Annotated in this window: 92 protein-coding genes and 1 pseudogene (1 of these 93 running past the window's edge); 55 read left to right on the forward strand and 38 right to left on the reverse strand. The window is 67.5% G+C overall.

The window, feature by feature from the left end; all coding sequences use genetic code 11:
• Window positions 1–627: pseudogene (locus CCS01_RS34830) on the reverse strand (hypothetical protein); the annotation flags it as partial.
• Between the two features lie 279 nt (window positions 628–906).
• Between CCS01_RS34830 and CCS01_RS27695 the strand changes: the two are divergent.
• Window positions 907–1398, forward strand: coding sequence for a sigma-70 family RNA polymerase sigma factor (locus CCS01_RS27695; protein WP_158258643.1), 492 nt, complete (start codon window positions 907–909; stop codon window positions 1396–1398).
• Window positions 1399–1454: 56 nt separating this feature from the next.
• On the opposite strand, the gene egtD is transcribed toward CCS01_RS27695, so the two are convergent.
• Both egtD and egtB read right to left on the reverse strand, forming a co-directional pair.
• Window positions 1455–2420 carry an L-histidine N(alpha)-methyltransferase gene (gene egtD, locus CCS01_RS27700; protein ID WP_104522005.1) on the reverse strand — a complete coding sequence of 322 codons (966 nt, stop codon included), beginning with the start codon at window positions 2418–2420 and terminating at the stop codon, window positions 1455–1457.
• A 12-nt stretch (window positions 2421–2432) separates the two neighbouring features.
• The gene (gene egtB / locus CCS01_RS27705; protein ID WP_338050007.1) at window positions 2433–3668 is read right to left on the reverse strand and encodes an ergothioneine biosynthesis protein EgtB; all 1236 of its coding nucleotides are present in this window, start codon (window positions 3666–3668) and stop codon (window positions 2433–2435) included.
• Window positions 3669–3918: 250 nt separating this feature from the next.
• On the opposite strand from egtB, the gene CCS01_RS33270 reads away from it, so the two are divergent.
• Entirely contained in the window at window positions 3919–4164 is a 246-nt protein-coding gene (locus tag CCS01_RS33270) for a hypothetical protein (RefSeq protein WP_146102000.1), read from the forward strand.
• Between the two features lie 100 nt (window positions 4165–4264).
• A complete protein-coding gene (locus CCS01_RS27710) occupies window positions 4265–4822 on the forward strand; it encodes a type 1 glutamine amidotransferase domain-containing protein (protein ID WP_104522007.1) in 558 nt (185 codons plus the stop codon).
• A 1219-nt stretch (window positions 4823–6041) separates the two neighbouring features.
• Here the strand turns inward: CCS01_RS27710 and CCS01_RS27720 are convergent.
• The 15 genes from CCS01_RS27720 to rpsB all read right to left on the reverse strand — a co-directional run bounded on the left by CCS01_RS27720 (window position 6042) and on the right by rpsB (window position 22385).
• Window positions 6042–6890 (reverse strand): FAS1-like dehydratase domain-containing protein, encoded by an 849-nt coding sequence (locus CCS01_RS27720; protein WP_104522009.1) that lies wholly within the window; start codon window positions 6888–6890, stop codon window positions 6042–6044.
• On the reverse strand, window positions 6887–8245 hold the full coding sequence (locus tag CCS01_RS27725; RefSeq protein ID WP_104522010.1) for a class-II fumarase/aspartase family protein: 1359 nt from the start codon (window positions 8243–8245) through the stop codon (window positions 6887–6889). Before CCS01_RS27725 ends, CCS01_RS27720 begins: the two co-directional genes overlap by 4 nt.
• Window positions 8246–8530: 285 nt before the next feature.
• Window positions 8531–9355 carry an acyl-ACP--UDP-N-acetylglucosamine O-acyltransferase gene (gene lpxA, locus CCS01_RS27730; RefSeq protein ID WP_239992425.1) on the reverse strand — a complete coding sequence of 275 codons (825 nt, stop codon included), beginning with the start codon at window positions 9353–9355 and terminating at the stop codon, window positions 8531–8533.
• Window positions 9356–9779: 424 nt separating this feature from the next.
• The gene (fabZ, locus tag CCS01_RS27735; protein ID WP_104522011.1) at window positions 9780–10289 is read right to left on the reverse strand and encodes a 3-hydroxyacyl-ACP dehydratase FabZ; all 510 of its coding nucleotides are present in this window, start codon (window positions 10287–10289) and stop codon (window positions 9780–9782) included.
• A 5-nt stretch (window positions 10290–10294) separates the two neighbouring features.
• Entirely contained in the window at window positions 10295–11383 is a 1089-nt protein-coding gene (lpxD, locus tag CCS01_RS27740) for a UDP-3-O-(3-hydroxymyristoyl)glucosamine N-acyltransferase (protein ID WP_104522012.1), read from the reverse strand.
• Between the two features lie 3 nt (window positions 11384–11386).
• A complete protein-coding gene (locus CCS01_RS27745) occupies window positions 11387–12244 on the reverse strand; it encodes an OmpH family outer membrane protein (protein ID WP_104522013.1) in 858 nt (285 codons plus the stop codon).
• Window positions 12244–14481 (reverse strand): outer membrane protein assembly factor BamA, encoded by a 2238-nt coding sequence (gene bamA / locus CCS01_RS27750; protein ID WP_239992426.1) that lies wholly within the window; start codon window positions 14479–14481, stop codon window positions 12244–12246. Before bamA ends, CCS01_RS27745 begins: the two co-directional genes overlap by 1 nt.
• 393 nt (window positions 14482–14874) lie before the next feature.
• The gene (gene rseP, locus CCS01_RS27755) at window positions 14875–15987 is read right to left on the reverse strand and encodes an RIP metalloprotease RseP (protein ID WP_338050008.1); all 1113 of its coding nucleotides are present in this window, start codon (window positions 15985–15987) and stop codon (window positions 14875–14877) included.
• 33 nt (window positions 15988–16020) lie between these two features.
• Window positions 16021–17217, reverse strand: a complete 1197-nt coding sequence (locus CCS01_RS27760; protein ID WP_104522015.1) for a 1-deoxy-D-xylulose-5-phosphate reductoisomerase — start codon at window positions 17215–17217, stop codon at window positions 16021–16023.
• The gene (locus CCS01_RS27765) at window positions 17214–18080 is read right to left on the reverse strand and encodes a phosphatidate cytidylyltransferase (RefSeq protein ID WP_104522016.1); all 867 of its coding nucleotides are present in this window, start codon (window positions 18078–18080) and stop codon (window positions 17214–17216) included. The genes CCS01_RS27760 and CCS01_RS27765 overlap by 4 nt, the downstream gene beginning before the upstream one ends.
• Window positions 18081–18296: 216 nt before the next feature.
• The gene (uppS, locus tag CCS01_RS27770; RefSeq protein ID WP_104522017.1) at window positions 18297–19142 is read right to left on the reverse strand and encodes a polyprenyl diphosphate synthase; all 846 of its coding nucleotides are present in this window, start codon (window positions 19140–19142) and stop codon (window positions 18297–18299) included.
• A gap of 18 nt (window positions 19143–19160) precedes the next feature.
• Window positions 19161–19730: a ribosome recycling factor gene (frr, locus tag CCS01_RS27775; RefSeq protein ID WP_104522018.1), complete on the reverse strand. Its 570-nt coding sequence runs from the start codon at window positions 19728–19730 to the stop codon at window positions 19161–19163.
• A 19-nt stretch (window positions 19731–19749) separates the two neighbouring features.
• The gene (gene pyrH, locus CCS01_RS27780; RefSeq protein ID WP_408887517.1) at window positions 19750–20472 is read right to left on the reverse strand and encodes a UMP kinase; all 723 of its coding nucleotides are present in this window, start codon (window positions 20470–20472) and stop codon (window positions 19750–19752) included.
• 193 nt (window positions 20473–20665) lie between these two features.
• Window positions 20666–21574: a translation elongation factor Ts gene (gene tsf, locus CCS01_RS27785; RefSeq protein WP_104522020.1), complete on the reverse strand. Its 909-nt coding sequence runs from the start codon at window positions 21572–21574 to the stop codon at window positions 20666–20668.
• 28 nt (window positions 21575–21602) lie between these two features.
• On the reverse strand, window positions 21603–22385 hold the full coding sequence (gene rpsB / locus CCS01_RS27790; RefSeq protein ID WP_104522021.1) for a 30S ribosomal protein S2: 783 nt from the start codon (window positions 22383–22385) through the stop codon (window positions 21603–21605).
• A 672-nt stretch (window positions 22386–23057) separates the two neighbouring features.
• Between rpsB and CCS01_RS27795 the strand changes: the two genes are divergently transcribed.
• From CCS01_RS27795 to cydC, 7 genes are all read left to right on the forward strand, one after another.
• A complete protein-coding gene (locus CCS01_RS27795; protein WP_239992427.1) occupies window positions 23058–23420 on the forward strand; it encodes a GxxExxY protein in 363 nt (120 codons plus the stop codon).
• Window positions 23421–24041: 621 nt separating this feature from the next.
• Window positions 24042–24563 carry a ferritin-like domain-containing protein gene (locus CCS01_RS27800; RefSeq protein ID WP_193540174.1) on the forward strand — a complete coding sequence of 174 codons (522 nt, stop codon included), beginning with the start codon at window positions 24042–24044 and terminating at the stop codon, window positions 24561–24563.
• 58 nt (window positions 24564–24621) lie between these two features.
• The gene (locus CCS01_RS27805) at window positions 24622–26211 is read left to right on the forward strand and encodes a cytochrome ubiquinol oxidase subunit I (protein ID WP_104522023.1); all 1590 of its coding nucleotides are present in this window, start codon (window positions 24622–24624) and stop codon (window positions 26209–26211) included.
• Between the two features lie 15 nt (window positions 26212–26226).
• Window positions 26227–27378 carry a cytochrome d ubiquinol oxidase subunit II gene (cydB, locus tag CCS01_RS27810; RefSeq protein ID WP_104522024.1) on the forward strand — a complete coding sequence of 384 codons (1152 nt, stop codon included), beginning with the start codon at window positions 26227–26229 and terminating at the stop codon, window positions 27376–27378.
• 12 nt (window positions 27379–27390) lie between these two features.
• The gene (cydX, locus tag CCS01_RS27815; RefSeq protein WP_104522025.1) at window positions 27391–27501 is read left to right on the forward strand and encodes a cytochrome bd-I oxidase subunit CydX; all 111 of its coding nucleotides are present in this window, start codon (window positions 27391–27393) and stop codon (window positions 27499–27501) included.
• Window positions 27502–27851: 350 nt separating this feature from the next.
• Window positions 27852–29642 carry a thiol reductant ABC exporter subunit CydD gene (gene cydD / locus CCS01_RS27820; protein WP_239992428.1) on the forward strand — a complete coding sequence of 597 codons (1791 nt, stop codon included), beginning with the start codon at window positions 27852–27854 and terminating at the stop codon, window positions 29640–29642.
• The gene (gene cydC, locus CCS01_RS27825; RefSeq protein WP_104522026.1) at window positions 29633–31423 is read left to right on the forward strand and encodes a thiol reductant ABC exporter subunit CydC; all 1791 of its coding nucleotides are present in this window, start codon (window positions 29633–29635) and stop codon (window positions 31421–31423) included. Before cydD ends, cydC begins: the two co-directional genes overlap by 10 nt.
• 103 nt (window positions 31424–31526) lie before the next feature.
• Here the strand turns inward: cydC and CCS01_RS27830 are convergent, their stop codons facing one another.
• From CCS01_RS27830 to CCS01_RS27840, 3 genes are all read right to left on the reverse strand, one after another.
• The gene (locus CCS01_RS27830; RefSeq protein WP_104522027.1) at window positions 31527–32231 is read right to left on the reverse strand and encodes a Crp/Fnr family transcriptional regulator; all 705 of its coding nucleotides are present in this window, start codon (window positions 32229–32231) and stop codon (window positions 31527–31529) included.
• A gap of 191 nt (window positions 32232–32422) precedes the next feature.
• Window positions 32423–33322 carry an AAA family ATPase gene (locus CCS01_RS27835; protein WP_456307626.1) on the reverse strand — a complete coding sequence of 300 codons (900 nt, stop codon included), beginning with the start codon at window positions 33320–33322 and terminating at the stop codon, window positions 32423–32425.
• Window positions 33322–34119 (reverse strand): SRPBCC family protein, encoded by a 798-nt coding sequence (locus CCS01_RS27840; protein WP_104522028.1) that lies wholly within the window; start codon window positions 34117–34119, stop codon window positions 33322–33324. Before CCS01_RS27840 ends, CCS01_RS27835 begins: the two co-directional genes overlap by 1 nt.
• Window positions 34120–34458: 339 nt before the next feature.
• On the opposite strand from CCS01_RS27840, the gene CCS01_RS27845 reads away from it, so the two are divergent.
• From CCS01_RS27845 to CCS01_RS27860, 4 genes are all read left to right on the forward strand, one after another.
• Window positions 34459–35184 carry a hypothetical protein gene (locus CCS01_RS27845; protein WP_104522029.1) on the forward strand — a complete coding sequence of 242 codons (726 nt, stop codon included), beginning with the start codon at window positions 34459–34461 and terminating at the stop codon, window positions 35182–35184.
• 424 nt (window positions 35185–35608) lie between these two features.
• On the forward strand, window positions 35609–36901 hold the full coding sequence (locus tag CCS01_RS27850) for an MdtA/MuxA family multidrug efflux RND transporter periplasmic adaptor subunit (protein WP_104522030.1): 1293 nt from the start codon (window positions 35609–35611) through the stop codon (window positions 36899–36901).
• Window positions 36902–37190: 289 nt separating this feature from the next.
• Window positions 37191–40295: an MdtB/MuxB family multidrug efflux RND transporter permease subunit gene (locus CCS01_RS27855; RefSeq protein WP_104522031.1), complete on the forward strand. Its 3105-nt coding sequence runs from the start codon at window positions 37191–37193 to the stop codon at window positions 40293–40295.
• Between the two features lie 452 nt (window positions 40296–40747).
• Window positions 40748–44059 (forward strand): efflux RND transporter permease subunit, encoded by a 3312-nt coding sequence (locus tag CCS01_RS27860; RefSeq protein WP_104522032.1) that lies wholly within the window; start codon window positions 40748–40750, stop codon window positions 44057–44059.
• 383 nt (window positions 44060–44442) lie between these two features.
• Here CCS01_RS27860 and CCS01_RS27865 read toward each other — a convergent pair whose 3' ends face one another.
• Window positions 44443–45219: a DUF72 domain-containing protein gene (locus tag CCS01_RS27865; protein WP_104522033.1), complete on the reverse strand. Its 777-nt coding sequence runs from the start codon at window positions 45217–45219 to the stop codon at window positions 44443–44445.
• A 136-nt stretch (window positions 45220–45355) separates the two neighbouring features.
• Entirely contained in the window at window positions 45356–47263 is a 1908-nt protein-coding gene (locus CCS01_RS27870) for a DEAD/DEAH box helicase (protein WP_104522034.1), read from the reverse strand.
• A gap of 243 nt (window positions 47264–47506) precedes the next feature.
• Here CCS01_RS27870 and CCS01_RS27875 point away from each other — a divergent pair, with 243 nt between their 5' ends.
• Window positions 47507–48409: an ion channel gene (locus tag CCS01_RS27875; protein WP_104522035.1), complete on the forward strand. Its 903-nt coding sequence runs from the start codon at window positions 47507–47509 to the stop codon at window positions 48407–48409.
• Between the two features lie 157 nt (window positions 48410–48566).
• Window positions 48567–49247 (forward strand): OmpW/AlkL family protein, encoded by a 681-nt coding sequence (locus CCS01_RS27880; RefSeq protein ID WP_104522036.1) that lies wholly within the window; start codon window positions 48567–48569, stop codon window positions 49245–49247.
• Window positions 49248–49259: 12 nt separating this feature from the next.
• Here CCS01_RS27880 and CCS01_RS27885 read toward each other — a convergent pair whose 3' ends face one another.
• Window positions 49260–50003 carry a sulfite exporter TauE/SafE family protein gene (locus CCS01_RS27885; RefSeq protein WP_104522037.1) on the reverse strand — a complete coding sequence of 248 codons (744 nt, stop codon included), beginning with the start codon at window positions 50001–50003 and terminating at the stop codon, window positions 49260–49262.
• Between the two features lie 108 nt (window positions 50004–50111).
• On the opposite strand from CCS01_RS27885, the gene CCS01_RS27890 reads away from it, so the two are divergent.
• The 13 genes from CCS01_RS27890 (at window position 50112) to CCS01_RS27950 (ending at window position 62040) form a co-directional block, all read left to right on the forward strand.
• Entirely contained in the window at window positions 50112–50327 is a 216-nt protein-coding gene (locus CCS01_RS27890) for a hypothetical protein (protein WP_104522038.1), read from the forward strand.
• Entirely contained in the window at window positions 50320–51783 is a 1464-nt protein-coding gene (ccoN, locus tag CCS01_RS27895) for a cytochrome-c oxidase, cbb3-type subunit I (RefSeq protein ID WP_104522039.1), read from the forward strand. The genes CCS01_RS27890 and ccoN overlap by 8 nt, the downstream gene beginning before the upstream one ends.
• A 4-nt stretch (window positions 51784–51787) precedes the next feature.
• Window positions 51788–52513, forward strand: a complete 726-nt coding sequence (ccoO, locus tag CCS01_RS27900; RefSeq protein ID WP_104522040.1) for a cytochrome-c oxidase, cbb3-type subunit II — start codon at window positions 51788–51790, stop codon at window positions 52511–52513.
• On the forward strand, window positions 52510–52653 hold the full coding sequence (locus CCS01_RS27905) for a cbb3-type cytochrome c oxidase subunit 3 (RefSeq protein WP_104522041.1): 144 nt from the start codon (window positions 52510–52512) through the stop codon (window positions 52651–52653). The genes ccoO and CCS01_RS27905 overlap by 4 nt, the downstream gene beginning before the upstream one ends.
• Complete coding sequence (gene ccoP, locus CCS01_RS27910; RefSeq protein WP_104522042.1) at window positions 52653–53525, forward strand: cytochrome-c oxidase, cbb3-type subunit III; 873 nt, start codon at window positions 52653–52655, stop codon at window positions 53523–53525. Before CCS01_RS27905 ends, ccoP begins: the two co-directional genes overlap by 1 nt.
• A 10-nt stretch (window positions 53526–53535) precedes the next feature.
• Window positions 53536–55014: a cytochrome c oxidase accessory protein CcoG gene (ccoG, locus tag CCS01_RS27915; RefSeq protein ID WP_204848453.1), complete on the forward strand. Its 1479-nt coding sequence runs from the start codon at window positions 53536–53538 to the stop codon at window positions 55012–55014.
• Window positions 55015–55032: 18 nt separating this feature from the next.
• On the forward strand, window positions 55033–55494 hold the full coding sequence (locus tag CCS01_RS27920; protein WP_104522043.1) for a FixH family protein: 462 nt from the start codon (window positions 55033–55035) through the stop codon (window positions 55492–55494).
• 318 nt (window positions 55495–55812) lie between these two features.
• A complete protein-coding gene (locus CCS01_RS27925) occupies window positions 55813–58188 on the forward strand; it encodes a heavy metal translocating P-type ATPase (RefSeq protein ID WP_104522044.1) in 2376 nt (791 codons plus the stop codon).
• Window positions 58185–58325, forward strand: coding sequence for a cbb3-type cytochrome oxidase assembly protein CcoS (gene ccoS / locus CCS01_RS27930; RefSeq protein WP_104522045.1), 141 nt, complete (start codon window positions 58185–58187; stop codon window positions 58323–58325). Before CCS01_RS27925 ends, ccoS begins: the two co-directional genes overlap by 4 nt.
• An 808-nt stretch (window positions 58326–59133) precedes the next feature.
• On the forward strand, window positions 59134–59313 hold the full coding sequence (locus tag CCS01_RS27935; RefSeq protein ID WP_104522046.1) for a hypothetical protein: 180 nt from the start codon (window positions 59134–59136) through the stop codon (window positions 59311–59313).
• Window positions 59314–59404: 91 nt separating this feature from the next.
• A complete protein-coding gene (locus CCS01_RS27940; protein ID WP_104522047.1) occupies window positions 59405–61057 on the forward strand; it encodes an NRAMP family divalent metal transporter in 1653 nt (550 codons plus the stop codon).
• 13 nt (window positions 61058–61070) lie between these two features.
• Complete coding sequence (locus CCS01_RS27945) at window positions 61071–61307, forward strand: hypothetical protein (RefSeq protein ID WP_104522048.1); 237 nt, start codon at window positions 61071–61073, stop codon at window positions 61305–61307.
• A 1-nt stretch (window position 61308) separates the two neighbouring features.
• Window positions 61309–62040 carry an MgtC/SapB family protein gene (locus tag CCS01_RS27950; protein WP_239992429.1) on the forward strand — a complete coding sequence of 244 codons (732 nt, stop codon included), beginning with the start codon at window positions 61309–61311 and terminating at the stop codon, window positions 62038–62040.
• A 270-nt stretch (window positions 62041–62310) separates the two neighbouring features.
• Here the strand turns inward: CCS01_RS27950 and CCS01_RS34835 are convergent, their stop codons facing one another.
• Window positions 62311–63102: a cupin domain-containing protein gene (locus CCS01_RS34835; RefSeq protein WP_204848454.1), complete on the reverse strand. Its 792-nt coding sequence runs from the start codon at window positions 63100–63102 to the stop codon at window positions 62311–62313.
• A 311-nt stretch (window positions 63103–63413) separates the two neighbouring features.
• Here CCS01_RS34835 and CCS01_RS27960 point away from each other — a divergent pair, with 311 nt between their 5' ends.
• From CCS01_RS27960 to CCS01_RS27990, 7 genes are all read left to right on the forward strand, one after another.
• Window positions 63414–64109 (forward strand): Crp/Fnr family transcriptional regulator, encoded by a 696-nt coding sequence (locus tag CCS01_RS27960; RefSeq protein WP_104522051.1) that lies wholly within the window; start codon window positions 63414–63416, stop codon window positions 64107–64109.
• A gap of 623 nt (window positions 64110–64732) precedes the next feature.
• On the forward strand, window positions 64733–67558 hold the full coding sequence (locus CCS01_RS27965; RefSeq protein WP_158258644.1) for a PAS domain-containing protein: 2826 nt from the start codon (window positions 64733–64735) through the stop codon (window positions 67556–67558).
• Window positions 67559–68148: 590 nt separating this feature from the next.
• The gene (gene kdpF / locus CCS01_RS27970) at window positions 68149–68238 is read left to right on the forward strand and encodes a K(+)-transporting ATPase subunit F (RefSeq protein ID WP_104522053.1); all 90 of its coding nucleotides are present in this window, start codon (window positions 68149–68151) and stop codon (window positions 68236–68238) included.
• Between the two features lie 19 nt (window positions 68239–68257).
• Window positions 68258–69967 (forward strand): potassium-transporting ATPase subunit KdpA, encoded by a 1710-nt coding sequence (kdpA, locus tag CCS01_RS27975; RefSeq protein WP_104522054.1) that lies wholly within the window; start codon window positions 68258–68260, stop codon window positions 69965–69967.
• Between the two features lie 11 nt (window positions 69968–69978).
• Window positions 69979–72111 (forward strand): potassium-transporting ATPase subunit KdpB, encoded by a 2133-nt coding sequence (gene kdpB / locus CCS01_RS27980; RefSeq protein ID WP_104522055.1) that lies wholly within the window; start codon window positions 69979–69981, stop codon window positions 72109–72111.
• Between the two features lie 386 nt (window positions 72112–72497).
• Window positions 72498–73103, forward strand: coding sequence for a K(+)-transporting ATPase subunit C (locus CCS01_RS27985; protein ID WP_104522056.1), 606 nt, complete (start codon window positions 72498–72500; stop codon window positions 73101–73103).
• A 15-nt stretch (window positions 73104–73118) separates the two neighbouring features.
• Window positions 73119–75824 carry a sensor histidine kinase gene (locus tag CCS01_RS27990; protein ID WP_104522057.1) on the forward strand — a complete coding sequence of 902 codons (2706 nt, stop codon included), beginning with the start codon at window positions 73119–73121 and terminating at the stop codon, window positions 75822–75824.
• Between the two features lie 61 nt (window positions 75825–75885).
• Here the strand turns inward: CCS01_RS27990 and CCS01_RS27995 are convergent, their stop codons facing one another.
• Window positions 75886–77277, reverse strand: coding sequence for an FAD-containing oxidoreductase (locus tag CCS01_RS27995; RefSeq protein WP_104522058.1), 1392 nt, complete (start codon window positions 77275–77277; stop codon window positions 75886–75888).
• Between the two features lie 331 nt (window positions 77278–77608).
• Between CCS01_RS27995 and nosP the strand changes: the two genes are divergently transcribed.
• Together nosP and CCS01_RS28005 are read left to right on the forward strand one after the other, a co-directional pair.
• Complete coding sequence (nosP, locus tag CCS01_RS28000; RefSeq protein ID WP_158258645.1) at window positions 77609–78754, forward strand: nitric oxide-sensing protein NosP; 1146 nt, start codon at window positions 77609–77611, stop codon at window positions 78752–78754.
• Entirely contained in the window at window positions 78751–80148 is a 1398-nt protein-coding gene (locus tag CCS01_RS28005) for an ATP-binding response regulator (protein WP_104522060.1), read from the forward strand. The genes nosP and CCS01_RS28005 overlap by 4 nt, the downstream gene beginning before the upstream one ends.
• Here the strand turns inward: CCS01_RS28005 and CCS01_RS28010 are convergent.
• Window positions 80118–80795: a LuxR C-terminal-related transcriptional regulator gene (locus CCS01_RS28010; protein ID WP_104522061.1), complete on the reverse strand. Its 678-nt coding sequence runs from the start codon at window positions 80793–80795 to the stop codon at window positions 80118–80120. The two genes, CCS01_RS28005 and CCS01_RS28010, sit on opposite strands and share 31 nt — an antisense overlap.
• 176 nt (window positions 80796–80971) lie before the next feature.
• Between CCS01_RS28010 and CCS01_RS28015 the strand changes: the two genes are divergently transcribed.
• From CCS01_RS28015 to CCS01_RS28035, 5 genes are read left to right on the forward strand one after another with little or no spacing between them, the layout of a single operon-like run.
• Complete coding sequence (locus CCS01_RS28015; protein ID WP_104522062.1) at window positions 80972–82684, forward strand: PQQ-dependent methanol/ethanol family dehydrogenase; 1713 nt, start codon at window positions 80972–80974, stop codon at window positions 82682–82684.
• A 5-nt stretch (window positions 82685–82689) separates the two neighbouring features.
• On the forward strand, window positions 82690–83859 hold the full coding sequence (locus tag CCS01_RS28020; RefSeq protein ID WP_204848455.1) for a c-type cytochrome: 1170 nt from the start codon (window positions 82690–82692) through the stop codon (window positions 83857–83859).
• 48 nt (window positions 83860–83907) lie between these two features.
• On the forward strand, window positions 83908–85428 hold the full coding sequence (gene adh, locus CCS01_RS28025) for an aldehyde dehydrogenase (protein WP_104522064.1): 1521 nt from the start codon (window positions 83908–83910) through the stop codon (window positions 85426–85428).
• A 53-nt stretch (window positions 85429–85481) separates the two neighbouring features.
• Complete coding sequence (locus tag CCS01_RS28030) at window positions 85482–85874, forward strand: DUF779 domain-containing protein (protein ID WP_104522065.1); 393 nt, start codon at window positions 85482–85484, stop codon at window positions 85872–85874.
• Window positions 85875–85912: 38 nt separating this feature from the next.
• The gene (locus CCS01_RS28035; protein WP_239992430.1) at window positions 85913–86284 is read left to right on the forward strand and encodes a c-type cytochrome; all 372 of its coding nucleotides are present in this window, start codon (window positions 85913–85915) and stop codon (window positions 86282–86284) included.
• A gap of 52 nt (window positions 86285–86336) precedes the next feature.
• Here CCS01_RS28035 and CCS01_RS28040 read toward each other — a convergent pair whose 3' ends face one another.
• The 4 genes from CCS01_RS28040 to CCS01_RS28055 form a co-directional block, all read right to left on the reverse strand.
• Window positions 86337–87680, reverse strand: coding sequence for a PQQ-dependent sugar dehydrogenase (locus tag CCS01_RS28040; RefSeq protein ID WP_104522066.1), 1344 nt, complete (start codon window positions 87678–87680; stop codon window positions 86337–86339).
• Window positions 87681–87847: 167 nt separating this feature from the next.
• Window positions 87848–89059 carry a cobalamin-independent methionine synthase II family protein gene (locus CCS01_RS28045; RefSeq protein ID WP_104522067.1) on the reverse strand — a complete coding sequence of 404 codons (1212 nt, stop codon included), beginning with the start codon at window positions 89057–89059 and terminating at the stop codon, window positions 87848–87850.
• Window positions 89060–89185: 126 nt separating this feature from the next.
• Window positions 89186–90928: an MFS transporter gene (locus CCS01_RS28050; protein WP_104522068.1), complete on the reverse strand. Its 1743-nt coding sequence runs from the start codon at window positions 90926–90928 to the stop codon at window positions 89186–89188.
• An 82-nt stretch (window positions 90929–91010) separates the two neighbouring features.
• Window positions 91011–91775 (reverse strand): class I SAM-dependent methyltransferase, encoded by a 765-nt coding sequence (locus tag CCS01_RS28055; RefSeq protein WP_104522069.1) that lies wholly within the window; start codon window positions 91773–91775, stop codon window positions 91011–91013.
• A gap of 83 nt (window positions 91776–91858) precedes the next feature.
• Here CCS01_RS28055 and CCS01_RS28060 point away from each other — a divergent pair, with 83 nt between their 5' ends.
• Together CCS01_RS28060 and CCS01_RS28065 are read left to right on the forward strand one after the other, a co-directional pair.
• Complete coding sequence (locus tag CCS01_RS28060; RefSeq protein WP_104522070.1) at window positions 91859–92629, forward strand: helix-turn-helix transcriptional regulator; 771 nt, start codon at window positions 91859–91861, stop codon at window positions 92627–92629.
• Between the two features lie 147 nt (window positions 92630–92776).
• Window positions 92777–92983 carry a hypothetical protein gene (locus tag CCS01_RS28065; protein WP_104522071.1) on the forward strand — a complete coding sequence of 69 codons (207 nt, stop codon included), beginning with the start codon at window positions 92777–92779 and terminating at the stop codon, window positions 92981–92983.
• Window positions 92984–93008: 25 nt separating this feature from the next.
• On the opposite strand, the gene CCS01_RS28070 is transcribed toward CCS01_RS28065, so the two are convergent.
• Both CCS01_RS28070 and CCS01_RS28075 read right to left on the reverse strand, forming a co-directional pair.
• A complete protein-coding gene (locus tag CCS01_RS28070; protein ID WP_104522072.1) occupies window positions 93009–93476 on the reverse strand; it encodes a YbhB/YbcL family Raf kinase inhibitor-like protein in 468 nt (155 codons plus the stop codon).
• Window positions 93467–94027 carry a CapA family protein gene (locus tag CCS01_RS28075; protein WP_104522073.1) on the reverse strand — a complete coding sequence of 187 codons (561 nt, stop codon included), beginning with the start codon at window positions 94025–94027 and terminating at the stop codon, window positions 93467–93469. The genes CCS01_RS28070 and CCS01_RS28075 overlap by 10 nt, the downstream gene beginning before the upstream one ends.
• A 431-nt stretch (window positions 94028–94458) precedes the next feature.
• On the opposite strand from CCS01_RS28075, the gene CCS01_RS28080 reads away from it, so the two are divergent.
• From CCS01_RS28080 to CCS01_RS28100, 5 genes are all read left to right on the forward strand, one after another.
• Window positions 94459–94965 (forward strand): winged helix-turn-helix transcriptional regulator, encoded by a 507-nt coding sequence (locus CCS01_RS28080; protein ID WP_104522074.1) that lies wholly within the window; start codon window positions 94459–94461, stop codon window positions 94963–94965.
• Window positions 94962–96059, forward strand: coding sequence for an HlyD family secretion protein (locus CCS01_RS28085; RefSeq protein ID WP_104522075.1), 1098 nt, complete (start codon window positions 94962–94964; stop codon window positions 96057–96059). The genes CCS01_RS28080 and CCS01_RS28085 overlap by 4 nt, the downstream gene beginning before the upstream one ends.
• The gene (locus CCS01_RS28090; protein ID WP_104522076.1) at window positions 96056–97603 is read left to right on the forward strand and encodes a DHA2 family efflux MFS transporter permease subunit; all 1548 of its coding nucleotides are present in this window, start codon (window positions 96056–96058) and stop codon (window positions 97601–97603) included. The genes CCS01_RS28085 and CCS01_RS28090 overlap by 4 nt, the downstream gene beginning before the upstream one ends.
• Before the next feature lie 32 nt (window positions 97604–97635).
• Window positions 97636–98439: an SDR family NAD(P)-dependent oxidoreductase gene (locus CCS01_RS28095; protein WP_104522077.1), complete on the forward strand. Its 804-nt coding sequence runs from the start codon at window positions 97636–97638 to the stop codon at window positions 98437–98439.
• A gap of 131 nt (window positions 98440–98570) precedes the next feature.
• The gene (locus tag CCS01_RS28100) at window positions 98571–99887 is read left to right on the forward strand and encodes a mechanosensitive ion channel family protein (RefSeq protein ID WP_158258647.1); all 1317 of its coding nucleotides are present in this window, start codon (window positions 98571–98573) and stop codon (window positions 99885–99887) included.
• A 16-nt stretch (window positions 99888–99903) separates the two neighbouring features.
• Here CCS01_RS28100 and CCS01_RS28105 read toward each other — a convergent pair whose 3' ends face one another.
• A complete protein-coding gene (locus tag CCS01_RS28105) occupies window positions 99904–100902 on the reverse strand; it encodes an LLM class flavin-dependent oxidoreductase (protein ID WP_104522079.1) in 999 nt (332 codons plus the stop codon).
• Window positions 100903–101083: 181 nt separating this feature from the next.
• Here CCS01_RS28105 and CCS01_RS34015 point away from each other — a divergent pair, with 181 nt between their 5' ends.
• From CCS01_RS34015 to CCS01_RS28115, 3 genes are all read left to right on the forward strand, one after another.
• Window positions 101084–101251: a hypothetical protein gene (locus CCS01_RS34015; protein ID WP_158258648.1), complete on the forward strand. Its 168-nt coding sequence runs from the start codon at window positions 101084–101086 to the stop codon at window positions 101249–101251.
• Window positions 101252–101639: 388 nt separating this feature from the next.
• On the forward strand, window positions 101640–102713 hold the full coding sequence (locus CCS01_RS28110) for a hemerythrin domain-containing protein (protein WP_104522080.1): 1074 nt from the start codon (window positions 101640–101642) through the stop codon (window positions 102711–102713).
• 844 nt (window positions 102714–103557) lie between these two features.
• Window positions 103558–106515, forward strand: a complete 2958-nt coding sequence (locus tag CCS01_RS28115) for a PAS domain S-box protein (RefSeq protein WP_158258649.1) — start codon at window positions 103558–103560, stop codon at window positions 106513–106515.
• Window positions 106516–106908: 393 nt separating this feature from the next.
• Here CCS01_RS28115 and CCS01_RS28120 read toward each other — a convergent pair whose 3' ends face one another.
• The gene (locus CCS01_RS28120) at window positions 106909–108444 is read right to left on the reverse strand and encodes a CYTH and CHAD domain-containing protein (RefSeq protein ID WP_104522082.1); all 1536 of its coding nucleotides are present in this window, start codon (window positions 108442–108444) and stop codon (window positions 106909–106911) included.
• Window positions 108445–108694: 250 nt separating this feature from the next.
• Here CCS01_RS28120 and CCS01_RS28125 point away from each other — a divergent pair, with 250 nt between their 5' ends.
• On the forward strand, window positions 108695–110236 hold the full coding sequence (locus CCS01_RS28125) for an ArnT family glycosyltransferase (protein WP_158258650.1): 1542 nt from the start codon (window positions 108695–108697) through the stop codon (window positions 110234–110236).
• Between the two features lie 59 nt (window positions 110237–110295).
• Entirely contained in the window at window positions 110296–111861 is a 1566-nt protein-coding gene (locus CCS01_RS28130; protein ID WP_104522084.1) for an FAD-binding oxidoreductase, read from the forward strand.
• Window positions 111862–112248: 387 nt separating this feature from the next.
• Here CCS01_RS28130 and CCS01_RS28135 read toward each other — a convergent pair whose 3' ends face one another.
• The 3 genes in view from CCS01_RS28135 to galE are tightly spaced (each overlapping or abutting the next) and all read right to left on the reverse strand, a layout consistent with a single transcriptional unit that may run on beyond the window.
• Window positions 112249–113499, reverse strand: coding sequence for an oligosaccharide flippase family protein (locus tag CCS01_RS28135; RefSeq protein ID WP_104522085.1), 1251 nt, complete (start codon window positions 113497–113499; stop codon window positions 112249–112251).
• Complete coding sequence (locus tag CCS01_RS28140) at window positions 113496–114881, reverse strand: hypothetical protein (RefSeq protein ID WP_104522086.1); 1386 nt, start codon at window positions 114879–114881, stop codon at window positions 113496–113498. Before CCS01_RS28140 ends, CCS01_RS28135 begins: the two co-directional genes overlap by 4 nt.
• Window positions 114871–115343, reverse strand: partial view of a UDP-glucose 4-epimerase GalE gene (galE, locus tag CCS01_RS28145; RefSeq protein ID WP_170114676.1) — the 3' portion only. The gene runs 514 nt beyond the window's last position; the window shows 473 of its 987 coding nt (coding positions 515–987); its start codon lies off the right edge, out of view — the gene reads right to left on this strand; its stop codon occupies window positions 114871–114873. Before galE ends, CCS01_RS28140 begins: the two co-directional genes overlap by 11 nt.

Consider the following 115343-nt stretch of genomic DNA (forward strand, 5'->3'; position numbering starts at 1 on the left):
CGCCTGGGAACGAGCCGCCGCCTGGGGCTCGGCAGCTGCTGGCGCCCGGGTTGCCGCCTGCGGCCCGGGCGCCGGGGGCGGCTGTTGTCCCTGTTGTGCCGGCTGTTCCTGTTGCACCGGAGCCGGCGTGACGGACGGCGCCTCAGCCGTCCGTTGCGGCGTCACCGGCGGCTCAGGCGCCGGGCGCGACGGTGCGGACGCCGGTTGCTGCGCGCCGGCCGCCGGCTGCCCGGACGCCCCGGCCGGCCGCTGGGTCTCTTCCGCCTGCCGCTGAGTCCCGTCCGCCTGCCGCTGGGTCTCTTCCGCCTGCCGCTGGGTCTCTTCCGCCTGCCGCTGGGTCTCTTCCGCCTGCCGCTGGGCCTGGGCAACCGCCAGGGCCTGGCGCGCCTGCTCGGCCTGCTCACGGTTGGCGGCCAGTTCGTCGCGCAACTGCGCGAGCTGCTGCTGCAACTGCGCTACTTTGTCGGCGCTCGCCGCCGTCCGTACGTCGCTATCCTGATCCGGCGCCACCTCGGGCGGAGCCAGGTCGAGCAGGCTGTCCCACTGTTCACGCGCCTGACGCAGATACGCATTGGGCTGGCCGAACATCGCCAAACCCAGCAGCGCCAGGCCCGACGCGGCCGCCACGGCCGATAACGCAAACCGCAAACCAATCCCCCGATGATCCGTACGGGTCCATCGCCCCGCTTTCCGTACGCGCCCAGATGCGTCCGGGCACGCCGCAATGCAAGCAAAGTGATCGTGTTCGTCGTAACGTGATCACTCTGACTTGCGACCATTTTGAGGCCATTTGATGAAACATAAAGTGTAACGTGACCTGTTCATCACCGTCCTGTCAGAATGCCTTGCATACATGCGAATTCCTCCACAGGTGACACCCTGTCAGCCGGACAGGAGGCTTCGTCAATGCAGCAGGAATTCAATGAACAGCTTATTTCATTCATGCCGAAAATGCGCGTCTGGGCCCTGGCTCTGACACGGAACCGAGCCGCCGCCGACGACCTGACGCAGGATGTCGCCACCAAGGCGCTGGTCGCCCAGAACTGCTTCATCCCGGGCACCAACTTTTCCGCCTGGGTGCATCGTATCATGATAAACCATTTTATCAGCAGCGTGCGCAGCAAGCGCGAATTCACCGACATGGAGAGCATGCCCGACCTGCCGGTGCCGGCCGCGCACGAGGATCGCACCGCGTTGCGCGAGCTGGGATGGGCGCTGGAAAAACTGCCGCCCGATCAACGTGAAGCATTTTTCATGATTGTATTGCAGGAGAAATCCTACGAGGACGCCGCGGAGCAGACCGGCTGCGCCATCGGCACCCTGAAAAGCCGCGTGCACCGCGCACGCCTGCAGCTGCGGGCCTTCCTGACGGGCGACGTTACCAAGATGGCTGCCTGACCTGAACAAGACCTGTTGATCGTCCTGGTCCGGCAGGACCGGGCCAGGACCGCGTCCTAGGCATGACGCAACAAGAAAATACCGAATAAATCCTCAGAATCCGTCCAGATGCGGTGCGGCTCCCAGCCCGCAGCGGCAACCATCGCGACCAGCGCGCGGCGGGTCCATTTGTAGCTGTTCTCGGTGTGGATGGACTCCCCCTCGGCGAAGGGGATCACGCTGCCGGCGACGTGCACGACCTGATCCCGGCTGGCGATCAGGTGCATCTCGATCCGGCTGAGCGCATCGTTCCACACTGCCGCGTGACGGAAGTGCCGCAGGTCGAAATCGGCCGCCGCCTCGCGGTTCAGCCGGCACAGCAGGTTCAGGTTGAACGCCGCCGTCACGCCGGCCGAGTCGTTATAGGCAGGTAACAGAATCGCCGGGTCCTTGCGCAGGTCCGCGCCCAGCAGGAACCACGATCCGGGACCAAGCGCCTCGCGCGCGCTGGCGAGGAACCGCACCGCCACGTCGGGATCCAGGTTGCCGATGGTGGAACCGGGGAAAAGCCCCATCCGCTGCCGCCCCAGCGGCGGCAGGGCCAGCTTGCCGACGAAGTCCGCGACGATCGGTTCGACGGCCAGGTCGGGATGGGAGTTCGCCAGCCGGAACCGCATGTCCTCCAGCGCGCTTGCCGCCACGTCGATCGGCACGTAGGTGGCGAACAGCCGCCGGCGGTGATCGTCGCGCTGATCGAGCAGGTAGCGCGCCTTGGCCTCGTCGCTGCCGCCGAATTCCACCAGCGTGGCGCTGTGGAAACCCTCGGGGATCAGCGACCGCCCGAGCGTCCGCAGCAGGCCGGTTTCCGTTCTTGTCAGGTAATATTCTGGCAGCTCGGTAATGCGGTAGAACAGCCGGCAGCCTTCGGGGTCGTAGAACAGCTTCGCCGGCAGGGTCTTCGGGGACGCCGTCAGGCCGGACAGCGCGGCCTCGGCGGTCTCCGCACACAGCGCATGCGGAGCAAATCCGGGATCGTTCGGCACGTCGCTCTCCTGCTAGTGATCCTTGGCCAAGCGCAAGCCGCTGAACTGCCAGCGCTTGTCCGGATGGAAGAAATTCCGGTAGGTCGGCCGCGCATGGCCATGCGGCGTCGCCAGCGAGCCGCCGCGCAGGACCATCTGGTTGATCATGAACTTGCCGTTGTACTCGCCGATGGCGCCTTGGGCCGGGCGGTAGCCGGGATAGGGTCGGTAGGCGCTTTCGGTCCATTGCCAGACATGCCCGGTCTGCTCCTGCACCGCCGGGTTGCCGCCGGCGGCTTCCCATTCGGCCTCGGTGGGCAAGCGGGCCTCGCTCCAGCGGGCGAAGGCGTCGGCCTCGTACCAACTCACGTGGCGCACCGGCGCATCCGGCAGCAGAGGCTGCAGGCCGCCGGGGCCGAACTGGAACCACGCGCCATCCTGCTGCCGCCAGTACAGCGGCGCATCCCATCCCTCGGCCTGGACCGTGGCCCAGCCGTCGGACATCCACAGCGACGGGGTGCGATAGCCGCCGTCCTCGATGAACGCCAGCCAGTCGCTGTTGCGCACGAGGCGAGATGCCAGCGCGTAATCCGTCAGCCAGACCTGGTGCGGCGGCGTTTCGTTGTCGAAGCAGAAACGGTCGGATGTGTGGCCGATGCGGTGCAGCCCGCCCGGGCACGGGACGAACGTGGTCGGTCCGGCCGAGCCGGTTGGTTCCTGCCAGCCCGGCTGCATGGCCGGGAACAACGGATTGGCGGCGAAACCGTGCAGCATGTCGGTGACCAGCAGTTCCTGGTGCTGCTGCTCGTGGTGCAGGCCAAGCTCGACAATAGCCTGAACCGGGGCCTGAACCGGCGCGGGCAGGCGGGGCAAAGCGCGCTGCATCGCGGCATCGACATGCCGCCGATATGCGGCCACGCGCGCTGTCGGCGGGCGCGTCAACATGCCGCGGGACGGCCTGGGGTGGCGGGGGCCGACCGCATCGTAGTAGGAATTGAACAAAAAGCCGAATGTCGGGTCAAATATCCGATAGTCCGGACAGTGCGGAATCAGTACGAACTGCTCGAAGAACCAGGTCGTGTGCGCCCGGTGCCACTTCGCGGGACTGGCGTCGGGCATCGACTGCAGGGACTGGTCCTCGTCGCTGAGCGTAACGACCAGGCTCTCTGTCACGTGCCGGACGGCCCGGAACCGGGCGGACAGATCATCCGCGGAAAAGTCTGCCGTGGGAAGTTCAACGCCATGCATATGTGTCCTCCGGACCGGCATTAACGCCGGATGTTGTTGTCCGCTCACATGGAGGCGAACATCTTTCTGTCATCGGCTGACCTGGTTCACACCCGAGGCGCTGCCGGACGGTCATGACAGCCAGGTCAGCAAGGCGCAGCCATTCGCGCCTGGAACCGATGTCCTGTCCCAATGCTTTGTTCAGCGTCGTACACAGTATCGGTGGCCTGCGCTTCCCGTTGATCGACGCGCAGACCGTACACAACGGCCGCATGGTGGCGCAGGACGCGGCATGCGACAAGGAACCTCATCGTCAGGCAGCGCCACGATCTTACGGCTCAGGAATGTCAACTTCGCCGGACGATGCGTGTCGAGCGGTGACAGCTTCACCGGGTTGCGCGAAGGGATCAGCACAGAACTCCAGAGCGAACGTGGTGCGCCGGAACAACCCAATGAACCGGAGTCCGGTGGCATGATCGGCATCCGGCCGCGCTACGGCGAGCCCGAACCGGAAAAACCGCCGCCTGCCACGGCGTGACGAGGCGAAAGCGCTGCCCGGCAGATGGAAGCATTGTCACGCAACCCGGCCTGGCGGGTGCCGTTGTCCCGGCATCCTCCAACAATCCAGGAGAATTGACATGGCAGGACTTTCGGGCCGGAAGATCGCTGTGCTGGCGACCGACGGGGTGGAGCAGGTGGAACTGACCGAACCTGTCAAGGCCCTGAAGCAGGCCTCGGCCGACGTCGTGGTTATCGCGCCGCAAGGCGGGCAGATCCAGGGCATGAATCATCACGAAAAAGGTGACAAGCTGAAGGTCGATCAGGAACTGGCGGCGGTTTCGCCTGACGGCTTCGATGCCCTGGTGCTGCCGGGCGGCGTTGCCAATCCGGATGCCTTGCGGACGATTCCACAGGCCGTCGCATTCGTCCGTCATTTCGTACAGGCAAGAAAACCGATCGCGGCGATCTGCCATGGGCCGTGGACGTTGATCGAGGCGGAGGGTGTGCGGGGGCGGCACATGACCTCGTGGCCATCGCTCAAAACCGACCTGCGCAATGCCGGCGCCGATTGGGAGGACAAGTCCGTCGTAGTTGATGGCTTGCTCGTGACGTCCCGCAAGCCGGACGACCTGCCGGATTTCTGCCGCGAAATGACCCGGCTGTTCGCGGCCGCTTCGACGCAGCGGGCGGCGTAAGGGGCCGCCTGCCCTGCGGTTCCGTCATGCAGGGGTGCATTGGCGCCCCTGCGGCGAGTGACCGGAAGCTATGCAACCCTGCTCTGCCACAAGCGTGCTGCCATTGCCGCTCCTGTGCCGTTGAGCGGGCCCGCACTGATTCGAAGCGTCGCACATGGGCGACAGCGATGCAGCGGCGGTCCTGGCCGATGAGACGGCTATCATGGTTGCCGGCAAGAGTGGCGCCTTCCAGTGTGTTCATGGCGCTTATGCCGATGTCCTGGCGTTGAGGAAAATCGCATGGCGGCCGGTGCCAGGCCAATGCGCCGCAGGCTGCCCGAGTGGCTTCTCTGCGTGTTCTGCGCGCCGCTCTGCGATCTCTGCGTTGAATCGCGGTGGCCGGGGCGTCACAGGCGTTTGGGATTGGGCAACTCATTGGCAGCGTCGGCTTTTGTTGCGGCACCGCATTCTTCAACGCAGAGATCGCAGAGCGGGGCGCAGAGTCCGCAGAGCCGATTTTACTGCGATCCGCGGTCGCGGCTCGGCGGCACTCGACCTGCCCGCGGGATCGCGTTCAGGACAAAGCAGGCCAACTCGATAAACCTGAGGACCCCTTGATCCCGCCATCGAGGTAGCGGCAGACCGCAGGTCGGTTGAGACAGGGCGACGGCGCCCCCATCGTCATGGCCCACTCCGTTGCCTCTCCGTCATGGCCGGGCGTGTCCCGGCCATCTGCGCTTCGACGGAGGGGGTAGATGGCCGGGACACGCCCGGCCATGACGATAGGGCGGCGACCATGCCCTGTTTCCCCCTGAAGTCAGCGCCAATGCCGACAAGCCGGGCCAAAACAATGAAGACAGGCCACCTCTGTGTCCCAACCGATCTGCGGTCTGCTGTAGTCAACGGGAATCCAGCACTTTGCCCGAAACGACATTGTCACCGGGCATCGCCCCGGCAGAAACAGATCATCCGGCGTCGCGCTTCAGCATCCGCTTGGCACGACGCCGCGGCGTGCCCACGCCATGACCGCCAACCACAGCAGACCGCAGGTCGGTTGGGACACTGAGGCCCCCTGTCCTCATCGTCATGGCCCGGCTTGTCCGGGCCACCTGTTCCAGCACATGTGCCGCGGTAGGTGGCCCGGACGAGCCGGGCCATGACGATGAGGGAGCGCCGTCGCCCTGTCTCAATCGACCTGCGGCCTGCTGCAGCATCCTGGTCAGCGCCTCACGGCGCGGCCTCAGGTCAGCGTTGCCTCCGCCTCCATCGCCAGGTTTCCCTCGGCGCTTCGGGCCCACAGCGCCACATTGTCCCCGTCCGGCGCGCCGTGCACCGAGAACGGCGCGGTGTCGAACAGCGGGCTGACGGCGCGGAACCGGAACGACCCCACCGGCCGATCGGCGTTCCGGCGCAGCAGGTCCATCAGCAGCGTCGCGATCAGCGGGCCATGTACGACCAGGCCGGGGTAGCCTTCCGTCTCGGTGACGTAGCGGCGGTCGTAATGAATCCGGTGGCTGTTGAACGTCAGGGCCGAATACCGGAACAGCAGTGGGTCGGTGGGCTGGATGTCGCGGCGCCACGCGTCGTCCGTGCGTGCCGGCTTTGGCGCCGCGGGCGCTTCCCCGGGCCCGGGCATATCGCGATAGACGATGTCATGCTCTTCCACCAGGGCGAGGCCATCGTTGCCCGAGATGTCATGGCGGACCAGCACGAAGCACAGCGGGCCGTTGCGGCCGTGTTTGACCGTGACGTCCTGCACCGTCGACACCCGGGTGATCGTTTCGCCGACGCGCAACGGCTGGTGGAACATCAGGCGGCCGCCGGCCCACATGCGGCGCGGCAGCGGCACCGGCGGCAGGAATCCCCCGCGCGCGGGGTGCCCATCCGGACCCAGCGCCGACTGCCGCGCCGTCGGCAGAAAGTAAAGCCAGTGCCACAGCGGCGGCAACTCATCGCCCCCCTTTGGTACTTGATCGTCACGATCAAGCGTCGCCGACAGCGCGGCGACCGGAAATCGCGTGATCTGATCGAGCAAAATCTCCTGCCTGCCGATCCAGGAACGAAGATGGTCTGTGTTGACGTCTGTCATGATACCAGTTCCTTTGCGGCCGCGCGGGCCCGGTTGGCGGCGTCGCGCGCCATCCCGGCGCACAGGCCGGTATAGCCGGCCGGGTCAAGCAGCCGGCCGATCTGCTCCGGCGTCATATGCGCCGTGACACGTGTATCGGCAGCCAGCCGATCGGCGAACGATGCGTGGTGGGTGAAGGCGTCCTGCGCGGCGTCATACACCGCGTCATGCGCGTGCTGCCGCCCGATGGCGGCGCCGAGGTCGAGCATCACCGCCTCGGCCATGATCAGCCCGCCGCCAAGACCGAGGTTGGCGCGCATCCGTTGCGGATCCAGATGCAGTCCGCGCATGACTTCCCCCAGGCGGCCCAGCATGTCGCCGGTGGCGATGCAGGCGCGGGATTCGGCGGTGTCCATCATCAGGCTGGTGGTGCGGTCCGCCTCATGCTCGGTCATCATCGCCTCCAGCGCCAGCGGCACCTGGGCACGGATTTCCGCGGCGGCGGCGATGATGTCCTGGCAGAGCTTCGGATTGCGCTTCTGCGGCATGGTGGAACTGCCGACGGTGCCGGGCGGGACCGGTTCCTCCACTTCGCCGAACTCGGTCTTCATCAGCGTATAGATCTCGCGGCCGATCTTGCCGCAGGTGGCGGCGAGCAGGCCGAGCAGCGTGACGTTCTCTGCCAGGTGGTCGGCCAGCGCGCGGGACGGCACCGTCATCGAGCCGAAACCCAGTTGTCGTCCGATCCCCTGCTGGACGCGCGGGCCGTTGTCGCCGAGTGAGGCATAGGTCCCTGCCCCGCCGCCCAGCATGGCGACGAACAGCCGCGGCGCGGCCTGGCGGAAGCGCTCGACGTGGCGGATCAACTCGTCGATCCAGACCGCGACCTTGTAGCCGAAGGTGGCCGGCACGGCGTGCTGCCCATGCGTCCGCCCCGCCATCACCATCTCCGCCCCGCGTTCCGCCAGATCGGCCATGGCGGCCAGGATTTGGGCGATCTGGCGCAGGAACACCTGGTGCGCCTGGCGCAGCACCAGCAGGTCGCCGGTCTGGGTGATGTTCTGCGTGGTGGCGCCCCAGTGCACCCAGCCGCCGTGCGGATCGCCGGCGACGCGGGCAAGCTCCCACACCAGCGGCACCAGCGTGTGGCCGGTGCGGGCCAGGCCGGCGTCAATGCGCGCCCGGTCCAGGTTTTCCAGCCGGGCGGCCCGGGCGATCGCCGCGGCGGCGTCGGCGGGGATGATCCCCAGCTCCGCCTGGGCGCGGGCAAGCGCCACTTCGACGTCGAGCCAGGCCTGCCAGCGATTTTCCAGCCGGTACAGCGCCCGGATGCCGGGATCCGCCACCCGCGCGGCGGTGGGCAGGGTGTCGCTCATGTCGGTCTCCTGGCCACTTCCTCCGGCGGGAGGATTGCAGCCGGGACCGGACGGGGCAACCCCGCGCGGCGTTGCTCGCGCTCCGGGCCGGTTGCGGCGAACCGCTTCCTCCGTCATGCCAGGCGCGGGCCCGGCATCCACGCCTTGCGTTGTTGAAGCCGGGGAAAGGCGTGGATGGCGGCCCGGAGCCTGTGCCCGGGCTTGTCCCGGGTAGCCGCCATGACGACGGAACAACGGCGGCCGCGCGTCCCACCCAATCTGCGATCTGCTGTAGCGCCTGTGCGCCTACTCCGAGCGGATCAGGCCGCGATGGCTGGGCGCGTCGATGAAGGCCAGCACCTCGGCCACCAGCTCGTCATCGCCGAAACGGGTGCGCGTGTCGGCCAACCGCTGCGCGAACACGCCCTGCTTGCCGTAGAGGGCGCGGAAGGCGATGTGCAGGCGATGAATGGCGTCCTTGTCGAAGCCGCGGCGCTTCAGGCCGATGATGTTCAGGCCGGCGAGTCGCGCGCGGTTGCCGATGACGCTGCCGAACGGGATCACGTCGGCCTCGACGCCCGAAACGCCGCCGACCATCGCCGCGCGGCCGATTCGCACGAACTGATGGATCGCCGCCGCGCCGCCGATGACCGCGTGATCGGCGATGGAGACATGGCCGCCCATGACCGCATTATTGGCAACGATCACGTGGCTGCCCAGGCGGCAGTCGTGCGCGACATGGACCACCGCCATCAGCATGCAGTCAGTGCCGACCTGCGTCACGCCGTTGCCGGTCGCGGTGCCGCGGTGGATGGTGCAATGCTCGCGGATCAGTGTGCGGGCGCCGATTTCGCAGCGTGTCGGCTCGCCTTTGTATTTGAAATCCTGCGGCGGCAGGCCGACGGTGCAGAATGGAAACAGCTGTGCCTGTTCGCCAATACGGGTGTGGCCCTCGACGACGACATGGGAAACGAGCTTGGCCCCGGCCTCGATCACCACGTCTGGTCCGACGGTGCAGAACGGGCCGATCTGCACACCGGGGCCGAGTTCGGCGCCGTGTTCGACGATCGCGGTCGGGTGAATGCTGACGCGCGAGTCGGTGTGCCGATCCAGGTAAGTCATCGAATCCATGTCAGTTCCATTCCTAAACAGGAATTTCTAGCGGCGGATCGAGGCGAAGTTATGGGTGGCCTGCCACACCACCAACACAATCATTGTTGCCCGATGTATCGTTCACGCCATGTAACGCACTGTTTCGGTTGGATTTTTGCCACCATCTATCGGAAACGCCCGGGGCGGGTACCGCTACCGGCAAGTAAACGCTGCCATTCCCCGGCAGTTTCACTTGTCGCAGAAAACGTGCAAGTAACGACCCGGCCGAGCCGGTTAATGGCGTCCCGCACGCGACTCGCCCCGGCGGCCGAGTCGGCTGTCCGCTGGTTCACATCGTTATGATGCCGGCGGCCGGGTGCCCCGGAGTCCCGGCCCGCCTGCGCCAACGCGCCCGCCTGGAAAAGCGGGAGCGAATCCGATGCCGAACCGGCGGCAGCCTGCCTTAAACCGGCGCGGCGCGATCCATGATCATGGCGGCATAGGTTGCTTCGGCAACGACCACGCCATCGACCTTGGCGGCGGCCTGGAACTTCCAGACATTGCCGCGGTTGCGCTCCTTGGTGACATGGATGCGCAACTGGTCGCCCGGCACCACGGGGCGGCGGAACTTCGCGCCCTCGATCGACATGAAATACACCACCTTGCCGGCCGCATCCGGTCCCAGCGTCTCCACCACCAGCACGGCCGCGGTCTGCGCCATGCTCTCGATGATCAGCACGCCGGGCATCACCGGATGGTTGGGGAAATGCCCGGCGAAGAACGGCTCGTTCGCCGAGACGTTCTTGATCCCGATGGCAGAGGTGTTGAGCACCACGTCAACCACCCGGTCGAGCAGCAGGAACGGGTAGCGGTGCGGGATATCGTGCATGATGCGCAGGATATCGACCACCTCGACCGTCCTGGCCTCCTGGCTGGATCCGGCGTTGACGGTGTGGTCTACAGGCGTGTCCATGATGTTCAATCCGAGTCGGGGTTCGATTTACCGCTGGGTGCCGACCTGACGCCGCCGTCCCGGACCCAGCGCCGGATGGCTGCAATTTCCTTGAAGAACGCCTTGACCGGCTGCGCCGGCGAGCCAATCACCTCGGTGCGCGCCGGCACGTCGGCCATGACTCCGGCCTGTGCGCCGATGCGCACGCCGGTGCCGATGTGCAGATGGCCGATCAGGCCTGCCTGCCCCGCCACGATGACCTGGTCCTCCAGCACGGTGGAGCCGGATATGCCGACCTGCGCGACGATCACGCAGGCCCGGCCAATGCGGACATTATGGGCGATCTGCACGAGATTATCGATGCGGGTACCGTCGCCGATGACGGTGTCCTCAATGGCGCCGCGGTCGATGGTGACATTGGCGCCGATTTCGACGTCGTTGCCGATGATCACCCGGCCAAGCTGCGGCACGGTGTGGAAACCCTCGGGCGTGATGGCGAAGCCGAACCCGTCCTGGCCGATGCGGGCGCCGGGATAGACATAGACCCGGTCGCCAACCAGCGCGTGAGTCACCGAGGCGTGCGGACCGACGCGCACGTCCCGCCCGAGCACCACGCCGTCGCCAATGACCGCGAGCGGGCCGATGCGGACGCGGGCGCCGATGACCACGTTCTCCCCGATCACTGCCAGCGGCCCGACTTCGGCGGTCGGATCGATCCGGGCCGAGGCGGCGACGACGGCGGACGGATGGATGCCCGCCTTGACCGGCGGCAGCGGATGGAACAGCGCCGCCACCTTGGCCCAGGCGACCAGGGGATCGGCGGCGACGATCGCCACCGCCGTCCCGGGCACCTTGTCCTGCATGTCGGGATGGACGATCACCGCGGCCGCCTTGGTAGCCTGCAGCGCCGCCAGGTTCTTGCGGCTGTTCAGGCAGAATGTGACGTCTTCTTCGGTGGCGGTCGCCAGCGGCGCGATGCGGTGCAGCATCAGGCGCCGCGGCGGCGCCTGGGCGCCCGCCGCGTCAACCACGGCGGCCAGGGTATGCGGCCCGGCACGCAGGAAGAAACGGGGATCCCCCGCCAGGGAAGCCGCGCGATCGGCGCCCGACAGCATCGCCTACTTCTTCTGGTGCTGCGGTTCTTTGGCGGAAGCCGTCGTCGCGGCGCCCGGCTCGCTGGGGGGCGGCTTCATGGACACCGGCGATATCCCGTCCGGCGGCACCACGACCGAGGGCAGCGCCTTGTTCAGCACCTCGGCCACCGACGGGGTCAGGTCGAAATCAGCCGTGGTGCCCAGGATCTGGGCGCGGTTGAGCACCAGGTTGATGCCGCGGGACAGCGCCACCTGCTGCGCGACCGTCTCCATGGTGCGGTTGATCTGCGCCATGACATACTGGCCGGCTTCCTGGATGATGCGGTTGCGTTCGCCGAACTTCCGCTGCGCCTCGGTGGCGCGGTCGGTGATCTCACGCTCCTTGGTGCGGATCTGCTCGGGCGACAGCCTGGCGCGTTCGGCGGCCAGTTTCTCACCGAGTTCGCGCAGGGTGGCCTGTTCCTTCTGGGCGTCCTGGTTCAGCTTCTGGCCGCGCGCGCTCAGCTCCTTATAGGCCGCCTGATAAGCGGTGGAGACGCGCAGCACGTCGGGCACCGACAGGATGCCGATGATCGCGGCCGGGGTTGCGGACCCCTTCGGCACCGGCGGGATTTCCGGCGCGGGCGGCAACTGGAACTGGAGCTGCGGGGCGTTGGCCATGGCCGTCGGTTCGGCGCCGGGCCCGCCCGCCATCGGCAGTGCGCCCGGAGCCGGCACCGGCCGGGGCGCCGAACGCGCCGCCGGCGCCGGTGTGGCAGAACGGTGCTGCCCACCCGGCACGAACCATTCGGAACTGCCCTGCTGCGCCTGGCCCGGCGCGGGTTGGAGAAGCAGCGCCAGCCCCGCGGCGGCGCTGGAAACGATGATACGTCGATTGTTCACTAGAACCTCGTCCCGAAGCCAAACCGGAAGATCTGTGTCTGGTCGCCTGGTTGCTTGTATACAAATGGCGCCAGGTCAACATTTATCAGGCCGAATGCCGTACGCCACGAGATGCCGACGCCGGCGCCGATACGCGGTGTCGCCGACGCCAGGATCTCGCAGGGCACGCCGTTGATGTAGTGGCAGCTGCTGCTGTTCCTGAAATTGGCCTGAGTCAGGCTACCGACATCGACAAAGGCACGGCCGCTCAAGCCCAGATCCGGGGAAACCGGCAGCGGGAAGCGCAACTCCTGCGTCTCTGTCCAGAGCATCCGGCCACCGAGCGGATCGCCGGTGATAGCATCGTGCGGGCCGGCGCCGCCGATGAAGAAGCCGCGCAGGTTGTCGCCGCCCAGGAAGAAGCGGTCGATGATTTCCTCACGCCCGCCGGACAGCAGGCTCATGTAGCCGAAGCTGCCGCCAAGCTTGATGCCCCAGTCCGGATTGCCGAAATATTTTTCCAGCGGATAGTAATAGGCGGAGTTGATGTTGCCGCGCACGAAGCGGGAGTCGCCGCCAAGGCCGGCCAGATCGGTGCCGAGTTCGACGACATAGCCGCTGTGCGGCTGAATCCGGCTGTCCCGGTAGTCCAGCGTGATCACCTGGCTGATCTGCGACAGCAGGGTCCAGCCGGACTCGTTCAGGATGTACGGGCTGGCATAGCTGTAAATATTGTACACATCGCGATCTGCCACCGTATAGCTCCAGACCTGCCGCAGATGGTCGTTGAAGTCGTAGCCGATGCGGGGGGCGATGCCGTACCGTCTCTCGTCGTACGGCTCGGTGCCGAGGTAGTTCGTCTGGATCATGAATATGTCGGCGCCCGCGACCAGGTTGCGGTCGAGGAAGTGCGGGTCGGTGACCGAGGCGGTGATCGAGCTGCGGTACTGCGCCAGCACGCCGTTGATGCTGGCGTTGATGCCGGTGCCGATCAGGTTGCGTTCCGACAGGCCGACATCGAGCAGGGCGCCGGCGTCGGTCGAGTAGCCGCCGCCAAAGCTCAGTTCGCCGGTCGCCTTTTCCGAGATGTTCGTGGTCACCACCGCCTTGTCGGGCGCTGAGCCCGGGGTGGTCGTGACATCGACCGAGGTGAAGTAGCCCAGGTCGGTCAGCCGCGTCTTCGACTTGCGGATCGCCTCCGCGCTGTACGGATCGCCTTCGGCCAGGCTGAACTCGCGGCGGATGACCTTGTCCTCGGTGCGGGTGTTGCCGACGATGTCGATGCGCTCGACATAGACCCTTGGTCCCTCGCCGACCTCGAAGGTCAGGTCCACCGTGTGCTTGGCGACGTTGCGGGTGACCCGCGGCTTGACCTGCACGAACGCAAAGCCGCGGTTGTGGACGGCCTCCTCCATCATGTCGGCGGTGCGGCCGATTGCGTCGCCGTCGTACCAGTCGCCTTCATGCAATTGCAGGTCCGGCTGAAGGTCGGCGCCGCTGAGGTGGCGAAGCTGCGAGTTGATGGTGATCTTGCCGACCTTGTAGCGCTCGCCTTCATCGACCGTGAAGGACAGGAAGAAGCCCTTGCGGTCGGGCGATAGCTCGGCGCTGGCATTGGTGATCTTGATGTCGGCGTAGCCGTTCTTCAGGTAGAAGCGGCGCAGCAGCTCGCGGTCGAAGGCCAGGCGTTCGGGGTCGTACTGGTCCGAGGAGGACAGGAAACGCCACCAGCGCGACTCGCGGCTGTTGATCACCTCGGACAGGCGGTTCTCGCTGAACGCCTTGTTGCCGGTGAACACGATCTTGCTGATCAGCGTGGAGGAGCCGTCGTTGATCTGGAACACGACGTCCACCCGGTTCTGGTCCAGGCGGATGATCTTCGGCTCGACCGTCGCGTCGTAGTAGCCTTTCTTGGCATACATATCGAGGATCTTCTGCCGATCGGCCTCGGCCTCGGCCGGGGTGAAGACGGCGCGGGACCGCAGTTGCAGTTCCGGGCGCAACTGGCTGTCGCTCAGCTTGTGGTTGCCCTCGAAGGCGACACGGTTGACGATCGGGTTCTCGACCACGTGCACGATCAGCGTGTTGCCGGAACGCCCAAGGCGGACGTCCTGGAACAGGCCGGTCGCGTACAAGGTCTTCAGGCTGCGATCCAGGCGGTCCGGGTCGAAGTGGTCGCCGGGCTGCACCAGCAGATAGGACCGGATGGTGCCGTCCTCGATCCGCTGGTTGCCTTCGACCTTGATCGCCTCGATCACGCCGCCGGCGCTTTCCGCGGCCGGGCGCGTTGCCGCCGACCGGTGCGGGGTATGTCCTCTTGGTGCCGGTGTCTGGGCGGAGGCAGTGCCAATGACCAGCAATGGCAGGAGCCAGGTGGCAACCGGCCATACAGCACGATACGTCAACAACAGGCTGGTCCCCCACTAGCACGCGCCTGTCGGAACGAGACGAGTCTCACAAGCGCTGCGACGCAAACGCGGCGCACCATAGCGATGGGTCGCCGCCGACGCTAGGGGGCGGGCTGCGTTGAAGACAAAACTATCATGCTTCGTCTAACGCTATGATTTACCGGGATAATGCTCTAGACTTCATGACGTATGCGGGACAGACGGCCGTCTGGCCGCCCCCGGCAGGATCACGACTCGACCGCTTCAGCCCGTCAGGCCGGCAACCCAGCGGACGATGCCGAGGTGGCTCAGGTCGTTCCAGGTGGCGAAAACGAACAGACAGGCCAGGACCGCGAGGCCGGCGCGGAACCCGTATTCCTGCGCCCGCTGCGACAACGGACGCCCGCGCAGCGCCTCGGCCAGGAAGAACATCAGGTGCCCGCCGTCCAGCACGGGGATCGGGAACAGGTTGATCAGGCCGAGGTTGACCGACAGCAGGCCGATGAAATCAACCAAGTAGGACGGGCCGAGTTGAGCCACCTGCCCGGAAAGCTGCGCGATCCGCAGCGGTCCGCCCAGTTCGGCGGTGCCGCGGGTGCCGCTGATCATCTGGCCAATGCCACGGAAGGTGTCGGCGGTGATGACCCAGGTCTGGTGGATGCCGCCCCAGATCGCTCCGGGCACGCTGACATGGTGGTATTCCGTCACGCCGCCGCGCACGCCCAGCAGGCCGACCTGATGGAAGCCAGAGGTCCGCGCATTGGTGGTGACGGTGATGTCCCGCTTCTGCCCGTCACGTTCGATCACCATCGGCAGGGTCTGGCCAGGATGCTCGGTGACGATGCGCTGCAGATCCTCAAACGTCGCGATCGGCTTGCCGCGGATCGACAGCACCCGGTCCTGCACCATCAGGCCGGCCTTCGCGGCCGGGCTGTCCGGCACGACGGACCGGATGATCGGCAAGGTGACCGGCCGGCCAACGGCGATGTAGAGGCCGGCGAAGACCACCATCGCCAGCAGGAAATTCGCCGCCGGGCCGGCGGCGACAATGATCGCCCGCGACAGCACCGGCTTGTCGTGGAAGGTTTCGCCGGGAATCCAGGTGGCTCGCACCTCGGGCGGGACGTCCTGCGGGCGTTCCTGCCCGTGCAGCTTCACATAGCCGCCGAGCGGGATCCAGGCGACCTTCCAGACGGTGCCATGACGATCGGTCCAGGATTTCAGTGCCTGGCCGAAGCCGATGGAAAACACGTCCACCCGCACGCCGCGCCAGCGCGCCGCCAGATAGTGGCCAAGCTCGTGCACGAACACGAGGATGCCAAGCACGATGACGAAAGCCACGATACTGCGGAAAAACTCAGGAACGATTGTCAGCACGCTGTTGGCATCCGGTTCGTAAAAATGAGCGCGTCAGGCGGCGCGGGCAGGCATCAGACTGTTCGCGGCCCGGCGAGCGCTGCCGTCGAGGGCGATCACGTCGTCCAACGTATCCACCTTCGGTGTGCCAAGCTGTTCCAGCACGCGAGCGACCGTATCCGCGATATCCAGAAAACCTATGCGGCGCTGCAAGAACGCTTCAACAGCAATCTCATTCGCCGCATTGAGAATAGTGGGAGTTCCCCCACCCGCCTGCAATGCCTCCCGCGCCAAACGCAGCGCCGGGAAGCGCACAAAATCGGGCGCGTAGAATTCCAGGTTCGCGACGGTGGCGAGGTCGAGGCGGCGGGACGCGGTGGCCATGCGGCGCGGCCATGCCAAAGTGTGCGCGATCGGGATGCGCATGTCCGGCGAGCCGAGCTGCGCCAGGACCGAGCCGTCCTGATAGTACACCAGCCCGTGGATCACCGACTGGGGATGCACCAGCACGCCGATCATCGACTCGTCCAGGCTGAACAGGCGGGCGGCTTCGATGATTTCCAGGCCCTTGTTCATCATCGTCGCGGAGTCGATGCTGATCTTCGCGCCCATCGACCAGACCGGATGGCGCAGCGCCGCCTCGGGGGTGGCGCGGGCCATTTCCTCCAGGCTGGCGGTGCGGAACGGTCCGCCGGAGGCGGTCAGCACGATCTTCTCCAGGGCGCCGTGGTTGCCGTCGGCCATGGACTGGAAGATGGCGTTGTGTTCTGAGTCGACTGGCAGCAGCGTCGCCCCGGCCTCCTTGACGGCGCGCAGCACCACGTCGCCGGCGCAGACCAGGGCTTCCTTGTTGGCCAGCCCGACGCAGGCGCCGCGCTTGATGGCAGCGAGGGTGGAGGCGAGGCCAGCGGCGCCGGTGATCGCGGCCATGGTCCAGTCGGCCTGCAGGGACGCGGCCTGGACCACCGCTTCGGTGCCGGCAGCGGCCTCGATCCCGGTGCCGGCGAGCGCGTTGCGCAGATCATTGTAGCAGGCGGGATCGGCGACGACGGCGAACTCGGCACGCAGGGCGACGGCCTGCTGCGCCAGCAGCGCGGCGTTGCGGCCGGCGGCCAGGGCGCGGACCTGGAACCGCTCAGGTTCGGCGGCCAGCAGATCGATTGTCTGGGTTCCGATGCTGCCGGTACTGCCAAGGATCGTAACGGAGCGGGGGGGCTCGGGTTGGTCGGGGCGGGAAATGTTGTCGGTCATTGCCAGATCACTACTCCAGCTCCAAGGATCAGCGCCAGTAGGCCCGCGAGCGGGGCCGCGAACAGCACGGCGTCCAGCCGGTCGAGCAGGCCGCCGTGGCCGGGGATGAGCCAGCCCGAGTCCTTAACGCCGAAGCGGCGCTTCAGGTGGCTCTCGAACAGGTCGCCGATCTGGCTGACACAGCCGATCAGCGCGGCGAAGCCGGCGGCGCGCAGGGGTGCGGTGCCGCCGAGGATGGCGCTGGCGATGAGCCCGGTGGCGACCACGGCGAACAGGCCGCCGACGGCGCCGGACCAGGTCTTGCCGGGCGAGATCGCCGGGGCGAGCCGCGGGCCGCCGACGGTGCGGCCAACGAGATAGGCGCCGATGTCGCTGGCCCAGACCAGCAGCAGCAGGATGATCACGTCGGCGCGGCCGGTTTCGGGCAGCAACCGCAGCCAGACCAGCGCCACCGAGCCGAGCCCGAGATAGGGAATGCCGAACGCCAGTGGCTTCGCGCGGCTGATGCCGCCGGCATAGACGGCAGCCGCAATGGTCGCCGCCGCCAGCAACGCCAGCGCACCGCCGGCATGGCCGAGCGCCGCCTGGACGACCGCGGCTGGCAGCGCGAGAAAGATCAGCGCGGCAGGCAGCGGTGTGCGCCGCTCGCACAGGTGGATCCATTCATAGGCGAGGCCGATGGTGATGACCGCGACCAGAAGGGTGAAGGCCGCTCCGCCAAACCAGATGCAGGCCAAGGCCGCCGGCGCGAGTATGGCTGCGGAGAGGATGCGCAGCCGAAGGTCGCTCCAGCGTGCCGACGCGGATTTTGTCACCAGGCCTGGCGGGTGCTGTACGGTCGGCGGACCGGCGATCTCGTTCATCAGCGGGTTCTATCTCAAGTCTGTCCCATCCGCTTAGAGCATTTTCCGCTTGCCTGGAACCGGGTTTGCATGCCCGGCCGCGGTCGTGGCGCATTCGCCACCAGCCGATGGATGGTCCCTTGTGGCGAGGGAGCGAGGTTCTTGCTCTATCGTCATGGCCGGGCGTGTCCCGGCCATCTGCGCTTCGACGGTTGGGGGTGGGAGACGTCGGCGCGGCTACCCTCTGCTGGTCCCGAACCGGCGGTCGCGCCGGGCGAATTCGGCCAGGGCAGCCTCGAAATGCGGCTGGTCGAAGTCGGGCCACAGCACGTCCAGAAACACCAATTCGGCATAGGCCGCCTGCCAGAGCAGGAAATTGGAGAGGCGCTGCTCGCCGGAGGTGCGGATGATCAGGTCCGGATCCGGCATCCCGGCGGTAGCGAGGAAGCGCTCGAACGTCTCCTCCCCCAGGTCGCCGGCATCGAGACGGCCCGCGCAGACGGCGGCGGCGGCGGCGCGGGCGGCGGCGGCGATCTCGGCGCGCGCGCCATAGGACAAGGCGATCGTCAGGTTCAGCCGGGTGTTGATGCTGGTGTCGCGCTCGGCCTTTGCCAGGTCGGTCTGGATATCGCGGTCGAAGCGGGCGCGATCGCCGATGAAGCGCAGGCGGACGCCGTTTTCCTTCAGTTCGACGATCTCGCTCCGCAGGTAGCGGCGCAGCAACCCGGTCAGGTCCATGATCTCGCCGGCCGGGCGGCGCCAGTTCTCGCTGCTGAAGGCATAGATGGTCAGCCAGGATACGCCGGCGCGGATTGCCGCCTCCACCGTGCGCCGGACCGCCCTGGCGCCCTCGCGATGGCCCGCGACGCGCGGCAGGCTGCGGGACTTGGCCCAGCGGCCGTTGCCGTCCATGATGATGGCGACATGGACAGGGAGGACGTCCGCGGACCCGGCAGCGGCATGAGCCGCCCTGTTGCAGGGGGCTTCGTCCGCTACAATGACGTCCGAGGCGGCAACGCCTGGTGTCGCGACTGTGGACGGCTGGTCATACGTTTCGATGACCCGCTCGGTGATGACAGGCATCCTGTGCCTTGACCTACTTTAGACCTGCCTGATGTCCTTTTCCTTATCGGCGAGCGCTCCGTCCACCTTTTTAATGAATTGGTCGGTCAATTTCTGAACGGCATCGGACCAGTCCTTGGCCAGGTCCTCGCCGATTTCGTGCTTCTTCTCGTGGGTCTTGATCTGTTCCATGCCGTCACGCCGCACGCTGCGCACCGCGACCTTCGCGCCTTCAGCGTACTTGTGCGCCATCTTGGCCAGTTCCGTGCGCCGTTCCGTGGTCAGCTGCGGGATCGGCACACGCACGAGCATGCCGTCGGTCGCGGGATTGAGGCCGAGGCCGGCCTCCCGGATCGCCTTCTCGACCGCCGAGACCATCGACTTGTCCCACACCTGCACGGTCAGCATGCGCGGCTCCGGCACGCCGACGGTGCCGACCTGGTTGAGCGGCATTTCGCTGCCATAGGCATGCACCCGCACAGGTTCCAGCAGGCCGGGATGGGCGCGGCCGGCGCGCAGGCCGGCGAATTCCCGTCGCAGCGTCTCCAGTGCGCCGTCCATGCGACGGGTCAGGTCCTGCTTCAAACTCTCCAGGTCCGCGGTGGCCATGGCGTTCCCTCCGACTTCCTCAGTTCTCGATGATCCGGGTGAACGCGCCCTCGCCCCGCATGACCTGCGCGAAGGCCCCGGGCGCATGAATATTGAAAACGACAATCGGCAAGTGGTTCTCCCGCGCCAGGCTGATCGCCGCGGCGTCCATGACGGCCAGATCGTTGGCCAGCACGTCGAGATATGTCAGTTGATCGTAGCGAGTGGGATTCACGACCTTGCGCGGATCGGCGGAATACACGCCATCGACCTGCGTGCCCTTCAGCAGGGCGTCGCACTTCATCTCCGCGGCGCGCAGGGCGGCGGCGGTGTCGGTAGTGAAGAACGGATTGCCGGTGCCGGCGGCGAAGATCACCACCCGGCCCTTCTCCATGTGCCGCTCGGCACGGCGGCGGATATAGGGCTCGCAGACGCTGGCCATCGGAATGGCCGACTGCACGCGGGTCGCGACCTCCTGCTTTTCCAGGGCTGACTGCATCGCCAGGGCGTTCATGACGGTTGCCAGCATGCCCATGTAGTCGGCCTGCGCGCGGTCCATCCCGGCCGAGGCGCCGGAAACGCCGCGGAAGATATTGCCGCCACCGATGACCACGCAGACCTCCACGCCCATCGCGACGACGGCCTTGATGTCGTGGGCAATGGCCTGGACCGTGTCGGTATCCAGACCGAACTCCCGCCGGCCCATCAGGGCCTCACCGGAGAGTTTCAGCAAAACACGCTTGTATATAGCCGGCTGTGTCAAGCGACTCTCCCGGACCTCAAATAAGAAGCGGCGCATGGATAACGGCCCTGGTCAGAACGCCGTTATACAAGGGATATTTCAGGCCGCCAGCATGGGCGGCGAATCGTGGCCGCCGTGCGACCACGATTCTGTCGATGGGATATTAATGACAGGAACCGCACCGAACAAGCGGCACCCGGCCAATACCCTGTGTTCAGACACCGGCGGTCGCGGCGACCTCGGCGGCGAAGTCATCCTTCGGCTTTTCGATGCCTTCGCCCAGCGCGAAGCGCACGAACCCGGTCAGGGTCACGCCCGCCTTCTTCGCCACCGTGCGCACCCGGCTTTCGCCGTCATGCACCCAGATCTGCTCCAGCAGCACCACTTCCTCGTAGTACTTGCGGATGCGGCCTTCGACCATCTTCTCGATGATGGCCTCGGGCTTGCCGGAGGCGCGGGCCTGCTCGGTCAGCACCGCGCGCTCGCGTTCCAGCGCCGCCGGATCGACCGCGTCGATGTCCAGCGCCTCGGGCCGGGCGGCGGCGACGTGCATGCCGACCTGGCGGCCGAGGGTCTCCAGCGCGGTCAGCTCAGCGTCGGCTTCCACCGCGGCGAGCACACCGATCTTGCCCAGGCCGGGCTTCAGCGCCTGGTGCATGTAGGTGGCGACGACGCCCTTCGGCACGGTCAGCACCGCGGCGCGGCGGATCGTCATGTTCTCGCCGATGGTGGCAACCAGATGCGTCAACTGCTCGGCCACCGTACGGCCGGTGTCGCCATACGGGGCGGCATTGATCGCGTCCAGGCTGTCGCCGATGGCCAGGGCGACCTGCGCCACCGCCGCGACGAATTCCTGGAAGGTCTCGTTGCGGGCGACGAAGTCGGTCTCGGCGTTGACCTCGACCACCGCGGCCTTCAGCGGGGCGGAGGCGACGCCGACCAAGCCCTCGGCGGCGATGCGGCCGGACTTCTTGGCGGCGGCGGCGAGGCCCTTCTTGCGCAGCCAGTCAACCGCGGACTCGATGTCGCCATCGGTCTCGGTCAGCGCCTTCTTGCAATCCATCATGCCTGCGCCGGTCTTGTCGCGCAGGTCTTTCACCAGGGCGGCGGTAATCGCGGCCATTGTGTATGCTCTCCTGAAAAAACTTGGCTCAGGCGCTGGCCTGGGCGGACTCGGCTTCCGTATCCGCGATAATTTCGACCGGCAGGTCCTCACGCGCGCCGATATCGATGCCGGTGGTGGCCATCTCGGCCGAGATGCCGTCCAGCACCGCGCCGGAAACCAGGTCGCAATACAGCGTGATCGCGCGGATCGCGTCGTCGTTGCCCGGGATCGGGAAGGTCACGCCGGAGGGGTCGGAGTTGCTGTCCAGCACCGCCACCACCGGGATGTGCAGCTTGTTGGCTTCCTCGACCGCCAGCTTCTCCTTGTTGGTGTCGATCACGAACAGGATGTCCGGCAGGCCGCCCATGTCCTTGATGCCGCCCAGCGCGCGCTCCAGCTTGTCCTTGTCGCGGGTGATGTCCAGGACTTCCTTCTTGGTCAGACCCTGGGTGTCGCCGCCGAGCAGATCCTCGATCTGGCGCAGGCGCTTGATCGAGCCGGTGATGGTCTTCCAGTTGGTCAGCGTGCCGCCGAGCCAGCGGTGATTAATATAGTACTGGCCGCAGCGCCGGGCGGCGTCGGCGACATGCTCGGCCGCGGCGCGCTTGGTGCCGACGAACAGCACGCGGCCGCCGGCAGCGGTGACGTCGCGGATGGCGCGCAGGGCACGGTCCAGCATCGGCACGGACTGCTGCAGGTCGATGATGTGCACGCCGTTGCGGGTGCCATACAGGAACGGCGCCATGCGCGGGTTCCAGCGGCGGGTGTGGTGGCCAAAGTGGACGCCGGCTTCGAGAAGCTGGCGGAGGGTGAATTCAGGGATCGCCATGATCGCGGGTCTTTCCTGTCGTCCGGTTGCTGCCTCCGCGGGGGTTGCCGATTGGGCACCGGACCCGGGGCCGTCGCCGGCCGGGAAAGGCTCCCCGCGTGTGAATTACCGGCAGACGGGTGGGTCCCGCTGCCGGCGGGGCGGATATGGCGGATTGGGCGCGGGATTGCAAGCTGCGCGTCTGGTGGGGGGATGTTGGAGGGGCGCCATCGCCGTCGAGCCACAACAGACGGAAGGTCGGTGATAATCGCTGTCAATTCCCGTGCAGCCTGGACCACTGGCGCCCTGGAACCGGGTTCTGGGCGCATAAACGCACTGGATGACCACGCCCGGAAAAGTGCGCGGCCGGGGGTTATCGGCCAGGCCCGCGATGCGATCCGACAGGCATTGAGGTACGGCAGGCGGCGGAGAACCCGGGATGCGCCGGATGGTACTCGGCTGATATCTCCCCACCTGCTTTGCAGCGTGTTCGTTTTTTGTTCCGCAGATCGCCGTGTGTGGTCCAGCGGCGGCCCGTGGCAAACCTGGCTGTACGGTGGTTCAGGTCGCGGATTCGGGGGCGGAGTTTGTTTCTTATTGGAAATTTCCTGACCTTGCGGGCATCGTCGAGCTGCGGTTGCGCGGCTCCTGTTCAACGCCCAAATGTTGGAACCTTCCCTCGAGCATGATGTGGTGGCTCGGCAGATTGTCGATGCGGCCTTTGCCGTTCACAGCGTGCTGGGGCCAGGCTTGCTCGAAGCGGTGTATGAGCAATGCCTTGCGTATGAGCTGGAGACGCGTGAAATCCCGTTTCGGCGGCAGGTCGTGCTGCCAATCTGTTATCGCGGCCGGCGGATTGATGCCGGTTTCCGGATGGACATGGTCGTCTGCGAACTGGTCGTGGTCGAGATCAAGGCGGTGGAACGCCTTCTGCCGATCCACGAGGCGCAGTTGGCGACTTACCTGAGGTTGTCGCGGCTTCAGCTTAGATTGCTGATCAACTTCAACGTTATCCTGATCAAACAAGGCATCAGGCGGCGGATCAACAACGGCTGACCCGACGTCCTGGCGTTTGATCGGTGCTCTCCACCCCACGGACCACCGGCAGGGGGCATCGGTCACCGCCTGGTGCCCCTGCACCGTTCCTGTTCAACGCCAAGATACCGGGGGACCATTCGCCGTCCCGCCGCGCGGCTGCCTGTCATGCTCTCGATCGCGGCACGTGGCGGCTTGATGGCCATGAATTTGGCGTCTTGGCGTTTCCTCGGCAGAACCGACCGCACGGACCGCCGGTGGTGCGCACCTGTCACCGCCAGGAGCGGCTGGGCGGTTCCTGTTCAACGCCAAGATACCGGGGATCATTCGCCGTCCCGCCGCGCGGCCGCATGTCATGCCCTTGATTGCAGCACGCGGCGGCCTGATGGCCATGAATTTGGCGTCTTGGCGTTTATCGGTGGAACCGGCGGCACCGCTGCAGCAGCGGCTGGGGCGCCATGTGCCAGCACCGACCTGGTGCGCTGAGCAGAACAGCCACCGGCTGTGCGAACTCGGCGGCGATTGGCCGATGCCGCTCACCGTGAGCGTGCCCTGTGCCCCGCCCGCCAACCAACAATTATCATGGCGGGCGTCCGCCGCCGCACGTCAGAGTGCCGCCGCAACCTGTCCGAGGCACCCGCCATGCCCCCTTCCGCCCTGCATCAGGCCCTGTTGGCGGCGCTCGACGACGAATACAAATCACGCGCGATCTACCGCGTTGTGATCGACACGTTCGGCCCCGTGCAGCCGTTCTCCGGCATCATCCGTTCGGAGCAGCGGCACATCGATGCCCTGCGGTCGCTGCTCGCCGCGCGCAACCTGCCGGTCATCAGCGATCCCTACGCGGCCGGCCTGCCGGCGCCGGCGACGCTGCTGGAAGCCTGCGAAGCCGGCGTCGCAGCCGAACTGGAGAATGTCTCCCTGTATGACCGGCTGATCGCCGATGCCGCGGGCGACGAGGAGGTGCTGTTCGTCTTCCGCGCCCTGCAGCGCGCCTCGCAGGAATGCCACCTGCCGAGCTTCCGCCGCCACCTGCCCGGCGGGCAGGCCGAACCCTGCCGCGGTGACCGGTACGGGCGGAAAGGCCTCTGCTGCCGTGCCCCGGACTACGGCGGCCGCTGCCGCTTGCATGACATTTGTCATGGCAGGCTTCCATTACAATAAAGTACCTATCACTTCCGCCGGCGACACCCGAGCCGCTGGCCTGCTCGATGGAGGGCGCATGATAGACCCAACCTTCGTGGCGTTGTCGCGGACGCAGTTCGCCGCGACGGCGCTCTACCACTTCCTGTTCGTCCCGCTCACGCTCGGCCTTTCCTGGATCCTGGTGATCATGGAATCCGCCTACGTGATGACGGGCAACACCATCTACCGCGACATGACGCGGTTCTGGGGCAAGCTGTTCGGCATCAACTTCGCCCTCGGCGTCACCACCGGCCTGACCATGGAGTTCGAGTTCGGCACCAACTGGGCCTACTATTCCCACTACGTCGGCGACGTGTTCGGCGCGCCGCTCGCCATCGAAGGACTGATGGCGTTCTTCCTGGAATCCACCTTCATCGGCCTGTTCTTCCTGGGCTGGGAGCGATTGAGCGCCCGGCAACACCTGGTGGTGACGTTCTTCACCGCGCTGGGCTCGAACCTGTCGGCGCTGTGGATCCTGGTCGCCAACGGCTGGATGCAGCATCCCGTCGGCTCCAGCTTCTCGCCTACCACGATGCGCATGGAGATGAACAGTTTCTACGACGTGCTGTTCAACCCGGTGGCGCAGGTCAAGTTCGTGCATACCGTCGCGGCGGGCTACGTGACGGCGTCGATGTTCGTGCTGGCCATCAGCGCGTACTATATGCTGAAGGGCCGCGACATGGGGTTCGCCAAGCGCTCCTTCGCCATCGCCGCCGGCTTCGGCTTCGCGGCGGCGCTGTCGGTCATCGTGCTGGGGGACGAAAGCGGCTACACGCTGGGCGACGTGCAGAAGGACAAGCTGGCGGCGATCGAGGCCGAATACGACACGGCCCCGGCCCCGGCCCCGTTCACGATCTTCGGCATCCCCAATGACAAGACCCTCACCACCGAGGATGCGATACGCGTGCCGGGCGTCCTCGGCCTGATCGCCACCCGCTCGCTCAACGGCGAGGTGGAAGGGCTGAAGGACCTGATGAAGGACCATGAGGCGCGCATCCGCTCCGGCATGATCGCCTATGACGCCCTGCAGCACCTGCGCCACGGCGACCATTTGCAGGCGACCGAGGACGCCTTCAACGCCCACAAGGCAGACCTGGGCTACGGGCTGCTGCTGAAGCGCTATAGCGACAACGTCGTCGATGCCACGCCCGAGCAGATCGACGCCGCCGTGCATGACTCGATCCCGCCGGTGGCGCCGCTGTTCTGGGGCTTTCGCATCATGGTCGGGCTCGGCTTCCTGATGCTGCTGCTGATCGGCTCCTCGCTGTTCTTCAGCGCCCGGCACACCATCCAGAACCATCGCTGGCTGCTGCGGGTCTTGATCCTCTGCCTGCCGGCGCCGTGGCTGGCCTGCGAGGCTGGCTGGCTCGTCGCTGAACTCGGGCGCCAGCCCTGGGCCATCGGCGGCGTGCTGCCGACGTTCCTGGCGACCTCCAGCCTGACCACCGCGGACCTGGCCTTCAGCCTGACCGGCTTCATCGGCTTCTACACCTTCCTGCTGGTGATCGAGATGTTCCTGATGGTGCGGTTCGCGAAGATGGGCCCGGCGTCGCTCGGCACCGGCCGCTACCATGGTGAAACGTCCAGGCCCGTTGCCGCGCCGGCTGCAACCGCGCTGGCCGACTAGGCGGAGTACGCACAGATGCTCGACTATGAAACGCTGAAATTCATCTGGTGGGTGCTGGTCGGCACGCTGCTGATCGGCTTCGCCATCACCGACGGCATGGACATGGGCGTCGGCGTGCTGCTGCCGTTCCTCGGCAAGAATGACATGGACCGGCGGGTGATCATCAACACCGTCGGCCCGCACTGGGACGGCAACCAGGTGTGGCTGATCACCGCCGGCGGCGCCATCTTCGCCGCTTGGCCGGCCGTGTATGCCGCCTCGTTCTCCGGCTTCTACATGGCGATGCTGCTGGTGCTGTTCGCCCTGTTCTTCCGCCCGGTCGGCTTCGACTACCGGTCCAAGATCGAGGATCCACGCTGGCGCAACGCCTGGGACTGGGGGCTGTTCGTCGCCGGCCTGGTGCCTGCGCTGATATTCGGCGTGGCGTTCGGCAACCTGCTGCAAGGCGTGCCCTTCCACCTGGATGACATGCTGCGGCCGCACTACCAGGGCACGCTGCTGTTCGCCCTGGTGCCGCTGCTGAACCCGTTCGCCCTGGTGGCCGGCCTGATCAGCCTGGCGATGCTGGCGCTGCACGGCGCGACCTGGCTGCAACTGCGCACCGAGCGGCCGCTGTCGGAACGCGCCCGGGCCGCGGCTCTGCGGCTGGGGCCGGTCATCACCCTGCTGTTCGCGCTGGCCGGGCTGTGGGTGGCGTTCGGCATGGACGGCTACCAGATCGTCTCGGGCCCGCCGCACGGCGCGCTGCCGGATCCGCTGGCCAAGGAAGTGGTGCTGCGGCACGGCGCCTGGCTGGCGATCTATCACCAGATCCCGAAGGCGATGGCGGTGCCGGCCCTGGGGCTGGCGATGCCGCTGCTGACGGCGCTGCTGGCCGCGGTGCGCCTGCCGGGGCTGGGGTTCATCACCAGCGCCCTGGGCATGACCGGCATCATCGGCACGGCGGGGCTGTCGATGTTCCCGTTCATCATGCCGTCCAGCACCGATCCCAACTCCAGCCTGACGGTGTGGGATGCGACATCGAGCCACCTGACGCTGACGGTGATGTTCTGGGCGGTGGTGATCTTCCTGCCATGCGTCCTGACCTACACCGTGTGGTGCTACGTCCGCATGTGGGGGAAGGTCACGGCGCAGGCGATCGCGGCGAACAGCCATACCGCTTACTGAAGGAGACGAACCATGTGGTATTTCAGTTGGATCCTCGGACTGACCGCCGCGCTGTCGATCGGGTTGATCAACGCGCTGTGGTATGAGGCGACGCGGGCCTTCAACCCCGGCGACTCGGACTGAGCGTTTGCGCCGTTGCGACCCACCGGCCGCAGCGGCGCAAAGCCATTATTGCACAGAAATTTCCAGTTTTTTGACTCAGCACGGACCGCACGAGACATGCTCCGGAACGCCCCCATCGGCGCTACAGCAAATCGCAGGCGGGTTGGGACAAGCCGACGGCCCGCCTTCATCGTCATGCCGGGCGCAGACCCGGCATCCACGCCTTTGGCTGATACCAGCACCGCGAGGCGGGGATGCCGGGCCTGCGCCCGGCATGACGGCCGAGGCGGGCCGCCCCTCTCCAAACGGTGTCCCAACCTGTCTGCCGTAGGGAGAACGACCGCGCCCGGTGCCCGGTCGTGGTAGCGCCTGTGCGGAACACCCCAGCGGCGGACGTCGCCGCAACCCCCGACAAGACCTTCCTGCGGACGCGCACGAAGCTGGCGCGCGGTGGGCTGACGCTCGCCATGCTCTGTTCCGCCGCCGGCGCCGGGCTGATGGTCGGACAGTATTTCCTGATCGCGCAGGTGCTGCGCGACGCGGTGATGCATGGCGCCGGGCTGCCGCAACTGATGCCGCGGCTCTGGCTGCTGCTGCCGATCATCGCCGCGCGGGCCGTCCTGCTGTGGGCTGGCGAGGCCACTTCCATCGGCGCCGGCGCGCGGGTGCGCCTGGCGGTGCGCGGCGAACTGGCGCGGCACCTGCTGGCGCTCGGACCCGTCGCGCTGGCCGGGGAGCGGACCGGCGCGCTGACCGTGGCGCTGATCGACAGCGTCGAGGCGCTGGACGCCTATGTCGCCCGCTACCTGCCGGCCCGCGCCGCCTCGGCGCTGGTGCCGCTGACCGTCGCGGTCGCGGTGCTGGCGGCTGACAAGCTGTCGGCGCTGATCCTGGTGCTGGCGGCGCCGCTGATCCCGGTGTTCATGGTGCTGATCGGCCGCGGGGCGGAGAAGCTGAACCAGGCGCAGTGGGCGCGGCTGGCCAGGCTGGCGGCGCACTTCCTGGAAGCGCTGCAGCTGCTGACGACGCTGAAGCTGTTCAACGCCAGCAAGCGCGAGGCCGAGACCATCGCGCGCGTGTCCGACGAATACCGTCAGGCGACGATGGCGGTGCTGCGCGTGGCGTTCCTGTCGTCGCTGGCGCTGGAGTTCTTCGCCACGGTGGGCGTCGCGCTGGTGGCGATCGCCGTCGGCTTCCGCCTGCTGTGGGGCGAGATCGGCTTTGGCGAGGGTCTGTTCGTGCTGCTGCTGGCGCCGGAATTCTTCCAGCCGCTGCGGGGCCTGGGCACGCAGTACCACGCCCGCATGGCGGCGGTCACCGCAGCCGAGCGCATCGCCGCACTGCTGGCGCGATCTTCGCTCCCCCTCGTCATGGCGGCCGAAGGGCCGCCATCCACGCATGGCGGTGCTGATACCAGCAGAAGGCGTGGATGGCGGCCCTTCGGCCGCCATGACGACAGGGGGTGCGACGCAGCTCCCGTCGCCGCACCGTCACTCGCGTTCGACCATGTCAGCCTTACCTACCCTGACAACCGCGTTGCTCTGACCGACGTCACCTTCCATCTGCCTCCCGGCCGCGTCACCGCACTGATCGGCCCGAGCGGCGCCGGCAAGAGCAGCATTGCCGCGCTGCTGCTGCGCTTCGTCGCCCCGACCGCCGGCACGATCCGGGTGGACGGCGAAGACCTGGCCACCATCGACCCCGCCACCTGGCGCCGGTGCGTCGCCTGGGTGCCCCAGCGGCCGCATCTGTTCCACGGGACCATCGCCGCCAACATCCGCCTGGGCGGCCCGGATGCCGACGATGCCCCGGTGGCCCGCGCCGCCGCGCTTGTCGGCGCCGACGCGTTCATCGCGAAGCTGCCCGCGGGCTATGGCCATATCATCGGCGAGCGCGGCGCCGGCCTGTCCGGCGGCCAGGCGCGGCTGGTCGCCCTGGCCCGTGCCGCCCTGCGCGACGCGCCGCTGCTGATCCTGGACGAACCGACCGCCAGCCTGGACGCGGAAACCGAGCACCTCGTGGCCCGGGCCGTGCGCCGCCTGGGCGAGGGCCGCACCGTGCTGATCATCGCCCACCGCCCCGAAGCCGTGCGCCATGCCGACGCGACCCTGCGCCTGCAGGCCGGCCGGGTCATGCAGGAGGCGACAGCGCCATGCGCCTGATGCTGCGCCTGCTGACGCTCAGCCGCCCCGCCGCCGGCTGGCTGGCGCTGGGCAGCCTCGCCGCGCTGGTGGCGCTTGTCGCCAATGTCGCGCTGCTGGCGGTGTCGGGCTGGTTCGTCACCGCCATGGGCGTTGCCGGCACCGCCGGGCGCAGCATGAACTACTTTACGCCGGCCAGCCTGATCCGTCTGTTCGCCATCCTGCGCACGCTCGGCCGCTACGCCGAGCGGGTGATCACCCACGAGGCCACCTTCCGCCTGATCGCCAGCCTGCGGGTGTGGCTGTTCCAGCGGATCGAGCCGCTGTCGCCCCCTGCGCTCGCCGCCTGGCGCAGCGGCGACCTGGGCGCGCGGCTGCGCACCGACCTCGACCGGCTGGAGACGGTGTACCTGCGCCTGATCTCGCCGCTGGCGGTGGCGCTGGTTGGTGGCGCGGTGCTGGTGGCCTGGCTGTCGCGCTATTCCGCGCCGCTTGCCTGGCTGGAGGCGGCGCTGCTGCTGCTCGCCGGGCTGCTCGGACCGCTTGCCGTGGCGCGGCTGTCCGCCCCGGCCGCGCGGCGGCAGGTGACGGAGGAGGCGCTGCTGAACGCCGCAACCGTGGACCTGGTACAGGGCATGCCGGACTGCCTCGCCTTCGGCGCCGAGGCGGCGCAACTGGCCGCGTTCGACGCGCACAGCCGCGCCCTGGTCCGCGCGCAGGTGCAGAACGGCCGCGCCGGCGCACTGGCACAGTCGCTGCTGATGCTGTGCGCGGCGCTGGCGCTGTGGGGCGCCATCGTCCTGGCGGTGCCGCTGCTGCGGACCGGCGCCATCGACGGCGCGGACCTGGTGATGCTGGCACTGGCCTGCCTGGGCGGGTTCGAGGCGGTGGCCTCGCTGCCCGGCGCGCTGCAGGGCCTGGGCGGTGTGCTGGAGTCTGCCCGCCGGATCTTCGCAATCGCCGACGCGGCGGCGTCCCCCGCACCGGGAGGGACGGCACGATCCAGGTCATCCGCGAAGGAAGGGATGGCACCATTCAAGCCACGCGCGTTTGAAGGGGACGCCCGATCCCAGTCGCCCGCGGCGGAAGGGGAAGCACAATCCGCATTGCGCGCGACCCGCGGCCCGGCAGCCTGCGACATCGCCGCCAGCGGCCTGACCTATACGTATCCGGGTGCGCCGGCTCCGGCCTTGCGTGACTTCGGCCTTACCCTCCGACAAGGCCAGCGCATCGCCATCACCGGCCCCATCGGCTGCGGCAAGAGCACGCTGATCCTGCTGCTGACCGGGCTGGTCGCGCCCGATGGCGGCAACGTCAGCCTCGGCGGCTGTCCCGCCGGCGACCTGGACGGCGAGACCCGGCGCGGCTGCTTCGCCGTCGCGCCGCAGGAGCCCGGGCTGTTCAGCGGCACCATCCGCTACGCCCTGCGCCTGGCTGACCGCGAGGCGGACGACGCGGCGCTGTGGCGGGCGCTGCGCACGGCGCAACTCGACCAGGAGGTGGCGGCGCTGCCGGACGGGCTGGACACCTGGATCGGCGAGGCCGGACTGACGCTGTCAGGCGGCCAGGCGAAGCGGCTGTCGGTGGCCCGCGCCTTGCTGCGCCCGGCGCCGGTGCTGATCCTGGACGAGCCGACCGAGGGCCTCGATGCGGCGGCGGCCGAGGCGCTGCTGCAGGCGGTGGTCGCCAATCTGGCCGGCCGCAGCCTGCTGCTGATCACCCACGGCAAGGCCGGGCTTGCGCTGATGGACGCAGTCGTGGCGGTCCCTGGCGCCCAGGCCAGCCCGCCGCAAACGGCTTGATCCAGAATAACCGCGCCGATTGTGGCACGGACACCGCAACCGTCATGGTCGCCACAGGGCCGCCATGACGCGGAGGAGCCGGTGCGCCGCCCCCGCGCCGGTATCAGCACTCCGCAGCGCTGATGCAGGCCAGCAGGTCGAGGTCGCAACGGAAGCGGTTCCCGGCCAGTTCCAGGATCGCGTGCTGCTTCTTCAGCTCGGCGATGGTACGGCTGGCATGTTCGGTGGTGATGGCGAGGATGGCGCCCAGCTCCTCGCGTGAGAACAGGGTCACCGTGCCGTCCGATGCCGCCAGCAGCAGCAGCAGGCGCGCCATGCGCTGCACCGCCTTGCCGCTGGACAGCTCGCTCAGCCAGCGGTCCGCCTGGTGCAGGGCATCGTGCCAGCGTTGCATCAGCTGCCCATGCAGCCGCGGCGTTTCATGCGACAGGCGGTCCACCACCTGTTTGGGAATGCGGCAGACCAGGCTGGGCTGCAAGGCGATGGCGGCATGCTCGTAGGGCACGCCGAGGGTTGCCTCCATGCCCGCGGTGGCGCCGGCCCACAGCAGGCGGACGATCCGCTGGGTGCCGTCGGGCAGGTACTGCACCAGCTTGACCAGGCCGTGCCGCAAGGTGAACAGCGCCGCGCCGGCATCGCCTGCGTGGTAAAGCGCGGTGCCCGGCTCGACCTGCATTTCCTCGAGCGGCAGATGGATCAGCCTGAAATCGTCTTCCGCGAGATCGGCGAACAGTGCCAGGGCGCGGATGCCGCAGGTCTGGCAGGAACGGCGTCCTGACCAGGCTGCCGAGACGTCATCCCCTCGCATGGCTGCGCCGCATACGCCAGATCTCCGAAACCCGTGCAACTTTGGCCCGTCGCCTCACGCTGATGCAAGGGTTCTCGGTACCTATTATAACGTGTAACGTCAGGTTCCGCAGCATGCACCGGTGGCGATCGCACGAACGGGTGCGCAGCCGAAGCCATTTGTTGCCAGGCAACCGCGCCGCTCACGCCCGTTCAGCCTGCCGCGGCAACCTCGGTCACCAGCCGTGCCGCCTCAGCGCCGCGGACCTTGGCGATGTCGTCCTGGTATTTCAGCAGCACGCCCAGCGTCTCATCCACGTCGCCGGCGGTCAGCTCGGTCTTGTTGAGGTAGGTCAGTGCCTGCGCCCAGTCGATTGTTTCCGCGACCCCGGGCAGCTTGAACAGTTCCTCGCGCCGCAGCCGCTGCACGAAGTCCACCACCTGGGCCGCGAGCTGCTCCGGCACGCCCGGCGCCTTGGTGGCCAGGATCGCCCGCTCGCGTGTGGCGTTGGGATAATCGACCCAGTGATACAGGCAGCGGCGGCGGATCGCGTCATGCACCTCCCGCGTGCGGTTGGAGGTCAGCACGACGACCGGGCGGACCTTCGCCCGCACCGTGCCGTATTCCGGCACGCTGATCTGGAAATCGGCGAGCAGTTCCAGCAGGAACGCCTCGAACGGCTCGTCGGCCCGGTCGAGCTCGTCGATCAGCAGCACGGCCGGCGGCAGGTCGGGATCGATGGCGGAGAGCAGCGGGCGCGATTGCAGGAACTCGCGGGCATAGATGTCGCGGCTGATCTCGCCGCGGTCGGTCTGGCCGGCCGCCTCGGCCAGGCGGATCGCCATCAGCTGGCGGGCATGGTCCCATTCATAGGCGGCGGCCGACAGGTCCATGCCATCATAACATTGCAGCCGCACCAGGCGGCGGTTCAGCCCGGCGGCGAGCACCTTGGCGATCTCGGTCTTGCCGGTACCGGGCTCGCCTTCCAGGAACAGCGGGCGCTGCATCGACAGCGCCAGGTGCACCGTCGTCGCCAGTTCCATGTCGGCGATGTAGCCGTGCTCCGCCAGGATCCTGGCGGTGTCGGCGACGGTTCTGGGCAATCCCGGCACTAGAGCATGCTTCCCAGCGCCAGCAGCAAGATCAAGGCATAGACGCCCAGTCCGACCCAGGCCACCAGCGGCAGGCCGAACGGCTCCTGCGGCAGCAGCGACCAGATCGAAATGGCGGCCGGGGAGGTTGCGGCAGCCTTGGCGACCGCCACCGGCTCGGCCATGCTGGCGGCGGCGGCGGCCTGCACGCCCCCGCCATGCGCGAGGGCAGCCTCGGGCGAGGCGGCCTCGGCCGCGGCAGCCTGCGACGCGGCGGCTTCCACGGCGGCCACGGTCTCGGGCAAGGAGTGCGGCGCACCGCCAACGGCGGGAGCCGCCTCAGCCTCCGCCGGCACGGGCTGAGCCGCGGCGGGCGACAGCGCCTCCACCTGTTTGCTGAAGCGCTCGAAGAACTGGTCCGCCATCTGCTTGGCCGTGGCGTCGATCAGCCGCCCGCCGAGCTGCGCCAGCTTGCCGCCGACCTGGGCGCTGACGGCGTAGTTCAGCACCGTGTCGGCGCCGTCATCGGTCAGGCCGACCGTGGCGCCGCCCTTGGCGAAGCCGGTGGCGCCGCCCTGTCCCTCGCCGTTGATGCGGTAGCCGTTCGGCGGGTCGATGTCCGTCAGGTGCACGGTGCCGTTGAAGCGGGCGGAGATCGGCCCGACCTTGACGGCCGCGGTGGCTTTCATCTCCTCGTCGTTCAGCTTTTCCAGGCTCTGGCAGCCGGGGATGCTGGCCTTCAGGATATCCGGGTTGTTGAGCGCTGCCCACACGGTTTGCCGAGGCGCGGGTATCCGCCGCTCTCCTGTCATTTCCATGCAAATATTACCTCTTGCTGCGTGCGGCGGACGTTACTGGCAGGGTCGTGGGCTGGCAACAGAGCCGCCGCGGGGCGCCTCTGGCGCTGCAAGGCACCAGCCGTGTCGTATATCAACGTGCCTCGTATCGGTTTGTTCCCGTCAGCCGGATGATCCGGGCCCTTGCCGACGGCTGTTTCTGCCGCCCGGAGCCCGAACAACGGCAAGAAATGCCGCCTGCACCTTGATAAATGATTGAATAACAAAAGCTTACGGTTGGCACAGGTCATGCTTCACGAGCTACGCTCAATTTCTCGCAGAGGAGACCAGCAGGTGTTAAGTTCAATTTCCGGACAAAACATGCCGTGGGTGCAGTATTTTACGCATCCCACGCAGTCCGCGTCGAATGCCAGCCAGAACGGTGGGACGGGTTCGACCGATACGGATGGTGACTCATCGGGTGCGGCCGGCGCCGTCGGTGGCGGCTTCGGAGCGAGGCTGTCCGATCAGATGGGGCTGGCGCTGCTGGGGCTCGCCGGTGGCAGCAGCGGGACCACGCAGGCCAGCGGGCAGAGCAGCGACGTCACGTCCACCGGCACGACGACCGCCTCGACGACCGCCGGCAGCGATCTGTCGAAGATCTTCGGCGACCTGGAGTCGCTGTTCGCCTCGTTCGCCGGCACGACCGCGTCTTCCGGCAGCAGCACCGCCACCTCGGGCAGCAGCAGCACCGGCAGCACGTCGTCGGCCAGCAACACCGGAACCAGCAGCACGATCGATCCCGCCAGCCAGCTGCTGCAGGACCTGCAGCAGTTCGCGACGGACATGGGCACGGCCAGCCTGTCGTCCGGCAGCACGACATCCGGGACACAAGCCCCGCCGCCCGGGCCGCCTCCAGGCGGGTCGCCGTGGGACAACGACATCGGCAACAGCGGAACGGTTGCGGCGGACGCGAGCGGAAATATTGGCGGATCGGGCACGGTGGCCGGCCATCACAGCGGCTTCTGGCAACAGTTCGTCCTGTCCGCCTATACGGCGGCCACAGGCGGCACGGCGGCGACGTCCGCAAGCAGCGTCAATGCGTGATGGCCGCGGGGCCTCGGTGCGCGGGGCTACCATGAAAATGCGGACCAGCAGGCGTCCTCGTCTCTCTATCGTCGTGGCCGGGCGTGTCCCGGCCATCTGCGCACAGGCGGCGGGGGGGTGGATGGCCGGGACACGCCCGGCCATGACGGAGGGGCAACGGACTTCTCGCCCATTTTCCGCCATCGCGGTGCCGGCGCGCCGGCTGGCTAACTCCGTGGGCCTCTCCCGTGGCTACGCCATGCGGGCACATGGACGCGCGGACTATGTGAAATTTCAGGAACCTGACGGCGAGGCTTCACATCTCTGCGTGTAACGAAGCCGAATTTAGCGTAACAACGACACGGTCAAGCTTGTTCGCGCCATCGGCGGTGCTTTATCCGGATGGTCCCTCGTGGACGGCATCGGACAGAGGATCAGGCCCCGCATGGATGAACGCGTTGACGACACGAAAGTCCGGACCGCACCCGATACCCAGACGCGGGCCACGCCGGTTACGCGTCGGCCGCGTACCGCGTACTGGATCCTGACTGCTCTGGCCGTCGCCGGACTTGCGGGTGGCGGCTGGTTCCTGTGGGCGCACCCGAAGACCGGGTCGGCCAGTCATACCGCGCCCGCACCCCACCGCCCCGTCGGCATGCCGCAGCCGGTCGGCTTTGCCACGGTCGATACCGGCGACGTGCGTGTCATCCTGAACGAGCTTGGGACAGTGACCTCGCTGGATACCGTGACGGTGCAGACCCAGATCAACGGGCAGTTGCAGCAAATCGGGTTCAAGGAAGGCCAGGTTGTCCACAAGGGCGACTTCCTGGCGCAGATCGATCCACGGCCGTACCAGGCGGCGCTGGAGCAGGCGCAGGGAACGCTGGCGCATGACCAGGGGCTTCTCGCGCAGGCGCAGTCGGACCTGAAGCGCTACGAGGCGCTCGGGAAGCGTGACTTCATCTCCCAGCAGCAGCTGGAGGACCAGAAGTTCCTGGTCCAGCAGTATACCGGCACGGTGCAGACCGACCAGGGAACGGTGGACAACGCGAAGGTGAACCTGGTGTACTGCCACATCACCTCGCCCATCGACGGCGTGGTCGGGCTGCGGTTGGTTGACCTGGGCAATTACGTGCAGACGTCGAGCACGACCGGGCTGGTGGTGATCACGCAGATGCAGCCGATCTCGGTGCTCTTCACCGTGCCCGAGGACAACCTGCCGGACATCATCCAGCGCGTGCGCGCCGGCGCCACGCTGAGCGTCGATGCGTATGACCGCAGCAACACGCGCCATCTGTCGACCGGACAGCTCGCCACGCTGGACAACGTGATCGACACCACGACGGGCACGCTGAAGCTGCGGGCCATCTTCGCCAACCCGGACGACATGCTGTATCCGAACCAGTTCGTCAACGCGCGGCTGCTGGTGGACACGATGCACAACACGGTGCGCGTGCCGGTCCCGGCGGTGCAGCGCGGCGAGCCCGGGACGTTCGTTTATGTGATCAATCCGGACAACACCGTCTCGGTACGGCCGATCAAGGTAGGGCCGGTCGATGAGGGGTATGAAGCCGTGCTGTCGGGACTGAAGCCCGGCGAGCGGGTGGTGACCGACGGCACCGACCGGCTACGCGATGGCGCCCGGGTGTCGCTGCCGGCGCAGAAGGGCGCGGCGGCGGACCGTGGCCAGACACCTGCGTCCGGGCAGCGGGCGCACCACCAGCAGCAGGCAGAATGAAGCCCTGGGCGCCAAGGCAACAGGGCATGGCACATGGTCGTCCCTGTCTCGGCGGAGGTTGGCAGAGCAGGGTCCTCGCCCCATCGTCATGGCCGGGCGTGTCCCGGCCATCCGCGCTTCGACGGCAGGGGGCGGATGGCCGGGACACGCCCGGCCATGACGGAGAGAGAACGGCCTGGCCCCCAGGTCCTTCTCCGCTCCGGCCTTTTCCTGATATGGATGGAGCCTTGCCCTCCGGCGGGCCGGAGACACGGCTTAACGTGCCGCTCATGACGCGAAGCAAGCCCGCATGAGCCCATCCCGCCCCTTCATCCTGCGGCCGGTCGCCACCACCCTGCTGATGGCGGCGATCCTGCTGGTGGGCATCGTCGCCTACCGCTTCCTGCCGATCTCCGCCCTGCCGGAGGTCGATTACCCGACCATCCAGGTGCAGACCTTCTACCCCGGCGCCAGCCCGGAGGTGATGACGTCATCGGTCACCTCGCCGCTGGAGGTGCAGTTCGGGCAGATGCCCAGCCTGAACCAGATGTTCTCCACCAGTTCGGCCGGCGCCTCGCTGATCACCTTGCAGTTCGGCCTGGACATCAGCCTGGACGTGGCTGAACAGGAGGTGCAGGCAGCCATCAACGCCGCCGGCAACCTGCTGCCCACCGATCTGCCGGCGCCGCCGATCTACGCCAAGGTCAACCCGGCGGATGCGCCGATTCTGACGCTGGCGCTGACCTCGAAGACCCTGCCGCTGACCCAGGTCGAGGACATGGCGAACACGCGTCTGGCGCAGAAAATCTCGCAACAACCGGGGGTTGGCCTGGTTTCGATCAGCGGTGGGCAACGGCCGGCGGTGCGGGTGCAGATCAATCCGCGGGCGCTGGCGGCCGCCGGGCTGAACATCGACGACCTGCGCACAACGCTCGGCAATGCCAACGTCAACACGCCGAAAGGCGGTTTCGACGGCCCGGCGCAGGCGACGACGATCAACGCCAACGACCAGATTTCCGATCCGCAGCAATACCTGAACCTGGTGATCGCCTGGCGCAACGGCGCGCCCGTCCGGTTGAAGGATGTGGCGACGGTGGTCAACGGCGCCGAGAACACCAAGCTGGGCGCCTGGGCCAATACCACGCCGGCGATCATCCTGAACGTGCAGCGCCAGCCGGGCGCCAACGTCATCCAGGTCGTCGATACCATCAAGAAGCTGCTGCCGCGTCTTCAGACGTCGCTGCCGTCCGCGGTGGATGTCGCGGTGCTGACCGACCGGACGCAGACGATCCGCGCCTCGGTCGCGGACGTGGAGTTCGAGCTGTTCCTCGCCGTCGCGCTGGTGGTGCTGGTGATCTTCCTGTTCCTGCGCAACCTGCCGGCGACGGTGATCCCCAGCCTGTCGGTGCCGCTGTCGCTGGTGGGCACGCTGGCGATCATGTACCTGCTCGGGTTCAGCCTGGATAACCTGTCGCTGATGGCGCTGACCATCTCCACCGGGTTCGTCGTGGACGATGCGATCGTCATGATCGAGAACATCGCCCGCTTCGTGGAGGCCGGCGCCTCCCCCCTCGCCGCCGCGCTGAAGGGCAGCGAGCAGATCGGCTTCACCATCATCTCGTTGACCGTGTCGCTGATCGCAGTGCTGATCCCGCTGCTGTTCATGGGCGACGTAGTCGGGCGGCTGTTCCATGAGTTCGCCATCACCCTGTCGGTGACGATCGTGATCTCGGCGGTGGTGTCGCTGACGCTGGTGCCGATGATGTGCGCGCGGCTGGTCCGCCACCGGCCGGACGCCGAGCGCAACCGCTTCGACCTGGCGGCCGAGCACGGCTTCAACTGGATCATCGGCCGCTACGACCGCGCTTTGACTATCGTGCTGAACCACCAGCCGCTGACGCTGCTGGTCGCGGCTCTGACGTTGGCTGTGACGGTGTGGCTGTATATTCTTGTGCCCAAAGGATTCTTCCCGGTGCAGGACACCGGGGTGCTGCAAGGCATCTCGGTGGCGTCGCAGAGCGTCTCCTTTGGCGCGATGGCGCAGCACCAGCAGGCGCTGGCGGCGGCGATTCTGAAGGATCCGGACGTTGTCAGCCTGAGTTCCTTTATCGGCGTGGACGGCAGCAACACCACGCTGAACACCGGGCGGTTCCTGATCAACCTGAAGCCGAAGGATGAACGCAGCCTGGATGCGAGCGCCGTCGCCCGGCGCCTGCAACGGGAAACCGCCAACGTGCCGGGCGTGACGCTGTACCTGCAGCCGGTGCAGGACCTGACGATCGACGCCTCGGTCAGCCGCACGCAGTACCAGTTCGTGCTGGAGAACCCGAACCTTTCGGCGTTCAACGAATGGGTGCCGAAGCTGATGGCGCGGCTGGAGACCCTGCCGGAACTGTCCAATGTCGCGAGCGACCTACAGCAGCAGGGGCTGACGGTGAATCTGGTGATCGACCGGACGACGGCGGGACGCTTCGGCATCACGCCAGCCACGGTCGATAACGCGCTGTATGACCTGTTCGGGCAGCGCATCGTCTCCACCATCTACACGCAGTCGAACCAGTACCGCGTGATCATGGAGGCGGACCCGGCGTTGCAGCACTCGCTGGCTTCACTGTCGGCGATCTACCTGCCGTCCTCACTGTCCACCACCGGGCAGGTGCCGCTGAGCGCGATCGTCAGCGTGGTGCAGAAACCGGGACCGTTGCAGATCAGCCACCTGGCGCAGTTTCCCGCGACGACGATTTCGTTCGACGTGCCGCCGGGATCGTCGCTCGGCGCGGCCGTGGCGGCGATCCGCCAGGCCGAGACGGATATCGGCCTGCCGGAGAGCTTCGTCACCGCCTTCCAGGGCGCGGCCGCGGCGCTGGAGTCGTCGCTGTCGAACGAACTGCTGCTGGTGCTGGCGGCGATCGTGACGGTGTACATCGTGCTGGGGGTGCTGTATGAGAGCTTCATCCACCCGATCACGATCCTGTCCACGTTACCCTCGGCCGGCGCCGGCGCGCTGGTGGCGCTGCTGATCGCCGGCGGCACCATCGACGTCATCTCGATCATCGGCATCATCCTGCTGATCGGCATCGTGAAGAAGAACGCGATCATGATGATCGACTTCGCGCTGGAGGCGGAGCGTGAAGACGGCAAGTCGCCGCGCGAGGCGATCCACCAGGCCTGCCTGCTGCGCTTCCGGCCGATTTTGATGACGACGATGGCGGCGCTGCTGGGCGCGCTGCCGCTGATGCTGGGCACCGGCACGGGGTCGGAACTGCGGCATCCGCTGGGCATCGCGATCGTCGGCGGGCTGATCGTCAGCCAGGTGCTGACGCTGTTCACCACGCCGGTGATCTACCTGATGTTCGATCGGCTGGCCTGGCGGCTGAGCGGCAAGTCACTGGCCGGCGGCGGGGCGGCGGTGTGATGGGGGTCATCGTCCCGGCAGGCCCCATCGTCATGGCCGGGTGTGTCCCATGCTTATCAGGACAGGGCGTCCGGCGGAGCAAGGTCGTCTCCCTCACCGTCATGGCCGGGCGTGTCCCTACGGGATGCACACATCTCGGAAACGGTCCGCCGCTGCGTTTCCCTTTCGTCATGGCCCGGCTTGTCCGGGCCACCTATTCCAGCACGTGTGCCGCGACAGGTGGCCCGGACAAGCCGGGCCATGACGATGGGGGAACGCTCTCGGCGCCCAGGCAAGCACTTGATTTTACGGTCATTTCCGACTCGTTTCCAGGATGTGTGCATTGCGTAGGGCGTGTCCCGGCCATCTGCGCTGCAACGGCGGGAAACGGATGGCCGGGACACGCCCGGCCATGACGAAGGGGGCGGCGGCCATGACGGAGGGAGAACGGCCATGACCGAGGGAGAGCGGCCATGAACATCTCCGCCCCGTTCATCGCCCGGCCCGTCGCCACGACCCTGCTGACCATCGGCATCGCCCTGGCCGGCATCTTCGCCTTCTTCAAGCTGCCGGTCGCGCCACTGCCGCAGGTGGACTTCCCGACCATCATGGTGATGGCGCAGTTGCCCGGCGCCAGCCCGGAGACCGTCGCCACCAGCGTCGCCAGCCCGCTGGAGCGGCATCTTGGCCAGATCGCCGACGTTACCGAGATGACCTCGGTCAGCGCCACCGGCCAGGCGCAGATCGTGCTCCAGTTCGGATTGAACCGCGACATCAACGGCGCGGCACGCGACGTCCAGGCGGCGATCAATGCCGCCCGGGCGGACCTGCCCAGCAGCCTGCGCACCAACCCGACCTATCGCAAGGTCAATCCGGCCGACGCGCCGGTGCTGATCCTGGCGCTGACGTCCAAGACCATGACGCGCGGGCAGATGTACGACGCAGCCGCCAACGTGCTGTCGCAGAAGATGTCGCAGATCAACGGCATCGGCCAGGTGATCATCGGCGGCTCCGCCCTGCCGGCGGTCCGGGTGGAGCTGAACCCGAACGCTCTGTATAAGTACGGCATCGGGCTGGAGGACGTCCGCGCCGCCCTGGCCTCGGCCAACGCCAACAGCCCCAAGGGCGCCATCGAGGCCGACGGCCGGCACTACCAGCTCTACACCAACGACCAGGCTACCAAGGCGGCCGACTACCTGCCGCTGGTCATTGCCTACCGCAACGGCGCGCCGGTGCGCCTGTCCGACGTGGCCGAGGTGGACGACTCGGTCGAGAACCTGCGCAACGCCGGCCTGTCGCAGGGCCGGCCCGCGGTGCTGATCATCCTGTTCCGCCAGCCCGGCGCCAACATCATCAGCACGGTGGACAGCGTGAAGGCGGCGATCCCGCAACTGAAGGCGGCGCTGCCGGCCGCCATGAACCTGGACATCGTCAACGACCGCACCACGTCGATCCGCGCCAGCCTGTACGACACCGAGCGGACCCTGCTGATCGCGGTTGGGCTGGTCACAATGGTCGTGTTCCTGTTCCTGCGCAGCGTGCGGGCGACGATCATCCCCGCCATCGTCGTGCCGGTGTCGCTCATCGGCACGTTCGGCACGATGTACCTGCTCGACTACAGCCTGGACAACCTGTCGCTGATGGCGCTGACCGTCTCGACCGGCTTCGTCGTCGATGACGCCATCGTGGTGCTGGAGAACATCTCGCGCCACATCGAGGACGGCATGCCGCGCCGCCAGGCGGCTCTGCGCGGCGCGAGAGAAGTCGGCTTCACCGTTGTTTCCATGACTCTTTCCCTGGTCGCGGTGTTCCTGCCAATCCTGCTGATGGGCGGGATTGTCGGGCGGCTGTTCCGCGAGTTCGCGATGACCCTGTCGCTGGCGATCATGGTGTCGCTGGCGATCTCGCTGACCACCACGCCGATGATGTGCGCTCTGCTGCTGAAGCCGGCCAACCGGCAGGGGCCGAAGAAGCGGACGCTGTTCGAGCGGGCGCAGGCGGTCTATGGCCGGACCCTGGCCTGGGCGCTGCGCCACCCGGCGCTGGTGATGCTGGTGCTGCTGGCCGCCGTCGGCCTGAACGTCGCGTTGTACGTCATTGTGCCGAAAGGATTCTTCCCGGACCAGGACAACGGCGCGCTGATCGGCCGGCTGCAGGCGGACCAGAGCACCTCGTTCCAGGCGATGAAGGTCAAGCTGGCCGAGATGTCGCGCATCGTGCAGCATGATCCGGCGGTGCAGAGCGTCGTTGGATTCACCGGCACCGGTGGCGGCGGCAGCGCCAACCAGACCAACACCGGCTCGGTGTTCGTCGCGCTGAAGCCGATGGGCGAGCGCGACAGCATGACCGCGGTCACCAGCCGCCTGCGCCGCAAGCTCGCCGCGGTGCCGGGGGCGCACCTGTTCCTGATCCCGATCCAGACCCTCCGCGTCGGCGCGCATTCGACCAACGCCGCGTATCAGTACACGCTGGAGGCCGACAGCGCGCAGGAGCTGTACGCCTGGGCGCCGAAGCTGGTGACGGCGCTGGAGCACGATCCGATCCTGCGCGACGTCAACTCCGACCAGCAGCAGAAGGGCCTGGAGACCGACGTGGTGATCGACCGGGCCAGCGCCGCGCGGCTGAACATCAACGTCAGCCAGATCGACAACACGCTGTACGACGCCTTCGGCCAGCGGCAGGTGTCGACGATCTACAAGGCGCAGAACCAGTACCACGTGATCATGGAGGTCGCGCCCCGCTACTGGCAGAGCCCGGAGACGCTGCGGGACGTCTATGTCAGCACCTCCGGCGGCAATGCCAGCGGCACGCAGGTGACCAATGCCGTGGTGGGCACCGTCGCGGCCTCGACCAAGACGGCCGCGGCCAAAAGTACGACCACGGGTGCTGTCACGGCGGCGAGCGTCGCCCTCAGTTCAGCGCGCAACGCGTCGAGCAATGCGCTGGCGAACACCGGCAAGGGCAGCGCGTCCTCGGGCGCCGCGGTCAGCACCGCGCAGGAGACGATGGTCCCGCTTGCCGCCGTTACCTCGTACGGGCCCGGCAATACGCCGCTGGCGGTGAACCACAAGGGGCCGTTCGTCGCCACCACGATCTCGTTCAACGTGGCCCCCGGCGCCTCGCTGAGCGAAGCGGCTGCGGCGGTCGAGCAGGCGATTCGGCAAATCCACATGCCGGCCTCGATCCACGGCGGGTTCCAGGGCACGGCACAGACGTTCCAGGAGTCGCTCAGCACCATGCCGCTGCTGCTGCTGTCGGCGCTGGGCGCGATCTACATCGTGCTGGGGGTGCTGTACGAGAGCTACGTCCACCCGGTGACGATCCTGTCCACCCTGCCCTCGGCCGGCATCGGCGCGATCCTGGCGCTGATGCTGTGCCAAACCGAGTTCAGCCTGATCGCTGCCATCGGCATCATCCTGCTGATCGGCATCGTCAAGAAGAACGCCATCCTGATGATCGACTTCGCCCTGGAAGCCGAGCGCACGCTGGGCCAGGAGCCGCGGGAGGCGATCTTCGAGGCGTGCCTGATGCGCTTCCGCCCGATCATGATGACCACCAGCGCGGCGATGCTGGGCGCCCTGCCGCTGGCGCTCAGCTTCGGCGACGGCGGCGAGTTGCGCCGGCCGCTGGGCATTTCCATCCTGGGCGGGCTGGCGCTGAGCCAGGTGCTGACGCTCTACACCACGCCGGTGGTGTACCTGTACCTCGACCGCTTCCGCCTGGCCGCCAAGCGCCTGTGGCGGCGGGCCTTCCCGGAGTTGGAGGTGCCCGAGGCGGCCGAGTGAGGCGTCGGGGGCAACAGGACCGGCTGAAAGCCCCCTCGGACCGGAAGGCAATAGCACCCGGGCCTGTAGTCCGGCAGAAGACCCGCTGAAAGTGCAAGCAATCTTAGTGACTTAGTGTCCTCGTGTTAGATCATCAGAACGAGCAGCACGAACCTGTCCGGGATCGCACCGCCCCTGGCACACGTCGGTGCCGTGCTCACCGTTGGCTTTAACACTAAGACACTAAGCCAATAAGATTACTGCGATTTTTCGACTTCAAGGGCACTGGCAATCTGCCGGCTAGAGCGTTTTCAGCCTGACTGGAAACGCTCCAGCTCATAATTTCACGAGCAATTTCATCGGCCTGAAATCGCTCCGCGATTTCCAGTCAGGCCGATATTGCTCTAGCGTTGCGTCTCCCACATGATGGGCAGCCGGTGCAGCAGGTCGAGCGCGTTCGGGGTCGCCTCGCCGAGCGCCGTGTTGTCGAAGATGCACCAGTCCTCCCGGTCAGGCACCGCCGTCTCCTGCATCTGCCGGGCGACGGCGGCGACGGCATCGGGCCCGTATGCCGAATGATACATCTGCGGCGAGCCGTGCAGGCGGCGATAGATCAGCCCGGGCCAGCCGCCGGGCATGACTGCCCGCGGCACCGGGGGCGGGTCCGCTGCGGCACGAGCGACCTGAACGTCCGAGAGCAGCGCATCCACGGCATCGGTGAACCAGGATGCATGGCGCGGCTCGCAGACCACGAGGCCGCCGAACCGGGCGCGCAGGCTGCCGAAGAAGCCGGCCGCGACGGTCGAGTCGAAGCCCAGGCTCGGCGGCAGTTGCACCAGCAGTGGGCCAAGCGCACCGCCCAGCGCCTGTGCTTCCTCCAGAAACCGGCCGAGCGCTTCCTCGATCCCGACGAGCCTGCGGATATGGGTGATCTCACGCGGCAGCTTGACCGCGAAGCGGAATCCGGGCGGGACGCTGGCCGCCCAGCGGGCATAGGTGGCCGGCTTGTGCGGACGGTAGAAGGACGTGTCGATCTCGACCGCCGGCAGGACGCGGGCGTAGCGCTGCAGATACGTGCCCTCGCCGCCAAAGGCCGAGGCACAGGTCTTCGGAATGCTCCATCCAGCGGTGCCAATCCGGAAGGTCGGGGTTGTCGGCGTGTTGACCTCCAGCCTGGGCATGCGGGTATGGGCGATAGCGTGATCTTGCCCAGGTCCGGGACCGCTTTCCAGTCGCCCAACGGCATCCCGCATCGGAAAATTGCTGCGCAGCCCTCACTATAGAAGGTGTGTCCTACGTCCGCCGTGACAAGTGCCACTACTCTCCGGCGGGCGCCCGCGGCGCGCCCCGCGGCTTGCCGTCAGCCCGGCCGACGGGCGGTTTCCAGCCACGGCGTTGCCGGGCGGTCCAGGCGTATTTCGGATCGCCTTCCAGAAGGTCCACATGGTCCGACAGCCGGTGCCGCTCCAGCCAGCCGAGCGCGGCCTCCAGCTCGGCGATCGTCATCTCGGCGCGGCTGCGGTTGCCCATCACCCGCTTCAGCACGGCATTATAGCTGTGGTACAGCCCGGGACCGCGCGGCGCCTGGCGGGCGATCTCGTCCTCGACCGCCTGCGTCGCCACCATCTCGCCCACCCGCGCCCGCAGGCGGCGCTCGATCACGGAGGGCGGGTCGAGCAGTTCCCCCTGCGGCGCCTCGTTCTCCGGGCGGCGCATCGCCAGGTCGGGGCCGGGCTTCAGCAGGGCGTAGCGCAGCGCCAGGGCGTTGCTTTCCAGCGGCACGATGCCTCCCTTGTCGTCGTCATCCTCATCTGCCTGCGCGGCCAGCTGTTCCTTCAGCCACAGCGGCAGGGTGCGCTGCTTCTTCGGCTTAGGCGGCTTGGCCAGCGTCCCCTGCTCGGTTTCCAGCCGATGGCGGAACTTCGCGAACAGCGGATCGTCCGGGTGATACACCAGGGCGCGCTGCCCGGCGTAGTCGCCCGCGCGCGGATCAATGCGGGTGGCGCGCGCCACCATCTGCTCCAGCCACGGACGGCTGCGGATATGCGTCAGCGCCGCGACCACCGCGACCTCGGGCGCGTCGAGCCCTTCATACGCCATCGCCACCGTCACCAGGATCGCCGGTTCCGGCTGCAGGCGGAAGCTGGCCAGCACCTCGTGCGCGTCGGCCTCGCTGGAGGTCGCCATCCGGACGGTAGCGGTCTGCGCCTGCGGCACCCAGCTTCGCAGCAGGTCCAGGTAGCGCCGCGCCACGCTCTGGTCGGGCGCGACCACCAGCAGCTTGCCCAGGCCCCGGGCCGCGGCGTCGGCGGGCAGGCCGCGCTCGCGCCGCCGCCGCGCGCGCAGGTCGCGCGTGGCGAGGAAGGCGTGGCGCAGCAGGTCCTCGGCGAAGCCGGTGCGCAGGGCGGTGAACAGGGCGGGTCGCGTCGTCTCCACCGGCCAGTGGTTGAACAGCCGGTGCGGGCCGCAGGCTTGGCCGTCCTCGTCCAGCCATTTCGCCTCGCCATCCAGCGCGCCGAACACCACCGGCAGCACGGCGCGGTCCGCCAGCGCCTGGGCGCGGCTGTAGCCGACGACCGCCCAGCCGGGTGCCGCCAGATCGACCTCCTGCATGGTGGCGCGCGGTCCCCGGCGGTACGGCAGCCACAGGATGCCGCGCCCGTCCGCCCGCTCCAGTGTGCCGGACAGCAGCAGGCGCAGGCGTGCCGCCTCCAGCAGCGGCACGATGGCGCGGCTCCAGCCCGAGGCCTCGTCGTCGCCCGGCGCCACGCCGGTGACGTCGGTCAGCGCCGGCAGGTGGTGGATTTCATCGACCACCAGCAGATAGCGGTGCCGGCGGAACTCCTGCAGATGCAGGCCCGGGGCGGCGGCGATGCCCTGGTAGGTGGTGATGTAGCCCGACAGGCCGCGGCACAGGTCGTTGCCGTTGTCGGCGGCGCGCACCGAGACCGCATGGTTCAGCAGTGCCCGCCACTCGGCGTCGGCGAACGCCTCCTCGGCCTGCAGGCGCAGGCTGTCGCGCGGCACCACCCAGCAGACGCGATCGGCCACGCCGGCAGCGATCAACCGCGCCGCGGCGATCACCGGCAACAGCGACTTGCCCCCGCCCGGGGTGACCGCGGCGAGGATGTTGGTGACGTCGGCGGCCTCGCCCGCCGCGATCGCGTTGACGATCGCCGCGACCTGCGCCTGATGCCGTCGAAGGGAACGCGGCGATGGGGACAGCCAGCATGCTCCAGGGTTGCAGGAGCCCCATTTGAGTCAGCCGAGTCGCAAAGGGAATCCCCTTGTTTTTCAGCCCCCAAGATGTTCGTTTTGATCAGTTTTCGTACTTCGCCGGAATCGCGGCGAATGTGGGGAATCCTGTGGGTAGCCTGTGGATAAAATCCGCGGCCGGAACATGTTTTCGCGATTCGTTCATGGACTTTTGTTCTTGGACCCCGCCCGGTCCGGAGCAAGCGTAGCGCCATGCCACAGCGCAGACCGAAACGTCCGCCCAAGCCAATCCCGATCGCACGCAGGGAGTTCGGCCTGCTGGCGCGGGGCATGCGGCGCTTCGACCTGCGTGATCCTTATCGCCTCGCGATCAGCAGCCCCTGGCCAGCGTTCGTGGCGGCGATGCTGGCATGCTGGCTGACGCTCAACCTGGGTTTCGCGCTGGTATATGTGCTGAGCCCCGGCGACATCGGCAACGCGCGGCCCGGTTCCTTCAGCGATGCGTTCTTCTTCAGCGTCGAGACCCTGGCGACCGTCGGCTATGGCGCCATGGCGCCGGCGACGCTGTACGGGCACATCGTCTCGACGTCCGAGATCGTCGTCGGCATGGCGTTCACCGCCATCCTGACCGGCCTGCTGTTCGTGCGGTTTTCCCGCGCCCGGGCGAACATCCTGTTCGCCGACGACGCGGTGGTCCGCACCAAGGACCGCCACCCGGCGCTGATGCTGCGCCTCGCCTGCGGCCAGAGGATCCCGCTGAGCAAAGTGGAGGCGCGGCTGCTCGTGGTGCTGACCGGACGCGACCCCGACGGGACAGCGGGACGGCACCTGTATGACCTGGCGTTGCAGCAGTCGAGCCTGACGGTGCTGGCGACGCTGTGGACCCTGGTGCATGTGATCGACGAAACCAGCCCGCTGCACGGCCTCGATGCCAACGCCCTGACGCGGGCTGACGCCCGGCTGTTCCTGGGGGTCGAGGCGCGCGACCACATGCTGGCGACCACGGTGTACGCCCTCAAGGATTATCCCGTGCCGCGGATACGCTTCGGCATGCACTTTGCCACGGCGGTCGCGCTGGATGAGGCCGGATGCAACGTGTTCGACCTGTCCCGCCTCAGCCTGCTGGAGCCGGATGACGGTCCGCCGGCAGGATGATCGCGGCCCTTGTCGCTTTTCTGCCACAGAGCAGTACAAGTGCGCCGGGTTTGATCTGCGTCAACCCTGTTCGCACCACAAAATAGTTTCTCCCCCCGGCTGCGGATGTAGCAGTTTCATTTGAAACGGTATCGCCGCCGAAGTGCGAGGAGAGACCATGAGACACCTGTTGTTTGCCACGACCATGCTTAGTGCGGTCGCGTGCGGTTCGGCGGCGTTCGCCCAAAGCCCGCTGGATCTCAACCAGCCCCTGGTCGGCAAGCAGGCCGGCACCTTCATGATCCGCCTGCGCGCCATCGGCGTGATCCCCGAGGACAACTCGAGCAGCATCAACGGCTTCCCCGGCGCCCGGGTCAACGTCACCGACCAGGCCGCGCCGGAGGTGGATTTCTCCTACTTCCTGACAGACAATATCGCGTTTGAACTTATCGCGGCGAGCACGCGGCACGAACTGTCCGCCACAATTCCCAATCCGCCGCTCGGCAAGGTCGATGTCGGCTCCGCCTGGGTGCTGCCGCCGACCCTGACGGTGCAGTACCACTTCATGCCGCATTCGGCGTTCAGCCCGTATATCGGCGCCGGCGTGACCGTGGCGTTCTTCTATGGCACCAGCCCGGCCGGCGGCGCCGTCACTCACTTCAGCGTCGGCAACAACGTCGGCCCGGCGATCCAGGCCGGTTTCGACTACAACCTCACGGGCCACTGGTTCTTCAACTTCGACGTCAAGCAGATCTTCCTGAACGCCGATGCGCATGTCGACGCATTGGGCACGACGCTGCATGCGCACACCGCACTGGATCCGCTGGTCGTCGGCACCGGTATCGGCTACCGCTTCTGACCCAGTTGCCGTTCACGCCACGCGCTGCCAGGCCAAAGCCAGCAGCAGCGTGGCGTTGAGCGCCATCAGCACCGGGCCGGCGACCGCGACTCCACGCTGGAACCGCCGCCCGGCCGCGTGGCCGGCAATGCCGACCACCATCAGGCTCGGCGCGGTGCCCAGCCCGAAGGCCACCATCGCCCCCGCGCCCAGCGCCGGCTGTCCGGACGCCGCCGCGGCGGCGAGCGCGGCGTACAGAAATCCGCACGGCAGGAAGCCCAGCGCGAGTCCCAGCAGGAATTCCCCCGCCGCGGTGCCGCGCGGGATCGCCCGGGTGACGCGGGCCAGCAGGCGGCCCCAGGCCGGCGGCACGTGGTCGAGTCGCGCCCAGGCCGGCAGGATTCGCTTCGCCGCCAGGGTCAGGAACAACAGTGCCGCCAGCACCAGCAACACCGCCGACAGGTGCGCGAACCACGCCGAGCGTACGGCGACGGCGGCCGAACCGGACACCAGCGCGCCAAGTCCGGCATATGTGATCAGCCGCCCCAGGTGATACGGCAGCAGCAGGCCGCTGCCAACCCGGCGCCACTCGCAAAGTTGTGTATGTGACAGCCGCGCCATGCGCTCGGACACCTGGCCCAGGACGAACGCCCCGCACATCGGCGCGCAATGCACCAAACTGCCCGCCACGCCTGCCAGGAACAGCCCGGCCAGCAGACCGCCCCGTACCGCTGTGTCCGGCGTGCACAACCCTGTCAAAAAATAGAGATTTTGCATAAGGATCAATGCTATACCTTACTAAGCTGTACGACGTTGACATGAATCAATGTTAAGGACGCCGCGGCACAGCAATTTGCCTGCCACGCAGCCTGGAGAGAGGTGCCTATGGAGAGTGTTGCAAACGTGCTTGTCGGCGTGATGGTAGCGGGGTTCGGCATCGTCGGACTGTTCCTCGTGGCTGGTGCGGCTGACAGCGAGATGTTCATATTCGGACTCGGCCTCGCCGTGTTCGCGGTTGCCTTCAATTTCGGCCTGGTGAAGCGTCACTTCGACAAGCGGGACGCGACACGCGGCGCAGCACGGGAAGCCACCCATGTCTGACCACGCCCTGGCCGAGAGGCCAGTCATCTACAACGACGACGTGGTGAAGAAATTCGTCATCGCGTCGATCTTCTGGGCCATCGTCGCATTCCTGGTAGGCGTCTACATCGCCTCGGAACTGTCCTGGCCCGCGCTCAATCTTGGCCTGCCGTTCACCAACTTCGGTCGCCTGCGGCCTGTGCATACATCCGCAGCTATCTTTGCCTTCGGCGGCTCGGCCCTGCTCGGCACGTCGTTCTATGTGGTGCAGCGCACCTGCCGCGCGCGCCTGTGGGGTGGCGAGGCGCTGGCCAACTTCGTGTTCTGGGGCTACCAGTTCTTCATCGTCATGGCGGCGCTGAGCTACGTCATGGGGTTCAGCCAGAGCCGCGAATACGCCGAGCCGGAATGGCATCTCGACATCTGGCTGACGATCGTCTGGGTGTGCTACCTGCTGATCTTCATGGGCACGCTGATGAAGCGGCAGGAACCGCACATCTACGTCGCCAACTGGTTCTACCTGGCGTTCATCGTCACCATCGCCATGTTGCACATCGTGAACAACCTGGCGCTGCCGATCTCGATGTACTCGGCCAAGAGCTACAGCTACTTCTCGGGCGTGCAGGACGCGCTGGTACAGTGGTGGTACGGGCACAACGCCGTCGGGTTCTTCCTGACCGCGGGCTTCCTGGGGATGATGTACTACTTCATTCCGAAGGCGGCGGGCCGGCCGGTTTACTCCTACCGGCTGTCGATCGTGCACTTCTGGACCCTGATCTTCATGTACATCTGGGCCGGGCCGCACCACCTGCACTGGACCTCCCTGCCCGACTGGACGCAGACGCTGGGCATGGCGTTCTCCATCATGCTGTGGATGCCGTCCTGGGGTGGCATGATCAACGGCCTGATGACGCTGTCGGGCGCCTGGGACAAGCTGCGCACCGATCCGGGCCTGCGCTTCTCGGTCACCGCCGTGGGCTTCTATGGCATGTCCACCTTCGAAGGGCCGGTGATGTCGGTGCGTGAGGTCAACGCGCTGTCGCACTACACCGACTGGACCATCGGCCACGTGCACTCTGGCGCGCTGGGCTGGGTCGCCTTCATCACCTTCGGCGCGCTGTACTACCTGGTGCCGGCGCTGTGGCACAAGGAACTGTACTCCAAGCGGCTGGCGTCGTGGCACTACTGGATCGCCACCCTGGGCATCGTCTTCTACATCGTCTCGATGTGGGTCGCCGGCATCATGGAAGGCCTGATGTGGCGGGCGTACGACAAGTTCGGCTTCCTGCAGTACTCGTTCGTCGAGTCGGTCGTCGCCGTCCATCCGTTCATGGTGCTGCGCATGATCGGTGGCGTGATGTTCCTCATCGGCGGCCTGATCATGGCCTACAACCTGAGACGTACCGTCACCAGCCCGACGATCGAGGCCCCGACGCTCGACACCTCGATGGGCGGCCTGGCCGTGGCGGGGGAATAAGACAATGCAACTACCTATTCGCCACGAATGGTTCGAAAAGAACGCCGTCTTCCTGCTGATGGGGGCGCTGCTGACCGTCGCCATCGGCGGGCTCGTCGAGATCGTGCCGCTGTTCACGATCGAGACGACGGTGGAGCACGTGCAGGGCATGCGGCCATACTCGCCGCTGGAACTGCGCGGGCGCGACATCTATGTGCGGGAGGGCTGCTACCTGTGCCACAGCCAGCAGATCCGCACCCTGCGCGACGAGGTCGAGCGCTACGGCCACTACTCGATCGCCGCCGAGAGCATGTATGATCATCCGTTCCAGTGGGGCTCGAAGCGCATCGGCCCCGACCTGGCGCGCGTTGGCGGCAAGTACTCCAACGACTGGCATTACGCCCATCTGCGGAACGCGCAGTCGATGGTGCCGGAATCGCTGATGCCGCACTACGCCTTCCTGGAGCAGACGCCGCTGGAACTGGACGACCTCCAGGAGCGCATGCGGACCCTGCGCGAGCTGGGCGTGCCCTATACCGATGACGACATCGCCCACGCCAAGGAGGACCTGTTGGCCCAGGCCGATCCCAGGTCGGACAACAAGGCGCTGCTGAAGCGGTATCCGAAGGCGGTTGAAGCATCCGGCAGCGGGCACGTGGTTACCGAGGCCGACGCGCTGGTGGCCTACCTGCAGATGCTCGGCACGTTGGTGAACTTCGCCGACACCAACACCGAGAGGCTGCAGCAATGAGCATCCTCCAGTGGCTCGGACACTATTCGGTTGTGCCTATGACGCTGGTGTTCGTGCTGATCGTCGCCGCCACCTACTGGCCAAGCCGCAAGCGCAAGGTCGAGGAGCAGGGCAAAATTCCGTTCAAGGATGACGTGTAGTGCCTACCAAGATCGAAAAGGATTCCGTCTCCGGCCGCGACACGACCGGCCATGAGTGGGATGGGATCAAGGAACTGGATACGCCGCTGCCGAAGTGGTGGATCTATACCTTCTACTCGAGCATCGCCGTCGCGTTCGTGTTGTTCCTGCTGTATCCCTCGATCCCGTATGGGCCGGGATACTGGCACGGGCTGCTGGGCTACTCGCCGCGCAAGGCGGTCGATGCCGAGGTGGCCAAGCTCCAGGCTGAACGCAAGGTGTCGATGGACAAGATCGCCACCCTGTCGTTCGACCAGATCAAGGCCGATCCGGCGCTGCTGGAGGTGGCGCTGACCAAGGGCAAGATCACCTTCGAGGAGAACTGCCAGGCCTGTCACGGCGCGGGCGGCTCTGGCCATCCGGGCTTTCCGGCCCTGGCCGCGGGCTCCTGGCTGTGGGGCGGCAAGCTGACGGATATCCAGCGCACCGTCACCCACGGTATCCGCAGCGGCGATCCCGCGGCGCACACCAGCGCCATGCCGCCGTTCGGCGAGCTTGGCCTGCTGAAGCCGGAGCAGATCCAGCAGGTCGCCGATTTCGTGTGGTCGAAGTTCTACGGCCACGTGACCGAGGGCCAGGACGTCTCGGCCGGCGCCGCGCTGTTCGCTCAGAACTGCGCCCCCTGCCACGGCGCCGACGGCCAGGGCAACCGCCTGGTCGGCGCGCCGCGGCTGAACAGCCGTATCCACCTCTACGGCGACGCCCGCGAGATCATCGTCTCGCAGGTGACCAAGCCGCGGATGGGCGTGATGCCGAACTGGAACGCACGGCTTGATCCCGCCACGATCAAGTGCGTGACGCTTTACGTGCACTCACTGGGTGGCGGCGAGTAGGAGCCTTCGCGTGTCGCGTATCAGCAAGACTGACAGCCGCCTCCGGGAACACCAGGATGCGGTCGCCCATGACCTCTACGCCAACCGGGTCAAGGTCTATCCCAAGACCGTCCGTGGCCCGATGCGACGAATAAAGTGGGCCGTGCTGATCGCGTGCCTCGCCGTCTACTACGTGCTGCCTTGGGTCCGCTGGTACCGCGGACCCAACCAGCCCGGGCAGGCGGTCCTGCTCGATATTTCGACTGAACGTTTCTATTTCTTCAACCTTGAGCTCTGGCCGCAGGACATCTGGCTGCTGGCCGGGCTGCTGATCCTGGGCGCGGTCCTGCTGTTCCTGGTGACCAGCCTCGTCGGCCGCGTCTGGTGCGGCTACACCTGTCCGCAGACGGTCTGGACCGACCTGTTCATGTGGATCGAGAAGGAGATCGAGGGCGACCGCAACGAGCGCATGGCGCGCGACGCGGCGCCGCTGACCGCCGACACGATCTGGAAAAAGACCCTCAAGCACGGCATCTGGCTGGCCATCGCGTTCTGGACCGGCGGCGCCTGGATCATGTACTACACCGACGCGCCGACTGTGGCGGTCGATTTCTGGACCGGCTCGGCCGCGACGCCGGTGTATTTCTTCACCGGCCTGTTCACCCTGACCACCTACCTGCTGGCGGGCTGGGCGCGGGAGCAGGTCTGCACCTATATGTGCCCCTGGCCGCGCTTCCAGTCGGCCATGCTGGACGACCAGAGCTTCACCGTCACCTACCAGGCATGGCGCGGCGAGCCCCGGGCCCGCGGCAAGCGGGTCGAGGGCGGACCGCAGCGCGGCGATTGCGTCGATTGCGGCATGTGCGTCGCCGCCTGCCCCACCGGCATCGACATCCGCGACGGCATCCAGCTCGAGTGCATCAACTGCGGCCTGTGCATGGATGCCTGCGATCATGTCATGGCGCGCACCGGCCAGGCGAAGGGGCTGATCACCTGGGACACGCTGGCGCGGCAGGCGGCGAAGAAGGCCGGCAAGAAGGAGCCGATCCGTATCCTGCGGCCGCGGACGATGATCTACCTGACTGCCATGACGGCGGCGGTGATCGTCATGAGCACGGCGCTGATGATGCGCTCCACCCTGGGGCTGTCGGTGCAGCGCGACCGGGCGCCGCTGTTCGTGATGCTGGCCGATGGCAGCCTGCGCAACGGCTACACCGTGAAGATCTCCAACAAGACCCAGACGAACGCCCCCTATGACCTGAGCATCACCGGCCTGCCGGGGGCGAAGATGGTGGTGGCCGAGGGCGATCCGAAGCCACAGACGGTGCTGCGCGTGCTGGGCTCGTCCGACGGCGTGGAGACGCTGCGCGTGCTGGTGACCGCCCGCCCGGCGGAACTGAGCAACGGGGCGCAGCCGGTGGACTTCATCCTGCGCGACACCGCGACCGGGGCGCAGACCGTGTATCACTCGACCTTCATGGGCCCGGCCGGCTACGCCGGCGGGCGCTGAAACGGAGAAACGGACAGTATGCAGAAAAGTCCTTACCGCTGGTTCCCCTGGGGCCTGTTCGCCGGAATGCTGGTCGCCTTCGCGGTCAACGGCTACATGGTCTATGCCGCCGTGAAGAGCTTCCCCGGCGTCGCCGGCCAGGATGGGTTCGACCTGAGCGAGCGCTATGACAAGGTGATCGCGACCGCGGCGAAACAGGCGGCGCTCGGCTGGCAGGTCGAGACCAAGGCGGACGAGGCGCGGCACCCTCTGCTGCACCTGGCCGACCGGACCGGCGCGCCGCTGGCGGGCGCCACGATCAAGGCTGAGGCCGAGCGCCCGGTGGGGCCGGCCGCACGGACCTCGCTGGCGTTCCATCCGCTTGACCCGGCGGATTACCAGGCCGATGCCGCGCTGGCGCCGGGGCAGTGGGATGTCCTGCTGACGGTGACGTCGGGCGACAACCGCTACACCACAACCCGGCGCCTGCTGGTCAGGTGATACCGGGGGCCGCAAGGACTGGCCGTTGCCGGCGCGTCGTGGCGGGCGAAGGCGCCAGCCTCATCGTCATGGCCGGGCGTGTCCCGGCCATCCGCCCCCACCGTCGAAGCGCAGATGGCCGGGACACGCCCGGCCATGACGATAGAGAGACGAACACGCCTTGGTCCCCGTTATGTTACCGCCTATGCGGACAAGCCGGGCCATGACGGCGTGGCAACCATCATGCCACCGGCCCGCTGTTTCAACGCCAATGCAGCCCAGGAGCGCCATGACGCCAGGACGCAGGCGGCCCCCGGTGCAAATTCAAGGACGTCCGGCATGAGCACGGCCGTCGCGCTGCCGCCCGGTCCGGCCGAGGCCACCGCAGCGGCATGCGCCCATTGCGGCCTGCCCGTCGCCGCCGGGCGCCGCTTCTGCTGCCCGGGATGCGAGGCGGCGCACGGCATCATCCAGGGCCTCGGCCTCGGCCGCTACTACCAGCAGCGCCTGGAGGCAGCCGGCAGCCGCGCCCTGCGGCCGGAGCCGGGCGAGCGCCGGGACCTGGCGCGGCACATCGTGGACCGGCCGGACGGCGGCCATGAACTGACGCTGGCGGTCGATGGCGTGCAATGCGGCGCCTGCGTCTGGCTGATCGAATCGGTGCTGGCGAAGCAGCCGGACGTCGAGGTGGGCCGGGTCAACATGACCACCCGCCGCCTGCGCCTCGCCTGGCGCGGCGCCGCCGGCGAAGCCGATCGGCTTGTCGGGCTGATCGAGTCGTTGGGCTACCGGCTGGTGCCGTTCGACACCGCGGCGCTGAACGCGGCCCGCGACGAAACCGGGCGGATGCTGATGCGCTGCCTGGCCGTCGCCGGGTTCGCCGCCGGCAACGTGATGTTCATCTCCATCGCCATCTGGGCCGGCCAGATCGGCAGGTTCACGGAAATCGGTTCGGCGACCGAGACCATGCTGCACTGGGTCTCGGCGCTGCTGGCGATGCCGGCGGTGGTCTATGCCGGGCGGCCGTTCTTCGCCTCGGCCTGGGCGGCGCTGCGGCAGCGGCGCACCAACATGGACGTGCCGGTCAGCATCGGCGTGCTGCTGGTCACGGGCATGAGCCTGGTGGAGACGATCAAGGGCGGCCCGCATACCTATTTCGACTCCGCCGTCACCCTGCTGTTCTTCCTGCTGGTCGGGCGCGTGCTGGACCACCGGGCGCGCGGCCAGGCGCGGGCCACCGCCGAGCAGTTGCTGACCCTGCGCATGACCGACGTCGCGGTGCTGCAGCCGGACGGCACGGTGCGCCGCTGCGCGCAGGAGCAGGTGGCGCAGGACGACCGGGTGCTGGTGGCGAGCGGCGAGCGCATCGGCGTCGATGGCGTCGTGGAAAGCGGCTCGGCCCAGCTGGATGCCAGCCTGGTCACCGGCGAGAGCCTGCCGGTGAACGCCGGGCCTGGTACCGCGGTCTATGCCGGCACGCTGAACCTGGGCGCGCCGCTGACGGTGCGGGCGACGGCGACCGGCGGCTCGACCCTGCTGGCCGAATGCCTGCGCCTGATCGAGGCGGCGGAGGCGCGGCGCGGACGGTTCGTGGTGCTGGCCGACCGGGTGGCGCGGCGGTATGCGCCAGCGGTGCACCTGGCCGCGCTGGCGACGTTCCTGTGGTGGTTCTTCGTCGCGGCGGTGCCGCTGGAGCAGGCGCTGCTGACCGCCACGTCGGTGCTGATCATCACCTGCCCCTGCGCCCTGGCACTGGCGGTGCCGGCGGTGCAGGTGATCGCCACGGGACGCCTGTTCCGCCGCGGCATGCTGCTGAAGTCGCCGACGGCGCTGGAGCGCCTGGCCGAGGTCGATACCGTGGTGTTCGACAAGACCGGCACGCTGACCGAACCGCTGCCGGCGCTGGACGGCACGCAAGATCCGGCCGTGCTGGCCGAGGCGGCGGCGATGGCGGCGTGCAGCCGGCATCCCCTTGCCCGCTCCCTGGTGGCAGCGGCCGGGCGGGTGGCGCCGGCGAGCGGCGTGATTGAACATGCCGGACAGGGCCTCAGCCGCGTGACCGAGGCCGGCGAGGTCCGGCTCGGCAGCCGGGCATTCTGCGGCGGATCGGGCGAGGCCACCGGACCGGAACTGTGGCTGGCGCGGCCCGGTTTGGCGCCGGTGCGCTTCGGCTTCGACGAACGGCTGCGGCCCGACGCGGCGCAGACGCTCGATCGCCTGCGGGCAATGGGGATGACGCTGAAACTGGTCTCCGGCGATCGGCCGGCGCAGGTCGAGCGGATCGCGGCGGCGCTGGGCATCACCGACTGGCGGGCAGGCTGCACGCCGGTCGAGAAGGTGGCGCTGGTCGAAGGCTGGGGCGCGGAAGGCCGCAAGGTGCTGATGGTGGGCGACGGGTTGAACGACAGCCCGGCCCTGGCGGCGGCCTCGGTATCGGCGTCGCCGTCCACCGCGGCGGATGTCAGCCAGACGGTGGCGGACCTGGTGTTCCAGGGCATGAAGCTGGGGCCAGTGGCGGTGGCGCTGCGGACGGCGCGGCGGGCGCGCGCGGCGATGCGGCAGAACCTGGCGCTGTCCATCGGCTACAACGTTGTGATGGTGCCGCTGGCAGTGGGCGGCCTGGTCACGCCCTGGCTGGCCGCGGTGGCGATGTCGAGTTCGTCGCTGCTGGTGATGGCGAACAGCCTGCGATTGCACAGGAGTACGGACGCATGACGATTCTTCTGTATCTGCTGATTATCAGCCTGACATTCGGGGCGCTGGGTCTGGTGGTGTTCCTGTGGTCGCTGCGCTCGGGGCAGTACGACGACCTGGATGGAGCGGCGAACCGCATCCTGTTCGACAAGGATTAGGACGGTTCGTTGCCTGTGTCGCAGGATAGGGTGGGTCTCCTGAAGGATCGGTCCGTTCTCTCACCGTCATGGCCGGGACACGCCCCATCGCTATCAGGATAAGGCGACGGCTGGAGAACGGTCTTTCCCTGATCGTCATGGCCCGGCTTGTCCGGGCCACCTATTCCAGCACGCGTGCCGCGACAGGTGGCCCGGACAAGCCGGGCCATGACGGTATGGCAATGGCGTGCGCCACCAAATTCCTCTCCAGCCACCGCCTTATCCTGATAGTGATGGGAACACGCCCGCCATGACGGAGAGGCAAGGGCGTCGTCCGCTTCCCGCCATTGCGGTGCCGGCTGGCCGATTCCGTGGTCGTTGCAATCGTGCCTACCATCCGGCGCGGTCGGAGGCGGGCCGGGGACCGCGCCAGCCTGTTACAGAGTAACAATGTCGTCGGGTCCCGGGACGCCGCCGTTGCACGCCGCCTGCCATGCCATTTGGACACGAGAAAATACCTTGACCCTGACCGTCCGGCGGGTCTAAGCGCCGAATCAGCCCGGCCGGCCACAGGCTTCGGTCGTTTCGGGCTTGGACAAGCCCCGGCCCCGGCCGGACATTGCAACCCCTTAAGGATCACATGAACCCGCGATCTAGCAAACAGTCCTCGGAGTGCCACAGTCGGCGTTTGCCTGCTGTTGTGACGTCCCCGCTGGACTGCTTCATTGCCCGGGAAGCGCATGTGACCGCGATGGCGCCGGCAATCGGCTGAGCCATCCGGCCTGAGCCTCCCGGGTCCGAGCAACCGCTTGACCCAGAGGAGGCTGATATGGCCACCCTGCTCGATATCGACGTTCTGCGGGCGCAGGAAGCGTCCGCTGTCGCCCTGGCCGCGCTGACCGGCGGCCACACCGCACGCCCGCTGCTGGCGGCGGGCTGGACGATCGCGCCCGATGGCCGCCTGGCCTGCGCCTGGCAGACCGTCGCCGCGGACCCTCAGCCGGGCTGACGCGCCCGACGCGGCCTCGCCGCGTCCCCTCCGCCGTTTCCGCCGTCGCCGGCGGGACGGCCGCGCGTCACGTTCCGGCTCCGAGGTCACCATGTCCAACCGCAACCTGAACCAAGCCGCCTGCGCCGCCGTGCTCGACTCCGCCCACCTGGGCGACATCGAGGGCGCGATGGGCACCATCCGCCAGCACGACATCGGCGCCCGCAACAGCTGGGGCGCGCGGCTGCGCACCCTGGCCGCCATCCTCGGCCCCGGCCTGATCGTCATGATCGGCGACAACGATGCCGGCGCGTTCGGCACCTATACCCAGGCCGGCCAGAACTACGGCACCGCGCTGCTGTGGACGCTGCTGCTGCTGGTGCCGGTGCTGTACGTGAACCAGGAGATGGTGCTGCGCCTCGGCGCCGTCACCGGCGTCGGCCATGCCCGGCTGATCCTGGAGCGGTTCGGCAAGTTCTGGGGCGCATTTAGCGTCATCGACCTGTTCCTGCTGAACGGCCTGACCATCGTCACCGAGTTCATCGGCATCAACCTCGCGCTGGGCTACCTGGGCGTGCCGCGGCTGTGGGGCATCCTGGTTGCCGCCGGCATCATCATCGGCGCCGCCTCCACCGGCAGCTTCCGCCGGTTTGAACGGTTCTCGCTGGCACTGTGCTTCTTCAGCCTGCTGCTGGTCCCGGTGTTCCTGGCGGTGCATCCGCCGCTTGGCGAGATCGCCCGCGGCTTCGTGGTGCCGCAGTTCCCGGCGGGGTCGAAGCTGTCCGACGTGATGCTGCTGGTGATCGCCATCGTCGGCACCACCGTGGCGCCGTGGCAGTTGTTCTTCCAGCAGAGCTACATCATCGACAAGCGCATCACGCCTCGTTTCATTCCCTATGAAAAGGCTGACCTGGTGATCGGGATCGGGATCGTGGTGGTGGGCGCGATGGCGATGATGGCGTTCACCGCCGCCGCCTTCCAGGGCACCGCGGGCTTCGGCCGGTTCACCGACGCCGGCGCCGTCGCCGCGGGGCTGGAGGCCGTGGGCGGCCGCGCCGCTGGCGTGATGTTCGCGCTGGCGCTGCTGGATGCCAGCATCATCGGCGCCGCGGCGGTGTCGCTGTCCACCGCCTATGCCATCGGCGACGTGTTCGCGGTGCGCCACTCGCTGCATCGCAAGCCGGCGGACGCCTGGGGGTTCTACCTGGTCTATACCGGGGTGATCGCCGTGGCCGCCGTGCTGGTGCTGCTCGGCAGCGACGCGCTGCTGGGCCTGCTGACCAACGCGGTGCAGACGCTGGCCGGCGTGCTGCTGCCGTCCGCGACGGTGTTCCTGCTGCTGCTGTGCAACGACAAGGCAGTGCTCGGGCCGTGGGTCAACGGACGCTGGCTGAACCTGTTCACCGGGGCGGTGATCTGGGTGCTGGTGATGCTGTCCATCATCCTGACCGCGGCGACGGTGTTCCCGGGCATGAGCGGCGAGTCGATCCTGGCCGTGCTGGGCGGCGGCACCGCGCTGGGGCTGCTGGGCTTCGCTGCCTTGTCCGCCGCGCGCCGCGTGCGGCAGCCTGCCGCGCAGCCGGTGGAAGCCGACCTGCCGGCCGAACTGCCGCGCATGGCCTGGCGGATGCCGCCGCTGTCCGCCCTGCCCGCCCCCGCGCTGTCGCTGGGCACGCGGCTCTGGATGGGCGTGCTGCGCGGCTATCTTGTCCTGGCGGTGCTGCTTGTGGCGTATAAGGTGGTTCAGGTTGCTCTCGGCACTTGAGGACTCCGGCGTCATGGCAGACGATCTCTCACAGAGCCTGGCGGCGCTGCGCCAGCAGGTCATGGCTCTGGCTTCGGTCACCGGCATCCTGGTCGCCGCCCTGCGCCGGGCCGGCCTGATGACCGAGGCGCTGGAGGCGCTGCTGGCTTCCGGACTGGCCGATGCCGCCGCAGCCCAGTCCGAACAGGCCCGGGGGGAGTGGGAGCGCATCATCGCGGCCGTGCAGAAGGTCGCTGCCGGAGCCCCCTGAGGTGACGGAGCCGAGTGCCGTCTTCGGCGACTGGCCGGGCCTGGCGGCGCTGCTGCGGACCGCGCTGGCAATCGTCGTGGCCTTCGTGCTGGGCACGGCGATCGGCTTCGAGCGGCAGTGGCGGCAGCGCTCGGCCGGTCTGCGCACCACCGTGCTGGTGGCGGTTGGCGCGGCGGCTTTCGCCGATCTGGGGATGCGCCTGCGGGGCGTCGAGGGCAGCACGCAGATCGTCGCCTACATCGTCAGCGGCATCGGCTTCCTGGGCGCCGGCGTGATCCTGAAGGACGGCACCAGTATCCGCGGCCTGAACACCGCCGCCACGCTGTGGTGCTCGGCGGCCGTCGGCGCGTTCTGCGGCACCGGGCTGGGGGTCGAGGCGGTGGTGCTGACCCTGGCCGTGCTCGCCGCCAATACCGCGTTGCGCCCGCTGGTGAACTGGGTCAACCGCCGCCCGATCATCAGCGACGTCACCGAGGCGCAATACCAGGTGCACGTCATCTGCCGTCCTGAAGACGTGGGGGACGTGCGCGACCTGCTGGAAGTCGAACTGGCCCGGGCGAACTATCCCATCCGCGATGTCGAGACCCAGAACACCGGCGAGGACCTGATCGAACTGGAGGCGACGCTGGTGCCGACGAGCGCGGCGCCCGATGAGCTCGATGCCGTGGTCACCGCGCTCGAACGAGCGTCGCAGGTCCGAACGGCGACCTGGACGGTGGGGACGACGGCGTGACGGGCGGCCGTCCGCGGGCCGGGCGCCGGGATCGGCAAAGGCGTGGATTGCCTGGCCATCGCACGGAAGTAACGATTATGTCGCTGTTCCGCCGCGCCACGTCCTGCCTGCGTCCCGGTCACGGGACGGACTGACGGCGTTTCGCGTCATGATCCGGCGGGGGACCGCCACAGCACGATCGGACGTTTGCACCGGCATCGAGAGCGCCCATTGCGGAAGCGTGGTGCATGCGCTGCAGGTCCTGGCGACGGCCGCGGAGTCTCCTGACGCTCAGACACGCCGCACCAGGGGCCTGGACGGATCGACGACTGCCAGATTGACTGGCCCGATGCCGCAGATCGCGATGACGGCAGGCTCGGGATGGCCGCGGATCACGCCATCATAATGCGGCGTTCCAGCGACCCGGTGGACGAAGCTGCCGGCCGCCACGGGGACACATGCGGCCGGGTCGAAATCGGCTCCGCTGTTGCACCACCACGTACCCGATACCACCACGCAATATCGGTCAGTACCGTAATGATGCGGCGCGCTCATGAAGCCTGGCCACCAACGGATCAGTGTGTAGTACAGGCCGGCTTTGGTCGGGTCGCCAGCCAGCAGGCAATTGTCGACGCTCCGCTCCGGGAAAGCCGGGTTGGACTTCCATTGCAGTTCGCCGGGTTTGCGGATGATGGTCTGACTGGGATCGAGCGGACTTGCCGCCGCGCTCTTGACGAAACCAATCGGCAGCGCCGAGACGAGCGCGGCCAGCAGGGCATCCCGCCGGAGCGTTGTTTGTGTCATTGCAGCCTCCCGTTGCTGACAAGCCCATTCTTTCGCGGCAGTGATATCCCGCCGATCGGCCGCGTTTACTGTAGCCGAAGTGTCGCCCATGATCACGCGCGTAGCCAGCGGCTTGCCGCACAGACTCGTTGCGCGCCCCTGTCTGGACCGTAACAAAGCGACCGATTGCCATGCAGCGCCGCGGGCGACTGCCTGCGTGCCGGCGCTCCCCGCCCTGATCTTCGTCGCGGCGACTTCGCCATCTTCCCCGAGCCGGGCGACGGCTGCTCCGCGGCTCAACCGGTATGTCCTTGCCGGACATGCCGATGAATTGCCTCCCGGCGCGCCAGTCGTGACCAGTCGGAGCATGTATCTCGCCGGCACCAGCGAAAAATCGTTTCCAATAACAAGACCACGTTGACGAGGAAGAGCCGGCGTTTCATGATCCGAATGGCATCGTCCCGTCCTCGTGCGGGATGGCCGGTCCGGGACTCATCGCCTGAATTCGCGGCTGCATAGCTGGTACGGAACAGCGCCAGTCTGTCGTGATGCGCTGCGATATGCCGTCGCCGGTCTGGTCCGTCATGTTCTGCCGGTAAGGGAGACACGCGATGTCACTGGCCTCGATCACCGTATTCAAGGGCATGAGCCAACACGACCTTCGCCGTCTCGAGCAGGGCAGCGTTGCCCTCGAACCGCATGACGGCACAACCCTGTTCGCGCAGGGCGATCCCGCCGACGCCGTCTATGCGGTCACCGGCGGTGACGGCCATGTCCGCATCGGCGTGATTGATCGCCACAGCAAGGCGCTGATGGTCGAGGTGTTCCGCAGTAGCGACATCTTCGGCGAAATTGGCGTGATGGACAGCGACGTGCGCAGTGCGGCCGCTGTGATCGAAGGCCGGGTAAGGCTGGTGAAAATCAGCCGCGCCGCATTTCTTTCGGCGCTGAAAACATGTCCGTCGCTCGGCGAGGCGCTGTGTCGCATGATGGCGCTACGGTTGCGGCGTACGTTCGCGCTGCTCCAGGATGCCACGTTCGAAAGCCTGGAAGTGCGCCTGGCGCGGCAGATCCTGTACCTGGCGGAACGGGAGGGCCGCCCGACGGACCATGGGATACGGCTGGCGCACCGCTTTCGCCAGGCCGATCTTGCCGATCTGCTCGGGGCGACGACCCGCAGCATCATTACGATCCTGAATGCCTGGCGAACGGCGGGCGTGGTTGCCTATGACACGGATCGGGCGCTGCTGACCGTGCGGAATCTCGCTGCGCTGCGGGCGATCACCGGGGCTGACAGTCCCGAATAGCCGGAACCGGTGCGGCGGACGCTGGCCAAGGCCCGGAGGAACCAAGGCGCTTGCGGCGCGAGCACCCGCCCCAACCTGCAAGCGCGGCAATCAGCCGCCTGGCTGGCCGGACAGTCTTGCCCAATGACAAATTCAACAGTGAGTGAAAAGGTTTCGTATGAACTTGAATTGTGAAACCTCATTGCGACTCCGGCCCGGCATTGCCCCACGATGGAAGCCCGTTGTCTGAACCGCTTGTGTATGTCTGCCCGGGCAAAAAGCCGACAGTCTGCAAGCCAGTTTCAAGAGCCAGCGCCGGCCAGGGTCGATATCGGGGAAGTATGGTGAAGGAGCGGGTCAGTCACGCGGGAAGCACAGCCACGCCCGGGCGTGTGCGGCAGCATGTCGATGGCGAGATGGATCTGCCTCCGACGGCTATCCAGCCCGATGGACCGCGCCTTCTTCCAGGCCAGGCGGCAACCGCCTTTTCCAGTCAGGGACCGGATGCAAACGCAAAAATCATCGCCGCGCCCGTCGCAACAGCACCGCTCGGCCCGTCCGTTGACGGAAGCGGAGCGGCTGCCGGAGAACCAGCCGCTGATCTATCCCGTCCCATAGCGCCGTCCGGACGATTGAGCGCCTGGGTGCTCGACCTGCGCACCTGGGCGCTGTCCGGCTCGGTCCTGTTCAGCGACAAGTTCCGTGACGATCGCGCCACCCCCTTCGACCCGCGCGAACTGGAAGCCGCCATCCATCCCGATGACCGCAACCGCTGGCGAACCGCGTTTGAACTTGCCGTCACCACAGGCGCGGAACTCGACCTGGATTACCGGCTCTACCGGCCTGACGGCACGCTGGTCTGGCTGCATGTCCGGGGACAGGTCACCTGCGACCTGGATGGCGTCCCGCTGCGCATGACCGGCGTCTCGCTCGACGTGACCGAACGGCGGGCATCCGACCTCCGGCTCGAACTCAGCGAGGAATCGCTGCGGCTCGCCACCGAGGCCGCCGAAATCGGCTCCTGGGATCTCGACCTGGACACCGGCGAGCTGACCTGGTCCGACCGCACGCGGGCGATGTTCGGCATCTTCTCCGGGGGGCCGGTCAGCATGGCGGACTTCTACGCCGGCCTGCATCCTGATGATCGGGAGGCCACCGGCGCGGCCTTCGCGTCGTCGATGGACCCGGCTGTCCGGGCCACGTACGACGTCGAATACCGCACCATCGGCAAGGAGGACGGCGTCGTCCGCTGGGTGGCGGCCAAGGGCAAGGGCCTGTTCCAGGACGGCCGCTGCCGACGCGCCATCGGCACCGCCATCGACATCACCGCCCGGAAGCTTGCCGCCAACCGGCAGGCGTTCCTGCTCGACTTGTGGGACCGCCTGCGCGCTCACTCGCAGCCCGACGCCATCGTGGCGGCGGCGGCCGAGGCGCTCGGGCGGCACCTGAAGGCCAACCGCGTCGGCTATGGCCAGGTGCTGGCCGATGACGAGACGATCGCGCTCGAGACCTATTTCGTGGACAGCGTCGCGCCCGTGACCGGCGCCTTCCCGCTGGCGGCCTTTGGCGCCGCCGCGGTCGCGCGCCAGCGCCAGGGACTGACGATCGCTGACGACGACCTGCCCCCGTACCTGGCGGATGGCCCGCAGGCCTACGTCCCGGCCGACACGCGGTCGTTCGCCTCCGTGCCCCTGGTGCGGGATGGCCGCTTCATCGCCTGCCTGTTCGTCAGCTACCGCGATCCCCATCCCTGGCACCCGGACGAAATCGCCCTGGTCGAGGACGTGGCGGCGCGCCTGTGGGACGCCTGGCAGCGTGCCCGCGCCGAGGCGGCGCTGCGCCAGGCCAATGACACGCTCGAGAAGCTGATCGCCGAGCGCACCGCCGCGTTGCAGGCCAGCGAGGCAAGGCTGCGGACGATCTTCGAGACGAGCTACCAACTCCAGGGGCTGATCGCGCTCGACGGCACCCTGCTTGAAGCGAATGCGACGTTGCTTGCCGCCATCGGGGCGACGCCCGGCGACGTCATCGGCCGGCCGTTCTGGCAGACGCCGTGGTTCACCGGCACGCCCGGCATGGCGGACACCATCCGCGCGGCCGTGGCGGCGGCCTCGCGCGGCGAGACCATGCGCCGGGAGATCACCCTGCAGCTGCCCTCGGGCAGGCGGTCGTTCGACTTTTCCATCCGGCCGGTCCGCGACGAGAACGGGACGATCGTCGCGTTCGTGCCGGAGGCCGCCGACGTCACCGAGCGGCGCGAAACCGAGGAGGCGCTGCGGCAGTCGCAGAAGATGGAGGCCATCGGCCAGCTCACCGGCGGGATCGCGCACGACTTCAACAATCTGCTGGCCAGCATCATGGGCAGCCTGGAGCTGGCGTCCCAGCGCATCGGCGCCGGGCGCGCAGCCGAGAGCGAGCGCTTCCTGACCATCGGCATGACGGCGGCCAGGCGCGCGGCCGCCCTGACGCAGCGCCTGCTGGCTTTCGCGCGGCGCCAGTCGCTGGCGCCGGCCCGGGTGGACGGCAACCGCCTGGTCGAGAGCATGGAGGACCTGCTCCGGCGCACGCTCGGCCCGGCCGTTGACCTGAGGATGAACCTTGGCAGCGGCCTGTGGCCGGTGCTGTGCGATCCGAACCAGCTGGAGAACGCCCTGCTGAACCTGGCGATCAACGCCCGCGACGCGATGCCGGACGGCGGCCGCCTGACGATCGAGACCGCCAACGCGATCCTCGACGACATCTATGCCCGCAGCCATGCGGATGAAATCAGGCCAGGCGCCTATGTTGCCATTACCGTGACCGACACCGGGACGGGTATGGAGCCGGATGTCATGGCGCGGGCGTTCGAACCCTTCTTCACGACCAAGCCGACCGGACAGGGCACCGGCCTGGGGCTGTCGATGCTGTATGGGTTCGTCAAGCAGTCCGAGGGGCATGTGACGATTACCTCGCGGCCGGGCCAGGGCACCTCGTTCACCGTCTACCTGCCTCGTTATGACGGAGCGGCCGATCCGCAGGCCGATGACGGCGCGGACGACGCCGCACTGGCGTCACGGGCCGGCGATGGCAGCGTGGTGCTGATTGTCGACGACGAGGCCAGCCTGCGCATGCTGGTCGCCGAACGGCTGCACGAGCTTGGCCACGCGGTGATCGAGGCGGCGGACGGCCCCTCCGCCCTGCGCCTGCTGCAGTCCAACATGCGGGTCGATCTCCTGCTGACGGATGTCGGCCTGCCTGGCCTGAACGGGCGCCAGGTCGCCGATGCCGCCCGCGCGCAGCGTCCCGGCCTGCCGGTGCTGTTCATGACCGGATACGCCCACGCTTCGGCCGGCGGCAACCGCCTGCTCGAGCCGGGCATGGAGCTGATCACGAAGCCGTTCGCATTGGAGGCGCTGCTTGCCAGGGTTCAGCGCATGCTGGGCGCCCCTGGCGATGCGGCCGGTGCGTCGGAGACCGGCAGGCCGGCGTAGGCGCGGAGCGCATTGGCGATCGGCCCACGACCAGCACCAGGTTGCTGCGCAACGGCCGTGCCTCGTGTCTTTTCATTTGTTGGGGAGCTTGTCCCCATGGCTGTCTGGATAAGGCGGCGGTTGGAGAAGGATTGGGTGCCCGGTCCGTTGCCCCTCCGTCCTGGCCGGGCGTGTCCCGGCCATCCACCCCCCGCCGTTGAAGCGCAGATGGCCGGGACACGCCCGGCCATGACGGTGAGAGAACGGCCGCGGCGCCAAATCCTTCTTCACCAATCGTCTCATCCTGACGCGCATGGGGACACGCCCGGCCAGGACGGAGGGGCCAGCCCCCGCTGATGTATATCAAGCATTGATCACCGGTGTACTGCTACGTCACGACGCTCGCGGCGGCTTATATGGGATTTCTATTCCCCGCCCGTTTGCCCCATATAGTCTTTATAGGCGCGCCTGCCCTAATCGAGCCACGCTACCTGACCTTCTGAAGGGAGCCTGGAGATGGTTGACCTGATTTTCCTCGCCACCGGCGCCGCTTTCCTTGTCCTGTGCGGGCTGTATGCCCTGGCCTGCGACCGGCTGTAGAGAACCCGCGCATGACCTTCGACTATATCCTCGGCGGCCTGGTGACGGCGTTCCTGCTCGTCTACCTGGTCTTTGCGCTGCTCAGGCCCGAACGCTTCTAGCACTGCCGGATCCATAATCATGACACTAAACGGCTGGCTGCAGATCGCGCTGTACTGCGTCCTGCTGACCCTGCTGGTCAAGCCGCTCGGCGGCTACATGACCCGCGTCTTCAATGGGGAGAAAACCTTTCTCTCCCCCGCCCTGAAACCGCTCGAGACCGGCATCTACCGCCTCTGCGGCGTGCGCGAGGCCGAGGAGCAGCACTGGGTGACCTACGCCATTGCGATGCTGGCCTTCACCTTCGCCGGCTTCGTCGTGCTGTATGGCCTGCAGCGGCTGCAGGCGGTGCTGCCGTTCAACCCGCAGCATCTCGACCCGGTGGCGCCGGACCTGGCGTTCAACACCTCGGTCAGCTTCGTCACCAACACCAACTGGCAGTCCTACACGCCGGAAAGCACCATGAGCGACCTGGTGCAGATGGCGGGACTGACGGTGCACAACTTCGTCAGCGCCGCCACCGGCATCGCGCTCGCTTTGGCGCTGATCCGCGGCTTCGCCCGGCGCTCGGCGAAAACCGTTGGCAACTTCTGGGTCGATCTCATCCGCTGCACCTTCTACGTGCTGATGCCGATCTGCATCGTCGCCGGGCTGTTCATGGTCTGGCAGGGCGTGCCGCAGAACCTGGGCGCCTATACGGCCGTCACTACGCTCGAAGGCGGCAAGCAGCTGATCGCGCAAGGCCCGGTCGCCTCGCAGGAGGCGATCAAGATGCTCGGCACCAACGGCGGCGGCTTCTTCAACGCCAACTCGTCGCACCCGTTCGAAAACCCCACCGCGCTGACGAACCTGCTGCAGATGCTGCTGATCTTCTCCATCGGCGCGGCGCTGACCAACGTCTTTGGCCGAATGGTCGGCAGCCAGCGCCAGGGCTGGGCGATCTTCGCGGTGATGGCGGTGCTGTTCCTCGCCGGCGTCGCCACGCTCTACGCGTCCGAAGCTGCCGGCAACACCCTGCTCGCCCACCTGCCGCTCGACCACGCCGCCGGCAACATGGAGGGCAAGGAGGTCCGCTTCGGCATCGCCAACTCGGCGCTGTTCGCCACCATCACCACCGATGCCTCCTGCGGCGCGGTCAACACCATGCATGACAGCCTCACGCCCATCGGCGGCATGGTGCCGATGCTCAACATCATGCTCGGCGAGATCATCTTCGGCGGCGTCGGCTCCGGCCTGTATGGCATGTTGCTGTTCGTCATCGTCGCGATGTTCGTCGCCGGACTGATGGTCGGCCGCACGCCGGAATACCTCGGCAAGAAGCTGGAGGCGAAGGAGGTCAAGATGGCGATGCTCGGCATCCTGATCCTGCCCTTGTCGATGCTCGGCTTCACCGCGCTGGCGGTGGTGATCCCGCCGGGTGTCTCGGCGCTGGCCAATGCCGGCCCGCACGGCTTCTCCGAGGCGCTGTACGCCTATACCTCCGCCACCGGCAACAACGGCAGCGCGTTCGCCGGCCTGTCCGCCAACACACCATTCTGGAACAGCACGCTGGGGCTGGCAATGTTCATCGGCCGCTTCCTGATGATCGTCCCGATGCTGGCGGTCGCCGGCTCGCTGGCGGCGAAGAAGATCGTACCCGTCTCCGCTGGCACCTTCCCGACCGACGGCGGCCTGTTCGTCGGCCTGGTCGTCGGCGTGATCCTGATCACCGGCGGCCTGACCTTCCTGCCGTCGCTGGCGCTCGGGCCGATCGTCGAGCAGTTGGCGATGCACGCCGGCACCACGTACTGAGGCATTTCATCATGGCATCCAGAACCCATTCCCGCAGCGCCCGCTCCAGCCTGTTCGACCCGGCGATCCTGGTCCCGGCGATCGGCCAGGCGGTGCGCAAGCTCGATCCGCGGCTGATGGCGCGCAACCCGGTGATGTTCGTGGTCGAGGTCGTCTCGGCCCTGACCACCATCATCCTGCTGCGCGACCTGGTCAGCGGCGGCGACTATCCCGGCTTTACGCTGCAGATCACGATCTGGCTGTGGATCACCGTGCTGTTCGCCAACTTCGCCGAAGCGGTGGCCGAGGGCCGCGGCAAGGCGCAGGCGGCCACGCTCCGCCGCGCCCGTACCGAGACCAAAGCGCGGCGGCTGCTGCCGGACTCCACCGGCGCATATGACCCGAAAGGGCTGTATGAGGAGATCTGGGCTCCCGACCTGAAGCAGGGCGATTTCGTGCTGGTCGAGGCCGGCGAACTGATCCCGAGCGACGGCGAGGTGGTGGAAGGCATCGCCTCGGTCGACGAATCGGCGATCACCGGCGAGTCCGCCCCCGTCATCCGCGAGAGCGGCGGCGACCGCTCGGCGGTGACCGGCGGCACAAGGGTGCTGTCGGACTGGATCAAGGTCCGCATCACCGCCGCCCAGGGCTCGACCTTCCTCGACCGCATGATCGCCCTTGTGGAAGGGGCGGAGCGGCAGAAGACGCCGAACGAGATCGCCCTGAACATCCTGCTGGCCGGGCTGACGATCATCTTCGTCATCGCCGTGACCACCATCCCCAGTTTCGCGACTTATGCCGGCGGGTCGGTGTCGGTGGTGATCCTGGTGGCGCTGTTCGTGGCGCTGATCCCGACCACCATCGGCGCATTGCTGTCCGCCATCGGCATCGCCGGCATGGACCGCCTGGTGCGGTTCAACGTGCTGGCGATGTCGGGTCGGGCGGTGGAGGCGGCGGGCGACGTCGATACGCTGCTGCTGGACAAGACCGGCACCATCACGCTGGGCAACCGCCAGGCCACCGAGTTCCTGCCGCTCGCCGGCGTGACCGCGCGCGAGCTGGCGGATGCCGCGCAGTTGTCGTCGCTGCCCGACGAGACGCCGGAAGGCCGCTCCATCGTCGTGCTGGCGAAGGAGACGTACGGCATCCGCGGCCGCGAGATGGCGCCGATGGGGGCGCACTTCATCCCGTTCTCGGCGCAGACGCGGCTGTCCGGCATCGACTTCGAGGGCTCGTCCATCCGCAAGGGCGCGGTCGACGCGGTGCTGGCCTGGGTGCGTGGCGGCACGGACGCGACAGCGCGCAGTGGCGGCGGCGCCACCACGCTGCGGCCGGCGGTGAGCAATGCGACGGTGCGCGAACTGGAGATCAAGGCCGAGGCCATCGCCAAGGCCGGCGGCACGCCGCTGGCAGTGGCGAAGGACGGGCGGCTGCTCGGGGTGATCACGCTGAAGGACATCGTCAAGGGCGGCATCCGGGAACGGTTCAGCGCACTGCGCCGGATGGGCATCCGCACGGTGATGATCACCGGCGACAACCCCCTGACCGCCGCCGCCATCGCCGCCGAGGCCGGGGTGGACGACTTCCTGGCGCAGGCCACGCCGGAGATGAAGCTGAAGCTGATCCGCGAGGAGCAGGCGCAGGGCAAGCTGGTGGCGATGTGCGGCGACGGCACCAACGACGCCCCGGCGCTGGCGCAGGCCGATGTCGGCGTGGCGATGAACACCGGCACCATGGCGGCGCGCGAGGCCGGCAACATGGTCGACCTCGACAGCGACCCGACCAAGCTGATCGAGATCGTCGAGATCGGCAAGCAACTGCTGATGACCCGTGGGGCGCTGACGACGTTTTCCATCTCCAACGACGTGGCGAAGTATTTCGCCATGATCCCGGCGATGTTCATCGCCTTCTATCCGCAGCTCCAGGCGCTGAACGTCATGCACCTGAACAACCCGCGCAGCGCCATCCTGTCGGCGATCATCTTCAACGCGCTGATCATCGTCGCGCTGATCCCGCTGGCGCTGAAGGGCATCCGCTACCGCCCCATCGGCGCGGCGGCGCTGCTGCGGCGCAACCTGCTGATCTATGGCGTTGGCGGGCTGATCGCGCCGTTCGTCGGCATCAAGCTGATCGACATGGCGGTCAGCGCCATCGGACTGGCTTAGTAAACTTCGCTATTGAAATGGAACAAGACCGTTGTCTCTCCGTCATGGCCGGGCGTGTCCCGGCCATCTACCCCGAACCGTCGAAGCGCGGATGGCCGGGACACGCCCTACGCAATGCACACATCTTGGAAACGGTCCGCCGCTGCGTTTCCCTTTCGTCATGGCCCGGCTCGTCCGGGCCACCTATTCCAGCACGTGTGCCGCGACAGGTGGCCCGGACGAGCCGGGCCATGACGATGGGGGAACGCTCTCGGCCGTGAGACAAGCACTTGATTTTACGGTCATTTCCGACTCGTTTCCGGGATGTGTGCATCCCGTAGGGACACGCCCGGCCATGACGAGGGCAACCGCCCGGTGGTCCATTTCTTCTACAGGACGAAATCGCAATGCTGCAACATATCCGCCCCGCCATCATGATGATCGTGCTGATGACGATCCTCACCGGGCTGGCCTATCCGCTGGCGATGACCGGCATCGCCCAACTGATCTTCCCCTGGCAGGCCAACGGCAGCCTGATCACCCGCGACGGCAAGGTCATCGGCTCGGCGCTGATCGGGCAGAACTTCACGTCGGAGAAATACTTCCACGGCCGCCCCTCGGCCACGACCGACACCGACCCGAACGACGCCAGCAAGACCATTCCGGCGCCGTACAACGCCGACAACTCCGGTGGCTCCAACCTCGGGCCGACGTCGAAGGCGCTGGTTGACCGCATCACGGCCGACACCAACAAGCTGGCGGCGGAAAACCCCGGCACGAAGGTGCCGATGGACCTGGTGACCACCTCGGCCAGCGGGCTGGATCCGGACATCTCCCCCGCCGCCGCGCTGTTCCAGGTGCCGCGCATCGCCAAGGCCCGCAACCTGCCGCCGGAGCGGGTGCGCGCGCTGGTGGAGGCGCATATCCAAGGCCGGATCGCCGGCTTCATCGGCGAGCCGCGCGTCAACGTGCTGGCGCTGAACATGGCGCTTGACGCCCTGCCGGCAACCTGAGCGGACTCCCGCCGCATGGGCGAACAACCATCCCCGGATCGCCGCCCCTCGCCGGACGCCCTGCTGCGGGAAGCCCAGAAGGCGCTGCGCGGCCGCCTGAAGATCTTCCTCGGCGCCGCGCCCGGCGTCGGCAAGACCTACGAGATGCTCTCCTCCGCCCGGGCCAGGCGGCGCGAGGGCATCGACGTGGCCGTCGGCGTGGTCGAAACCCACGGCCGGGCGGAAACCGAGGCGCTGATCGAGGGCCTGGAGGTCATCCCCCGCCACACCATCCCCTATCGCGGCCACACCCTGACCGAGATGGACATCGACGCCATCCTGGGCCGCCGCCCGCGCCTCGTCCTGGTCGACGAGCTGGCCCACACCAACGCGCCCGGCAGCCGCCATCCCAAGCGCTACCTGGATGTCGAGGAACTGCTGGGCGCCGGCATCGACGTCTACACCACGCTGAACATCCAGCATGTCGAGAGCCTGAACGACGTGGTGGCGCGCATCACCCGCGTGCGCACCCGCGAAACCGTGCCGGATTCGGTGATCGAGCGCGCCGACGACATCGAGCTGATCGACCTGACCCCGGACGACCTGATCCAGCGGCTGAAGGAGGGGAAAGTCTACGTCCCGGCCCAGGCCGAACGGGCCGTGCAGCACTACTTCCAGCCCGGCAACCTGACCGCCCTGCGCGAACTCGCGCTGCGCCGCACCGCACAGCGCGTGGACGACCAGATGCTCGACTACATGCGCAGCCACGCCATCGAGGGGCCATGGCCAGCGAGCGATCGGGTGATGGTATGCATCCAGGGCGACGCCAAGGCCTCGGCGGTCGTGCGCCATGCCAAGCGGCTGGCGGACCGACTGCACGCGCCCTGGACCGCGATCAGCATCGAAACCTCCCACGCCACCCGCGCCAGCGCCGCCGAGCAGGACAGAACCGCCGAGGCGTTGCGGCTGGCGCAGCAACTGGGGGCCGAACCAGTGCTGATCCCCGGCCAGGACGTCGTCGACTCGATCGTCGACTATGCCCGCGCCAACAACGTCACTCACCTGATCGTTTCCAAATCCAACCGCGCGCCGTGGTGGCAATGGCTGCGCGGCTCGATCACCCAGCAACTGATCAACCGCGCCGGCGGGATCAACATCCACGTCATCGAGGTGAAGGAGGAGCGCGCCGCCACGCAGGCGGCCCGGCCGGTGGCTGCCGGTCCTTCGCCCGGGCTGTGGCCGTTCGTGGTGGCGGCGCTGCTGATCGGGCTGGCGACCGGGCTGGCCCAGGGCCTGCACGACCTGCTGAGCGTCAGCAACGTGGCGCTGGTATACCTGACGGCGATCCTGATCACCGCCGTGCTGCATGGCCTGGGGCCGTCGCTGCTGGCCTGCCTGCTGGCCGTGCTGGCGTACAACTTCTTCTTCCTGCCGCCGCTCTACACTTTCACCATTGCCGATCCGGAAAACGTGGTGGCGCTGTTCTTCTTCGGCGTTGTCGCGGTGATCGCCAGCAATCTTGCCGCCCGGGTGCGCGGCCAGGCGGTCTCGGCCCGGCTGCGGGCGCGGCACACCGACGACCTGTACCAGTTCAGCCGCAAGCTGGCTGCCGCCGTTACCCTGGACGACCTGCTGTGGGCCACCGCCCACCAGATCGCCCTGATGCTGAAAGTGCGCGTCGTTCTGCTGCTGCCGGAGGACGGCAGCATCGCCGTACGCGCCGGCTTCCCGCCCGAGGACATGCTGGACGACGCGGACCTCGCCGCCGCCAGGTGGTGCTGGGAGAAGGACCGCGTCGCCGGCCGCGGCTCCGACACGCTGCCCGGCGCCAAGTGGCTGTTCCAGCCGCTGCGCACCGGGCGCGGTCCGCTGGGCGTCGTCGGCATCATCCGCGACGAGCCCGGCCCGCTGCTGACGCCGGACCAGCAGCGGCTGATGGATGCGCTGGCGGACCAGGCGGCGCTGGCGATCGAGCGGGTCAACCTCGCCCGCGACCTGCACCTGACCCGCCTGCAGGCCGAGACCGACCGGCTGCGCTCGGCGCTGCTGACCTCGATCTCGCACGACCTGCGCACGCCGCTGGCGTCGATCCTGGGCTCGGCCACCAGCCTGCGGTCGCAGGATGCGTTCCTCGATTCCCCGACCAAGGAGGCGCTGCTGGGCACCATCATCGACGAAGCCGATCGGCTGAATCGTTTCATTGGGAATCTGCTGGACATGACGCGGCTGGAATCGGGGGCGCTGAAGCCGCGGGTTTCGGCGGCGGAGGTGTCGGATGTCATCGGCGCCGCGTTGCAGCGGGCGGCGAAGATCCTGGCGCAGCACCGGGTCGAGGTGCACCTGCAGCCGAACCTGCCGATGCTGGCGCTGGACATGGTGCTGTTCGAGCAGGTGCTGTTCAACCTGCTGGACAATGCCGCCAAATACGCGCCCGCCGGCAGCCTGATCACCATCGCCGCCGGCCGGGAGGGCGACAGCGTGCTGATCCGGGTGATGGACGAAGGCGACGGCATCCCGGCCGGCGACGTCGAGCGCATCTTCGAGAAATTCCACCGCGTCGAGGGATCCGACCGCCGGCGCGTCGGCACCGGGCTGGGCCTGGCGATCTGCCGCGGCTTCGTCGAGGCAATGGACGGCACGATCACCGCGGCCAACCGGTCCGGCGGGAAAGGCGCCGTTTTCACCATCACCTTGCCGGTTCCGGCAATTCCGCCGTTGCCGGCCGAGGAGGCGGCTTCGTAAGCGCGCTCGCGCCGGATCCGGGAAGCGGCGTTGGCACTGTCGTCAGGGCCGCTGTTTGGCGTTACGGCTGGCGGCGATCCACCACCGGCTTCACGTCGCCGGCGAGCGTCGGCACCAGTTCGGACACGGTTGGATGTATGTGCATGGTATGCGTGAGCGTGGACCGGTTGCCGCCCGCCGCCATGATGTCGATGATGGCATGAATTGCCTCGTCGCCACCCGTGCCAAGGATCGCGGCGCCCAGGATTGCATCGGTGTCTGCATCTGCAACGATTTTCATCAGCCCGAGCGTTTCGTCCTTCTCGCGCGCGCGGGCGACGCGGGCCATCGGCCGCCTGCCGACGACGATCCGCTTGCCGGTTGCACGCGCCTCGGTCTCGGTCATTCCGACGCGTCCGAGCGGCGGGTCGACATACAGCGCGTAGCACGGGATCCGATCGGTGACCTTGCGGCTTGCCCCGTTCAGCAGGTTGTCCGCAACGATTTCGTAGTCGTTGTAGGACGTATGGGTGAACGCACCGCGGCCGTTGCAGTCCCCCAATGCCCAGACGCCGGCCACACTGGTTTCAAGCTGATCGTTGACCGCAATGAAACCGCGTGGGTCGGTTGCGATGCCCGTGGTTTCCAGCCCCAGATCGTCGGTGTTCGGACGCCGCCCGACCGCGAGCAGGACGTGGCTGCCGATGACTTCCGGCGGACCTTCGGCGCAATCGGTAGCGACGGCGATTCCCCGGGCGTGGGGCGCAAACCGGATGCACGCGGCGCCGGTGCGGACGGTGATGCCCTCGGCTTCCAGGAAAGACCGGATCGATGCCGAAATCTCCTCGTCCTCCCGCGCGATCAGGCGGGGGCTCTTTTCGACAACGGTGACCTTCGATCCGAAGCGCCGGTATATCTGGGCGAACTCCAGCCCGATATAGCTGCCGCCAATGACGACGAGATGGTCGGGCAGCACGTCGGTTTCGAGCAGCGAACTGTTGGTGAAATATGGGACGTCGTTCACCCCGGGCAGGTCCGGGACCAGCGCGCGCCCGCCAACATTGATGAAGATGCGATCCGCCTCGAACAGGTCCGCGCCAAGCCGGACGACGTGGGGTCCTTCGAACCGGGCATGACCCCGCAGCAGAGAGCACCGTTCCATGCCCTGCAGCCAGGATTCGTTCCCTTCCCTGGCGTCCCTCGAGATCTTCTGCGACCGCGCATGGACACGCGCCATATCGATGCGGATGTCGCTCGTCAGCACGCCGAAATCCTCGCCGCGGCGGGCGAGGTGGGCCGCGTAGGCGCTGGCGACAAGGGTTTTCGTCGGCGTGCAGCCGGTATTGACGCAGGTGCCGCCCACTTTATGGCGTTCCATGACAGCAACAGTCATGCCGGCCTCGGCCAGGCGCGCGGCCATGGGCGATCCTGCCTGCCCCGTGCCGATGACGATCGCGTCGAAGCGCCGGCTCATGCCGCCTGGCCTTGCGCGGCGCGCGCCAGGCGATGTTCACCGGGAATGTCAATCAGGATGGCCAGGAGCTTAGCGAAACACATGCGGTTCCCCTTGAGTCAGGCCTGGAAGCATGGGCGGGACTATGCACCTTCCGTGCGCCCTGGTCCAAGGCTTGACGGCTGGAACAGGCCGAATTGAGAACGGAGCGGTGACAGCTACCTCTTCTGTGAACGGGATACTTCGACTGGTAACATCTGCTGGAGCCGGTATACTATCCGGCGGCGTCCACGCTGCCCGCCGTATTTTGCGCCGCCTGAGCCGGGCGGCCAAGGCCATGAGGAAACGTGAAATGCCGCCAAGCGGCATACGACACGCCTATTCGACAGCCCCGACCGCCAGCGAGGCGGCGCGGGAGATTCATGCCGGGCTCGCACAGGCCGATCTGGAACTTGTCGTCCTGTTTTGTTCCCGAGGCTTCGACCTCGAAGCCCTCGGTCCGGAACTCGGCCAGCTGTTCGGGGACGCGACCGTGGTGGGATGCACAACCGCAGGTGAGATCACGCCGGTTGGCTACCTGGAGGGCTCGATCACCGGCTTCAGCCTGTCCGCCGATGAATGCGAGGCGGTTGCGCAACTGATCCCGGCGATCTCGTCGTTGCAGATCCCGCAAGGCACGGCAGCCGCGGACGCTCTGATCCGGCGGCTTGCCGAGCGCGGCAGCACGCCCGAACCGCCGGACACCTTCGCCCTGCTGCTGATCGACGGCATGTGCGCGACCGAAGAGCTTGTCCTGAGCGCGATCCATCGCCGCCTCGACCCGATCCCCCTGCTCGGCGGTTCGGCCGGTGACGGCATGCGGTTTGAGCGGACCTTCGTCTATTGGCAAGGCCGTTTCCATCCCGATGCAGCCCTGCTGACGCTCGTGAAGATCCGGCGGCCGTTTCGCGTCTTCAGGCGCCAGCACTTTTTCGCAACCGATACGCGCATGGTCGTCACCGGCGCGGACCCGGCGCGGCGCGTGGTGACCGAGATCAATGCCGAACCGGCCGGCCCCGAGTATGCGCGCATCATCGGCCTGGACTACCGCGCGCTGACCCCGATGATGTTTGCCGGGCATCCGGTGATGGTGAAGGTCGGCGGTGATTACTACATCCGCTCGATCCAGAAGACGAACGAGGACGGCAGCCTGACGTTCTACTGCGCGATCGACGAAGGCGTCGTGCTGACGCTCGCACGCCACGAGGACATCATCGAGAACCTGCGCAGTTTCTTCGCCGACATGCGCGCCCGGATGGGCAAGCCGCTGCTGGTCATCGGCTTCGACTGCGTGCTGCGCAGCGTGGAAGCCGAGAGCCGGCAGGTGAAGCATGTCGCGAGCCGCATCCTTGCCGAGAACAACGTCATCGGCTTCAGCACCTATGGCGAGCAGCTTGCCGCGATGCACGTCAACTACACGTTCACCGGCCTGCTGATCGGCAGCGGGACGGAGACGTGACCGATCTGCCGCCCCACGATCCGGATGCGTACGCCCGGCACGAAGCCGAATTGCGCAAGCTGCGCAAGATCAACCGCGTGCTGATGGACCGTGTCGAGCGCGACATGGACGCCCAGGGCGGCGACGCCTATTCGCTGTTCCGCACCGCGATTACGCTGGAGGCACGGGTCAGCGAACGCACGACCGAGCTGACCAAGCTCACGCATCAGCTGATGCACGAAATTTCCGAACGGCGGCAGGTCGAGAAGGCGCTGCTCGCCGCGAAAGCCGAGGCGGAGCAAGCCAATCTTGGCAAGACCCGATTCCTGGCCGCCGCCATGCATGACCTCTGCCAGCCGCTGAACGCCGCGCGGTTGTTCCTGGGCGCGCTTGCCGACGAGGTTGCAAGCGACCGTCACCGCGATCTTCTCGGCCGCATCGATTCAGCGCTCGATACGGTCGATGAATTGCTGGGAACGTTGCTCGATATTTCCAAACTGGACTCCGGCGTCTGGCCGGTGACCCTGGGCAACGTCGCGAGCGGGCCGATACTGGCGCGGCTGGCCGAGGAATACCGGCCGCAGGCACACGCGGCGGGCCTTGACCTGCGGGTCGTTGCATGCGGCGCGATCGTGCACACCGATCAGCACCTGTTCGAACGGATCCTGCGCAACCTGATCAGCAACGCGATCCGCTACACAGCCGAGGGCCGCGTGCTCATCGGCTGCCGTCGCCAGGGAACGCGCCTGGCGGTGCAGGTATGGGACACCGGCGTTGGCATTCCCAGCCAGATGCAACGACAGATCTTCGAGGAGTTCCAGCGCCTCGGTAACGCACCGCGACGGGAGGGCAAGGGACTGGGGCTTGGACTGGCGATCGTCGATCGCATTGCCCGCCTGCTCGACCTTGGCATCGAAGTGAAAAGCCAGGTCGGGCGCGGTTCGTGCTTTTCCGTTATGGTCCCGATCGGTACAGCTGCGAACGGTCCCGACTGGGCGCCGCCGGACAGGCGGATCGAGCCACCGGGCCTGGACGGCAAAACCATTGTCGTCATCGACAACGACGAGATTGCCATCGACGGCATGCGCGCCGTGCTCAATGGCTGGGGATGCCGCCTGGTCGGCGCCGCTTCGTCGCAGGACGCGGAGGAACGGCTGGCTGCCGATGCGCTGGTTCCGGACCTTGTCGTCGCGGATTATCACCTCGATCACGGAACATACGGCACGGACGTGATCACGGCGCTTCGCAGCCGATATGGCAACGACCTGCCTGCCCTGGTGGTATCCGGCGACAGATCGACGCAACTGCGCGGCTCCTTGAAGGCGTCGGGCTATGCTTTTCTCGCCAAGCCGGTCAGTCCGGCCCGGCTGCGCGCCATGATGAGCTACCTGGTGAGCCCGCCGACGGATGAATGATCCGCTGCCTGGAGTTCGGGTGGCATGGCGCCGCTGCGCTGGAACGCAACGATGGCCTGGGCGCGGGTGGCAACGCCGAGCTTGCGCAGGATGGCCGTCATGTGCGCCTTCACGGTCACGTCGCTGATGTCCAGGTCGCGCGCGATCTGCTTGTTCGAGCAGCCTTTGGCGAGCAGGACGAGCACGGCGATCTGCCGCGGGGTCAGCGGCTCGTCTGCAGCGGCCGCGCTGGCGGCCGGCTCGATGCCCTGGAACGGGGTGTAGATGCCGCCATCGAGCACGACCTGCAGCGCCTGCATCATGGCGTCCTTCGACGTGGATTTGGCGATGTAGCCGGCTGCGCCGCAGGCCAGCGCACGCCGCACGACGGACAGATCCTCCAATGACGAAATTACAACGATCGGCGTCGCCGGCACCTTGTCCCGCAGGGCGACCAGATCAGCCAGGCCGTTCGAGCCTGGCATGAACAGGTCCAGCAGGATCAGGTCCAGGTCGTCGTCGCGGGCAACGGCCTCGAACAGTTCCGTCGTCGCGCACGCTTCCAGGCAGGTCAGCGCCCAGCCGCGCGCGGCGAACAGGCGTTCGACGACCTCGCGAATGGCTTCGCGGAACAGCGGGTGATCTTCGGCTACCAGGACTTTCTGCACGGACGCTCATGCTCCTTCGCCTGTTTCCGGCAATTGCGGAGTTATCCGTCTTGATAGCTCTCCGACCACTGCCGTTGCCATTCGACCTTTGTCTAATATACCGCCACCGATCCGAGAGCCATGATGCCCGTCAAGCCGCGTCGATAGCGGCGTGAAGAACACCAAGAGGACGTACCGTGGCAAGATTTAAAACCCGGCTTGATAATGCTTGCTTTGTTCTAGGCCTGCTCACAGCCCTGGGAACCGGCGCGCGCGCGGATGAGGCGCTCGACCGTGCGGCGGCAAATCCCAGCAACTGGGCGATGTACGGGCACGGCTATGACAACACCCGCTACTCGCCGCTCAATCAGATCAACGCGAAAAATGTCGGCCACTTGAAGCTGGCCTATTCGTTCCAGCTCGGCTCGCTGCGCTCCAATGAATCGTCGCCGATCGTTATTGGTGATACGATGTATGTCAGCACCTCCTGGGGGCCGAAGTACGTCTACGCCATCAACGCCGCGACCGGCGAGCGCAAGTGGACGTACGAGCCGGACATTCCCGACGACGTGCTGCAATACGGCTGCTGCGACGCCAACAGCCGCGGTGTGGCCTATGGCGCCGGCAAGATTTTCGTCGGCCGTCTCGACGGCAAGCTCGCGGCGGTCGATGCCGAGACCGGCAAGGAACTGTGGGTTACCACGGTTGTGGACTACAAGCAGGGTTCGGTCATTACTTCGCCGCCGCTTGTGGTCAAGAACATGGTCATCACCGGCTTTGGCGGCGGTGAATACGGCGCGCGGGGCAGCCTGCAGGCCTATGACATCGAGACTGGCAAGCTGCTGTGGCGGACCTATACCATTCCGGGGCCGGGTGAGCCCAACAACGACACCTGGAAGGGCGACAGCTGGCAGCACGGCGGCGGCGCGCCCTGGCTGGTCGGGTCTTACGATCCCAAAACGGATACGGTGTTCTGGGGCACGTCGAATCCCGGGCCTTGGAACTCCGTTGTGCGCAGCACCGGCGACGGCAACTATGGCAAGCTGACCAACCTTTACACCTCCAGCACGGTCGCCTTCGACCCCGGCGCCGGCAAGATCAAGTGGTGGGTGCAGGGAACGCCCGAGGACGCCTGGGACTATGACGGCGTCAACGAGCTGGTGCTGGCCAACCTGCCGCTGCACGGCAAGGAGACGCCGGTCTACATGAAGGCCGATCGCAACGGCTTCTTCTACGTCGTCAACCGCGACACCGGAAAGATCGTTTCTGCCGAGAAGTTTGTTCCGACGACCTGGGCCACCACGATCGACATTGCCACCGGCAAGCCGCAGGAGGTCGCCGACCAGCGTCCGGGGCCGAACCATCCGGTCAAGGGCGTCTGTCCGAACCTGATCGGCGGCAAGAACTGGCAGCCGATGTCGTATAATCCCGAAACCCGGCTGGTCTACATCCCGTCCAACAACGTCTGCATGGACTGGTCCGTTTCGGAAGTGAACTACCGAAAGGGCGTATTCTACCTGGGCGCGGAATTCCCGACGCATCCGGGGCCGGGTGGCTACATGGGCGAACTGATTGCCTGGGACCCGATCGCGCACAAGAAGGTCTGGACCGTCAAGACCGACCTTCCGTTCAATGGCGGCACCATGACCACCGCGGGCGACCTGACGTTCTGGGGTGACCTTCATGGCGTGTTCCATGCCTATGACGCCAAAAACGGCACCGAACTGTGGAAGACGTCGCTTGGCTCGGGCATCGGCGCCGGCCCGATCAGCTTCTCGGTCAAGGGCAAGCAGTACATCGCCGTCGTTGTCGGACGCACCGCCTCCATCCCTGCGTTCCTCGGTGCGGTCGGCAAGAAGATCACCGACGCCACGCCCGAGGGTGGCGCGCTGTTCGTCTTCACGGAGTGAGCGTCGTGCGACGGACCTTTCTGACAACTCTGATGGCTGGGACGGCGCTTTTTAGCGCCGTTTCCACCAGCCAGGCGGCGGCGCCGCTGCGGCTGTGCGCGGACCCGGCGAATTTGCCCTTCAGTACGTCGTCACCCGCGGCTGCGAAAGCAGGCACGCCGGGCCTTTACGTCGAGATCGGCCAGGCAGTCGCCGACGCGCTCGGCCGGCCGATGGAAACGATCTGGTCGCTCAGTTACTTTGGAAAGCGTAACCTGCGGACCACGCTGCTCGCCGGGCAGTGCGACTTCGCGGTGGGCCTGCCGGCGGTCGAAGACTTCATGGGCCCGAGGGTCGTCTTCTCGCGCCCGATCATGTCCGTGGGCTACGCGCTGGCCGTGCCCAAGGATGCCGGGACCAACCTCAATGGCAAGCGGGTGGCGGTGCAGTTCGCGTCTCCACCGCAGAGTTTCGTGGCTACACGTGAAACGATCACGCCCGCGACGGTGATGGATCCTGATGCCGGCATGCGCCTGCTCGCGGACGGCAAGGTGGATGCGGCGTTCGTCTGGGGGCCGTCGGCAGGCTATGTCAACCATGCGGTGCTGCACGATGCGTTCCGGGTCGTGCCGGCGGACGGGCCGCAGATGCGCTACGAGGCGGCCATCGGCTTTTCGCGCAAGAACAAGGAACTGCGCGATCAGGTGAACGCCGTCCTGCCGGGGCTGTCGGCGAAAATCGCGGCACTTGTGGTGAAATATGCCGTGCCGGAAGGCCCGCCGGTCAAGCTGGCGGCGATGGATACGGTGCAGTCCGTGATTGCCGAGGCGCAGGCGCCGGCGGAAACGCCGAAGCCTGAGGCAAAGCCGGCGGAACAGCCTGCCGTGGCCAGCGTCAATCCAACGGCCGAGGCTCCCAAGGCGGCGCCCAAACCGTCGGCGGCGGAAGTGGCCGAAGGGCGCGAAATCTTCAACGGCACCTGCGCCCACTGCCACGGGCCGGACGCGGTGCAGTCGGAACGCCGCATCAACCTGCGCCTGCTGCGTCACCGTTACGGTGATGACATGTATGCCGTGTTCCACAAGACGGTGACGAAGGGACGGCCGTCCAAGGGAATGCCGACCTGGGGAAACGTGTTCACCGAGGACGATTTTTCAAAGATCTATGCTTTCCTGAGCACCATCCAGGCCCCCTGATCCCGTCCGGATTTGCCGGACTGTTACAACAACATAACGGAGTGGAAAATGGTTGAGAAAGCCCTGAGCGAAGTCGCACAGCAGATTGCGTTGCGATCACATTACGAAAACTGGATCGGCGGCAAGTGGGTTGCGCCGGTGAAGGGGCAGACCTTCGACAACCCGTCGCCGATCAACGGCCGCACCGTCAGCACGCATGCCCGCTCCACCGCCGAGGACATCGAACTCGCGCTGGACGCCGCGCATGCCGCCAAGGACGCCTGGGGCCGCACCTCGCCGGCCGAGCGCGCCCTCGTCCTGAACAGGATCGCGGACCGCATGGAGGAGAAGCTGGATCTTCTTGCCATGGTCGAGACGATCGACAACGGCAAGCCGATCCGCGAGACGAAGGCTGCGGATTTGCCGCTGGCAATCGATCATTTCCGTTACTTCGCCGGCTGCGTGCGCGCCCAGGAAGGCAGCCTGTCGGAAATCGACCACGACACCATCGCCTATCATTTCCATGAGCCGCTCGGCGTTGTCGGCCAGATCATTCCGTGGAATTTCCCGCTGCTGATGGCGGTGTGGAAGCTGGCTCCGGCGATTGCCGCGGGCAACTGCGTGGTGCTGAAGCCGGCCGAGCAGACGCCGCTGGCGGTTTTGGTTCTGATGGAAACTATCGCCGATCTGCTGCCGCCTGGCGTGGTGAACGTGGTGACCGGGTTCGGCGTCGAGGCCGGCAAGCCGCTGGCGCAGAACAAGCGCATCGCCAAGATCGCCTTCACCGGCGAAACGACGACCGGCCGGCTGATCATGCAGTACGCCAGCGAGAATCTGATCCCGGTGACGCTGGAACTCGGCGGCAAGTCGCCCAACATCTTCTTCGCCGACGTCATGGCCGAGGATGACGACTTCCTCGACAAGGCGCTGGAAGGCTTCACCATGTTCGCGCTGAACCAGGGCGAGGTCTGCACCTGCCCGTCGCGCGTCCTGGTGCACGAAAGCATCTATGAGCGCTTCATCGAACGTGCCGTGGCGCGGACCCGCAAGGTGGTGCAGGGCAGCCCACTCGATCCCGCAACGATGATCGGCGCGCAGGCCTCCAACGACCAGTTGGAAAAGATCCTGTCGTATCTCGACATCGGCAAGCAGGAAGGGGCGAAGGTGCTGACGGGCGGCAATCGCGCCCATCTCGGCGGCGACCTTGAAGGCGGCTTCTACGTGGAGCCGACGATCTTTCAGGGCCACAACCGGATGCGGATCTTCCAGGAGGAGATCTTCGGGCCGGTCGTGTCGGTCACGACCTTCAAGGACGACGACGAGGCGCTCGCCATCGCCAACGACACGCTTTATGGCCTGGGCGCCGGCGTGTGGTCGCGCAACGGCAACCGCGCCTATCGCTTCGGCCGGGCGATCCAGGCCGGGCGCGTCTGGACCAACTGCTATCACCTGTATCCCGCGCATGCGGCGTTCGGCGGCTACAAGCAGTCGGGCATCGGGCGTGAGACGCACAAGATGATGCTGGATCATTACCAACAAACAAAGAACATGCTGGTCAGCTACAGCCCGAAGGCACTGGGCTTCTTCTGAGCGAGTGGAGCGCGGGCCTTTGTCGCCCGCGCTCCTGCTTCTGGAGTGTTGAGATGGTCGAGCGGGTTCGTGTGACGGAGGCCGCGGAAGCCGTCATCCGCCAACTTGAAGCGGCGCACGGCAATCTGGTGTTCCATCAGTCCGGCGGCTGCTGCGACGGCAGCGCGCCGATGTGCTACCCACGCAATGAATTCCGCGTCGGCGCGCAGGACGTCTTCCTGGGAACGATCGCCGGCGTTCCTATGTTCATGGGCGCGGCGCAGTTCGAGTACTGGGCGCACACGCAACTGATTATCGACGTCGTGCCCGGCCGGGGCGGCGGATTTTCGCTGGAGGCGCCGCTGGGCGTGCGATTTCTAACGCGCAGCCGGGTCTTCACCGACGCCGAGGCGGAGGAATTGAGCCTGGAAGGGCCGCCAAAGCGGGGCGACGAGGTGACGGAGTGAACGACATGATGAAGCGGCTGCGACTGTGGGCGGCCCCGGTGATCATCGCCACGGTCTTCGGCATGGCGAACGCGGTAGCGGCGGAGCCCGCAACTGACAGTGTGGCGAACGGAAAGGCCATTTTCCAGCGCACCTGCGCCAACTGCCATTCGCTGGAGATTGGCGTCAACAAAGTCGGACCGAGCCTCTGGCATGTCATGGGGCGGCCGATCGCGGCTGTGCCTGACTTCAATTACTCGAAAAGCCTGCGGGAACGACGGACGGACTGGCAGGTCTGGGACGAGGCCACGTTGAACGTCTATCTCCGCAACCCGCGGGAAACCGTTCATAACGTAAAGATGTTCTTCAGGGGCCTGCCCAATCCGACGGACCGGGCGGATGTCATAGCGTATCTCAGTACTTTGCAGTAAATATCGGAGGGCCCCACCCTCCCGGGCATTCCTGCGGCCGCACGCGGCGAACTCAGGGCGCGGCGTGCACCCGCCAAACGGCATTTCCGACATCATCGGCCACCAACAGGCCACCGTGCCCATCCACCGCCACCCCGACCGGCCGGCCACGGGCCTCGCCGGCGGCATTGAGGAAACCGGTCAGGACATCCACCGGCTCGCCCTCCGGCTTTCCGTTTACGAACGGAATGAAAATCACCCGGTAGCCGCTCGGCGGGCGGCGGTTCCAGGAGCCATGCTGGCCGACGAAGGCGCCGGCGGTGAACGGCGGCGGCAGGCCGCTCCGCGCCGTAATCGCCAGCCCCAGCGAGGCGGTATGCGGTCCCAGCGCATAGTCCGGCGCGATCGCCCGTGCCACAAGGTCCGGTCGTTGCGGCTTCACCCGGTCATCGACGTGCTGGCCGAAATAGCTGTACGGCCAGCCATAGAAGCCGCCGTCCCGCACCGAGGTCATGTAGTCCGGCACAAGGTCGCTGCCCAGCGCATCGCGCTCGTTCACCGCGGTCCACAGCACCGGCGCCGGATCCAGCGCGAAAGCCAGGCCGTTGGGATTGCGCAGGCCGGTGGCAAAGCTGCGGTGCGTGCCGGTGGCGGCATCCACCTGCCAGATCTGCGCCCTGCCCGCCTCGGCCGCCATGCCGTTCTCGCCGACATTGCTGTTCGATCCGATGCTGACATAGAGGAACCGGCCGTCCGGGCTGGCGACGAGGTTCTTGGTCCAGTGGTGGTTGAGCCGCCCCGCGGGCAATTCTGTCAGCACCGAACCGGGATCGTCGATGCGCGTCTGGCCAGCGTGATAGGCATAGCGGCGGATCGCGTCGGTATCCGCAACGAACAGCCGGTCCCCGACAAGCGCGATGCCGTAGGGCGAGTTCAGTCCCTGCAGGAAAACCGAGCGGACGTCCGCCGTGCCGCTGCCATGCGTGTCGCGCAGCAGGATCAGCCGGTTGGGGCTGGGCACGCCGGCCCCGGCACGAGACATGATGCGCCGCGCGATGAAGCCGCGCAGGCCGGAGTCGTCGTCCGGCTTCGGCGGGGTATTCGTTTCGGCGACCAGCACGTCGCCGTTCGGCAGGACATAAACGTTGCGCGGATGGTCGAGACCGGTCGCGAAGGCATCGACCGCAAGTCCCGGCGCCGGCGTCGGCCGCTCACCGGCGTGCCAGCCGATGGCCGGCGCGACTTTCACCGTCGGGAACAGCGTCCGCACCGGCGGCGGCAACTGCGGATGCGGGCCGATTCCGGCGGAAAGCGGCAGCTTCGCGCTCTCGCCGCGGGAGGCCATCCCGACCGCGACGCCGGCCAGCACCAGGATGACCGCGCCCAGGCTCAATCGTTTCATGGTGCGGCGTTGCATGAAAAGCGCCCCTTTCGGTGCCGAAGCGTTGCAGCCGGATCATCGCACGGCACGAAGACGCCCGGCAAAGCACGGCTGTAGCTTTCATTGTCTGTTCGCGACAAGTTGACCGGACCGGCAGGCGATGGCCTGAAGCACAAGCGCGCCTCGGCCGACGCGGGGCAGCGCTACCAAAGCCGCCGGCTGGCCAGTTCCGCGCCCTGGGCAAGCGACGTGAGCTTTGCCCAGGCGATGTCGGCATGAACGCGACCGCCCAGGCCGCAATCGGTCGCGGCGATGACGTTCTCCCGGCCGACGATGTTGGCGAACCGCAGTATTCTCTCAGCCACCAGTTCGGGATGCTCGACAACGTTCGTGGCGTGGCTGACGACGCCGGGCAGGATCAGCTTGCCCTCCGGCAACCTGACGTCCTGCCAGACGCTCCATTCGTGCTCGTGGCGGACGTTTCCTGCCTCGAATGAATAAGCCTGGCAGTCGATCGCCAGCATCACGTCGATGATGTCGCGCATCGGAATGTCGGTGGTGTGCGGGCCGTGCCAACTGCCCCAGCACAGATGGAAGCGGATCCGGTCCCGGGGCAGGCCTTTGATGGCATGGTTCAATGCCTCGACCCGGCGCATGGAAAATCGCCGGTACGCCTCGACCGTCGGTTCGGGATTGATCATATCCCAGTTCTCGGCAATCGACGGGTCGTCGAGTTGCAGGATCAGCCCGCTGTCAACAATCGCCTTGTACTCCTCGCGCATCGCATCGGCGCAGGCGAACAGGAATTCATCATCGGTCTTGTAATAATCGTTGCCGATGCGCGAGGCGCTGCCCGGGGCGACCGACGTCATGAAGCCTTCCTCGATCCCATGGGCTGCCAGCGCCGCCTTGAAATGATCGATGTCGGCCTTGATGGCGGCCTGTCCCGTGTAGGTCAGCGGCCCCACGCAAACCGGGAAGTGCGCCGCCCTCGGTCCCGTGCTGACGCCTGACTCAGGATCGCCGTAAGCAGCCGCGAACCGCAGCCGGTCACGCCGATCGGCGAAACTCGTCAGCACCACCTCGCCAGGATGCGAGCGCCTGGCAGGCATTTCGTACAGGCCCGGACCGGACAGCATGAGACCGCCGAGGCGCTGAAAGGAATAGCTCCACCACGCGCCATAGTTCACCCGGTGTCCCATCGACTTGCCGAACTCGCCATCGCCCGGAATATCAATGCCGGCCGCCTTCTGGCGGCCCACCACGTCGCCGACCGCGGCGCGGAGCAACGCCTGGAACCGGGCCTCGTCCATGTCATCGTTGCCGGTCCGGCTGCGGTTGGCCTCGATCAGGCTATCCGGACGCGGCAAGCTGCCGGCATGGCTGGTCAGAATGCGGTCTGTGCTCGCTTTCATAGTTTCCTCTCCGAATTATTTGCCGGGCCGTTCGCCGGCCACGGCAACCCGGGCGGGGCGACGCCGGGCAACAATCGCTTTCGGCCCGGGGCATCAGGTCCAGCAGATCGATTGCAACTCCACCCGTCAAGCCGTTCTCGCCTGAGGGCCGTTCCTACCCACCCGGATCAAATGCCGCACCCGTGGCTTCCCCTGGATCTGGAAGCCGGTCGCCGCTTTTCGCAGTTCCCACCCAAGCTCCGTGATCCGTTCGCGCTGGCGCAGGTACTCCAGCCAGGACGCGCTGTGGAACGTTTCGATGAAGACCCCTTCGTCGTCCGCATCCTCGTACACCGCCCAGTCATACGCGTCGTTGCGTAGGCGTTCCGCCCCAAGCCGGCGCACGACATCCAGGAACGCCTCGCGATCGGCAGGGCGAATGCGGTACTCGATGTCGATCTGCACCGGCCCGCTGTCCGGCCGCACCTCGGCGGCCAGCACCGGCGCCGGCCAGTGCATCGAGGGCGTGACATCCACCCCTTCCGCGATCCGCAGCCGGCAACGCCGCAGCAACGGGATCGCGACCAGCAGGCAGGCCGCCGCGGCCAGCAAAGTTTCGGATGAACCGATGGCGGCGGCGACCTGACCCCAGGCCACGCTGCCCAGAGTCAGGCTGCCGAACAGCACTTTCGCGAACACGCCAAGGCCCCGCCCGCGCACCCAACCGGGCACCGAAGCCTGCGCCGCGACATTGATGGTGGCCAGCACGGCGATCCAGCACAGCCCCGCCAGCAGGCTCGCGGCGAGCGCCGTCGGCACGTCGTATGCCATCGCATAGAGCGCCATGGCGCCGGCTGTCCCGACCGTGCCGGCGACCACGAGACTGTCGGCGCTCATCCGCTCGCGCAGCCACGGCAACAGGAACGTGCCGGCGACCGAGCCGACGCCAATCGTGGCGAGCAGGATGCCATAGCCCTGCATCCCGCCGCCGATCTGGCTCCGCGCCAGCGCCGGTAGCAGCGCCCAGTAAGCGGCAGCGAACGGAAAGAACCCGCCGCCCCGCATCAGCGCGGCGCGCAGTTCCGGATTGTAGCGGGCGTGCCGCAGTCCGGCGAGCATGGCACGGCCGATATGTTCCGACGGCAACGAGGGCGCCTCGCGCCGCTCCACGCGCCACAGCAGAACGGCGGTGATCATGACGACGTTGCTCACCGCGTTCAGCCAGAACGGCGCGGCCATCCCGAGGCCCGCGATGACGGTGCCGATCAGCGCCGGTCCGACGACACGGCTGAGGCTGACGCCGAAACTGTTGAGCGTTACGGCGGACGGCAGTTCCTCCTGACTGACGAGTTGCGGCAGCACCGCCTGCCACGTCGGCAGGATCAGCGCGATTGCGGTTCCCGAAACGAAGGTGACGGCAAGCAATGTTGCGGGCGTTGCCTGGTTGAACAGGACCAGGGCCGCGAAGCCGGCGATGAACGGCGTGGTAAGCAACTGCGTGGCCAGCAGAAGCCGCCGCCGGTCGATGATGTCGGCCAGCGCGCCGGCGGGAAAGCCGAACAGGAACACCGGCAGCGCCATTGCCGCCTGCACCAGCGCGACCGTCGAAGGATTGCCGCTGAGCTCGGTCATCAGCCACCCGGAGGCGGCATTCTGCAGCCACGTGCCGATGTTGGATGCGACCATGGCCACCCACAACAGGGTGAAGACGGCGTGGCGGAACGGGCTCCAGGATGCCGACAGGGCCAGCGCTGCCGTGGGTTCCTGCGGATCAGGCTCGGGGGGTCTGTCTGGCAGTTGGGTCAGGACGCATGCCTCCGGCCGGAACCGTGCCTCCGCGCGGCGCCACGGAGACGGGATGCGCGACGATAGCATTGGTGCCATTGGCATCGATACGTGGGGCGCGGGCCGCAGGCGCGCACACGACCGGTACAGGCTGATCACATTACGGCGGGCCGCGGGGCGGCCGCAGCTACGCCGCAACCGCTTCGATCATCAGGGTATCGAGCATGAACGATCCGTCCGGCTCGATGCTGAAATGAGAGCGCACCTCGCTCGAGGCCGCCGCCTGCAGCGCCCGGATCATGCGGATGTTCTCCTCCGGCGTGCGCATCCGCGCGGTCCAGACGGGAAAATCCATGCGCAGCCGCCAGATCCGGCAGCCGCGGACGGCAAAGCCGCAGCGTGCCAGGGCGTCCGTCCATTCCGACATTGCATAATCCCGGACATGCGAGCCGTCCCGCAGCAGTTCGACCGCCTGCAGATGGGTGTCGAGCAACGCCCGGCCCGGTGAAAAGACGTCGATGAAGACGGCTGGAGCGCCGGCCTTGATCACGCGGCGCGCCTGCCGCACGCCACCCTCGAAGTCCTGCCAGTGGTGGGCGGAAAAGCGGCAGGCGATGAAGTCGAACGTGCCGGCCTCGAACGGCAGGCGCTCGGCGCGCGCCTCGGCGGTTTCGATGTTGGCCAGTCCCCGGCCGCGGGCTGTCGCGGCGACCGCCGCCAGCATCTCGGCCGACAGGTCGCAGGCCGTGACCTTCCGCGCGTGCCGGGCCAGCAGATAGGCGACATGGCCGCCGCCGGTGCCCAGGTCCAGCGCGTGCGCCGGAGCGGCCTGCGCGACGATCGTCTCCAGCGCCGCCAGATCCTCGCCCTGCGCATGCACTGCGCTTTCGACATAGGCTTTTGCCCGGGGCCCGAACTGGTCCGCGACGACGTCTTCATGAGCTCTCTGCATGGATGCCTCCCCGTGGATGGCGCAAGGATGCCCGGACGCCAGCCTGTTACAAGAGGAACGTTTATCCTGGTATAAATGGTGCCATGCTCGATCCGGACCAGAGACGCCTGCTTGGCGATTTCGTGCGGGCGCACCGCGAGCGGCTGCGTCCCGACGCCCCGGGCGGGCGGCGGCGAACGCCGGGGCTGCGGCGCGAGGAACTTGCCGCCCGCGCCGGCATCAGCGCCACCTGGTGCGCCTGGATCGAGCAGGGTCGTGACGTGCAGGCCTCACCGCAGGCGCTGGGGCGGCTGGCACGGGCGCTGTCCCTCTCCCGCGCCGAGCGCACCTATCTGTTCGAGCTGGCCGATCGGCGTGATCCGGACAGCGAGGCCGGCGAGGCGGCGGACGAGGCGCCGGCGTCGTTGCGGGAAATGGTGCAGGCGGTCGCACCCCCGGCCTATGGCCTCGACCGGTTCTGGAACGCATGCTGCTGGAATGCCGCCGCGATGCATTTGTTCCGCGGCTGGCTGGATGCCGGCGCCCAGCGCAACCTGCTGCGCTATATCTTCCTGGATGCGCAGGCACGCGCGCTGATCCCCGACTGGGAACACCGGGCGCGGCGGGTGCTGGCGGAATTCCGTGCCGATTACAGCCACAATCTGAAGGACAAACGGATGCAGTCGATGGTGGCGGCGTTGCGCGCGGAAAGCGTCTTGTTCGCCCGGGCCTGGGGCGAGCAGGGCGTGCTGGACCGCACCGGCGGCCTGCGCAGTTTCACCCACCCCGAGCTTGGCCCGCTGCGATTCCGCCAGCATACCTTTACGCCTGCGGATCGGCAGGACTTCAAGCTGGTATTGCTGATGCCGGCCTGAGGGTCCGCGCCGGCTGAACGGACCGCATCGCCAACAATCTATCCCGCGCGGCACGGCGCTGCGGTGGGCGATGTGATCTGGTTCACACCCGCCAAAACCAGTTCCTGGCACCATGACAGTCATTGCAGCAACAGGAGGAACGTCATCATGCCGTGGTCCGACGCCAACGACAGCCTTGTCGCCCCGCATCAGCAAATTCCACGCGATCCGGTCGAGCTGACGCCGGCCGAGGCGTCCCTGGTATCCGGCGGCGTAATGTGCAGCCGCGACCCGGGCGTGCAGGTCCTGGTATGGTTTGCGACGGGAGGGATGGGTATCGGCTACCGGAACGGTCCGTTCACCTGCTGGGGCTAGCAAAGCGCCAGTTCGTCCCGGCACCTTACGGCTCTCGCTGCCCGCGCCCGTACAGGCCGATCAGCTCGCACGAGTCGATCGCCTGCATCCGCGCGGCGGCTTCGACATCCGGGCACAGCGCACCGGCCCCAAGGCCGAGCTGGCTGACACGCAGCGCATACAGCCGGAAATGGTAATGATGCGACGGCGCGCCGCGTGGCGGACAGGGGCCGCCATAGCCCCGCCGCCGGAAGTCGTTGATGGCCTGCGGCGGGAATGACCGCATCGGCGACCAGTTCTCGGACAATCCCCGCGCCTCCGGGGGGATGTCGTAGATGCCCCAGTGATACCAGGTCCGGCCGGGCGCATCCGGATCGCTGCACACCAGGACAAAGCTGCGCGTCGCGGCCGGCGGATCGGCCCAGGCGAGCGGCGGCGAAACATTCGTGCCGTCGCAGGTGTGGCGCACCGGGATCCAGGCGCCCGGTGCGAAGGCTTGACTGGTCAGGCGCATGCGGATCCCCCTGTAAGAGCAAAGCTGTTGTCCCCCCGCGGCACGATGCGAGCCCCCAGGCTGCCGCTTTCGCGCGCGAGCACGTCATGCAGCCACGCGGCGTCCGGAGCCGATGGCCGGTTCAGCCGGAAATACCGGATCGGCATGGGCTGCAGGTCAAGCGCCCCTGGCACGGCAGCCTCGTGCCCGTCGCGGCCGGCTCCTGCGATCTGGATTCCGGCGCGATGCAAGGTGGCGATCGTTTCCAGCAGGCCGGCGCGCGCCCGGTCCAGCACGCAGCAGTCGATCCGGGCGGCTGTCAGGACGGCGACATTGTCCGGGTGCATGCGGTAATGGATGCTCTTGGGCCAGGGATTGTCATGGGTGGTGCTGGCGGTTTCGAGATTGACCATCCTCGCCACCAGCTGTGCGGCATCCAGCACGGCGAGCGCGTCACCCCATACGCAATCGGGTCCGGCCGGGTGTGGACTCGGCCCGTCCGCGGCTTCCGCCAGGTGGACGCAATCCGCAGCGGACCGCACAAACGGCTCATGCAGCCAGGATCGTGTCATGCGTGCCGATCCATGCCTCTGTCCCTGTGGCCGGGCGAGGGAGCGAGACGGCAATCCGGACTGACGTCCTTATTGTGCAGCAATCGATGATCCTTGCGGTCCTGTCCCGTTTGAAGCCTTATCTGTGCGGGTGGCTGTCGCGTTGATCTATATCAACGACGCGCACCAGTCCGTGACGACCTGAGAGCGGAGGTCTTGCGGGCCGGATGGCTGTATCTGATTCGGAACAACAGCCCGCATGACACCGTTCCCGTCGAACGACGCCTGATCGGCGGCCGCGCCTGACGATTCGGTATCGCACCGAGCACGAAAACGGTCCGGCCGCGGACCACCGGCATGGTAACCGATCCGTGATCCAACATGATACTTGCACCATGCAAGCGTCATCGCCATACTGGCTTTCACATTGAAAGTTACACGGGTTTCAGACCATGCATCGCAAGAGCTTCTCCGACATGCCCTGCCCCATCGCCCGCAGCCTGGAGCGCGTCGGCGAATGGTGGAGCATCCTGATCCTGCGCGATGCCTTCCACGGCCTGACCCAGTTCGACCAGTTCCAGAAAAGCCTGGGCATCGCCCCCAACATCCTGGCTCGCCGGCTGAACGCCCTGGTCGAGAACGGCCTGCTCGAACGCCGCCGCTACAGCGAGCGGCCGCCGCGCGACGAATACGTGCTGACCGAGAAAAGCCAAGATTTCCGCCCGGTCCTGTGGACGCTGCTGGCCTGGGGCAACCGTCATTTCGCCCCTGAAGGCGCGAGCGTCGTCGTGGTGGACGCCGCGACCGGGATCACGGCGGACCCGGTGCTGATGGACCGGGTCAGCGGCAAGGTCATGACCCATCCCGCCTTCCGCAGCGCCCCCGGACCCGCCGCGGATCATCGGACGCGCGCCCGCCACGCCGCCCCTTCGCAGATCGCCACGGAGGCCACGCCATGAGCGACCAGGTCATCACTCGCGACGTCGCGCGGCCGGCGCGCACGGCCCGCCGCCGGATGTCCAGGCAAGCGGCCTTCGCCGCCCTGGGCCTTGTCGCGCTGACGGCCGCCGGCGCGTACGGCCACGAGTGGTGGACCATCGGCCGCTTCATCGAAAGCACCGACGACGCCTATGTCGGCGGCAACGTCACGCCGATCGCGCCGCATGTCGCCGGCTTCGTGAAACAGATCCTGGTCACCGACAATCAGTATGTGCGGGCCGGCCAGCCGTTGATCCGCCTCGACCCGGCCGACTACATCGCCGCGTTGGGCCACGCGCAGGCGGTGCTGCAGGCGCGCCAGGCGGCCATCGCCGCGCTGCAGGCCAGGCGGGTGCTGCAACGTTCGATCATCGCCGGCGCCGAGGCCGATCTGGCGGCGCGGCAGGCACAGGCGGTTTTCACCGCGCAGGAGGCCGAACGCTACCGCTCGCTGGCCGTCACCGCCGCCGGTTCTCGCCAGGATGCGCAGAAGGCACTGGCCAGCGACAAGGCGGCCCGGGCCGGCGTGCTGGCATCGCAGGCGGCGATCGCGGCAGCGAACGAGCAACTTGCGGTGCTGGACGCTGAAACCATCGCCGCACAGGCGGACCTCCACCAGGCGCAGGCGGATGTGCGCACCGCGCAGCTCAACCTGGGCTATACCGAGATCGTCGCCCCGGTATCCGGTTACGTCGGAAACCGTTACGCCCAGGTCGGCGCTTACGTTGCAGCCGGTACGAACCTGCTGTCGGTGGTGCCCGCGACCGGCCTGTGGGTGGATGCCAACTTCAAGGAAGACCAGCTTGGCCACATGAAGCCGGGCGACCCGGCAACGATCGTCGCCGACGTGCTGCCGGGCCGGACGTTCCAGGGCCATGTCGTCAGCCTGTCTCCGGCCACCGGCGCGGTGTTCAGCGTGATCCCGCCGCAGAACGCCACCGGCAACTTCACGAAGATCGTGCAGCGCGTGCCGGTGCGCATCGCCTTGGACGGCGACGGCCAGGAACTCGGGCTGCTGCGGGCCGGTCTGTCCACGACCGCCAGCGTCAACACGAAGGCGGAGCCCGGGCCATGAGCAGCGCGGCACGCGGCGTCCTGCCGTTCGCGGTGATGTGCTTCGGCATGTTCATCGCCCTGCTGGACATCCAGATCGTTGCGTCCTCATTGGCCGACATCGGCGGCGGGCTGTCGGCGGCGCAGGACGAGATCAGCTGGGTGCAGACGGCGTACCTGATCGCCGAGATCTGCATAATCCCACTGTCCGGCTGGCTGACGCGGGTGTTCTCCACGCGCTGGCTGTTCACCGCCTCGGCCCTGGGCTTCACCCTGTCCAGCGTGCTGTGCGGCATGGCGTGGGACATCGACAGCATGATCCTGTTCCGCGCCTTGCAGGGGATGCTGGGCGCGTCGATGATCCCCACGGTCTTTACTTCATCGTTCCATTACTTCGAGGGCCACCGGCGGGTCTATGCCGCGGCGGTGGTCGGCACGATCGCCTCGATCGCGCCCAGCCTGGGGCCGGTCATCGGTGGCTGGATCACCGACACGCTGGACTGGCGCTGGCTGTTCTACATCAACCTGGTTCCCGGCTTCCTGGTCACCATCGGCGTCGCCGCCCTGGTGGACATCGACAAGCCGGACCTGCGGCTGCTGAAGGGCGCCGACTATCTCGGCATCGCCCTGATGGCCGTCGCGCTGGGCACCCTGGAATACGTGCTGGAGGAAGGCGCCCGCTGGAACTGGCTCAGCGACCACACGATCCGCAACTGCGCGGTCATGTCCGCGGTCGCCGGCATCCTGTTCGTCATCCGCAGCCTGACCTTTGCGCAGCCCGTGGTGGACCTGCGCGCGCTGGGCAACCGCAACTTCCTGCTGGGCTGCATCCTGTCGTTCGTCACCGGCATCGGCATGTTCGCGACGATCTACCTGACGCCGCTGTTCCTGGGCTATGTGCGTGGGTTCTCCGCCTGGCAGACCGGCGTGGCGGTGTTTTCCACCGGCGTGGCCTCGATCGTCGGCGTGCCGGTCTATGTCATGCTGGGCAAGCGCGTCGACCTGCGCTGGCTGATGCTGTTCGGCCTGGCCAGCTTCGGCCTGTCGATGTGGAGCTTTACGTTCATCACCAACGACTGGGGCGGCGACCAGTTGCTGATTCCGCAGATCCTGCGCGGGTTCCCGCAGGTGTTCGCCGTCGCGCCCGCGGTGACGCTGGGCCTGGGCAGCCTGTCGCCGGCGCGGCTGAAATATGCCAGCGGCCTGTTCAACATGATGCGCAACCTGGGTGGCGCGGTCGGCATTGCGGTGTGCGGCGCGGTGCTGAACGACCAGACGAACCTGCACTTCCTGAACATTGCCTCCACCCTGACGCCCGCCAATGCGGCGATGAACGATCTGCTGGCGGGGCTGGGCGCGCGATTGACCGATGTGCTTGGTTCCGTGCCGGCCGGCCATCTGGCGGCGCTGGAGCAGTTGCGGGCCATCGCCTACCGCGAAGCCGCGACCATGGCTTATGCCGACGCCTTCCGCACCATCATGCTCGCCTTCCTTGTCACCACGCCGCTGGCACTGCTGTTGCGCAGGGTCAGCCCGCCGAAGACGGCCGCGGCCGACGCGCACTGATTTCGAAGCTTACTTTCAGGGAGAGACTGATCATGCAATCTTCGTTTCGTACCGTCCTGATTACCGGCGCCTCCACCGGCATTGGCGCGACGTACGCCGATCGTTTCGCCCGGCGTGGCCACGGGCTTGTGCTGGTGGCGCGCGACCAGGGGCGCCTGGAGACTCTTGCCGCCCGGCTGCGTGACGATTACCGCGTTCCCGTTGACGTGGTCGCCGCCGATCTGACCAGGGCCGGGGACCTGGGCCGTGTGGAGACGCGGCTGCGGCAGGACGCGGAAATCGGCATCCTGGTGAACAACGCCGGGGCGGCGGTGGGCGGCGGGTTCGCCAGTCCTGACCTGGATGCGCTGGAGCGGCTTGTTGACCTCAACGTCACCAGCCTTATGCGCCTGACCGGCGCGGTGGTGCCGCGTTTCCTGGCGGAGGGCGGCGGCGCGATCATCAACCTGACGTCGGTGCTCGCCGTCGCGCCCGAACTGATGCCCGGGATCTACCCGGCGACGAAGGCGTTCGTGCTGACCTTTTCCCAGTCGCTGCAATCCGAACTGGGGCCAAGCGGCATTTATGTGCAGGCCGTGCTGCCGGCGGCGACCCGGACCGAGATCTGGGAACGGTCCGGCATGGATCCGAATGCCTTTCCGGCCATGATGGACGTCGGCGAGCTAGTCGATGCCGCCCTGGTCGGTTTCGATCGCAAGGAGACGATTACCATCCCACCGCTGCCTGACGAGAACCAGTGGACGCAGTTCACCGCCGCGCGCCAGGCCATGCTGCCGAACTTCCGGCAGACGCACCCCGCCGACCGCTACCTGGATGGCGCCGCCGCGGGACGGTAGCTTTTCGTTGGGAACGACCTGAGTCCATCGGGATTTTGCCCTGAAGCCCGTCCGGTGCGTTATTATCATGGCAGGCGGCTGGCCTGAATGATGAAACGGCGAGCGGGGGGGGGAAGTCGATGGACGCTATCATGCCGTCATCCGTTTCGTCCGAACAGTTCCAGTGGGTGATCCACTGGCTGTTCGGCGACGCCTTGCAGTTCGCGAATCTCATCCAGGTTCCGGCACTGATCATGACTGGCGGCGTCGCCTGGCTGCTGTGCCGTCCGGTGCAGCATTGGGCCGTCGCGTGGATCAACCGGCTGCCGGACCATCATCATCTCGACAGCCTGCTGCATCGGCCGTGGCTGATCCAGCGGGTGGTGCCGCTGATCACGCCCACCGCCTGGGTGATCGGACTATGGATCGCCGTCACGGTCGCCGCGCGCACCGGCTGGCCCGACACGGTTGCGCGGATCGCCATGAACCTGCTGATCGCATGGCTGGTGATCCGCCTGGCGGCCGATATCGTTCCCAATGCGGTGCTTGCCCGGATGATCGCCGTGCTGGCCTGGATCGTTGCGGCGCTCAACATCCTGCACCTTTTGGGCCCCACGCTTGCGTTGCTCGACGGCACCGCCATCGTCGTCGGCGGACTCCGGGTTTCGCTGCTGACCATCGTCAAGGGGGTCGTTTCGCTGACCACGCTGCTGTGGGTGGCGACGGTGGCGTCCAAGCTGTTCGAGCGCCGCATCACCCACGTCGCCGAGATCACTCCCCGCGCGCGGGTGCTGCTGGGCAAGCTGCTGAAGGCGACGCTGATTACCCTGGCGGTGGTGCTGTCGCTGACCAGCATCGGCGTGGACCTGTCCAGCTTCGCGCTGTTCACCGGCGCGCTTGGCGTGGGCATCGGCCTCGGCCTGCAGCGGACGGTGTCGAACCTGTTCAGCGGAATCGTCCTGCTGCTCGACCGCTCCATCAAGCCGGGCGACGTCATCGAGGTCGGCGGGACCTATGGCTGGGTGGCCTCGCTCGGCGCACGCTACGTCGCGGTGGAGACCCGCGACGGGACGGAATATCTCATTCCCAACGAAGACATCATCACGCACCAGGTGATCAACTGGTCCCACAACAACGACCGGGTTCGGCTGAAAGTCCCGATGCGCGTGCCGCATGATTCCGACCTGGACCAGGTGATCGCCCTGGCGCTGGAGGCGGCCGCGGCGCCGCCGCGCATCCTGGCGTCGCCGGCGCCGGCTGTGCTGATCATGGCCTTCGGCGAGAGCGCGATCGAGCTTGAACTACGATTCTGGATCACCGACGCGCAGAACGGCGTGCACAACGTGAAAAGCCAGGTTCTTTACGAGATCTGGCGGCTGTTCCAGCAGCAGGGCATCCGGATTCCCTATCCCAAGCGCGACCTTTACGTACGCTCCACGCCGCAGGCCGGGCAGCTGGGGGAATCCTGATCCGCACGGCGCCGCTTTACGCCCTCAGCCGCGGCAGCACCTTGTCGGTAAGCAGCCGGAACGAGCGTCCGCTCATCGGCGCCGCCATCAGGTAGGTCATGCCGATCGCCTCGGCAAACGACTGGATCTGGTCGGCCACGCGCTCCGGGGTGCCGTGGATCATCACCTCATCCAGATAGAACGCCACCGGGTCCCTGCCGCCGAATGTCCTCTCCTCCTGCCGGACGTTGCCGCTGTGCTGCGGGCCGACATAGGACGCGATCGTCCATTCCGCCACGCGGTGCGCCACGGCGTGCGCCTTCTCGTCGGTGTCATCGACGGCGACCAGCCGCGCCATCGGAATGGTGCGGCCGGCGTCGCTGTAGCCGGCCTCGGCCAGTTTCGCCCCATAATGCCGGCGCTTCCGGATCAGGTCAGCGCGGGAGGAATGCGGGTCCATCAGGATCGAGTGCCCCTGCCCCGCCGCCCACTCGATCGCCGGAATCGACGACGCCGCCAGCCAGACCGGCGGATGCGGCGTCTGCAGCGGCTTGGGCAGCACCTCCACGCCGTCGTAATGAAAGAACCGGCCCTGGTGCGAAACCCGTTGGCTGGTCCACGCCTTCAGGACGATCTCCACCGTCTCGTGGAAGCGTGCGGCGCTTTCCTCGCCCGGAATGCCGAAGGCGGCGAATTCGCTGCGCTCGAAACCACGTCCGGCGCCCCAGTTGACCCGGCCGCCCGACAGGACGTCCAGCAGCGCCACCTCCTCGGCCAGCCGGAGCGGATTGTAGAACGGCGCCAGCGAGACCGCCGTGCCGATGCGCAGCCGTCTGGTGCGGGCGGCGGCCATGGTGCCCATCATGTGCACCGACGGGCAGACCGAGAAGCTGGAAAAATGATGTTCGGCCAGCCAGACGGCATCGTATCCGGCCTGGTCCATGATGGCAAAGCGCTCCATCGCCGTTTCGTAAACCGAATTGAGCGGCACCGACCGGTCGCGCCAGCCGAAGAACTGCAGAATGCCGATTTGCATGTTTCCCCTCCCGTGACCGTGCGGTGCGGCGGCATGGTCGGGGATTTCCGCCGGGTGGTCCAGAACCCCGGCGGCAACCCTCCGCCACCATCCCGTGAAAGCGGCGGTGTGACCCGGGTCGCAGAAATCCCCCGGCGGCCCCTATATAAGCGTTCATTGTCAAGCATCCGTGGAGTGTCCCATGTCATACGTCACACCGGCTGAACTCGCCGAGATCGTGCCGGACCTGCGGGCCCTGGCCAGCATCGAGCCATCCGCCGAGGTGCGCGCCGCCTTCATACGCCTTGCGGATCGATACGATTCCATGGCAATCGGCTGCCACGATCCCGACCAGGCCGCCGCGGACTGAACATCCGGCCCGGCTGCGTCATGAAAATTCCTTTGGAGAGACAAAGGAAAAAATCCCCCGGACATGCGCGCCAGGGGTTTGCAGGCTGCGCGGCCCGTGCTAGGCGTGCCGTGTCCTCGGAAACGAGCGGCGGACACCATGACGCAGGCGCGCGATGCGGAGCCAGATCGCCCGCGCGCCCGGGGTCCGTTTGAACGCCGTCTGGCCGTCCTTCACCTGCCAATGACCATGCGTCCTCAGGGCCGCGGTCGTTGCCGCGCGCTGGCCTGATCGCTCGCTCCGCGGCATCTGGCAGACGTCGGATGTTCCTTCGCCCGAAGCAGTCGGGCGCGCTTGCCTTCCAACTGACAATCGCCTGCCCCGGCGCGGCAGGCACAGAGGAGACAGGATGAATCTTCGAACATTGATGCAGGCCGGCCCCACGAAGGCGAACGAGCTGTTCGTCAGGCTGTCCGAAACCTCGGACGGCGCCATCAAGACCAGGGAAAAGCTGTTCGCCGAGCTGAAGACCGAGCTGGAGCTGCATGCCAGCCTGGAAGAGCAGCACCTGTACCCGGTCCTGCGCCGGAACGCGGAAACCAAGGAACTCGTTGCCGACGCGATCAAGGACAACAAGGAGCTTCGCGCGAAACTTGCCGAGCTGGAAGCATTGCCGAAGAACGACGAAGCCTTCCCCGAACGGCTGAAGGATCTGCAGAAAGCCTTCCGCCAGCACGCCCGCGATGAGAACCGCGAGCTGCTGCCGGCGGTGCAGCAGGCGCTGACCGAGGAACAGGCACAAAACCTCGCCGGCAAGATCGAAGCCGGCATCGCCGGCGCCGAACAAGCCAGGCAGGATGAACTGGAGCAGCGCCGGGTAAAGGCCCGCCAGGAGCGCGAACAGGCCGAGTCCGCCCACGCCCAGACCGCCAACGCCGAGCCCGTTCACCGGAACCAGGCCGAGCCGAAGCAGGCGAAGCCTGCCGAGGAACGCCAGGACACCGAACCGCAAGCCTCCGCGAGGCCGGAGTCTCGTAACCAGGAAGAAACAGAGTCGCGTGCCTCCAGGCTGCCGCAGCGCAACGCCCTCCGGGCCGTCGAAGCGGCCGCCGGCGAAGCCCGGAGCGTCAACGCCGGCATGCGCGAGGCAACCGAAAACTACGTCCACATGATGCGGACCGTGGCCCTGGACCCGCAGGAACTGATCGCTCTGCCCAGGTTCGCGGTCGGCGCAATCACCGACATGCAGGCTGCCTGGCTCGACTGGGTGAACCAGACGGCGCTCGCCGGAACGCGGCTGTCCCGTGAAATCCTGCGGCAGACGGCCGAGCAGCAGCAGCGGCTGGTCGTGAATTCGATGCAGCGCTGGATGGACCAGAACGCCCGTATCATGCAGGTGACCATGCGTGCGGCGCAGGAAGGCCTTCGTCCATTCCTCGATCGTTCCACCGCCGGCCAGCAGGAGCACCCGCAACGCCGGTAGCCCGCGGGCTTCGAACCGCGGCGGCGGTTGCAGCTGGTGCCCTGCAACCGCCGCCTGCGCCCGGACTGCCCGGCGGCGTTCCGCCCGCCACTTCACCCAGTCGTCAATTGATCGTTCCGCCATACTGCGCATCCGCCGATGCTGATCTGTGTTCGTGCGTTGGAAGAAGATGAGGCAAGAGGATCGATCGATGACCGACAACCGGTGGGAGCTGCCGCTCGTGCTCATTATGTCTGCCGCGGCTTTTCTGTCGGTATGGCACTTCGTCGCGCTGCTCCTTGCCTGACTCCTTCCCAGCCTGCCCGCCTGATCGTGCAGAGCGCTGTCGCATAGCCCCGGCCATCCATCCGCGTGCTTCGAACTGACCGCAGAGGATCGTCCGGCATCGGTGCCCGTTCTTGCGGGAAACCGGCAAATGCGCCTGTTCACCGGACCTTTCCGTTCCGCTGCCCTGTTTCCACCACGTGCCCCATTCCGCAGCAGCGGACGGCGTGCATCAGGCTCCGCGCGCCTGCCCGCAACAGGATGATCCCTCCCGCAACATAATTGGCGTCATGGTTCCGCACGTTCCTGTGGTATGCTGGAAACACATGGCGGGCCACTCTTTCATTCTCCGCCGGCTACCTGTTTGAATTGAAACTTTTTGCCAGTGTGTTACTGCTTCGCGCCACGTGTATCCGCCCGCAGCACAGGTTCGCGGAGCCGGATCTTTCGCTGATAATCCGCACGGCGTTGCCTGCCAAGTTGCCGCGAAGAGGCTTTGATCGACATGACACCATCGTCGTCCACCTCAACCCTCGAACACGGTGTGGCAGCATCGTTAAATTGGAGAGACGACGGATGGTTGTTCAGCGCGATCTGCGCGCTGCTGCTGATCGCCGTTATCGCTGTGACGACCTTCATCATCGGCCTGCCCTACATGCGGGAGCGGCTGTCGGCCGCCAGCTCGGTGGAGCACACCTACGAAGTGATCGGCACCATCGGTGACTTTCTGCTGGGCATCCAGAACCTCGAGTCCAGCCAGCAACACTACCTGCTGACGCGCGACCAGGCCGCGCTTGCTTCCTATAACCGCGGCGTTGACCGGGCACGCCGCGGCCTTTCCCAGTTGCAACAGCTGACGCTTGACAACCCGCACCAGCAGGACCGGCTGCACACCCTGCAGGATCAGGTGCACGGCCTGCTGACGATCACCAATCGGGCCAACGCGGCGGCGGACAGCGGCAACGTCCGTGATGCTGCCGACATGATCCAGGCAGGTGACGCTGCGAAGCTCCGGAATGGCATTCGTCATACCGTGGACGACGTAGTTGCTGAAGAACAACAATTGCTGCGGCAGCGCCGGGACGCGCAGGCTGATCTGTATCGTCGCACCGTCGTGGTCTTCATCGGCCTGTCGGCGACCGCCGCCGGCGGCCTGCTGCTCGGCGGCTTCGCACTGGCCATGGCGCTGCGCGCGGCACGATCCGCCCGGCGCGAAACCGCCGAGCGCCAGCGCCTGCTTGCGATGATGGATCTTGCCGCCGTCATGCTGCGCGACTTCGACGGCATCGTCCGCTTCTGGTCGGAAGGTTGCCATCGGCTCTATGGCTGGACCGCCACCGAGGCCGTCGGGCGCCCGGCGCATGCACTGCTGCAGACCGTCTTCCCGATCCCGCAAGCCGAAATCGAGGGCCGGCTGCGTCGCGACCAGGAATGGAGCGGCGAGCTGCGCCAGAAAACCAGGGATGGCACCGACCTGATCGTCCAGGCCCGCAAGCTGCTGCGTCCGGGCGCGAACGGGCAGGTGCCGTTGATCATGGAGAACGTCACCGACGTCACGCCGCAGGCCCGCGCCGAAACCGCCCTGCGCGAGAACGAGGCCCGGCTGCGCCTGGCGCAGCAAGTCGGCGGCATCGCCAGCGCCGACTGGACGACGTCGGAACCGCGCGCGCTGTGCTCGGAGGAATTCCGGCGGCTCTACGGCCTGCCGCCGCAACAGGACGCCATTACCCAGGCCGCCTGGCTGGACCTGATCCACCCCGGCGACCGCGACCGTGTCGCAACCGAAATGCGCGCGGTTGCCGAACACACGGACAGCGTCGCCTCGGAGTTCCGTATCCGCCGCGACGACGGCGGCCAACGCTGGATCGCCATGCGCGCCGTCTCGTTCGCCGCCAATGGCGGCAAGGCGCGGCGGGTGATCAGCGCGCACCAGGACGTCACCGACCTGGTCGCCGCCCGCGAGGACCTGACGGCGCGGCGGGACGACCTGGAACGGCAGGTCGCCGAACGCACCGCCGCCGTGGCCGAAGCGGAAATGCGCTTTCGCGCCATCTTCGACTCGCAGTTCCAGCTCATCAGCCTGCTGGCGCCGGACGGCACCACGCTGGAGGTCAACCGCACCGCCCTGGAAACCGGCGGGCTCGCGCGCCACGAGGTGGTCGGCCACAAGTTCTGGACCGTCGGCGGGTGGCCGCGCTCGGAACGCGAGCGCCTGCCGGAGGAGGTTGCCGCGGCCGCCGCCGGCAGCCCGGTCCGCCGCGAGGCCGAACTACACGGAACCAACGGGCGCAGCATCTGGATCGACTACTCGCTGAAGCCGGTGCGCGACGCGGCAGGCGGCCGGGTCGAATGGATCATCGCCGAGGGCCACGACGTGACCGAGCGGCGGGCCATGGCCGAAAGCCTGGCGCAGGCCAAGAAGATGCAGGCGCTCAGCCAGCTCGCCGCCGGAATTGCGCACGATTTCAACAACATCCTGCAGGCCGTGTCCGGTGCCGCGACCATGGCGGCGCGGCGGCCGGAGGATCACGACCGGGCGCGCCGGTTCGCCCAGATCTCGATCGACGCCGCCGCCCGCGGCGCCGCGATCACCGAGCGCCTGCTCTCGTTCGCCCGCCAGGGCGAGATGCACACCGAAGCGATTCCGGTCACCAGCCTGCTCGGCAACCTGCGCGAACTGCTGACCGGCAGCTTCGGCAGCGCGATCACGGTGCAGACCGCGATCGCGCCCGACGTGCCGATGGTGCTGGCCGATCGGGCGCAGATCGAGACGGTGCTGGTCAATCTCGGCACCAATGCGCGGGAAGCCATGCCGCAGGGCGGCACGCTGACGCTGTCGGCCGAACCGGTGCATGTCGTGCGTGGCGGCCCCTTCCCGGCCGATGTCCCGCCCGGCGACTACGTGCGCATCGCCGTCGCCGACACCGGCGTCGGCATGAATGCAACGACGCTGGCGCGCATGGCCGAGCCATTCTTTTCCACCAAGCAGCCCGGCCAGGCCATCGGCCTGAGCCTCGCCATGGCGAAGGGGTTCGTGGAGCAATGTGGCGGCGCGTTCACGATATCCAGCACCCCGGGCGCCGGCACCACCGTCAGCCTGTGGCTGCCCCAGGCGGCCGAGGAAGCGCAGGTGCAGGCCGGCACGGACCTGGACGGCCAGCACAGCCTGATCCCCGCCCGGGTCCTGATCGTCGATGATGACGATTTCGTGCGCGAAGTGCTGGCGGCCCAGCTCGAAGCGGTCGGCTTCGCCACGTTGGTGGCCAGCAGCGGCAACGAGGCAGTCGCCCTGCTGGAGTCCGGCGAGACCGTCGACGTCCTGATCAGCGACCTGGCGATGCCCGGGATCAACGGCATCGAGACGATCCAGCGCGCGCGGGCGCTGCGGCCCAGGATGCCGTGCTTCCTGGTGACCGGCTATGCCACGGAACAGGCGGCGCCGGCGGATGAGAGCGTGTTCACGTTGCTGCGCAAGCCGGTCTCGGCCGACACGCTGGCGCGCCAGATCGAAGCCGCGGTTCGCGCGACGCGCGGATAGAGCCAAGCCACGGCCTGGCTCAGACGCACAGGCGCTGACGACGGCCAAAGGGCGGCCGTCCCCGATCGTCATGCCGGGCGCAGGCCCGGCATCCACGCCTTGCGGTGCCGCTATCGGCATAGGCGTGGATGGTGGGCCTTCGCCCCATTGGCGTTAAAAATGGGGCTGGCTGTTGCCTCCTCGTCATGGCCCGGCTTGTCCGGGCCACCTATTCCAGCACTGTGCCGCGACAGGTGGCCCGGACAAGCCGGGTCATGACGGAATGGCAAGCATCGTGCCGCCGCCACGCTATTTTAACGCCAATGGGGCCTTCGCCTACCATGACATTGTAGAAATGGCCGTGCCCGCAACCCCTATTTCAACGCCTATGGGACGCCGGCCCACCATCCACGCCTATGCCCAGAAGGGCGCCTGGCCACGGAAGCGTTTCCAGCGCCTGGCGAGCCGGTCCAGGGCCGCGTCGTGCCGGCGGCCGAGCTGCTGCGTCAACGCCCCGACGGCCGGCACCAGGTCGGGCCGCGACCCGTTGCCCAGGCGATCCGCCAGTCCGGGGGCGGTCACGGCATCATTCATCTCGCCCAGCAGCTTCTGCAGCTTCTTGCAGCGCTGCAGATAGGCATCCACCGCCTCATCCGGGTAGAGCGAGCGCAGGTAGTCGACCCCATACCGCAGCTTCTTCAGCGACTTGCGCAGCGCATGCCGATCGGCATCCGAGGCATGCGGCAGGCGGCGGCCCCGCCGGTGCACCTTGCGCGCCATCCGGTCGAGCAGGCGGGGCGCCAGATCCACCATCAACTTGTGCAGCGCGGCATTGCCCGGCACAGCGTCCTGTTCCACCCAGGCCGCCATGCCAAGCGCCAGGGCGGTGAACGCCGGCGCCGTCACGTGCGCGGCGAACTGCCGGTGCGCGGCCTGCCGTTCGGCATGGGCAGGCGGCTGCAGCAGGTCGCACCAGCCTGCCGTGTCCGGGTCGCGCATCGCCTCGGGCAGCACCTGCAGGCAGAACACGTCCCAGTCGCGCGCCTGGCCGAACACCTGGCCGACACGGCGCAGTTCCGCCTGGAACCGGGCGGCGGCGTAGGGCTCCAGGCACGGCGCGAACAGCGCCAGGGCGGCGCGCAGGCGGCGGATGGCGACGCGCATCTGGTGCACGCCTTCGGCATCGCCGGACAGCGCCGCCTGCTGGTTGGCCAGCAAATGCCCAAGCCCGGCGCCGACGATCCGCCGGAACGCCTCGGCCGCGCGGATGGTCCGCGGCAGGACGATGTCCCATGCTTTCCGCACCGCCGGCTTCTGGTTGTGCCTCAGCCGGTAGCCGCGCGCGGCCTTGCTCTCGCTTTCGATGGTGAACGGAACGGCCGCATGCAGCGCCAGCGCCCAGCGAAACAGTGCGGCGGGGGTCCCCTGCTTCAGCTCCAGTTCCAGTTCATGAACCGGTGTGCTCGCTTTCCCCGCCTTGATCACGCCCTCGTCGAGCGCCGCTTCGACGACGGTGCCGGCATCCAGCCGCACGGTATGGATCGTTCGGCGGATATCGGTGCTGACGACCGGCTTCACCGCCAGTCCCGGCGGCAGCCGATCCGCCAGCCTGGTGCCGGCCAGCAGTCCCAGGTCCGGTTCGCTGGCTTCCATCGGCCACTCGAACTCGTCCCGGTCCGCGGCGGCGCCGTTGCTTCGGCCTGCCTTCACGGTCTGGATATGGCGGCCATCGGCGCAGCGGACGCGCAGGCTCAGCCCGGACCGGGCAATTGCTTCGTCAGGCGTGTCGAAATAGCTGGTGAGCTCGTGGCGAGGCGGCGGGGTCTCGCCGCCGGCGCGTGCTGCGACCGCGGCCACCAGGGCGGCGGTGCATTCGGCAGGGACCACGAGCTTCAGCTCCAGTTCGCGCGGGGGATCGGGCACGCTGGCTACGGACGGCTGCTGGGTCATGGCGTTTCAACGCAGCAGCGGCGCCATCGGCTGAGCGCAAAATGCAGCGACCCGGCATCGTCGATCGGCATCAGAACGATATTGAGTCAAAATGATGAAGCCTCGCTTCGCGCGCCGGGTCGGGCTATCGTCCGTGGCTCAGGCCTTGCCACGGTTCAATGCGTGATCAGACACCCGCCTCGCGGCAGCGTCACCGATGCCTGCCGCAGCCAGGCCGGCCTGGCGTCGCGCTGTCGCGGCACGCCTGCGCATGAGGTCGTCGGATCGCGGAGACATCGCTATTCCAAACCTGCTTGCCCTTCCTGTCCGATACCCCGCTTTGGTGCTGGCGGCGGCGCAACTGGGTCTGCATATCTGGTGCAACGGACACTACGGCGTGTTCCGCGATGAGTTGTATTTCATCGCCTGTGGCTGGCGGCCGGACTGGGGTTATGTCGACCAACCGCCACTGATGCCGCTGATCGCGGCTTCGTCCTGGCACATCTTCACCGGCAGCCTGCGCGGCCTGCGTGTTGTGCCCGCGCTCGCCGGCGCGGCGACGGTGGCGCTGACCGTGCGGGCGGCCGGTGAGCTCGGCGGTGGCCTCTATGCCCGTTGGCTGGCCGGGCTGTGCGTCATGGCCGCCGGTGTGCTTCAGGTCTTCAGCGTGCTGCTGGTGACCGACACACTCCAGCCGCTGCTCTGGACCGCATTGACCCTGGCGCTGATGCCGGCGTTGAGTGGCCGGAACGGGTGGTGGTGGGGCGTCGGCGCACTGGCCGGCCTGGCATTCCTGACCAAGTACATGGTGCTGTTCCAGGTTGCGTCACTCGGGCTCGGCATTCTTGCCATGCCGCAGCGGCGCGTTCTGGGGACACACGGGCCTTGGCTCGCGGCGCTGCTCGCGCTGGCAATCGCGGCGCCGAACCTGGCCTGGCAGGCCGCGCACGGCTTCCCGTTTCTTGAGCTTGGCGCCAATGCGATGGCCGGCAAGAACATCGTCCTGTCGCCGCCGGCGTTTCTGCGTGAGCAGGTGTTGTCCTTGAATCCGGTGACCGCGCCCGTCTGGGCCGCCGGGCTCATCGCGCTGCTGACACAGCGAGCCTTTGCCGGATTGCGGTGGATCGCGCTCGGCTGGGTCGCGTTGATGGCCATGATGCTGATGATCCACGCCAAGCCATATTATCCCGCGGCCTGCTATCCGATGTTGATGGCCGCGGGCGCCGTCGCGCTGGAGGCATGGCTCCGGCCGCGCCCGCTTCGCGCCGCCGTCGTTGGGACGGTGATCGTCGGCGGCGTCGGCCTGGCGCCGCTGTTCCTGCCCGTGCTGCCGGTCGAACGCTTCATCGCCTATCAGCATGCGCTCGGGCTGGAACCCTCGACCGGCGAGAATCGCGCGCTGGGCACGCTGCCGCAATACTATGCCGACATGTTCGGCTGGCACGCACTGGCGGCGAAGGTGGCGCAGGCCTATGCCGCCCTGCCGGCGCAGGAGCGGGCCCAGGCCGTCTTCTTTGCCGGCAACTATGGCGAAGCGGCGGCGGTGGAGGTGCTCGACGCCGGCACGGTGCCGGTGATCAGCGCGCACAACAATTACTTTCTCTGGGGTCCGGGGCGGTACGACGGCAGCGTGGTGCTGCTGCTGGCGCGGCCGGACCGCGTGCCGATTGGCAAATTCGATAGCTGTTCGCCCGTGGGTATCACGAACGCCGCCTATGCGATGCCGGACGAAACCGGGAAGCTGCTGCTGGTGTGCCGCAACCGGCACAGGCTGCCGCCGGTGTCATGGCCAGCGTTGAAACACTATGACTGAACGAAGGCCGACCGCTGGAAGCCAAGCCGTTTGGAATCTGATCCGAAGGAGATCATGTCATGGATGGCCGCCTGAAATTCTACGGTTGGGGCATTGAGAACACCGGCCTGGACGAAGCCGAGCGGGCGCGGTTGTTCGGCTTCATCAGCAGTCGCCTCGGCGTCGAGCCTCGTGAGGTCGCGCCGCCGCGGACGGCGGACATCACCCTGCGCGCCCCACGACTGAGCCTGCCCGCCTCCCTGGCCCCGGTGCTACAGGACGGCCCGTACGAACGGCTGCTGCACACCTATGGCAAGTCATTCCCCGAGACGGTGCGCGCCTTCGACCGCGACTTTGCCAACGCGCCGGACCTTGTCGCCGTGCCGGCGAACGAAGCCGACGTCACCGCCGTGCTGGACTGGGCAGGCTCGGCACGTGTCGCCGTTATCCCGTTCGGCTGCGGCTCCTCGGTCGTCGGCGGGGTCGAGCCTGCCGTCGGCGACCGCTATGCCGGCGTCGTCAGCCTCGACCTGCGCCGCCTGGACCGGGTGCTGGAGGTGGACGCGACCAGCCGCGCCGCGCGCATCCAGGCCGGCATCCTCGGCCCGGCGATCGAGGCGGCGCTGAAACCGCACGGCATGGCGATCCGGCACTATCCGCAGAGCTTCGAGTTCTCCACCCTGGGCGGCTGGATCGCCACCCGCTCGGGCGGGCACTTCGCCACGCTGTACACCCACATCGACGATTTCGTCGAAAGCGTGAGGACTGTCACCCCGGCCGGGGTGATCGAATCGCGCCGCCTGCCCGGGTCGGGCGCCGGGCCAAGTCCCGACCGCATGATCATCGGCTCGGAAGGCGCGCTCGGAGTCATTACCGAGGCCTGGATGCGGCTGCAGCACCAGCCACGCTTCCGCGCCGGCGCCGCGTTCGGCTTCCCCGACCTGTTCGCCGCGGCCCGCGCGGTGCGCGCCGTCGGCCAGGCCGGGCTCTACCCGTCGAACCTGCGCGTCATCGACAACGACGAGGCCGGCATCTACGGCGTCAACAACTACGAGGAATCGCTGCTGATCCTGGGCTTCGAGTCCAGCGACCATCCGGTGGACGCCTGGATGGGGCGGGCGGTCGAGCTGATCCAGGACCTCGGCGGCCGGCGGCATGCCGATGACGGCGCGGTGCTGCGCTGGCGCACTGCGTTCATCCGCATGCCTTATGCGCGCGAACTGACGGTGCCGCTGGGCGTGATCAACGACACGTTCGAGAGCGCGGTGACCTGGGACCGGTTCGAGGCCTTCCACACCGCCGTGCGCTCGGCGACCGCGGCGGCGCTGAAGGAGGCGACGGGGCGCGAGGGAACGGTCTCGACCCGGTTCACCCATGTCTATCCCGACGGCCCGGCGCCGTACTACACGTTCAACGTCCGCGGCACGCCGGGCCAGCTGCTGCAGCAATGGCGGCACATCAAGACCCGCGCGTCGGACGCGCTGATCGCCGCCGGCGGGACGATCACGCACCACCACGCGGTCGGCCGTGACCACATGCCGTGGTACCGGCAGCAGCGCCCTGCCCTGTTCGGCAAGGCGCTGGAGGCGGCGAAGGCGGTGCTCGACCCGGCGGCGATTCTCAATCCGGGCGTGCTGGTGCCGTAGATGACGCGGCGATTTCTGGCGAGGTCTCCTGCCCGGGAATGACGCGGCCGTGGCCCATCCCGTCATGGCCCGGAGAAGTCGCATCGGCGCTGACTTGGAGGGACAGGGCCGGGTCCTTGCCCTATCGTCATGGCCGGGCGTGTCCCGGCCATCCACCCCCCCACCGTTGAAGCGCAGATGGCCGGGACACGCCCAGCCATGACGGTGAGAGAACGGCCGCGGCGCCAAATCGTTCTCCGGCCGTCGTCTTATCCTGATACGCATGGTGACACGCCCGGCCATGACGATAGCGCGACGACCCTGCCCTGTTCCCCCTGAAGTTAGCGCCGATGCAGACAAGCCGGGCCATGACGGTGAGGGAACGGCCGCTTCCCATGCAGGCCGGTGTCACAACGCCGTCGCGCGGATGCGGAAACCGCCGGTCAGCGGCCGCAGCAGGCCGACGCCCAGCGCCTGCGCGTTCGCCCACAGCGCATAGGGGCTGACCAGAACCTGGCCGACGGTCCAGATCATCACCGCCTGCCAGGAATCGCCGGGCCGCAGCACCACCACCCCCAGGCAGGCGGCCACCATCGCGGCGAGGTTGGCATACAGGGTGAAGCGCACCTGGCCGAGCGCGACCAGGGCGACCCCACCGGGAAACATCAGCGTGGACAGCGCCATCAGTCCCACCAGCGGCAGGGCCGCCTGCCCGGCCGCTCCCCAGCCGGGTCCCATCAGCAGCCCGACCCCGCGCTCCAGGCCCAGGGCCAGCAACAGGCAAAGCGGCAGCACGAGGGCAGCGGAAAACCGCACCCAGTGGTCCACCTGCGCCAGCAGCTTCGGCTGCGCCGTCTGGTGCTCGGCCAAAGCCGGCAGCATCAGCCGCCACAGCGCGGAGAACACCAGCTCGCGCACCGTATCGACCAGGCGGAACGCCAGGTGCACCTGCCCCAGCACCGCCGCCCCTGCGCTGCCGCCAATCAGCACGGCGAACAGCCGGTAGCGCGCGATCAGCACCAGGGTGGAGGCCGTCAGCGGCATCCCCACCGCCAGCAGCGACCGCACCGTCGCGCCCTCGAAGCAGAGCGCCGGAAGCCAGCCGCGGCTGCCCAGCAGCACCAGCGCGCCGCAAGCCGAGGTGACCGCCTGCTGCACCACCAGCGCCCAGGCCCCCGCGCCGGCCAGCGCGGCCGAGACCCCGACGGCGGTGCCCACACCCTGGCCGAGGATGGTGCGCAGCGCCAGGCGGGCATAGGCGCGCTCGCGGGTCAGCATGCCCTGGACGACCCCACCGGCGCCGACCAGCGGCAGCGCCGCCGCCAGCACCAGCGTCATCGGCACCAGCCGCCCGTCATGCAGCAGCCGCGCGAGGCCCCAGCCGCTCGCCGCCTGCAGCAGCATCGCCACAAAGCCGACCGACAGCGAGGCCCAGAAGGCGCTGGAGAGCATCCGGTCATTGACCGCCAGCCGCTGCACCAGGGCGTCGGCGAACAGCCCGTTGACCGCCACCCAGAACACCACGTGTACCGCGGTCGCCGCGGCACCGATGCCCAGTTCCGCCGGGCCGATCAGGCGCGCCACGACGAATGATGCGATGAAAGACAGGGTGGCGGCGACCAGCGCCTCCAGGCCCGACCACAGGGCGTTGCGCCTCATGGCGGGCGGCGCAGCGACAGAAGGGAGACGGCGGCAACAAACGGCGGCAGCCACATGACCCGGGCCTGGTAGCGGTCATGCGGGCCGGACAGGGCGCCGGTGATTGCGGCGCCGACGGGCAGCACGGACAGCACAGCAGCCAGGAAGCCGGCACAGGCCGCGCGGCGGCGTAGCGCCACGGGCAGCAGCAGGAGGCAGGCGGCGACGCCGGCCAGGGCGGCGGCGCGGTGGACCTTCGCCAGCACCGGCGGGACGGCCAGTCGCCCGCGCTGCTGCCGCGCGGTGGCATAGGCGGCACGCTCGGCCGGCGGAAAATCGCGCGCGATCCAGGGCGTGACCTGGATCGGCCAGGGTCCCAGGCCGTCGCCGCTGGCGAACCGGGCCAGTTGCGCCAGCGTGTTCGCCAGCGCCGCCCGCGCCACGCCGGCCGCATCGGCGGCGATAGTGGCCGCAATGATGGCGCCGGCCTCCCGCGAGACCGCTTTCGGGCCGCCGGCCAGATACAGGGGGCTATCCGGCTCCCAAAGAAAATCGTCGGATGTTGGCGGCATCCGGTCGAGGAACCCGCACAATCGCCAACCCGCTGCCGGGCAATCGCGTCGCAGGACTGCAAGGCCCGGCCCGTCATACAGAACGCGGGCAAGCAGGAAGACATTGCCGAACGGCGCTATGGCGAAGCGTCCGTGCGCGGCGAGGTTCACTGCGCAAAGGGCAAGGATCGCCAGGCCGACGGGCAACAGAGTCAGGTGCCAGATCCGCCGCCCGGCCATCCGCGCTTCAACGGTGGGGGGCGGATGGCCAGGATTCCGCCCGGCGGTGGTGACGGGCCGCCACGGCGGCACCACCCGCCTCAGGACCAGCAGCAAACCGGCCAGCGTGGCCGCCAGCGGCAGGCTCGACAACTGGCAGGCGATCATGAACGACGCCAGTCCGGCCAGGGTCACCCGCTCCCACCGGCGCAACCGCTCGGGCACCAGGGCCAGCAGGCACAGCGCCAGGACCAGCAGCGGCGTAAACACGTCGGGCATCAGCGTGCAGGCCAGCCACGGCAGCCAGGTTCCCAGAGACACGGCCGCCACCAGCGCCAGGAACACCGTCTCGGACAACCCCGGCGCAAGGGCGCGGCAGGCCAGCCGCAGGACCCACGCCGCCAGCAGCGCCTGGACGACAATTACCGGCCAGGTCGTCACCGTCGCGTGCAGCGGCAGCATGAACAAACTGTAGAAGACCGGCCGATCCCAGCCGGCGTAGCGGTGAATGGCCTGCGAGAGGTAGGTGCCGGTGTCGGCGAACACGATCGGGTAGCCGTTCCACAGTGCCGGCCACAGCAGCATCGCCGCCGCGGCCGGCACGGACAGAACGGCCGCCCGGTCAGTCGCCATAGCCGCTCGGGTGGGCTTTTCGCCAAGCGAACGCCGTGCTGACGATCTCGTCCAGCGCGGCATGCACCGGCTTCCAGCCCGCCTCCTGCGCCCGCCGGGACGAGGCCACCAGCACCGCGGCATCGCCCGGCCGGCGCGGCGCGATCCGGTGCGGCACCGTCAGGCCGCTGACCCGCTCCACCGCGGCGATCACCTGCCGCACCGAGTGGCCGGCGCCGTTGCCCAGGTTCCACACAACCGAGCCGCGGTCCAGATGCTCCAGCGCCAGCAGGTGCGCCGTCGCCAGGTCGGAGACGTGGATGTAGTCGCGGATGCACGTGCCATCGGGGGTCGGGTAGTCGTCGCCATACACCTCCAGCGCCGGGCGGCGGTCCAGCGCGGCGTCGATCACCAGCGGGATCAGGTGCGATTCCGGCCGGTGGTCCTCGCCCAGCCGCCCGGCCGGATCAGCGCCCGCAGCGT

Origin of the sequence: Rhodopila globiformis (assembly GCF_002937115.1) — a bacterium.
GTDB lineage: Bacteria > Pseudomonadota > Alphaproteobacteria > Acetobacterales > Acetobacteraceae > Rhodopila > Rhodopila globiformis.

What these genes read in the sequence shown, in the direction of transcription:
- CCS01_RS27695 (WP_158258643.1), top strand. Translation starts at nt 907, where the DNA reads ATGCAGCAGGAATTCAATGAACAGCTTATTTCATTCATGCCGAAAATG.
- egtB (WP_338050007.1), bottom strand. Translation starts at nt 3,668, where the DNA reads ATGCCGGTCCGGAGGACACATATGCATGGCGTTGAACTTCCCACGGCA.
- CCS01_RS33270 (WP_146102000.1), top strand. Translation starts at nt 3,919, where the DNA reads ATGCGACAAGGAACCTCATCGTCAGGCAGCGCCACGATCTTACGGCTC.
- CCS01_RS27710 (WP_104522007.1), top strand. Translation starts at nt 4,265, where the DNA reads ATGGCAGGACTTTCGGGCCGGAAGATCGCTGTGCTGGCGACCGACGGG.
- CCS01_RS27720 (WP_104522009.1), bottom strand. Translation starts at nt 6,890, where the DNA reads ATGACAGACGTCAACACAGACCATCTTCGTTCCTGGATCGGCAGGCAG.
- CCS01_RS27725 (WP_104522010.1), bottom strand. Translation starts at nt 8,245, where the DNA reads ATGAGCGACACCCTGCCCACCGCCGCGCGGGTGGCGGATCCCGGCATC.
- lpxA (WP_239992425.1), bottom strand. Translation starts at nt 9,355, where the DNA reads ATGGATTCGATGACTTACCTGGATCGGCACACCGACTCGCGCGTCAGC.
- fabZ (WP_104522011.1), bottom strand. Translation starts at nt 10,289, where the DNA reads ATGGACACGCCTGTAGACCACACCGTCAACGCCGGATCCAGCCAGGAG.
- lpxD (WP_104522012.1), bottom strand. Translation starts at nt 11,383, where the DNA reads ATGCTGTCGGGCGCCGATCGCGCGGCTTCCCTGGCGGGGGATCCCCGT.
- CCS01_RS27760 (WP_104522015.1), bottom strand. Translation starts at nt 17,217, where the DNA reads ATGACCGACAACATTTCCCGCCCCGACCAACCCGAGCCCCCCCGCTCC.
- CCS01_RS27765 (WP_104522016.1), bottom strand. Translation starts at nt 18,080, where the DNA reads ATGAACGAGATCGCCGGTCCGCCGACCGTACAGCACCCGCCAGGCCTG.
- uppS (WP_104522017.1), bottom strand. Translation starts at nt 19,142, where the DNA reads ATGCCTGTCATCACCGAGCGGGTCATCGAAACGTATGACCAGCCGTCC.
- frr (WP_104522018.1), bottom strand. Translation starts at nt 19,730, where the DNA reads ATGGCCACCGCGGACCTGGAGAGTTTGAAGCAGGACCTGACCCGTCGC.
- tsf (WP_104522020.1), bottom strand. Translation starts at nt 21,574, where the DNA reads ATGGCCGCGATTACCGCCGCCCTGGTGAAAGACCTGCGCGACAAGACC.
- rpsB (WP_104522021.1), bottom strand. Translation starts at nt 22,385, where the DNA reads ATGGCGATCCCTGAATTCACCCTCCGCCAGCTTCTCGAAGCCGGCGTC.
- CCS01_RS27800 (WP_193540174.1), top strand. Translation starts at nt 24,042, where the DNA reads ATGCCCCCTTCCGCCCTGCATCAGGCCCTGTTGGCGGCGCTCGACGAC.
- CCS01_RS27805 (WP_104522023.1), top strand. Translation starts at nt 24,622, where the DNA reads ATGATAGACCCAACCTTCGTGGCGTTGTCGCGGACGCAGTTCGCCGCG.
- cydB (WP_104522024.1), top strand. Translation starts at nt 26,227, where the DNA reads ATGCTCGACTATGAAACGCTGAAATTCATCTGGTGGGTGCTGGTCGGC.
- cydX (WP_104522025.1), top strand. Translation starts at nt 27,391, where the DNA reads ATGTGGTATTTCAGTTGGATCCTCGGACTGACCGCCGCGCTGTCGATC.
- cydC (WP_104522026.1), top strand. Translation starts at nt 29,633, where the DNA reads ATGCGCCTGATGCTGCGCCTGCTGACGCTCAGCCGCCCCGCCGCCGGC.
- CCS01_RS27830 (WP_104522027.1), bottom strand. Translation starts at nt 32,231, where the DNA reads ATGCGAGGGGATGACGTCTCGGCAGCCTGGTCAGGACGCCGTTCCTGC.
- CCS01_RS27840 (WP_104522028.1), bottom strand. Translation starts at nt 34,119, where the DNA reads ATGGAAATGACAGGAGAGCGGCGGATACCCGCGCCTCGGCAAACCGTG.
- CCS01_RS27845 (WP_104522029.1), top strand. Translation starts at nt 34,459, where the DNA reads ATGCCGTGGGTGCAGTATTTTACGCATCCCACGCAGTCCGCGTCGAAT.
- CCS01_RS27850 (WP_104522030.1), top strand. Translation starts at nt 35,609, where the DNA reads ATGGATGAACGCGTTGACGACACGAAAGTCCGGACCGCACCCGATACC.
- CCS01_RS27855 (WP_104522031.1), top strand. Translation starts at nt 37,191, where the DNA reads ATGAGCCCATCCCGCCCCTTCATCCTGCGGCCGGTCGCCACCACCCTG.
- CCS01_RS27860 (WP_104522032.1), top strand. Translation starts at nt 40,748, where the DNA reads ATGAACATCTCCGCCCCGTTCATCGCCCGGCCCGTCGCCACGACCCTG.
- CCS01_RS27865 (WP_104522033.1), bottom strand. Translation starts at nt 45,219, where the DNA reads ATGCCCAGGCTGGAGGTCAACACGCCGACAACCCCGACCTTCCGGATT.
- CCS01_RS27875 (WP_104522035.1), top strand. Translation starts at nt 47,507, where the DNA reads ATGCCACAGCGCAGACCGAAACGTCCGCCCAAGCCAATCCCGATCGCA.
- CCS01_RS27880 (WP_104522036.1), top strand. Translation starts at nt 48,567, where the DNA reads ATGAGACACCTGTTGTTTGCCACGACCATGCTTAGTGCGGTCGCGTGC.
- CCS01_RS27885 (WP_104522037.1), bottom strand. Translation starts at nt 50,003, where the DNA reads ATGCAAAATCTCTATTTTTTGACAGGGTTGTGCACGCCGGACACAGCG.
- CCS01_RS27890 (WP_104522038.1), top strand. Translation starts at nt 50,112, where the DNA reads ATGGAGAGTGTTGCAAACGTGCTTGTCGGCGTGATGGTAGCGGGGTTC.
- ccoN (WP_104522039.1), top strand. Translation starts at nt 50,320, where the DNA reads ATGTCTGACCACGCCCTGGCCGAGAGGCCAGTCATCTACAACGACGAC.
- ccoO (WP_104522040.1), top strand. Translation starts at nt 51,788, where the DNA reads ATGCAACTACCTATTCGCCACGAATGGTTCGAAAAGAACGCCGTCTTC.
- CCS01_RS27905 (WP_104522041.1), top strand. Translation starts at nt 52,510, where the DNA reads ATGAGCATCCTCCAGTGGCTCGGACACTATTCGGTTGTGCCTATGACG.
- CCS01_RS27920 (WP_104522043.1), top strand. Translation starts at nt 55,033, where the DNA reads ATGCAGAAAAGTCCTTACCGCTGGTTCCCCTGGGGCCTGTTCGCCGGA.
- CCS01_RS27925 (WP_104522044.1), top strand. Translation starts at nt 55,813, where the DNA reads ATGAGCACGGCCGTCGCGCTGCCGCCCGGTCCGGCCGAGGCCACCGCA.
- ccoS (WP_104522045.1), top strand. Translation starts at nt 58,185, where the DNA reads ATGACGATTCTTCTGTATCTGCTGATTATCAGCCTGACATTCGGGGCG.
- CCS01_RS27935 (WP_104522046.1), top strand. Translation starts at nt 59,134, where the DNA reads ATGGCCACCCTGCTCGATATCGACGTTCTGCGGGCGCAGGAAGCGTCC.
- CCS01_RS27940 (WP_104522047.1), top strand. Translation starts at nt 59,405, where the DNA reads ATGTCCAACCGCAACCTGAACCAAGCCGCCTGCGCCGCCGTGCTCGAC.
- CCS01_RS27945 (WP_104522048.1), top strand. Translation starts at nt 61,071, where the DNA reads ATGGCAGACGATCTCTCACAGAGCCTGGCGGCGCTGCGCCAGCAGGTC.
- CCS01_RS27960 (WP_104522051.1), top strand. Translation starts at nt 63,414, where the DNA reads ATGTCACTGGCCTCGATCACCGTATTCAAGGGCATGAGCCAACACGAC.
- kdpF (WP_104522053.1), top strand. Translation starts at nt 68,149, where the DNA reads ATGACCTTCGACTATATCCTCGGCGGCCTGGTGACGGCGTTCCTGCTC.
- kdpA (WP_104522054.1), top strand. Translation starts at nt 68,258, where the DNA reads ATGACACTAAACGGCTGGCTGCAGATCGCGCTGTACTGCGTCCTGCTG.
- kdpB (WP_104522055.1), top strand. Translation starts at nt 69,979, where the DNA reads ATGGCATCCAGAACCCATTCCCGCAGCGCCCGCTCCAGCCTGTTCGAC.
- CCS01_RS27985 (WP_104522056.1), top strand. Translation starts at nt 72,498, where the DNA reads ATGCTGCAACATATCCGCCCCGCCATCATGATGATCGTGCTGATGACG.
- CCS01_RS27990 (WP_104522057.1), top strand. Translation starts at nt 73,119, where the DNA reads ATGGGCGAACAACCATCCCCGGATCGCCGCCCCTCGCCGGACGCCCTG.
- CCS01_RS27995 (WP_104522058.1), bottom strand. Translation starts at nt 77,277, where the DNA reads ATGAGCCGGCGCTTCGACGCGATCGTCATCGGCACGGGGCAGGCAGGA.
- nosP (WP_158258645.1), top strand. Translation starts at nt 77,609, where the DNA reads ATGCCGCCAAGCGGCATACGACACGCCTATTCGACAGCCCCGACCGCC.
- adh (WP_104522064.1), top strand. Translation starts at nt 83,908, where the DNA reads ATGGTTGAGAAAGCCCTGAGCGAAGTCGCACAGCAGATTGCGTTGCGA.
- CCS01_RS28030 (WP_104522065.1), top strand. Translation starts at nt 85,482, where the DNA reads ATGGTCGAGCGGGTTCGTGTGACGGAGGCCGCGGAAGCCGTCATCCGC.
- CCS01_RS28040 (WP_104522066.1), bottom strand. Translation starts at nt 87,680, where the DNA reads ATGCAACGCCGCACCATGAAACGATTGAGCCTGGGCGCGGTCATCCTG.
- CCS01_RS28045 (WP_104522067.1), bottom strand. Translation starts at nt 89,059, where the DNA reads ATGAAAGCGAGCACAGACCGCATTCTGACCAGCCATGCCGGCAGCTTG.
- CCS01_RS28050 (WP_104522068.1), bottom strand. Translation starts at nt 90,928, where the DNA reads ATGCCAATGGCACCAATGCTATCGTCGCGCATCCCGTCTCCGTGGCGC.
- CCS01_RS28055 (WP_104522069.1), bottom strand. Translation starts at nt 91,775, where the DNA reads ATGCAGAGAGCTCATGAAGACGTCGTCGCGGACCAGTTCGGGCCCCGG.
- CCS01_RS28060 (WP_104522070.1), top strand. Translation starts at nt 91,859, where the DNA reads ATGCTCGATCCGGACCAGAGACGCCTGCTTGGCGATTTCGTGCGGGCG.
- CCS01_RS28065 (WP_104522071.1), top strand. Translation starts at nt 92,777, where the DNA reads ATGCCGTGGTCCGACGCCAACGACAGCCTTGTCGCCCCGCATCAGCAA.
- CCS01_RS28070 (WP_104522072.1), bottom strand. Translation starts at nt 93,476, where the DNA reads ATGCGCCTGACCAGTCAAGCCTTCGCACCGGGCGCCTGGATCCCGGTG.
- CCS01_RS28075 (WP_104522073.1), bottom strand. Translation starts at nt 94,027, where the DNA reads ATGACACGATCCTGGCTGCATGAGCCGTTTGTGCGGTCCGCTGCGGAT.
- CCS01_RS28080 (WP_104522074.1), top strand. Translation starts at nt 94,459, where the DNA reads ATGCATCGCAAGAGCTTCTCCGACATGCCCTGCCCCATCGCCCGCAGC.
- CCS01_RS28085 (WP_104522075.1), top strand. Translation starts at nt 94,962, where the DNA reads ATGAGCGACCAGGTCATCACTCGCGACGTCGCGCGGCCGGCGCGCACG.
- CCS01_RS28090 (WP_104522076.1), top strand. Translation starts at nt 96,056, where the DNA reads ATGAGCAGCGCGGCACGCGGCGTCCTGCCGTTCGCGGTGATGTGCTTC.
- CCS01_RS28095 (WP_104522077.1), top strand. Translation starts at nt 97,636, where the DNA reads ATGCAATCTTCGTTTCGTACCGTCCTGATTACCGGCGCCTCCACCGGC.
- CCS01_RS28100 (WP_158258647.1), top strand. Translation starts at nt 98,571, where the DNA reads ATGCCGTCATCCGTTTCGTCCGAACAGTTCCAGTGGGTGATCCACTGG.
- CCS01_RS28105 (WP_104522079.1), bottom strand. Translation starts at nt 100,902, where the DNA reads ATGCAAATCGGCATTCTGCAGTTCTTCGGCTGGCGCGACCGGTCGGTG.
- CCS01_RS34015 (WP_158258648.1), top strand. Translation starts at nt 101,084, where the DNA reads ATGTCATACGTCACACCGGCTGAACTCGCCGAGATCGTGCCGGACCTG.
- CCS01_RS28110 (WP_104522080.1), top strand. Translation starts at nt 101,640, where the DNA reads ATGAATCTTCGAACATTGATGCAGGCCGGCCCCACGAAGGCGAACGAG.
- CCS01_RS28120 (WP_104522082.1), bottom strand. Translation starts at nt 108,444, where the DNA reads ATGACCCAGCAGCCGTCCGTAGCCAGCGTGCCCGATCCCCCGCGCGAA.
- CCS01_RS28125 (WP_158258650.1), top strand. Translation starts at nt 108,695, where the DNA reads ATGAGGTCGTCGGATCGCGGAGACATCGCTATTCCAAACCTGCTTGCC.
- CCS01_RS28130 (WP_104522084.1), top strand. Translation starts at nt 110,296, where the DNA reads ATGGATGGCCGCCTGAAATTCTACGGTTGGGGCATTGAGAACACCGGC.
- CCS01_RS28135 (WP_104522085.1), bottom strand. Translation starts at nt 113,499, where the DNA reads ATGAGGCGCAACGCCCTGTGGTCGGGCCTGGAGGCGCTGGTCGCCGCC.
- CCS01_RS28140 (WP_104522086.1), bottom strand. Translation starts at nt 114,881, where the DNA reads ATGGCGACTGACCGGGCGGCCGTTCTGTCCGTGCCGGCCGCGGCGGCG.